At 53.4% G+C, this 114095-nt stretch carries 112 protein-coding genes and 1 tRNA gene (2 of these 113 running past the window's edge); 59 read left to right on the top strand and 54 right to left on the bottom strand.

Going from position 1 to position 114095, the window contains the following annotated elements:
- The 4 genes in view from ABJI30_RS07205 to ABJI30_RS07190 are tightly spaced (at most 2 nt apart) and all read right to left on the bottom strand, a layout consistent with a single transcriptional unit that may run on beyond the window.
- Positions 1 to 612, bottom strand: the 5' portion of a protein-coding gene (locus ABJI30_RS07205) for a DUF4386 domain-containing protein (RefSeq protein ID WP_348016507.1). Its footprint begins 102 nt before the window's first position; the window shows 612 of its 714 coding nt (coding positions 1-612); it begins with the start codon at positions 610 to 612; its stop codon lies beyond the left edge, outside the window.
- A 2-nt stretch (positions 613 to 614) separates the two neighbouring features.
- A complete protein-coding gene (locus tag ABJI30_RS07200; RefSeq protein ID WP_348016506.1) occupies positions 615 to 818 on the bottom strand; it encodes a helix-turn-helix transcriptional regulator in 204 nt (67 codons plus the stop codon).
- Positions 818 to 1354: a DUF2975 domain-containing protein gene (locus ABJI30_RS07195; protein WP_348016505.1), complete on the bottom strand. Its 537-nt coding sequence runs from the start codon at positions 1352 to 1354 to the stop codon at positions 818 to 820. The genes ABJI30_RS07200 and ABJI30_RS07195 overlap by 1 nt, the downstream gene beginning before the upstream one ends.
- Positions 1354 to 1914 carry a DUF2975 domain-containing protein gene (locus ABJI30_RS07190; RefSeq protein ID WP_348016504.1) on the bottom strand — a complete coding sequence of 187 codons (561 nt, stop codon included), beginning with the start codon at positions 1912 to 1914 and terminating at the stop codon, positions 1354 to 1356. Before ABJI30_RS07190 ends, ABJI30_RS07195 begins: the two co-directional genes overlap by 1 nt.
- A 127-nt stretch (positions 1915 to 2041) precedes the next feature.
- Here ABJI30_RS07190 and ABJI30_RS07185 point away from each other — a divergent pair, with 127 nt between their 5' ends.
- The 4 genes from ABJI30_RS07185 (at position 2042) to ABJI30_RS07170 (ending at position 12625) form a co-directional block, all read left to right on the top strand.
- Entirely contained in the window at positions 2042 to 2743 is a 702-nt protein-coding gene (locus ABJI30_RS07185) for a DUF2306 domain-containing protein (RefSeq protein WP_348016503.1), read from the top strand.
- A 255-nt stretch (positions 2744 to 2998) separates the two neighbouring features.
- The gene (rpoB, locus tag ABJI30_RS07180; RefSeq protein ID WP_348016502.1) at positions 2999 to 7396 is read left to right on the top strand and encodes a DNA-directed RNA polymerase subunit beta; all 4398 of its coding nucleotides are present in this window, start codon (positions 2999 to 3001) and stop codon (positions 7394 to 7396) included.
- 66 nt (positions 7397 to 7462) lie between these two features.
- A complete protein-coding gene (rpoC, locus tag ABJI30_RS07175; protein ID WP_348016501.1) occupies positions 7463 to 11731 on the top strand; it encodes a DNA-directed RNA polymerase subunit beta' in 4269 nt (1422 codons plus the stop codon).
- A gap of 243 nt (positions 11732 to 11974) precedes the next feature.
- Positions 11975 to 12625: a PEPxxWA-CTERM sorting domain-containing protein gene (locus tag ABJI30_RS07170; RefSeq protein ID WP_348016500.1), complete on the top strand. Its 651-nt coding sequence runs from the start codon at positions 11975 to 11977 to the stop codon at positions 12623 to 12625.
- A 66-nt stretch (positions 12626 to 12691) separates the two neighbouring features.
- Here ABJI30_RS07170 and ABJI30_RS07165 read toward each other — a convergent pair whose 3' ends face one another.
- Together ABJI30_RS07165 and ABJI30_RS07160 are read right to left on the bottom strand one after the other, a co-directional pair.
- Entirely contained in the window at positions 12692 to 13288 is a 597-nt protein-coding gene (locus ABJI30_RS07165) for an NAD(P)H-dependent oxidoreductase (protein ID WP_348016499.1), read from the bottom strand.
- A gap of 79 nt (positions 13289 to 13367) precedes the next feature.
- Positions 13368 to 14084, bottom strand: a complete 717-nt coding sequence (locus ABJI30_RS07160) for a pirin family protein (protein ID WP_348016498.1) — start codon at positions 14082 to 14084, stop codon at positions 13368 to 13370.
- A 127-nt stretch (positions 14085 to 14211) separates the two neighbouring features.
- Here ABJI30_RS07160 and ABJI30_RS07155 point away from each other — a divergent pair, with 127 nt between their 5' ends.
- Positions 14212 to 15102, top strand: coding sequence for a LysR family transcriptional regulator (locus tag ABJI30_RS07155; protein WP_348016497.1), 891 nt, complete (start codon positions 14212 to 14214; stop codon positions 15100 to 15102).
- A gap of 48 nt (positions 15103 to 15150) precedes the next feature.
- Here the strand turns inward: ABJI30_RS07155 and ABJI30_RS07150 are convergent, their stop codons facing one another.
- Positions 15151 to 17286 (bottom strand): penicillin acylase family protein, encoded by a 2136-nt coding sequence (locus tag ABJI30_RS07150; protein WP_348016496.1) that lies wholly within the window; start codon positions 17284 to 17286, stop codon positions 15151 to 15153.
- A 172-nt stretch (positions 17287 to 17458) separates the two neighbouring features.
- On the opposite strand from ABJI30_RS07150, the gene ABJI30_RS07145 reads away from it, so the two are divergent.
- From ABJI30_RS07145 to ABJI30_RS07135, 3 genes are all read left to right on the top strand, one after another.
- Positions 17459 to 18631 (top strand): AraC family transcriptional regulator, encoded by a 1173-nt coding sequence (locus ABJI30_RS07145; RefSeq protein WP_348016495.1) that lies wholly within the window; start codon positions 17459 to 17461, stop codon positions 18629 to 18631.
- An 85-nt stretch (positions 18632 to 18716) separates the two neighbouring features.
- On the top strand, positions 18717 to 19400 hold the full coding sequence (locus tag ABJI30_RS07140; RefSeq protein ID WP_348016494.1) for a LysE family translocator: 684 nt from the start codon (positions 18717 to 18719) through the stop codon (positions 19398 to 19400).
- Positions 19401 to 19454: 54 nt separating this feature from the next.
- A complete protein-coding gene (locus tag ABJI30_RS07135) occupies positions 19455 to 20435 on the top strand; it encodes a M48 family metallopeptidase (RefSeq protein WP_348025418.1) in 981 nt (326 codons plus the stop codon).
- A gap of 9 nt (positions 20436 to 20444) precedes the next feature.
- On the opposite strand, the gene ABJI30_RS07130 is transcribed toward ABJI30_RS07135, so the two are convergent.
- From ABJI30_RS07130 to ABJI30_RS07110, 5 genes are all read right to left on the bottom strand, one after another.
- A complete protein-coding gene (locus tag ABJI30_RS07130; RefSeq protein WP_348016492.1) occupies positions 20445 to 20714 on the bottom strand; it encodes a DUF6726 family protein in 270 nt (89 codons plus the stop codon).
- A gap of 73 nt (positions 20715 to 20787) precedes the next feature.
- Complete coding sequence (locus ABJI30_RS07125; protein WP_348016491.1) at positions 20788 to 21657, bottom strand: UTP--glucose-1-phosphate uridylyltransferase; 870 nt, start codon at positions 21655 to 21657, stop codon at positions 20788 to 20790.
- A 10-nt stretch (positions 21658 to 21667) separates the two neighbouring features.
- On the bottom strand, positions 21668 to 22195 hold the full coding sequence (gene msrA / locus ABJI30_RS07120) for a peptide-methionine (S)-S-oxide reductase MsrA (RefSeq protein WP_348016490.1): 528 nt from the start codon (positions 22193 to 22195) through the stop codon (positions 21668 to 21670).
- 118 nt (positions 22196 to 22313) lie between these two features.
- Entirely contained in the window at positions 22314 to 23033 is a 720-nt protein-coding gene (gene aqpZ, locus ABJI30_RS07115) for an aquaporin Z (protein WP_348016489.1), read from the bottom strand.
- 107 nt (positions 23034 to 23140) lie between these two features.
- Positions 23141 to 24100, bottom strand: coding sequence for an L-threonylcarbamoyladenylate synthase (locus ABJI30_RS07110; RefSeq protein WP_348016488.1), 960 nt, complete (start codon positions 24098 to 24100; stop codon positions 23141 to 23143).
- 52 nt (positions 24101 to 24152) lie between these two features.
- Here ABJI30_RS07110 and ABJI30_RS07105 point away from each other — a divergent pair, with 52 nt between their 5' ends.
- Positions 24153 to 25904: an acyl-CoA dehydrogenase gene (locus tag ABJI30_RS07105; RefSeq protein ID WP_348016487.1), complete on the top strand. Its 1752-nt coding sequence runs from the start codon at positions 24153 to 24155 to the stop codon at positions 25902 to 25904.
- Positions 25905 to 25906: 2 nt separating this feature from the next.
- Positions 25907 to 26737, top strand: coding sequence for an ATP-binding protein (locus ABJI30_RS07100; protein WP_348016486.1), 831 nt, complete (start codon positions 25907 to 25909; stop codon positions 26735 to 26737).
- Between the two features lies 1 nt (position 26738).
- On the opposite strand, the gene ABJI30_RS07095 is transcribed toward ABJI30_RS07100, so the two are convergent.
- Complete coding sequence (locus ABJI30_RS07095) at positions 26739 to 28097, bottom strand: sorbosone dehydrogenase family protein (protein WP_348016485.1); 1359 nt, start codon at positions 28095 to 28097, stop codon at positions 26739 to 26741.
- A 453-nt stretch (positions 28098 to 28550) separates the two neighbouring features.
- Between ABJI30_RS07095 and ABJI30_RS07090 the strand changes: the two genes are divergently transcribed.
- On the top strand, positions 28551 to 28760 hold the full coding sequence (locus ABJI30_RS07090) for a hypothetical protein (protein WP_348016483.1): 210 nt from the start codon (positions 28551 to 28553) through the stop codon (positions 28758 to 28760).
- Positions 28761 to 28780: 20 nt separating this feature from the next.
- On the opposite strand, the gene ABJI30_RS07085 is transcribed toward ABJI30_RS07090, so the two are convergent.
- The 3 genes from ABJI30_RS07085 to ABJI30_RS07075 form a co-directional block, all read right to left on the bottom strand.
- The gene (locus tag ABJI30_RS07085) at positions 28781 to 29485 is read right to left on the bottom strand and encodes a DUF2807 domain-containing protein (RefSeq protein WP_348016482.1); all 705 of its coding nucleotides are present in this window, start codon (positions 29483 to 29485) and stop codon (positions 28781 to 28783) included.
- The gene (locus ABJI30_RS07080) at positions 29482 to 30105 is read right to left on the bottom strand and encodes a class I SAM-dependent methyltransferase (RefSeq protein ID WP_348016481.1); all 624 of its coding nucleotides are present in this window, start codon (positions 30103 to 30105) and stop codon (positions 29482 to 29484) included. Before ABJI30_RS07080 ends, ABJI30_RS07085 begins: the two co-directional genes overlap by 4 nt.
- Positions 30106 to 30234: 129 nt before the next feature.
- Complete coding sequence (locus ABJI30_RS07075; RefSeq protein WP_348016480.1) at positions 30235 to 30978, bottom strand: head GIN domain-containing protein; 744 nt, start codon at positions 30976 to 30978, stop codon at positions 30235 to 30237.
- Positions 30979 to 31050: 72 nt separating this feature from the next.
- Between ABJI30_RS07075 and ABJI30_RS07070 the strand changes: the two genes are divergently transcribed.
- Positions 31051 to 31641 carry a phosphoribosyltransferase family protein gene (locus ABJI30_RS07070; RefSeq protein ID WP_348016479.1) on the top strand — a complete coding sequence of 197 codons (591 nt, stop codon included), beginning with the start codon at positions 31051 to 31053 and terminating at the stop codon, positions 31639 to 31641.
- A gap of 2 nt (positions 31642 to 31643) precedes the next feature.
- A complete protein-coding gene (locus tag ABJI30_RS07065) occupies positions 31644 to 32687 on the top strand; it encodes an adenosine deaminase (RefSeq protein WP_348016478.1) in 1044 nt (347 codons plus the stop codon).
- Positions 32688 to 32778: 91 nt separating this feature from the next.
- On the opposite strand, the gene ABJI30_RS07060 is transcribed toward ABJI30_RS07065, so the two are convergent.
- The 4 genes from ABJI30_RS07060 to ABJI30_RS07045 all read right to left on the bottom strand — a co-directional run bounded on the left by ABJI30_RS07060 (position 32779) and on the right by ABJI30_RS07045 (position 37148).
- Positions 32779 to 33309 carry a CarD family transcriptional regulator gene (locus ABJI30_RS07060; RefSeq protein ID WP_348016477.1) on the bottom strand — a complete coding sequence of 177 codons (531 nt, stop codon included), beginning with the start codon at positions 33307 to 33309 and terminating at the stop codon, positions 32779 to 32781.
- A 289-nt stretch (positions 33310 to 33598) separates the two neighbouring features.
- Positions 33599 to 33937, bottom strand: coding sequence for a ferredoxin FdxA (fdxA, locus tag ABJI30_RS07055; RefSeq protein WP_348016476.1), 339 nt, complete (start codon positions 33935 to 33937; stop codon positions 33599 to 33601).
- A 112-nt stretch (positions 33938 to 34049) separates the two neighbouring features.
- Positions 34050 to 34364: a S4 domain-containing protein gene (locus tag ABJI30_RS07050; protein WP_348016475.1), complete on the bottom strand. Its 315-nt coding sequence runs from the start codon at positions 34362 to 34364 to the stop codon at positions 34050 to 34052.
- 9 nt (positions 34365 to 34373) lie between these two features.
- Positions 34374 to 37148 (bottom strand): helicase-related protein, encoded by a 2775-nt coding sequence (locus tag ABJI30_RS07045; RefSeq protein WP_348016474.1) that lies wholly within the window; start codon positions 37146 to 37148, stop codon positions 34374 to 34376.
- 261 nt (positions 37149 to 37409) lie between these two features.
- Here ABJI30_RS07045 and ABJI30_RS07040 point away from each other — a divergent pair, with 261 nt between their 5' ends.
- A complete protein-coding gene (locus ABJI30_RS07040) occupies positions 37410 to 38966 on the top strand; it encodes a M23 family metallopeptidase (protein ID WP_348025417.1) in 1557 nt (518 codons plus the stop codon).
- A 5-nt stretch (positions 38967 to 38971) separates the two neighbouring features.
- Here the strand turns inward: ABJI30_RS07040 and ABJI30_RS07035 are convergent, their stop codons facing one another.
- The gene (locus tag ABJI30_RS07035) at positions 38972 to 39370 is read right to left on the bottom strand and encodes a hypothetical protein (RefSeq protein ID WP_348016472.1); all 399 of its coding nucleotides are present in this window, start codon (positions 39368 to 39370) and stop codon (positions 38972 to 38974) included.
- A gap of 111 nt (positions 39371 to 39481) precedes the next feature.
- Here ABJI30_RS07035 and hemB point away from each other — a divergent pair, with 111 nt between their 5' ends.
- Genes hemB through ABJI30_RS07020 form a run of 3 tightly spaced genes read left to right on the top strand, consistent with a single transcriptional unit; the run spans position 39482 to position 41612 of the window.
- Positions 39482 to 40486 (top strand): porphobilinogen synthase, encoded by a 1005-nt coding sequence (gene hemB, locus ABJI30_RS07030; protein ID WP_348016471.1) that lies wholly within the window; start codon positions 39482 to 39484, stop codon positions 40484 to 40486.
- Positions 40486 to 41058, top strand: coding sequence for a GNAT family protein (locus ABJI30_RS07025; protein WP_348016470.1), 573 nt, complete (start codon positions 40486 to 40488; stop codon positions 41056 to 41058). The genes hemB and ABJI30_RS07025 overlap by 1 nt, the downstream gene beginning before the upstream one ends.
- Entirely contained in the window at positions 41055 to 41612 is a 558-nt protein-coding gene (locus tag ABJI30_RS07020) for a gamma carbonic anhydrase family protein (protein WP_348016469.1), read from the top strand. The genes ABJI30_RS07025 and ABJI30_RS07020 overlap by 4 nt, the downstream gene beginning before the upstream one ends.
- Positions 41613 to 41618: 6 nt before the next feature.
- Here ABJI30_RS07020 and ABJI30_RS07015 read toward each other — a convergent pair whose 3' ends face one another.
- Complete coding sequence (locus ABJI30_RS07015; RefSeq protein ID WP_348016468.1) at positions 41619 to 42137, bottom strand: hypothetical protein; 519 nt, start codon at positions 42135 to 42137, stop codon at positions 41619 to 41621.
- A gap of 218 nt (positions 42138 to 42355) precedes the next feature.
- Between ABJI30_RS07015 and rplU the strand changes: the two genes are divergently transcribed.
- The 3 genes from rplU to ABJI30_RS07000 all read left to right on the top strand — a co-directional run bounded on the left by rplU (position 42356) and on the right by ABJI30_RS07000 (position 43923).
- Positions 42356 to 42889, top strand: coding sequence for a 50S ribosomal protein L21 (gene rplU, locus ABJI30_RS07010; RefSeq protein WP_348016467.1), 534 nt, complete (start codon positions 42356 to 42358; stop codon positions 42887 to 42889).
- 3 nt (positions 42890 to 42892) lie between these two features.
- Complete coding sequence (gene rpmA / locus ABJI30_RS07005; RefSeq protein ID WP_108811240.1) at positions 42893 to 43162, top strand: 50S ribosomal protein L27; 270 nt, start codon at positions 42893 to 42895, stop codon at positions 43160 to 43162.
- A gap of 209 nt (positions 43163 to 43371) precedes the next feature.
- Positions 43372 to 43923, top strand: coding sequence for a GNAT family N-acetyltransferase (locus tag ABJI30_RS07000; protein ID WP_348025416.1), 552 nt, complete (start codon positions 43372 to 43374; stop codon positions 43921 to 43923).
- A gap of 3 nt (positions 43924 to 43926) precedes the next feature.
- On the opposite strand, the gene ABJI30_RS06995 is transcribed toward ABJI30_RS07000, so the two are convergent.
- From ABJI30_RS06995 to lnt, 4 genes are all read right to left on the bottom strand, one after another.
- Complete coding sequence (locus ABJI30_RS06995) at positions 43927 to 44889, bottom strand: metal-dependent hydrolase (RefSeq protein ID WP_348016465.1); 963 nt, start codon at positions 44887 to 44889, stop codon at positions 43927 to 43929.
- 116 nt (positions 44890 to 45005) lie between these two features.
- A complete protein-coding gene (locus tag ABJI30_RS06990) occupies positions 45006 to 45701 on the bottom strand; it encodes a tRNA (guanine(46)-N(7))-methyltransferase TrmB (RefSeq protein ID WP_348016464.1) in 696 nt (231 codons plus the stop codon).
- A gap of 83 nt (positions 45702 to 45784) precedes the next feature.
- Complete coding sequence (metK, locus tag ABJI30_RS06985) at positions 45785 to 46996, bottom strand: methionine adenosyltransferase (protein WP_348016463.1); 1212 nt, start codon at positions 46994 to 46996, stop codon at positions 45785 to 45787.
- 68 nt (positions 46997 to 47064) lie between these two features.
- A complete protein-coding gene (lnt, locus tag ABJI30_RS06980; protein WP_348016462.1) occupies positions 47065 to 48612 on the bottom strand; it encodes an apolipoprotein N-acyltransferase in 1548 nt (515 codons plus the stop codon).
- Positions 48613 to 48717: 105 nt separating this feature from the next.
- On the opposite strand from lnt, the gene ABJI30_RS06975 reads away from it, so the two are divergent.
- Positions 48718 to 49422 (top strand): hypothetical protein, encoded by a 705-nt coding sequence (locus tag ABJI30_RS06975; RefSeq protein WP_348016461.1) that lies wholly within the window; start codon positions 48718 to 48720, stop codon positions 49420 to 49422.
- Positions 49412 to 49837 carry a VOC family protein gene (locus ABJI30_RS06970; protein WP_348016460.1) on the top strand — a complete coding sequence of 142 codons (426 nt, stop codon included), beginning with the start codon at positions 49412 to 49414 and terminating at the stop codon, positions 49835 to 49837. Before ABJI30_RS06975 ends, ABJI30_RS06970 begins: the two co-directional genes overlap by 11 nt.
- A gap of 21 nt (positions 49838 to 49858) precedes the next feature.
- Here ABJI30_RS06970 and ABJI30_RS06965 read toward each other — a convergent pair whose 3' ends face one another.
- On the bottom strand, positions 49859 to 50464 hold the full coding sequence (locus ABJI30_RS06965; RefSeq protein ID WP_348016459.1) for a TetR family transcriptional regulator: 606 nt from the start codon (positions 50462 to 50464) through the stop codon (positions 49859 to 49861).
- Positions 50465 to 50541: 77 nt separating this feature from the next.
- On the opposite strand from ABJI30_RS06965, the gene ABJI30_RS06960 reads away from it, so the two are divergent.
- Positions 50542 to 51438, top strand: a complete 897-nt coding sequence (locus tag ABJI30_RS06960) for a metal-dependent hydrolase (protein ID WP_348016670.1) — start codon at positions 50542 to 50544, stop codon at positions 51436 to 51438.
- Positions 51439 to 51489: 51 nt separating this feature from the next.
- On the opposite strand, the gene ABJI30_RS06955 is transcribed toward ABJI30_RS06960, so the two are convergent.
- Positions 51490 to 52041, bottom strand: coding sequence for a hypothetical protein (locus ABJI30_RS06955; RefSeq protein ID WP_348016669.1), 552 nt, complete (start codon positions 52039 to 52041; stop codon positions 51490 to 51492).
- 244 nt (positions 52042 to 52285) lie between these two features.
- Between ABJI30_RS06955 and ABJI30_RS06950 the strand changes: the two genes are divergently transcribed.
- Together ABJI30_RS06950 and ABJI30_RS06945 are read left to right on the top strand one after the other, a co-directional pair.
- Complete coding sequence (locus tag ABJI30_RS06950) at positions 52286 to 53413, top strand: histidine kinase (RefSeq protein WP_348016458.1); 1128 nt, start codon at positions 52286 to 52288, stop codon at positions 53411 to 53413.
- Between the two features lie 2 nt (positions 53414 to 53415).
- The gene (locus ABJI30_RS06945) at positions 53416 to 54162 is read left to right on the top strand and encodes a LytTR family DNA-binding domain-containing protein (RefSeq protein ID WP_348016457.1); all 747 of its coding nucleotides are present in this window, start codon (positions 53416 to 53418) and stop codon (positions 54160 to 54162) included.
- A 163-nt stretch (positions 54163 to 54325) separates the two neighbouring features.
- Here ABJI30_RS06945 and ABJI30_RS06940 read toward each other — a convergent pair whose 3' ends face one another.
- Both ABJI30_RS06940 and thiS read right to left on the bottom strand, forming a co-directional pair.
- Entirely contained in the window at positions 54326 to 54679 is a 354-nt protein-coding gene (locus ABJI30_RS06940) for a UrcA family protein (RefSeq protein ID WP_348016456.1), read from the bottom strand.
- Between the two features lie 342 nt (positions 54680 to 55021).
- Entirely contained in the window at positions 55022 to 56020 is a 999-nt protein-coding gene (thiS, locus tag ABJI30_RS06935; protein WP_348016455.1) for a sulfur carrier protein ThiS, read from the bottom strand.
- 101 nt (positions 56021 to 56121) lie between these two features.
- On the opposite strand from thiS, the gene aroQ reads away from it, so the two are divergent.
- The 7 genes from aroQ (at position 56122) to ABJI30_RS06900 (ending at position 63711) form a co-directional block, all read left to right on the top strand.
- On the top strand, positions 56122 to 56562 hold the full coding sequence (aroQ, locus tag ABJI30_RS06930; RefSeq protein ID WP_348016454.1) for a type II 3-dehydroquinate dehydratase: 441 nt from the start codon (positions 56122 to 56124) through the stop codon (positions 56560 to 56562).
- A gap of 20 nt (positions 56563 to 56582) precedes the next feature.
- On the top strand, positions 56583 to 57071 hold the full coding sequence (gene accB, locus ABJI30_RS06925; RefSeq protein ID WP_348016453.1) for an acetyl-CoA carboxylase biotin carboxyl carrier protein: 489 nt from the start codon (positions 56583 to 56585) through the stop codon (positions 57069 to 57071).
- A gap of 13 nt (positions 57072 to 57084) precedes the next feature.
- Complete coding sequence (accC, locus tag ABJI30_RS06920; RefSeq protein WP_348016452.1) at positions 57085 to 58434, top strand: acetyl-CoA carboxylase biotin carboxylase subunit; 1350 nt, start codon at positions 57085 to 57087, stop codon at positions 58432 to 58434.
- A 166-nt stretch (positions 58435 to 58600) separates the two neighbouring features.
- Positions 58601 to 59647, top strand: a complete 1047-nt coding sequence (locus tag ABJI30_RS06915) for an RcnB family protein (RefSeq protein WP_348016451.1) — start codon at positions 58601 to 58603, stop codon at positions 59645 to 59647.
- A 126-nt stretch (positions 59648 to 59773) separates the two neighbouring features.
- Complete coding sequence (locus tag ABJI30_RS06910) at positions 59774 to 61042, top strand: amidohydrolase family protein (protein ID WP_348016450.1); 1269 nt, start codon at positions 59774 to 59776, stop codon at positions 61040 to 61042.
- Between the two features lie 10 nt (positions 61043 to 61052).
- Positions 61053 to 61754 carry a 2OG-Fe(II) oxygenase gene (locus tag ABJI30_RS06905; RefSeq protein WP_348016449.1) on the top strand — a complete coding sequence of 234 codons (702 nt, stop codon included), beginning with the start codon at positions 61053 to 61055 and terminating at the stop codon, positions 61752 to 61754.
- A 124-nt stretch (positions 61755 to 61878) separates the two neighbouring features.
- Complete coding sequence (locus tag ABJI30_RS06900; RefSeq protein WP_348016448.1) at positions 61879 to 63711, top strand: DUF885 domain-containing protein; 1833 nt, start codon at positions 61879 to 61881, stop codon at positions 63709 to 63711.
- A 42-nt stretch (positions 63712 to 63753) separates the two neighbouring features.
- On the opposite strand, the gene ABJI30_RS06895 is transcribed toward ABJI30_RS06900, so the two are convergent.
- Complete coding sequence (locus tag ABJI30_RS06895; RefSeq protein ID WP_348016447.1) at positions 63754 to 64242, bottom strand: MarR family transcriptional regulator; 489 nt, start codon at positions 64240 to 64242, stop codon at positions 63754 to 63756.
- A 10-nt stretch (positions 64243 to 64252) separates the two neighbouring features.
- Positions 64253 to 65416 carry a hypothetical protein gene (locus ABJI30_RS06890; RefSeq protein WP_348016446.1) on the bottom strand — a complete coding sequence of 388 codons (1164 nt, stop codon included), beginning with the start codon at positions 65414 to 65416 and terminating at the stop codon, positions 64253 to 64255.
- A gap of 383 nt (positions 65417 to 65799) precedes the next feature.
- Here ABJI30_RS06890 and ABJI30_RS06885 point away from each other — a divergent pair, with 383 nt between their 5' ends.
- Positions 65800 to 66084 carry a hypothetical protein gene (locus tag ABJI30_RS06885; protein ID WP_348025415.1) on the top strand — a complete coding sequence of 95 codons (285 nt, stop codon included), beginning with the start codon at positions 65800 to 65802 and terminating at the stop codon, positions 66082 to 66084.
- A 36-nt stretch (positions 66085 to 66120) separates the two neighbouring features.
- Here the strand turns inward: ABJI30_RS06885 and ABJI30_RS06880 are convergent, their stop codons facing one another.
- Entirely contained in the window at positions 66121 to 66510 is a 390-nt protein-coding gene (locus ABJI30_RS06880) for a GAF domain-containing protein (protein ID WP_348016444.1), read from the bottom strand.
- A gap of 195 nt (positions 66511 to 66705) precedes the next feature.
- On the opposite strand from ABJI30_RS06880, the gene argE reads away from it, so the two are divergent.
- The 3 genes from argE (at position 66706) to ABJI30_RS06865 (ending at position 69810) form a co-directional block, all read left to right on the top strand.
- Entirely contained in the window at positions 66706 to 67875 is a 1170-nt protein-coding gene (argE, locus tag ABJI30_RS06875) for an acetylornithine deacetylase (RefSeq protein ID WP_348016443.1), read from the top strand.
- Positions 67872 to 68675, top strand: coding sequence for an SDR family oxidoreductase (locus ABJI30_RS06870; protein WP_348016442.1), 804 nt, complete (start codon positions 67872 to 67874; stop codon positions 68673 to 68675). Before argE ends, ABJI30_RS06870 begins: the two co-directional genes overlap by 4 nt.
- A 73-nt stretch (positions 68676 to 68748) precedes the next feature.
- The gene (locus tag ABJI30_RS06865; RefSeq protein ID WP_348016441.1) at positions 68749 to 69810 is read left to right on the top strand and encodes a fatty acid desaturase family protein; all 1062 of its coding nucleotides are present in this window, start codon (positions 68749 to 68751) and stop codon (positions 69808 to 69810) included.
- On the opposite strand, the gene ABJI30_RS06860 is transcribed toward ABJI30_RS06865, so the two are convergent.
- The gene (locus tag ABJI30_RS06860; protein ID WP_348025414.1) at positions 69807 to 70487 is read right to left on the bottom strand and encodes a cupin domain-containing protein; all 681 of its coding nucleotides are present in this window, start codon (positions 70485 to 70487) and stop codon (positions 69807 to 69809) included. The genes ABJI30_RS06865 and ABJI30_RS06860 overlap by 4 nt on opposite strands.
- Positions 70488 to 70501: 14 nt before the next feature.
- The gene (locus ABJI30_RS06855) at positions 70502 to 71122 is read right to left on the bottom strand and encodes a glutathione S-transferase (RefSeq protein WP_348016439.1); all 621 of its coding nucleotides are present in this window, start codon (positions 71120 to 71122) and stop codon (positions 70502 to 70504) included.
- A 105-nt stretch (positions 71123 to 71227) separates the two neighbouring features.
- On the opposite strand from ABJI30_RS06855, the gene ABJI30_RS06850 reads away from it, so the two are divergent.
- Both ABJI30_RS06850 and ABJI30_RS06845 read left to right on the top strand, forming a co-directional pair.
- On the top strand, positions 71228 to 71764 hold the full coding sequence (locus tag ABJI30_RS06850) for a TetR/AcrR family transcriptional regulator (RefSeq protein WP_348016438.1): 537 nt from the start codon (positions 71228 to 71230) through the stop codon (positions 71762 to 71764).
- Positions 71765 to 72727, top strand: coding sequence for a YeeE/YedE thiosulfate transporter family protein (locus tag ABJI30_RS06845; protein ID WP_348016437.1), 963 nt, complete (start codon positions 71765 to 71767; stop codon positions 72725 to 72727).
- Here ABJI30_RS06845 and ABJI30_RS06840 read toward each other — a convergent pair.
- Positions 72694 to 73155, bottom strand: a complete 462-nt coding sequence (locus ABJI30_RS06840) for a DUF3291 domain-containing protein (protein ID WP_348016436.1) — start codon at positions 73153 to 73155, stop codon at positions 72694 to 72696. The genes ABJI30_RS06845 and ABJI30_RS06840 overlap by 34 nt on opposite strands.
- Positions 73152 to 74774 (bottom strand): lysine--tRNA ligase, encoded by a 1623-nt coding sequence (locus ABJI30_RS06835; protein WP_348016435.1) that lies wholly within the window; start codon positions 74772 to 74774, stop codon positions 73152 to 73154. Before ABJI30_RS06835 ends, ABJI30_RS06840 begins: the two co-directional genes overlap by 4 nt.
- 54 nt (positions 74775 to 74828) lie before the next feature.
- Here ABJI30_RS06835 and ABJI30_RS06830 point away from each other — a divergent pair, with 54 nt between their 5' ends.
- The 3 genes from ABJI30_RS06830 to ABJI30_RS06820 are packed head-to-tail and all read left to right on the top strand — an operon-like array spanning position 74829 to position 78672.
- Positions 74829 to 75395: an NnrU family protein gene (locus ABJI30_RS06830; RefSeq protein WP_348016434.1), complete on the top strand. Its 567-nt coding sequence runs from the start codon at positions 74829 to 74831 to the stop codon at positions 75393 to 75395.
- An 11-nt stretch (positions 75396 to 75406) separates the two neighbouring features.
- On the top strand, positions 75407 to 78133 hold the full coding sequence (locus tag ABJI30_RS06825; protein WP_348016668.1) for an ATP-dependent DNA helicase: 2727 nt from the start codon (positions 75407 to 75409) through the stop codon (positions 78131 to 78133).
- On the top strand, positions 78130 to 78672 hold the full coding sequence (locus ABJI30_RS06820) for a histidine phosphatase family protein (protein ID WP_348016433.1): 543 nt from the start codon (positions 78130 to 78132) through the stop codon (positions 78670 to 78672). The genes ABJI30_RS06825 and ABJI30_RS06820 overlap by 4 nt, the downstream gene beginning before the upstream one ends.
- Before the next feature lie 4 nt (positions 78673 to 78676).
- On the opposite strand, the gene ABJI30_RS06815 is transcribed toward ABJI30_RS06820, so the two are convergent.
- On the bottom strand, positions 78677 to 79081 hold the full coding sequence (locus ABJI30_RS06815; RefSeq protein WP_348016432.1) for a MerR family transcriptional regulator: 405 nt from the start codon (positions 79079 to 79081) through the stop codon (positions 78677 to 78679).
- A gap of 21 nt (positions 79082 to 79102) precedes the next feature.
- On the bottom strand, positions 79103 to 79402 hold the full coding sequence (locus ABJI30_RS06810; RefSeq protein WP_348016431.1) for an integration host factor subunit alpha: 300 nt from the start codon (positions 79400 to 79402) through the stop codon (positions 79103 to 79105).
- A 112-nt stretch (positions 79403 to 79514) separates the two neighbouring features.
- On the opposite strand from ABJI30_RS06810, the gene ABJI30_RS06805 reads away from it, so the two are divergent.
- The 5 genes from ABJI30_RS06805 to ABJI30_RS06785 all read left to right on the top strand — a co-directional run bounded on the left by ABJI30_RS06805 (position 79515) and on the right by ABJI30_RS06785 (position 82924).
- Positions 79515 to 80336, top strand: a complete 822-nt coding sequence (locus ABJI30_RS06805) for a thioesterase family protein (RefSeq protein WP_348016430.1) — start codon at positions 79515 to 79517, stop codon at positions 80334 to 80336.
- Between the two features lie 230 nt (positions 80337 to 80566).
- Positions 80567 to 81040, top strand: a complete 474-nt coding sequence (locus ABJI30_RS06800; protein ID WP_348016429.1) for a hypothetical protein — start codon at positions 80567 to 80569, stop codon at positions 81038 to 81040.
- A 71-nt stretch (positions 81041 to 81111) separates the two neighbouring features.
- The gene (locus ABJI30_RS06795) at positions 81112 to 81540 is read left to right on the top strand and encodes a hypothetical protein (protein ID WP_348016428.1); all 429 of its coding nucleotides are present in this window, start codon (positions 81112 to 81114) and stop codon (positions 81538 to 81540) included.
- A gap of 60 nt (positions 81541 to 81600) precedes the next feature.
- Positions 81601 to 82332: a C39 family peptidase gene (locus ABJI30_RS06790; protein ID WP_348025413.1), complete on the top strand. Its 732-nt coding sequence runs from the start codon at positions 81601 to 81603 to the stop codon at positions 82330 to 82332.
- 10 nt (positions 82333 to 82342) lie between these two features.
- The gene (locus ABJI30_RS06785; RefSeq protein WP_348016426.1) at positions 82343 to 82924 is read left to right on the top strand and encodes a hypothetical protein; all 582 of its coding nucleotides are present in this window, start codon (positions 82343 to 82345) and stop codon (positions 82922 to 82924) included.
- A gap of 91 nt (positions 82925 to 83015) precedes the next feature.
- Here ABJI30_RS06785 and ABJI30_RS06780 read toward each other — a convergent pair whose 3' ends face one another.
- A complete protein-coding gene (locus ABJI30_RS06780) occupies positions 83016 to 84551 on the bottom strand; it encodes a transporter (RefSeq protein ID WP_348016425.1) in 1536 nt (511 codons plus the stop codon).
- 35 nt (positions 84552 to 84586) lie between these two features.
- The gene (locus ABJI30_RS06775; protein ID WP_348016424.1) at positions 84587 to 85303 is read right to left on the bottom strand and encodes a helix-turn-helix domain-containing protein; all 717 of its coding nucleotides are present in this window, start codon (positions 85301 to 85303) and stop codon (positions 84587 to 84589) included.
- A gap of 557 nt (positions 85304 to 85860) precedes the next feature.
- Between ABJI30_RS06775 and ABJI30_RS06770 the strand changes: the two genes are divergently transcribed.
- Positions 85861 to 86121, top strand: a complete 261-nt coding sequence (locus tag ABJI30_RS06770) for a helix-turn-helix transcriptional regulator (protein WP_348016423.1) — start codon at positions 85861 to 85863, stop codon at positions 86119 to 86121.
- 48 nt (positions 86122 to 86169) lie between these two features.
- On the opposite strand, the gene ABJI30_RS06765 is transcribed toward ABJI30_RS06770, so the two are convergent.
- Positions 86170 to 86255, bottom strand: a tRNA-Tyr gene (locus tag ABJI30_RS06765).
- A 177-nt stretch (positions 86256 to 86432) separates the two neighbouring features.
- Between ABJI30_RS06765 and rlmB the strand changes: the two genes are divergently transcribed.
- Together rlmB and ABJI30_RS06755 are read left to right on the top strand one after the other, a co-directional pair.
- The gene (gene rlmB, locus ABJI30_RS06760; RefSeq protein ID WP_348016422.1) at positions 86433 to 87182 is read left to right on the top strand and encodes a 23S rRNA (guanosine(2251)-2'-O)-methyltransferase RlmB; all 750 of its coding nucleotides are present in this window, start codon (positions 86433 to 86435) and stop codon (positions 87180 to 87182) included.
- A 19-nt stretch (positions 87183 to 87201) separates the two neighbouring features.
- Positions 87202 to 88122 (top strand): hypothetical protein, encoded by a 921-nt coding sequence (locus ABJI30_RS06755; protein WP_348016421.1) that lies wholly within the window; start codon positions 87202 to 87204, stop codon positions 88120 to 88122.
- Positions 88123 to 88196: 74 nt separating this feature from the next.
- Here the strand turns inward: ABJI30_RS06755 and ABJI30_RS06750 are convergent, their stop codons facing one another.
- Positions 88197 to 88514: a 2Fe-2S iron-sulfur cluster-binding protein gene (locus tag ABJI30_RS06750; protein WP_348016420.1), complete on the bottom strand. Its 318-nt coding sequence runs from the start codon at positions 88512 to 88514 to the stop codon at positions 88197 to 88199.
- 105 nt (positions 88515 to 88619) lie between these two features.
- Here ABJI30_RS06750 and ABJI30_RS06745 point away from each other — a divergent pair, with 105 nt between their 5' ends.
- Entirely contained in the window at positions 88620 to 89237 is a 618-nt protein-coding gene (locus tag ABJI30_RS06745; RefSeq protein ID WP_348016419.1) for a DNA-3-methyladenine glycosylase 2 family protein, read from the top strand.
- Positions 89238 to 89243: 6 nt separating this feature from the next.
- Here the strand turns inward: ABJI30_RS06745 and ABJI30_RS06740 are convergent, their stop codons facing one another.
- From ABJI30_RS06740 to ABJI30_RS06725, 4 genes are read right to left on the bottom strand one after another with little or no spacing between them, the layout of a single operon-like run.
- A complete protein-coding gene (locus ABJI30_RS06740; protein WP_348016418.1) occupies positions 89244 to 90020 on the bottom strand; it encodes an SDR family NAD(P)-dependent oxidoreductase in 777 nt (258 codons plus the stop codon).
- Entirely contained in the window at positions 90013 to 90549 is a 537-nt protein-coding gene (locus tag ABJI30_RS06735; protein ID WP_348016417.1) for a hypothetical protein, read from the bottom strand. The genes ABJI30_RS06740 and ABJI30_RS06735 overlap by 8 nt, the downstream gene beginning before the upstream one ends.
- On the bottom strand, positions 90546 to 92099 hold the full coding sequence (locus tag ABJI30_RS06730) for an ABC transporter permease/substrate-binding protein (RefSeq protein ID WP_348016416.1): 1554 nt from the start codon (positions 92097 to 92099) through the stop codon (positions 90546 to 90548). Before ABJI30_RS06730 ends, ABJI30_RS06735 begins: the two co-directional genes overlap by 4 nt.
- The gene (locus ABJI30_RS06725) at positions 92096 to 92881 is read right to left on the bottom strand and encodes an ABC transporter ATP-binding protein (protein WP_348016415.1); all 786 of its coding nucleotides are present in this window, start codon (positions 92879 to 92881) and stop codon (positions 92096 to 92098) included. Before ABJI30_RS06725 ends, ABJI30_RS06730 begins: the two co-directional genes overlap by 4 nt.
- Positions 92882 to 92990: 109 nt before the next feature.
- Here ABJI30_RS06725 and ABJI30_RS06720 point away from each other — a divergent pair, with 109 nt between their 5' ends.
- Positions 92991 to 93821 carry an SDR family oxidoreductase gene (locus ABJI30_RS06720; protein ID WP_348016414.1) on the top strand — a complete coding sequence of 277 codons (831 nt, stop codon included), beginning with the start codon at positions 92991 to 92993 and terminating at the stop codon, positions 93819 to 93821.
- Positions 93822 to 93824: 3 nt separating this feature from the next.
- Here the strand turns inward: ABJI30_RS06720 and ABJI30_RS06715 are convergent, their stop codons facing one another.
- Positions 93825 to 94172: a 4a-hydroxytetrahydrobiopterin dehydratase gene (locus ABJI30_RS06715; protein ID WP_348016413.1), complete on the bottom strand. Its 348-nt coding sequence runs from the start codon at positions 94170 to 94172 to the stop codon at positions 93825 to 93827.
- A gap of 40 nt (positions 94173 to 94212) precedes the next feature.
- Between ABJI30_RS06715 and ccmA the strand changes: the two genes are divergently transcribed.
- Positions 94213 to 94827, top strand: coding sequence for a heme ABC exporter ATP-binding protein CcmA (gene ccmA / locus ABJI30_RS06710; protein WP_348025412.1), 615 nt, complete (start codon positions 94213 to 94215; stop codon positions 94825 to 94827).
- Positions 94827 to 95474 (top strand): heme exporter protein CcmB, encoded by a 648-nt coding sequence (locus tag ABJI30_RS06705; RefSeq protein WP_348016667.1) that lies wholly within the window; start codon positions 94827 to 94829, stop codon positions 95472 to 95474. Before ccmA ends, ABJI30_RS06705 begins: the two co-directional genes overlap by 1 nt.
- 65 nt (positions 95475 to 95539) lie before the next feature.
- Here ABJI30_RS06705 and ABJI30_RS06700 read toward each other — a convergent pair whose 3' ends face one another.
- Both ABJI30_RS06700 and ABJI30_RS06695 read right to left on the bottom strand, forming a co-directional pair.
- Positions 95540 to 96217, bottom strand: coding sequence for a TetR/AcrR family transcriptional regulator (locus ABJI30_RS06700; protein ID WP_348016411.1), 678 nt, complete (start codon positions 96215 to 96217; stop codon positions 95540 to 95542).
- A 30-nt stretch (positions 96218 to 96247) separates the two neighbouring features.
- Positions 96248 to 98011 carry a DUF3604 domain-containing protein gene (locus ABJI30_RS06695; protein WP_348016410.1) on the bottom strand — a complete coding sequence of 588 codons (1764 nt, stop codon included), beginning with the start codon at positions 98009 to 98011 and terminating at the stop codon, positions 96248 to 96250.
- Positions 98012 to 98286: 275 nt separating this feature from the next.
- Between ABJI30_RS06695 and ABJI30_RS06690 the strand changes: the two genes are divergently transcribed.
- Positions 98287 to 100524, top strand: a complete 2238-nt coding sequence (locus ABJI30_RS06690; protein WP_348016409.1) for a TonB-dependent receptor — start codon at positions 98287 to 98289, stop codon at positions 100522 to 100524.
- Positions 100525 to 100638: 114 nt separating this feature from the next.
- On the opposite strand, the gene ABJI30_RS06685 is transcribed toward ABJI30_RS06690, so the two are convergent.
- Both ABJI30_RS06685 and ABJI30_RS06680 read right to left on the bottom strand, forming a co-directional pair.
- Positions 100639 to 101397 (bottom strand): competence/damage-inducible protein A, encoded by a 759-nt coding sequence (locus ABJI30_RS06685; protein ID WP_348016408.1) that lies wholly within the window; start codon positions 101395 to 101397, stop codon positions 100639 to 100641.
- Between the two features lie 51 nt (positions 101398 to 101448).
- Positions 101449 to 103137, bottom strand: a complete 1689-nt coding sequence (locus tag ABJI30_RS06680; protein ID WP_348033147.1) for a sulfatase-like hydrolase/transferase — start codon at positions 103135 to 103137, stop codon at positions 101449 to 101451.
- A 143-nt stretch (positions 103138 to 103280) separates the two neighbouring features.
- Between ABJI30_RS06680 and map the strand changes: the two genes are divergently transcribed.
- The 5 genes from map (at position 103281) to ABJI30_RS06655 (ending at position 108983) form a co-directional block, all read left to right on the top strand.
- On the top strand, positions 103281 to 104108 hold the full coding sequence (gene map / locus ABJI30_RS06675; protein WP_348016406.1) for a type I methionyl aminopeptidase: 828 nt from the start codon (positions 103281 to 103283) through the stop codon (positions 104106 to 104108).
- Between the two features lie 101 nt (positions 104109 to 104209).
- Positions 104210 to 106339 (top strand): PQQ-dependent dehydrogenase, methanol/ethanol family, encoded by a 2130-nt coding sequence (locus ABJI30_RS06670; protein ID WP_348016405.1) that lies wholly within the window; start codon positions 104210 to 104212, stop codon positions 106337 to 106339.
- A 223-nt stretch (positions 106340 to 106562) separates the two neighbouring features.
- Positions 106563 to 106901: a P-II family nitrogen regulator gene (locus ABJI30_RS06665; protein ID WP_348016404.1), complete on the top strand. Its 339-nt coding sequence runs from the start codon at positions 106563 to 106565 to the stop codon at positions 106899 to 106901.
- 45 nt (positions 106902 to 106946) lie between these two features.
- Complete coding sequence (glnA, locus tag ABJI30_RS06660; protein ID WP_348016403.1) at positions 106947 to 108359, top strand: type I glutamate--ammonia ligase; 1413 nt, start codon at positions 106947 to 106949, stop codon at positions 108357 to 108359.
- Between the two features lie 162 nt (positions 108360 to 108521).
- The gene (locus ABJI30_RS06655; RefSeq protein ID WP_348016402.1) at positions 108522 to 108983 is read left to right on the top strand and encodes a hypothetical protein; all 462 of its coding nucleotides are present in this window, start codon (positions 108522 to 108524) and stop codon (positions 108981 to 108983) included.
- Here the strand turns inward: ABJI30_RS06655 and ABJI30_RS06650 are convergent.
- Entirely contained in the window at positions 108977 to 113167 is a 4191-nt protein-coding gene (locus tag ABJI30_RS06650) for a translocation/assembly module TamB domain-containing protein (protein WP_348016401.1), read from the bottom strand. The genes ABJI30_RS06655 and ABJI30_RS06650 overlap by 7 nt on opposite strands.
- Positions 113167 to 114095, bottom strand: the end of a protein-coding gene (locus ABJI30_RS06645) for a BamA/TamA family outer membrane protein (RefSeq protein ID WP_348016400.1). Its footprint extends 1210 nt past the window's final position; the window shows 929 of its 2139 coding nt (coding positions 1211-2139); its start codon lies off the right edge, out of view — the gene reads right to left on this strand; the stop codon is at positions 113167 to 113169. The genes ABJI30_RS06650 and ABJI30_RS06645 overlap by 1 nt, the downstream gene beginning before the upstream one ends.

Raw genomic sequence — 114095 nt, 5'->3', positions numbered from 1 at the left:
TGCCGGGATGAAGTCGCGTCCCACAATCATGGTTGCCACAAACAGAAATGCGAAAACGCCCCAACCGGCAATAAGTTTCGGAATCAATCCGGACCGCAAGAACAGATAGAAGAACCCGGCATTGGAAACGCTCGACAGCACCAGACTCAGGTGAAAAGATGTGTATTCTGAGGTAGCCTGCAAGCCGGCAAGCAACAATCTCTGCTTTTCGACGGCCATTTCAGAATAGGCCAGATCGCCAGCGATTTCTGCTGCATTCAAATTGAAAACTGCACTCATTAGAACAAGCATTGCTGCCCCGAGACTGACGATCAGACTCCATCCGGCCAGCAACGGTCCCGAAGCGCGCAGAAGAAGGTACAGGCCAATACCAACCACGACCGACAATCCAAAGGTCAGCAACGTAATATAGGCTTTTGCGCGCAATTGCGTTTCGGCTTCCAGTATATTCTGTGCCGTTGCCACGACATCGGCGGAAAGATTTATATCAATGCCCTCGCCAACCGTTAGCGCGGAAATCATGCCAACAAATATCGCGGCCAGCAATGATCCGCCAACAATGCGTGCAATAAACTTGGGTTCGAGAGGGTTTGAGACATTCTGATCAATCATGGTCAATCCTTAAACTCCAGCAAATCACCCGGCTGACATTTCAGTTCCCGACAGATCGCCTCCAGTGTCGAAAATCGCATGGCCTTGGCTTTGCCGGTTTTCAGGATCGACAGGTTGGCGATTGTAATGTCGACCCTCTCTGCCAACTCGGTCAAAGTCATCCGGTTATCGTGCAGCAGATCATCCAGTTTCACGAAAATCGCCATTAGATAGTCCCTTTCAGATCATCGCGCATATCGGTGCCAAGGCGAAAGACGCGCGCAAAAACAAACAGGACCATGACCATCAGCAAACCAGTAAGGTCCCAGAAAATATCAACCTGTGATGTGGATCCCTTGAACGCCGTTTCGACAATCAACCCGAAGGCCGCAGTGGGAATATATGCAAGTTGAATGGCGAGCAAAAGCAACGCCATATGCCGGAGCCGGTCCGAATTTCTGGCGATGAACGGATCTCCGCCGGCTATTGTGTCGACGATATTGGCAAGAGAGCGAAAGAACATCCACCAAAGAGCCAGAACGACAGACACAAATAACAACAACGCCACCACTGAGCCGACAGGATAGTGCGATTCCGCCATACCAAAATGCTGGTGGACGGCCTGAAGTATTCTATCGCTGTAGATGATCGCCAAAGGAACCGCGACGAGTGTAAGAGCCGCGGCCGAAGCGAACAGATGCTGTCCAGACCTGGCGATGATAACACCGGTTTTCAGGAAAGGATCGCACAGCGTTTTTGTCACTAGACCGTCCCCTCCAGCTCGTCCTGCATGTCTGCACCGCGATCAAATACGCGGGCGAGAATGATCAGCAACAGCACCAGCAAGATACCGGTAATGGAAATGCCGCCGTCGATGGTCAGGCTGAAATCCCGATCCGGTTTGACTTCGCCTAGCGTGGTGAGAATTGTCGTCGCAAATATGCTGCCAAAGAACGTGATGATTTGCATCAGGAATACGGCAATTCCCATTCCGCGCAGTCTGGTACCGTTGATCCGCGTAAAGGGATTGCCCTCACCCACCGAGTCGACGATCCTCCGAAGCCGGTTGATCGAAAACAGGATCAGCAGCAGCATTACAAGGCCAAAGACCATCATGCCGGCAATCATCCACACGATTTCCGGTCCCGGCGGCGCAACAAACACATCCGCCATCTCGTTCGTCACCTCGTCAGTGAAGGCCAATATGGTCGGCACGGCAATTGTCAGGACGCCCGCGCCGAGCACCAATAGCCACTTGGTGAATATCAATATTCCGCGCGTCGATTTGAGAACAATGTCATTGGCTGGCTTGGTGTGAGTCATGGGTTTTCCGTTTCTGATTCGTCGTTGCTTATCGTTTATCAATAACACTATATCGAAAAACATCAACAGTTTTATTGTTTTTCAATAAATATTGCTATAAGCGCTTTTGCACAACGAGAGGAAACCCATGCCAATAATCACATTTATTCACGTCGCCATGGGTGCAATTGCGATCCTCGCAGGTGCAGCTGCCCTGCTTGCGGCCAAGGGCACGCGCCCACACCGATTGGCCGGCAATATGTTTCTCGGATCGATGCTCATCATGGCGGTGGCGGGCATATATATCGCCATGGTTCTTCCGATGGCGATCTCGGTCATGGGCGGCGTTGTCACTATATATCTGGTCACCACATCCTGGTTGGCGGCAAAACGCGCAGATGGCAAAGTAGATTTGCTCGACTACCTGATGCTGGCCATCATATTGAGCGTTGTGGCCGGCGGAATCGCGACCGGCCTCGAAGCGCAAAACAGCCCGACCGGATTGAAGGACGGACTCCCGGCGATGCCCCATTTTTTCTTCGCTGGTCTGGCCGCATTACTGGCAATAGGCGATCTCGTCATGCTGGCGCGCAAGGGAATTTCAGGAAAACGGCGCATTGCACGTCATTTGTGGCGGATGTGCTTTGCCTATTTTATCGCCGTTGGTTCGCTTTTCACCGGGCCCGGCGCAACCGCCTTTCCCAAAGCCATTCGCGACAGCGGATTTTTGAGTATACCCGAGCCACTGATCCTTCTCATCATGCTGTTCTGGATAGTTCGTGTTTTGGCGACGAAATGGTACCGTGACAAACCACCCACCGGGACAAAACATCCCCACCCCGGCTCTTGACCCAAATCCAACATCTCCCTATATGCAGGCCTCACCACAGGTTTCGAGACAAGGCATGCAGTTGCGCAGCATGTCATACGAATGGGATCTGACCGGTTTTCAGGACGCTAAAAAGCTGCGGTTTCCGCCCCAGATAACGGGTGGCGGAGACATGCGGCTTTTGTTGTTCTGGAGCGCCCCACGAAATTGTTTTTCCACAGGCCAAGTGCTTCAAAAGACGCACAAGTCCGGTGATGGCGAGAAGGCACATTACATATGGCGACTACAGCAGCTTCCGTTAAAACGACAGCTCCCACCCCCACCCGCAAGAAACGTATTCGCAAGATCTTCGGTGATATTCATGAAGTAATCGAAATGCCGAACCTGATCGAGGTTCAGCGCGAATCATATGAGCAGTTCCTGCGATCCGACAAGGATACGGGTTATGTTTCCGGTCTGGAAAAAACGCTGCGCAGCGTTTTCCCGATCCGTGATTTTGCTGGCACCGCCGAAATGGACTTCGTCAACTACGAACTCGAAGATCCCAAATATAATGTTGAAGAATGTCGTCAGCGGGGCATCACCTATGCTGCGCCAATGAAAGTGACATTGCGCCTGATCGTGTTTGAAGTCGATCCGGAAACCGAAGCACGCTCCGTCCTCGATATTAAAGAGCAAGACGTCTATATGGGCGACATGCCTTTGATGACCAAGAACGGGACGTTCGTCATCAACGGAACAGAGCGCGTTATTGTCAGCCAGATGCACCGTTCACCCGGCGTATTGTTTGACCACGATCGTGGCAAGACCCACTCATCCGGTAAATTCCTGTTCGCTGCGCGCGTTATTCCATATCGCGGTTCGTGGCTCGACTTTGAATTTGACGCCAAGGACATTGTGAACGTTCGTATCGACCGTAAACGCAAATTGCCGGTAACCGCTTTGCTGCGCTCGCTGGGTGATGCGACGATCGAAGTCAAAGAAAAGAAACCCAACTTTAAAGTCGGCGAGATGGTTCGCGTTTCCGGTATGAAACAGCCTGCCGAAATTATCGAAATGGATGGCAACCGGATCACGATCAAGGAGCCCATGGGCGCGATCGAAATTCAAGGCAAGATTGAAGATGAAGGCCGCACCAAGAGTGCCGAAATCACTGGCATCCTGAAACAGGGCTATTCCGAGGAAGATATTCTCAACCAGTTTTATGGCCGCATTGTCTACAAGCGCGCCAAAGATGGCTGGACTATTCCTTTCGTTGCAGAACAGTGGCGCGGTCAGAAACCGACATTTGATATTGTCGATGCCGACAGTGGAGAAGTCATATTTGCTTCAGGCGCAAAAATTACGCCCCGCGGTGCCAACAAGGCTGAGAAAGATGGCATGAAAAATGTCGTTATTCCAACTGAAGAAATCTTCGGTCGCTACAGCGCGTTCGATCTGATCAACGAAAAAACTGGCGAGATTTATATCGAAGCTGGTGATGAGGTAACCGCAGAAAATCTCGAGAAGCTTGATGCAGCCGGTATCGACCAACTCGAATTGCTGGACATTGATCACGTCACGACAGGCCCATGGATCCGCAACACACTGAAAGTAGACAAGGCCGACACGCGCGACGATGCGCTGTCCGACATCTACCGTGTCATGCGCCCGGGCGAGCCGCCAACCCGGGAAACCGCAGAAGCGCTGTTCGAAGGCCTGTTCTTCGATCCGGAACGCTACGACCTTTCCGCCGTTGGCCGCGTCAAACTGAACATGCGCCTCGATCTCGATGCACCGGACGACTATACGGTTTTGCGCAAGGAAGACATTCTGGCAGTGGTCAAGACTCTGGTCGACCTCAAGGATGGCAAGGGCGAGATTGACGATATCGATAACCTCGGCAATCGCCGTGTCCGTTCGGTGGGCGAATTGCTGGAAAACCAATATCGCGTTGGTCTGCTCCGCATGGAACGCGCCGTGAAGGAACGGATGAGCTCGGTTGACGTATCGACAGTCATGCCGAACGATCTGATTAACGCAAAACCGGCAGTTGCTACGGTTCGTGAATTTTTCGGATCATCACAGCTCTCTCAATTTATGGATCAGACCAACCCGCTTTCGGAAGTCACCCATAAACGCCGTGTGTCTGCACTTGGGCCCGGTGGCCTGACCCGCGAACGCGCTGGCTTTGAAGTCCGCGATGTTCATCCTACCCACTATGGCCGGATTTGCCCGATTGAAACACCTGAAGGCCCGAATATTGGCCTGATCAATTCACTCGCATCGTTTAGCCGAGTGAACAAATATGGCTTTATCGAAACGCCTTATCGTCAGATCAAGGACGGCAAGGTCACCAATGATGTGGTCTATCTCTCCGCCATGGAAGAGCAGAAGCATACCGTGGCGCAGGCCAATGCTGAACTCAACAAGGACGGAAGTTTTGTTGAAGAACTGGTCTCTTCTCGTGAAGCAGGCGAATTTCTGATTGCTCATCGCGATCAGATCACACTGATGGACGTTTCGCCGAAACAGCTGGTGTCCGTCGCTGCCTCACTTATTCCTTTCCTGGAAAACGATGACGCCAACCGCGCATTGATGGGATCGAACATGCAACGCCAGGCGGTGCCTTTGGTGAAAGCCGAAGCGCCGTTCGTTGGAACCGGCATGGAAGAGACCGTAGCGCGCGATTCAGGCGCAGCTATCGCGGCACGCCGCGGCGGTATTGTCGACCAGGTGGATGCAACACGTATTGTTATTCGTGCGCAGGGTGACGTCGAAGCAGGCAAGTCCGGCGTCGACATTTACACGCTGCAGAAATTCCAGCGTTCCAACCAGAACACCTGCATCAACCAGCGTCCGCTGGTAAAGGTTGGCGACATAATCCAGACCGGTGATACTATTGCAGACGGTCCTTCGACCGACATGGGCGAACTGGCATTGGGCAAAAACAGTCTCGTCGCCTTCATGCCCTGGAATGGTTACAACTATGAGGATAGTATCCTCATTTCCGAGCGTATCGTGAAAGACGATGTTTTCACTTCGATTCATATCGAAGAATTTGAAGTCATGGCGCGTGACACGAAGCTTGGACCTGAAGACATTACCCGCGATATCCCGAATGTTGGCGAGGAAGCCCTGCGCAACCTCGATGAAGCCGGCATCGTGTATATCGGTGCAGAAATCGAACCCGGCGATATTCTTGTCGGCAAGATCACACCGAAGGGTGAATCGCCAATGACACCGGAGGAAAAGCTTCTTCGTGCGATATTTGGCGAAAAAGCTTCCGATGTTCGTGACACGTCTCTGCGTTTGCCGCCGGGCGTTGCGGGTACGGTTGTTGAAGTTCGTGTGTTTAACCGCCACGGCATCGACAAAGACGAGCGTGCACTGGCCATCGAACGCGAAGAAATCTCGCGCTTCACGAAGGACAGAGATGACGAACGTGCCATCCTGAACCGGGCTACTTTTAACGCGCTTAAAGACATGTTGATTGGTCAGACGGCAACTTCTGCTCCGAAGCCTATGAAAAAGGGCGCGAAGATCGACAAAGAAAGTCTGTCCGAACTGGACAATGCGGACTGGTGGAAGATCGCGGTCAAGGACGACAAGGTCCAGGCTGATTTCGAAGCAACCCGCGGGCAATATGACGAGGCGATCAAGGAGATCAACGAGCGTTTCGAAGATCGTCGCGAGAAACTGGAGCGTGGTGATGAGCTTGCTCCTGGTGTCCTGAAGATGGTCAAAGTATTCGTCGCGGTGAAGCGCAAGCTGCAACCCGGCGACAAAATGGCTGGCCGTCACGGAAACAAGGGGGTTATCTCCCGCATTCTTCCGCAGGAAGACATGCCGTTCCTTGATGACGGAACACCGGTCGATATCGTTCTGAACCCGCTGGGCGTGCCTTCGCGAATGAACGTAGGCCAGATCTTCGAGACCCACCTCGGTTGGGCCGCACGTGGTCTCGGCGAGCAGATTACGCATGCTCTCGAAGACTGGAAACACGCAAACCCGAATCCGGAGGCAGCGCCACCACCCGATGCGGTTAAAGAGCGGTTGAAGGTCATCTATGGCGAGCAATATCACGAAGATATTGATGCACGTGATACGGCTGAGATTGTCGAAATGGCCGGACATTTGCGCAATGGTGTTCCAATGGGCACGCCGGTGTTTGACGGCGCGCACGAAAGCGACGTCTCAGACATGCTGGAACTCGCCGGACTGGATCGCAGCGGACAGGTTGATCTTTATGATGGCCGGACCGGTGACAAGTTCGATCGCAAGGTAACAGTGGGCTATATCTATATGCTCAAACTGCACCATCTGGTTGACGACAAGATCCACGCACGTTCCATTGGACCTTATTCTCTCGTCACGCAGCAGCCACTGGGCGGTAAAGCTCAGTTCGGCGGACAGCGGTTTGGTGAAATGGAAGTCTGGGCGCTGCAAGCATATGGCGCGGCTTACACGCTACAGGAAATGCTGACGGTCAAGTCGGATGACGTGATCGGTCGGACCAAGGTCTACGAAGCCATCGTCAAAGGTGACGATACATTCGAAGCCGGCGTTCCGGAAAGCTTCAACGTTCTGGTCAAGGAAATGCGTTCGCTGGGTCTCAACGTCGAACTCTCCAGCTTCGGTGACGAAGATGAAGATGGCGATGATGAGGACGGCATTGCGATAGCGGCGGAGTGAGAAACTAAACCTCATTCCCGCTCCTAGCATTTAGATTTTTGGGCACAGGCCCCGAAGGAAGAAATAATGAACCAAGTAACAAATTTCGCAAATCCGATCGCAAAGCCGGAAACATTTGACCAGATCCAGATTGGTCTGGCCTCTCCCGAGCGGATTCGCAGCTGGTCTTTTGGTGAAATCAAAAAACCGGAAACCATTAACTACCGGACGTTCAAGCCCGAGCGTGACGGCCTGTTCTGTGCGCGTATCTTTGGCCCGGTCAAGGATTACGAATGCCTGTGCGGTAAATACAAGCGCATGAAATATAAAGGCATTGTCTGCGAGAAATGCGGTGTCGAAGTTACGGTAACCAAAGTTCGTCGCGAACGCATGGGTCATATCGACCTTGCCGCTCCGGTCGCACATATCTGGTTCCTGAAATCTCTGCCAAGCCGCATCGGCTTGTTGCTCGACATGCAACTCAAGCAGCTGGAGCGCGTGCTTTATTTCGAAAGCTACGTAGTTATCGAACCCGGTTTGACGGCTTTGGAGAAATTCCAGCTGTTGACCGAAGACGAAATGCTGGAAGCACAAGATGAATATGGCGAAGATGCATTCTCCGCCGGCATCGGTGCCGAAGCTGTCAAAATCATGCTGCAGGACCTTGATCTGGAGCGTGAAAAAGAAGACCTGATGGAAGAGCTGGCGACAACCAAGTCGACGCTCAAGCCCAAGAAAATCATCAAGCGGCTTAAAGTGGTCGAAAGCTTCATCGAATCCGGCAACAAACCGGAATGGATGATCCTTGAAATCATTCCCGTCATTCCACCCGAGCTGCGCCCGCTGGTGCCTTTGGATGGCGGCCGATTTGCAACATCCGATCTCAACGATCTCTATCGCCGTGTGATCAACCGGAATAACCGTTTGAAACGCCTGATGGAACTGCGCGCGCCGGACATCATTGTCCGCAACGAGAAGCGCATGTTGCAGGAGTCTGTTGACGCCCTGTTCGACAATGGCCGTCGTGGTCGTACCATTACCGGTGCCAACAAGCGCCCGCTGAAATCGCTGTCCGACATGCTCAAAGGCAAGCAGGGCCGTTTCCGTCAGAACCTTCTCGGTAAACGTGTCGACTATTCCGGTCGCTCGGTGATCGTGACCGGTCCCGAGCTGAAACTGCATCAGTGCGGTCTGCCGAAAAAGATGGCTCTCGAATTGTTCAAGCCGTTTATCTACGCACGGCTCGACGCCAAAGGCCTCTCTATGACGCTTAAACAGGCGAAAAAATGGGTGGAGAAAGAGCGCAAGGAAGTCTGGGATATTCTCGAGGAAGTGATCCGCGAGCATCCCGTGATGCTGAACCGCGCACCAACACTTCACCGTCTTGGTATCCAGGCGTTTGAACCTGTATTGATCGAAGGGAAAGCCATTCAGCTTCATCCACTGGTCTGCTCCGCCTTCAACGCCGACTTTGACGGCGACCAAATGGCTGTCCACGTTCCGCTGAGCCTCGAAGCCCAGCTGGAAGCGCGTGTCCTGATGATGTCGACCAACAACATCCTTTCACCAGCCAATGGCAAACCGATCATTGTTCCTTCACAGGATATGGTTCTTGGTATCTATTACCTGACAATGGATCGCAAAGGCGAACCAGGCGAAGGCATGATCCTTGCCGACATGGCCGAAGTGCATCAGGCACTGGAAATTGGCGCGGTGACCTTGCACTCCAAGATCACAACCCGCGTTCCGCAGACTGATGAAGACGGCAATCCCATTCTCGTGCGGTTTGAAACAACACCTGGTCGTTTGCTGATCGCGGAATGTCTGCCGAAATCACACAAGGTGCCGTTTGATATCGTTAACCGCTTGCTGACCAAGAAAGAGGTCGGCGACGTGATTGACCAAGTTTATCGTCACACCGGTCAGAAAGACACGGTCCTTTTCGCCGATGCGATCATGGGCCTTGGCTTCCGACACGCCTGTAAGGCTGGTATTTCCTTCGGCAAGGATGACATGATCATTCCGGACTCGAAAGATGCCACAGTTGAAGAGACCCGGGCCTTGGTTGCTGACTATGAGCAACAATATCAAGATGGTCTCATCACCCAGCAGGAAAAATACAACAAGGTGATCGATGCCTGGTCCCGCTGTGGTGACACGGTTGCAAACGCCATGATGGACGAACTGGCAGCGACGCCAGAGGACGAGCATGGCCGTGAGCGTGAGATTAATGCAATCTACATGATGAGCCACTCTGGCGCACGTGGTTCGCCAGCACAGATGAAACAGCTGGGCGGTATGCGCGGTCTGATGGCCAAACCTTCTGGCGAGATTATTGAAACACCAATTATCTCGAACTTTAAAGAAGGTCTGACGGTTCTCGAATATTTCAACTCGACCCACGGAGCCCGTAAAGGCCTCGCGGATACGGCGTTGAAAACCGCAAACTCGGGCTATCTGACTCGCCGTCTGGTGGACGTCTCTCAGGATTGTACGATTGTCGAAAATGATTGCGGCACCGAAAATGCACTGGAAATGAAAGCCATTGTCCAGGGTGGTTCGGTTATCGCATCGCTTGGCGAACGTATCCTGGGCCGGACCATGGCTGAAGATATTGTCGACAGCAAAGACGACAAGGTTGTGATCAAATCCGGTACATTGCTGGATGAAGCAGCCATCAAGGTGATCGAAGAGCTCGGCATTCAGTCCGCGCGCATTCGATCTCCACTGGTTTGTGAATCCAAAATGGGGGTCTGCGGCACCTGTTACGGACGTGACCTAGCTCGCGGTACACCGGTCAATATCGGTGAAGCAGTTGGCGTTATCGCAGCTCAGTCTATTGGCGAGCCGGGTACGCAGCTGACGATGCGGACCTTCCACATCGGCGGCGCTGCGCAGCTCAACGAGCAATCCAACCTCGAGGCCGTTGCTGAAGGTACTGTCCAATATCGTGACATGCCGGTGATCGAAGACAAGAACGGAAGGTTCCTGTCACTCGCTCGCTCCGGTGAAATCGCGGTGATCGATGATGAAGGTCGCGAGCGTTCCGCCGACAAGCTTCCATATGGTACGAGCTTGCTGATCAAGGATGGCGCGAAGGTGAAACTCGGCGATCGTCTGGCAGAATGGGATCCGTTCACCATGCCGATGATTACCGAGAAACCAGGTGTCATCAAATATCAGGATGTCATCGAAGGCAAGACGATGACCGAACAGACCGATGAAGCAACCGGGATCGCACAACGCGTGATTACCGAATATCGAGCTTCGGGCCGCGGTGCCAACAAAGAGGATCTGCGTCCACGCCTGACTCTCCTTGATGCCGACAGCGGCGAAGCTGGCCGATACATGCTAGCCAACGGTGCTACTCTCTCCGTGACTGATGGTCAGGAAGTGGAAGCGGGTGACGTGATCGCACGTGTCTCTCGCGAAGCCGCGAAAACGCGTGATATTACCGGTGGTCTGCCGCGCGTTGCCGAACTATTCGAAGCGCGCATTCCGAAAGACAATTCAATTATCGCCAAGGTTTCCGGCCGCGTAGAATATCTGCGCGACTACAAGGCCAAGCGTAAAATTGCGATTGTTCCCGAGGAAGGTGATCCAGTAGAATATCTGGTACCGAAGACGAAAGTCATCGACGTCCAGGAAGGCGATCATGTGAAAAAGGGCGACAATCTCGTGTCCGGTTCACCAGATCCGCATGATATTCTCGAGGTTTTGGGTGTTGAAGCCCTGGCCGAATATCTGGTTGCCGAGATTCAGGAAGTCTATCGTCTGCAGGGCGTGAAGATCAACGACAAGCACATCGAAACGATCGTTCGTCAGATGCTGCAGAAAGTTGAGATCACCAATGGAGGCGACACAACCCTGTTGCCTGGCGAGCAAATCGATAAGGAAGAGATGCTGGAATATAATGCCAAGCTGACCAAGAAACAGACCCCTGCCGAAGGCAAGCCTGTTCTGCTCGGTATCACCAAGGCATCGCTGCAAACGCGCAGCTTTATCTCAGCAGCCTCTTTCCAGGAAACCACCCGGGTGCTGACCCAAGCGGCTGTGGAAGGCAAGAAGGACTCGCTGATCGGTCTCAAGGAAAACGTTATCGTTGGACGTTTGATCCCGGCGGGTACCGGAGCGGGCATGAACCGTGCACGTATCGCTGCAAGCAGCCGCGATGCGGCGCTTCGGGCGCAACAGCAGAAAATGGTAGATGCCATGGCTGCTGCAGAAGAGCTAAAAGCGGAAGAAGCTGCTGCTCCCGCTGCTGAAGAAACGCCAGTAGCGGAAGAAGTCGCTGCAGATGTCGCAGTTGCGGAAGCTCCGGCCGAAACACCGGAAGCAACAGACGAGAACGAATAACTTCTCACTGCACACGCATTAACAAAAAAGGCCCCGCCGGAGAAATCCGGCGGGGCCTTTTTATTGAACTACTCGCATCACATGCGTTCCGATTCGGGACAGAATGAGATATTGCTCTCCGCACATTGTAAAAAATTGAAAATTTTGTTAATGAAGCCTTAAGGATTCGGTGAGGAATTTGAGAATCCTTGAACTAGACAACCATCTTTTTCGGTCGGGTCGAACAATTTGGGGACTAACATTATGAAAAAATTACTTTTAATAGCTGCTGCGGCTTCAGTAGCCGCGGCGTCCGCTCCGGCCGCCGCCGTTGTAACGCTGGACTTTGAGGGTATTGGCGACAATAATCCAGTCGGAAACTTTTATGCACCAGAATATGTCTTCTCGGACGCCACACTTGCGCTTGTAGATGCAGATGCCGGCGGTAACGGCAATTTTGCCAACGAGCCGACTTCCGATACGGTTATGTTCTTCCTGGATGCCAACAATGCCGTGCTTGATGTAACCAATGGTTTTGATACCGGCTTTTCGTTCTTTTACACGTCCTCAACGGCAGCGACAGTGAGTGTTTGGAGCGGCTTGGGTGCAACTGGTTCGCTGTTGGGATCAATTGATCTCACCGCTCAACATACCGACAATTGTGTTGGTGATCCGAACGGCACTTTTTGTAACTGGGATGCTATTGGTATTGACTTTGCTGGTACAGCCTTCTCTATCGATTTTGGCGGCACGGCAAATTTCACGGCCTACGACAATATTACATTCGGCAGTGCAACGCCCGGCGGTGCGGTTCCCGAACCAGCAACATGGGCGTTCATGATCTTTGGTTTCGGTGCAATTGGCGGGGCCATGCGTCGTCAACGCAAAGCCAATGTGAAAGTCAGCTACGCTTAAGCGGTACTGACAAGTAAATTTGAAAAAGGCCTCGCCGGAGAAATCTGGCGGGGCCTTTTTTCTGGCTCACTTAACGAGCATCTGTTCTATCTGTTCCTGAGCCACATTTATCGCTGCATCACCTTTCATCATCTGTTGATCGGCGGCAATAAAGGTAACATCCTCAACGCCGATAAAACTCAATATGTGCCGAAGATATCCGGATGCGAAATCTATTTCACTCCCGATCTCTGTTCCACCTGATGCGAGCGCAATATAGGCTTTCTTGCCGGTCAACATGCCGACAGGTCCTGTTTCGGTATAGCGGAACGTTTTGCGGGCTCGAGCAATCAAATCGATCCAGGCCTTGAGCGCTGCCGGTACACCAAAATTATACACTGGCACGCCCAATACCAATATGTCAGCAGCGACGAGTTCTTCCACCAGCTGATCTGACAAGGCCAGAATTTCGCGCTGTTCGTCGCTGCGGTCAGATTCATCTGTAAAATTGGCTCCGATCCAGCCTTCGGTTACAAACGGAAGTGGTTGGGACAGATCGCGCACCACGACTGATTCCGGGGAGAGCTTGTCGATCAGGGCATCGGTCAACGCGCGGGAAGTCGATCCTTGGTTACGCGCGCTGGCATCGATCCGCAATATTGATGGTTTGTGCGTTTGGGTCATCGTAAAATCCTTGTTTGTATTCGGGAAAAAATCCGGAAGAACGCCTGACGTCAGTCATGCGCTCTTCCGTTCGCGAGTGTCAGTTGGCAGTTTCAATAGCTTCAACAAAAACCAGTTCAGAATCATCCACTGCGGTGATGTCGAGTATCGAGCTATCTCGGATAGTCAGGGCATCACGCGCGCTGATTTCTTCGCCATTTACCTGCATCTTTCCGGTCGAGCCCACCAAATAGATATGCGCACCTTCCGCAATATCATGCTGGACCGACTTGCCAGCTTTCAAGCTTGCGCCGTATAGCCTTGCATCCGCCCGGATCATCAATGCCCCGGATGCGACATCTGCATCGAACCCGCTGGCGAGTATTTCCAGCTGGTTCGATCGGCCCCCTTTGGGGAAGGATTTGGCATCCCAGCGAGGATCACCTCCTTCAGTGCGGGGTTCGATCCAAATCTGGAACAACCGCGTTTGGTCTGCCTCCAAATTATACTCGCTATGGGTCACGCCGGTTCCAGCGCTCATCACCTGAACATCGCCAGCAAGTGTGCGTCCTTCATTCCCCATATTGTCGCGATGAGTAATGGCACCTTCACGCACATATGTGATAATCTCCATATTCTCGTGCGGGTGCATCGGGAAACCGGTTTGCGGCGCGATTTCATCATCATTCCAGACCCGGATCGGGCCAAATCCCATACGAGACGGATCCCAATATTTTCCGAAGGAAAAGTGATGACGAGCCTGTAGCCAGTCATGATCGACATGGGCCAGATCGGAAAATTTGCGTTTCTCTATCATTTTCATTCTCCATTTTCAGACAACCGCTTGTTGTCCGTGCTTGAGAAGGAGATAGTCACAAAATCTTGTTTCCAAAATAGACAAGATAGAAATTGATTGTTTCCATTTATGGTATAATAATCGAAGCATGTCTTTACCGGATTATGAAGCCTGGGCGATATTCGCTGCAGTGGCACGGCTTGGTAGCTTCACCGCCACGGCGCGGGAGCTCAAACTGTCCAAGCCAACGATATCGAAAGCAATCACGCGACTGGAGACGAGTCTGAGCACCGTGCTGTTCCATCGCACATCCCGGAAAATTTCTTTGTCTACAGCGGGCCGGTCGCTCCTCCCCCACGCTCAGAAAATTGCCCATGACGGCGACGCAGCTATGGATGCTGCGCGGGACACAACCCATTTGCTGCGGGGACAAGTCCGCATGGCTGCTCCGCTCAGTTATGGCTTGTCCCATCTCACGCCAGTCATCGCCGACTTCATGGGCAAATATCCGGAAATCGCCGTGGACGTGCAGCTTAGCGATGCCCGGGTTGACCTGGTAGAGGAAGGATTTGATCTTGCTGTCAGGATCGCTGCACTGCCTGATAGCAGTCTGCGCGCCATCCTGTTGCGCCGAATGAAGGGATATTTTCTTGCCTCTCCCTCCTATATCGAAAAAAATGGAGAACCCCGGCATCCATCCGAATTGTCGAACCATGACTGCTTTATCTATTCCAATCTGCCAACACCGGAACTCTGGCATCTCACCGGTCCCGGGGGAGAGAAAGCAAGCGTTCAACCAAAATGCCGCCTGCGCACCAATAATGGATCGCTTGAACTGGCATCAATCCTTGCAGGCCACGGGATAGGAAGCCTTCCGGATTTTCTGTGCGACGAGGATCTCCAGGCTGGCCGGTTGGTCGCCATCCTACACGGGTGGAATTTCGAACCGATCGATCTCAATATCGTCATGCCCCCTTCCCCACTGCGCCCCGCCCGCGTCAATGCACTCATCGATCATCTGAAGAAAAACCTGCACTGATCCGGGAAAGCTAACCGGCGACAACATAATTGCATTCCGCAAAAAGGGTCAGTTGGTTTGTCCCGGACGATAGGACCTTGTGGCGGCCTTTCTGATATTGTCCGGTTTGAACCTGGCGGATTTCAGTTTCCGTTTTGAGTAAAGCAGAGCCTGATCGAAAAAATGCACTGATCCCGGATCCCGGCTTTGGCCATAGGCCATAATCGATTGAGCTTTTACCTCCGGACCGAATTCCACGACGCTCACAAAAGAGTGCCCATGTTCGCCATAGCTGATTTTGGACGCTTCATCAGTTGCCGTATTGAAAGTCATTATCGCGCCCATGTAAAACGGCGTGCCCGATGAAGGCAGATCAAAATGCGCCTGCGAACCAGTGCGTTTGCCATCTTGCGTCGCCCGTTTCAGCCTGTTGATATGTCCATACGGAATTCGCCAGCTACCGTAGTTGTTTGTGAGGAGTACCAGTGCTTTTCTGAGTCGGCCAATCATCGGATTTTTCGAATCATCCTCTCGGATATGGAACATGGTCACATAAACCGCAGCCCCGATTGAATCCGCATCGGCGCGTCTGTTCCAATCTTTGAGAATGTTAAAGGCTTCCTGCAATTCAGGTTCCGCACTTTGTTTTTGTATTGAGAACTGATCCCATTCCGCGTTGAGCGTGCCAATATCTCCCTCTGCGGTAGGCAGGTAAGTATCAAAGGCAAATTGCGACAATTGCGCCATTGAAATCTTGTCCTCCGACCCAATAAGTTCTCGGGAACGTTGGGCAATCGCCGTGTCCCGCTCAGACCGAAACATGTAGCTCGGATAGTCGTCCATCGATGGATTGTGGCCGTTCGTCGTCACAAAAGGAGAGCTGTTGGAATTTTGCAAAAATCCGGAAACCGGGTCTTCAACTTGCGGCAACTCGGTCAGTGAGAAAAACCCCTGCCAGTCCGTTTCAGGATTGCTGCCGTCGACCGGCTCGGACCAGTTAAATCTGGCATTGCGCTTGGGAATAGCCCCGCCATAAACGTAGAATATGTGCCCGTCTCGCCCGGCATACATGAAGTTGTTGTAGGTGATATCCATGGGCGCAATAGCATGTTTGAACTCCTTCAGGTTACGGGCCTTGCTGATATCGAAAAACTGTTCAAGCACACCGCCGGTAGATAATTTGGCAACTCTGAGCGCCAGTCGTTGGCCATTCGGACCATCGAACAGCGGTCCATGGCGAGATTTTTCGAAGTCATGTTCCTGCTGAGTGCCGCCGTCGGATGTTGCCACGGCAATGGTTTCTGTCCACTTGATGGTGGTCAGTAGTTCGTCACCATATTGATAGGTCCCGGCCGCAACATCGATGAATTTCTCTGCGTAGACATCGTTAATGTCGGGGTCGTTCGCCGTGATCGACCAACCCATATCGCCATTGTGACCGGAAATAGGCAAGATGCCGATGCCATAGGCCAATTGACCGGAAACATTCAGGCCTTCTTCGCTGTGAAGAGACATTTCATAAGGTGCTTCCAGTGGAATATGCGGATTGATGAACAGCATGGGATGTCCCGATGCACTTTTGGACGATCCGATCGCCCACATGGTTGAAGCAAGATAACCGGAAAAGGCAGAGAGGATTCCGGGTTCTCCGATTTGCCTCTGGGTTTCGCCGTCAATTCCAGAAACATGAAAAAGTCGGTAACCAACAAGAGCATGCCATGGTTCAAAATGCGTGATTAGTCTGGGTTTGATTTCCGGATGAGTTTTCAAAAAATAGTTCATACCCGCTGCAAATGCATCGCAAAGAATTTTGATTTTCGCGGGAGCATCCAGATATTCCTGCCGAGAGTGTTTTTCTATTTCGAGTTTTCTGAGAAAAATATCCCACGCGAGCCAGTCTGGTCCGCTAACAGCTGCTGCCTGACCGAGCAGCTTGATGTAAGCTTGCTCCATATAGAGGAATTCATCCTCGGCTCTGGCGTATGTGCTGCCAAAAATTACACTGGCGTCAGTTGGACCGAAAACATGTGGAACGCCAAATTCATCCCTGATGATCGTTACATCCTCAGCCAGAATATGTGCAGTCGCACTTTTTGCCGGAACAGACTGGCTGACTGAGCGGATTTCAGCATCTAGAGCCGCGCAACTTCCCAGCACCAACAGCAGCGGAACCGTCAAGATCAGGCGGAATTTTCCAAACAACATCTAAGAACCTCTTTTTCGCACAAAACGGGTTCCCTTTTAGGTCAAAAAACAGCAACCAGCGTCCGTCTGGATGCAGCCGGACGAATTATTCTTGGTGGAGTTGTTCAATGTCGACACTGGTTGGACTAACCGGGTTGCTATTGCATCACTGAATCGGCAGCTATTTGGTCCTATGGATTCATCACTCAATTTGAATGTCTGGAATTTACTAATCCTGATCGGTGGTTTGCACGGCCTGATGATCAGTATCTTGCTTGTGCTGTCTCGCAAGAACCGCAGATCCGGCAATATGTTGCTAGCGCTGATGCTGGTCTTTTACACGTTGCCGATACTACGCGTGGTTTTGCACGATATGGGCTTCATCAGATCGCTGGGTTATTCATTCCTTTCGGTGGAGCTGTTATATGGCCTCGGACCGTCGCTTTATCTCTACACCAAAACGCTTGCCAATCCTCGCTTCCATCCCGGCAGGACAGATCTGTTTCACTTCTTGCCGGTCGTACTGGAGATTCTGTACTATTCCAGCCCGTTCTACCAGCGGCACGAGTTTTACTTTGTTGCCGAACCGCTGAATGCCGATCATGTCATCTGGATGGTCGAGCAAGCAGGAGGGGTAATATCCGTTTTTGTCTATCTGTTCCTGACCAACCGGTTGTTGAGCACATATTCAAAATGGCTCCGAGAAAACTATTCAGAACTCCGCAAACGCACGTTGAGCTGGTTACAAAAGCCAGTGCTTCTCTACACCGTTTTCTTTACCCTGTGGATAAGTTTACGGGCGATAGACATCATTCTGTATGGCGATAGTCTGGTGATCGCATATTATTATACGTTCCTTCTGTTCCTGTCATTGGGAACCTACTGGATTGGCACTCAAGGCTATCTGCACACGCAGGTTTTGATTGCGGGATTTGATCAGACACCAGCCAAAGTAGCCCAGCTGAGAAACAACGGTGCAGAATTGGCAGCGTTATATGCGAAACTGGAGACTATTATGTCTCGTGAGAAACCCTATCTCGACGACGAACTGAGCCTGACTGCGCTGGCCAATCAATTGCAAGTCAACCAGAGACTACTATCCAGAGTCATCAATTCTCAAGCACAGGTCAGTTTTTATGATTATGTCAATGCCTACCGCATTGATGAATTCAAGCAACGTCTGCCAACCTATCGTGAGAAACAACCACTGATAAATCTGGCCTATGATTGCGGCTTTGGATCAAAAGCAACGTTCAATCAGGTGTTCAAGGCCAGCACTGGCGTCACGCCATCCCATTATCGGAGAATTTTACAAAACCCATTGGAGAAACAATCCCCCAACGAGACAAATTCAGCTCCGGATTAATGTCTGCTTTCGGGGGAGAAAATAGGTTTCCTCATTTGTAGCGCAGAGATAGTAAAGTTCATCATGATCCCGGATCCAAATCTTCATGCCGATTGAAACAATCCTGCTTTTCCTGATCACAGACCTGATATTCTGCATGACTCCCGGGCCAGCAACGATGGTAACGGTCAGTCACGCTCTGCCGGCCGGTCGCGAAGGCGGAATGCGCGGAGCATTGGGCCCCATGATCGGCGTTAATATTGGCAACTTCATATGGTATGCGCTGACTGCATTTGGCCTGATCGCGATCATACAGGCCTTTCCGCTTGCTTATGCCGCCTTGCGCTGGATTGGCGTCGCCTACTTGATCTGGATGGGCATCGGCATGCTGCGCAGCACGGGAGCTCGCCTTTCGGGTGCATCCGCCACACGTGCCGGGTTCAGGAAGGGTTTCTTCAATGGGCTGGCCGTTCATATGTCCAATCCCAAGGCCCTGCTCTTTTACACCGCGATCATTCCACCTTTCATTGATTCAGATGGAAACCTGTGGCTGCAATTTGCCATACTTGCAGGTTTGACTGTCATCACGGAAACAACGGGTTTGACGTTTTACGCAGCGATCGCATCCCGTCTCCGCAACCTGAAAAAGGTCGGTGATCCGCAGCGGATGTTCCAGAACATCGCCGGGATTATTTTGATACTTGCAGCACTTGTGCTGGCATGGTGGAATTATGTAGATATGGAAACCACCATTCTGGTGTTCAATATCCTGCAAGGTCAGCTAGTCTAAATGTCTATCATGTTCAAATTTTTGGTTCTTCTGATCCTGGCTTGCAGTGGGCTTTTGTCATCTGCAGCATCTGCGCAAAGCGCGGTTGGATATGATCCTGCCGTCGGACTGAAAAATTTGCAAAAGCTGGATCAGAGGCTGCATGAAATCGGATACCGGCTTGTTTCCGCCAATAGCAAATATTGTGTGAATCAACGATCGAACAGCGGGCTGCTGTTGCACGACATCACTCAATATGGCGATGCACAACTGGCTCGCACGGCATTTGGATTTACCACTCCTATTGCCGTTAATGCGGTTGCTGCCGGCAGCATTGGGGGGAGAGCCGGCATCCGGGCAGGAGATAATCTGGCGAAGATCAATGGCCAGCTTGTGGAGAATATCCCTGTTGATCCTGTCGTTGCGAAAAACGAACGACCCGAATATCAGCGCGTGGCTTCTGCATATCTGTTACTGGCGGAAGCGCTCTCAGAAGGGCGTGCCAAGCTGTCTGTTAGTCGCAATGGCGTCGCTCACAGCGTTGAACTGACGCCTGAGCTCACTTGTGCCAGTCGGTTTCAGATAAAGGTAGATGACGATCGTAACGCGTCTGCCAATGGAAAGATCGTCAGTATTTCATCTGCACTGGCGGAGTATTTTGCCGATGATGACGAATTTGCAGCAGTCGCTGCGCATGAACTGGCACATAATCTCCTGAATCACCGGGACAGACTCAACCGGCAGAAAGTCAATCGGGGGTTTTTTGGGCAATTCGGGAAAAGCGCGCGAAGGATCAAGGATACCGAAATCGAAGCCGACCGGCTGTCTGTCTGGTTGATGGCCAATGCGGGCTATGATCCCGAGGCCGCCATTCGCTTCTGGACCAGATATGGCAAAGAACATGGCAAAGGTATTTTTTCTGCCTCGACCCACTATCGCTGGAAGAAGCGGGTGAAATTGTTTGAAGAGGAAATCGCCAGGATGGCGAAAACAGAATCGCAAGAAGGAAAACGCGTTCCACCATTGCTTCTCACCGATCAAAGGGCCAGCAACTAAACCGGGTGCTCAGTCGTCGCGATATTGCGCCTTGCAGGCTTTGCGCTCCTGCTTGTTCTCCGCAGCATCCAGACAGGCCTCGCGTTCACGTTTTCGCTCGGCAAGCACGCGCCGGCCTACATCTTCCTCTTTTTCGGATTGCGTTTGAGTTGTGGCATCAACAGCCGTTTCAACGACCGTGCCGGCGGCACGCACAGGTGCGGTGATAATCTTTCCCGCAACACAACCAGTCAGGCCCGTCAGAACAATGGCTACAGCCATGATAGAGACAATACGCATGATCTTCTCCTTGGCACGGATTCTTGCGCCTATGCCAATGAAGATGCGATGAACAGCGACAGCGTCTGGAAAATCAGGTTTCTGCAAGTAGTTTTTCTGCGATGGCACGCACATCTTTACCGATTTCGGGATGCTGAAGAGCCAACGCCAGATTGGCTTCTACATAGCCCTGTTTGGAGCCACAGTCGTACCTTTTTCCATCGAAAGTCATGCCATGAAAGGGCTGTTGCCCAATCATCTGCGCCATCGCGTCGGTCAACTGAATTTCCCCGCCAGCTCCGGCTTCCTGGTTTTCCAATATCCGCATCACTTCAGGTTGCAGGATATAGCGGCCCGGCAAGATGAGGTTCGACGGAGCAGTGCCGGCAGCGGGTTTCTCCACCAGCCCTCTGACCTCCGTTATCGGTCCATCTCGTTTTCCCGGATCTATAACACCATAGGAGGGGGTCTCTTCGATCGGAATCTCGAGGGCACATACCACGTTACCGCCAAGTTGCTCGTAGGCGCCTACCATCTGTTTCATGCACCCCGGGCTACCGACCATGAATTCATCAGGCAGGAAAATGGCAAAAGGTTCATCGCCGACGATATCGCGTGCACACCAGATCGCGTGTCCCAGACCCAAAGGTTCCTGTTGCCGAACAAATACACTATCGCCCGGTTTCAATCGCGTACCATCGAGAACCGTGCCATCCTTGGATCGATCGCTCATCGTCCGCTCCAGTTCATAGGCCAGGTCGAAATGATCCTCGATCATCCCCTTGCCGCGCCCGTTGACGAAGATCATCTGCTCAATTCCCGCTTCCAGCGCTTCATCGACCGCATATTGCAACAGCGGCCGGTCTACGATCGGAAAAAGTTCCTTGGGCATGACTTTGGTTGCGGGAAGAAACCGCGTTCCCATACCGGCTACGGGAAATACGGCCTTTTTGATTGGCTTCATGGAAACGGTCCTAATCTTTCAGTTTGTCTGCGAAGCTCGTCCGCAATTTTTGCAATTTTGGTGGGATCGTTGCGACGCAATATGGGTTTCCGCGACCTTCGTCAGCCCAATACTGCTGATGATAATCTTCGGCAACATACCAGGTATCAGGACCTTCGATTGTCGTCACAATCGGTTCGGATCGATCCGCAGCAGCTCGCTCGATACCAGCCTCAGCTTCCGTCTTTTGCGCATCATCCAGAGGGAATATCGCTGATCGATACTGCGTCCCCACATCATTGCCCTGCCGATTTAGCTGGGTCGGATCATGGGTTGCGAAAAATATGTCAAGCAAGTCTGCATAGCTGACGACCTCTGGATCAAATTCGATCTTGATCGCTTCTGCATGGCCAGTTGTACCGGAGCATACTTCCCGATAAGTCGGATTTGGATTTGCACCCCCAATATAGCCACTTTCAACAGATGCCACGCCCGCAATGTCGTTGAACACTGCCTCGGTGCACCAGAAACAGCCTCCGGCAAATATCGCTTCCTGCATATTGATCTTGGCTCCTCTTGCCGTCCTGTTGCTCAACCCGTCAGCGTATAACTGGCAAGATGGAACAGGAAAGCAAGTGCGAACTGATCAGATCATCGATTTTACAAGGTTTGGGAAGCTATTCGTCGCTGATATCCGGCTTTGATTCGTCACCTACAAACTTGTAGGCGATACCAGCCAGAACCGCTCCGGCAATCGGTGCCACCCAGAAAACCCACAACTGGGACAAAGCAATTCCACCTTCAATCAGAGCTGGCCCCGTGCTGCGTGCCGGATTCACGGAAGTATTGGTCACCGGGATGCTGATCAGATGGATCAGTGTGAGACCAAGACCTATCGCGAGCGGTGCAAAGCCGGCAGGAGCCCGGCCATCTGTGGCCCCAAGGATGATCATCAGGAAAAAGAAGGTCAACAACACTTCAATCGCGATACCAGCGCTCATCGCATATCCGCCAGGCGATATTTCGCCGACGCCATTGGCCGCCAGCCCGTTCACGGCGATATCATAATCAGGATTACCGGTAGCAATCAGATAAAGCGCTGCGGCCGCCGCAACAGCGCCAACAACTTGTGCGATAATATATACCGGGATCTCGTTGGCGGGAAACCGCCCTCCGGCCCAAAGTCCAATGGTGACTGCAGGATTTAGATGACAGCCACTAATATGCCCGATTGCATAAGCCATTGTTACAACCGTCAAACCGAACGCGAGTGAAACACCCAACAGGCCAATTCCAACTTCCGGAAAAGCTGCCGCGATGACTGCGCTTCCGCAACCTCCGAATACAAGCCAGAATGTTCCCAGAAATTCAGCCAAAGATTTTTGAACCGCGGTCATATGCTATCTCCCTCAAAATAGTACATCCATTGGATGATTTCGGTGATGTATCATAACCAAGAACATTTCCCAACTTAGAGGGGTGTAAAAACATGTATGGAAATGTTTCATTCTCGAAATGCTGCACGCCGCAGGCGATCATTTATCGCCCTCCCAATTCCGTGCGCAGGAATCGGAGCTATTGCAATAGCCGACATTTCACTCGCATCCGCGATATGCAGAAGCGCGAATAGCTTGCTGGCCGCCTCAGCGAGATCGCCACTCTCTGACAGACTGATGTGTCCGCCCACCGAACCAAAACCGATAAGAAACTCGCCATGCTCTGCCTGTTTTGAATCCAGTCGCAATATTTTGGACGGCGCATAGTGGCTTGCCAGCTGGCCTGGAGCCTGAATCTTTGGGTCGCTGTTCTGACTGGGCGCTTGCCCCAGATATTTCGCCAGCCCCTCTGTGCTCACCGGACCGGGTCTCAACACATGATAATTTTCTCCGGTCACTGCGACGATAGTGGATTCCAATCCATCCGCACTGGCACCTGCATCGAGGATCGATATATCGCAATCTCCAAGACTATGCCGTACATGTTTGGCTGTTGTCGGGCTGATAGCCCCGCTTTTATTGGCAGATGGAGCAGCAAGGAAGAGTCCCGACGTCTTGAGCAATTTTTGCATCACCGGATGTGCCGGGCAGCGCAGCGCAATCGTATCCAGTCCCGCGGTCACCGCCGCGGTGACCGGGGCAGTAGGGTTTAGCGGGACAACCAAAGTCAGCGGTCCGGGCCAGAATCGGTCAGCAATTTTGCAGGCAAGAGCGTTGAAATGACCTAATTTTTTTGCTGAAATCTGATCGGGAACATGCACGATCAAAGGGTTGAAATCAGGCCGCCCCTTTGTGCGGTAAATTTCAGCAACAGCCTCTGTGTTTGTCGAATCAGCCGCCAGACCGTAGACGGTTTCTGTTGGGACCGCGACCAACTCTCCACCGCGCAAGCGCTCCGCTGCTTCCGCAATGGTCAGTTCGCCGTAGCGTCTATCAATGTCATCAATATGATCGTTTGAGCCAGACATGATAGGGCGCTATAGCCCAGCAGGAATTCAGGCAATAGCGGATTACAGCTTCATGGACTTTACAGCACCCAGTCGGGAACAGAATTTTGTTCTCAAACATATCGCCAATATCAACCGGCTCGCCGAACATGATCGCTTTGCCAGTGCCAGCGAAGATATGGTCGAAGCCATTGTCGAGGGCATTGGACAATTTGCTGCGGGCGAATTTGCTCCGATTAACCGTCTGGGTGATACCGTTGGTGCGCAATGGAACAACGGATCTGTTTCCATGCCCGAAGGTTTTGCCCGAGCCTATGGAGAATTCGTGGCCGGTGGATGGGCGTCGATAGATGGTGCAGAGGATTTTGGCGGCCAGGGATTGCCCTATTCGCTGTCTGCCTTGATCCTGGAAACCTGTGGTGCAGCCAATTTCGCATTCACCTTATGCCCCATGCTCAGCTTTGGTGCGGTTGAAGCGATCCATGCTCATGGCAGCGAAGAACAGAAATCTGCCTATCTGCCAAAATTGATTTCCGGCGAATGGACTGGCACCATGAATCTGACCGAAGCCCAGGCAGGATCCGATGTTGGCGCATTGCGAGCCACGGCAGAACCCATTGCGGATGGACCTCATGCCGGAAAATACCGGATCAAGGGACAGAAGATTTTCATCACCTTTGGCGAACATGACCTAACGGAAAATATCGTCCATCTCGTCCTCGCTCGCACTCCCGGCGCGCCAGAAGGAACGCGCGGGATCTCGCTATTCATTGTTCCCAAATTCCATTTGGATGCCGAGGGCAATGCCGGAGAGCCCAACGATGTCACTTGCGTATCCATCGAACACAAGCTGGGTATCCACGCCTCGCCGACATGTGTGATGGCCTACGGAGAAAAGGACGCGTGCATTGGCGAAATGATTGGCGGCGAATTCGGCGGCATGAAAGCGATGTTCACGATGATGAACAATGCCCGGATCAACGTCGGTTCGCAGGGCGTGCAAATTGCCGAACGTGCAACCCAGCAGGCAATTGGGTTCGCTGCAGAGCGTGTGCAATCAGCACGTGCGGGGAGCGGCAGCAAGGAACCGGTGGCAATCATTGAACATCCTGATGTGCGCCGCATGCTGCTGCGTTCCAAATCCCTGACCCAGGCTGCGCGTGCCCTGCTTTACTATGCAACCTCGCACGTCGATCTGGCGACGTTGGGCATAGATGGTGCAAAAGCAAGAGCTGAAATTCTGACTCCTTTGATCAAGGCTTATGGTACCGACATTGGCAACGAAGTTGCCTCGATTGGTGTTCAGGTTCACGGTGGGATGGGATTTGTCGAAGAAACGGGTGCAGCTCAACATCTCCGGGATGCACGAATTGCTCCGATTTATGAAGGTACAAATGGTATTCAGGCAGCTGATCTGGTCGGCCGCAAACTTGGCCTCGACGGCGGAGAAGCGATGATGGCATTGCTTGCTGACATCAAGACCACGGCAGCTGGTGAAGAAAGGCTAATCGCCCTGGTTCAATCAACCCAAGACGTTGCGGAGTGGATGACGAATGGAGATGCCTCCATCGATGACCGTCTGGCCGGCAGCTACCCCTTCCTCACAATGCTGGCAACCGCAACCTGTGGCATGCTGATGAAGATCCAGCATGATGTGGCTGGAACGGAACTGGGCGACCGAGATGACCCCTTCCTGAAGGCCAAACTGGTGACAACCCGCTACTATCTCGAGCATATCGTTCCTGAAGCGACGGGTTTAAAAGCTTCAGCCATGGCTGGTTCCGAGATTCTATATGCGCTGGATGGCGCACAGCTTGCGTCCTGATCATGTCGGACGGCAGTAACCCGGATCCCCTGCTCCGTATCGCGGACGCACTGGAACGCCTGTCTCCCGCTCCCGAAAAACAAAAAGATATACACAGTGGGACTGCCTTTCATTGGGACGGTGCAGCGGCTCACGCGATTGACAATTTCATGCCGCTTTCTCTGGATTTACTGACCGGAATCGATGACCAGAAGGCTCGTCTGCTTGAAAACAGCGAGAGGCTGGCAAATGGCCATGCCGCACATGATGTATTGCTGTGGGGCTCGCGCGGCATGGGGAAATCTGCTCTGATCAAATCTGTTGTGGGAGTGTTGAGCCATCGGGGTCACAATCTGGCTATCGTCGAGGCCGCTGCCGATCAACTGAAAAGCTTGCCTGAATTGTTTGCCCTGCTCTCGCAAACGGATCGTCCTTTCATCCTGTTCGTTGATGATATCGGTTTTGATGAAAACAATGCGGCGCCCCGGCTTTTGCGATCGTTACTTGAAGGCGGAGCAGCGCAGCGACCCGCCAACGTGCGACTGTACGTAACTTCCAACCGAAGACACATTGTACCGCGACAAATGGCCGAACAGGATGATCCCGTGAATCCGCGCGATGTTCTGGATGACAAGCTTGCACTATCGGATCGATTTGGTGTCCGTCTGGGTTTCCACGCGGCTTCACAAGATGATTATCTGGCGATGATCGAGAAATATGCACAGGTCCATGGACTGGCTTTTGATCCGGCGGATGCGCTGCTTTGGTCTAAACAGCGGGGCAGCCGTTCCGGCCGAATTGCGTGGCAATATGTGGTTGAGCTATGCGGCCGGGCCGGAAAAAAGCTGGACTAGCTTACTCTTCTCCGGACTGGGCGGATACCGCTGCATCCTTACGTGAAATGCGCCAGATAATGCCACCGACATCGTCCGTAACCAGCAACGCACCCGTCTGATCAAACTCGACCATGGTGGGGCGCCCGCGTGCTTTTTCATCGTCATCGACAAAACCGCTCAGAAGCGTTACCGGCTTGCCCTGCGGTTCACCCTCTTCATTAAAATCGACGTACACCACATCATAGCCAGCGAGCGGCTTGCGGTTCCAGGACCCATGGCGTGCCACCGCGGCCCCGCTATCATATGATTTTCCCAGATTCTGATCTTTGGTGAACGCCAGACCCAAGGGCGCGACATGAGCGCCCAAGCCATAATCCGGGCGACGCTCATATTGCCGGTGATCCAGATTTTTAGGTTCGACACGCGGATCAACATGACCGCCCCAAAAATGCCAGGGCCAGCCATAGTGAGAAGCAAAACGCACTTCGGTCAGATAGTCGGGTACCATGTCACTGCCGAGCATGTCCCGTTCGTTGACAACTGTGAAAAGCTCTCCGGAAACAGGTTCATAAGCCAAACCCACCGGATTGCGCATGCCGTCCGCATAAATAATCTTCTTGTTGGTAGCCAGTTCGACACGCAAAATTGCGGCACGCTCCTTTTCGATATCCATACCATTTTCGCCAATGTTGCTGTTGGACCCGACAGAAACGAACAAATATTTCCCATCTGGGCTCGCAATCAAGCCGCGGGTCCAGTGATTATTGGGTGCTTTGGCGTTCAGATTGGCGACCTTGCGGCCTTCCGCAGCGATCTTTGTTTCTCCAACCACAAACGGGAAGGCGAGGACTTCATTGGTATTGGCCACATAAAGCGTGTCCTCGACAAGAGCCATTCCGAATGGTGAATTCAGGTTTTCGAGTAAAGCAAACCGTTCTTCCGCTTTGCCATCCTGGTCACTATCTCTCAGCAATGTAATCCGGTTGGCAGATGGTGTCCCGGCACCAGCCTTGCTCATCAGGTTGCGCATGATCCAGCCTTCAATACCGCCGACCGTACGGGGCGGGCTATTCGTTTCTGCAACCAGGATATCGCCGTTCGGCAGCCGCAACATGGAACGTGGATGATCCAGTCCATCGGCAAAGCGTTCGACGGTCAGTCCTTCAGCAGCCACTGGCCCTTCACCTGCGCCCCATGGATCTGCTTCAGCAACGTTGATGGTCGGGAAATTTTCTTTCCGTACATTGGTCAGATCCGGTTCAACACCGGTCGTTGCTTCCAACGGCAATCGGGCGGTGTCGCCCTGCGAAAGATAATAAAAAGCCCCGATTCCCAAAATGATGAAAAGAATCGTCAAATTTCTCAGATGTTTTAGCATGATCTGACAATAGAAAGCTCATTCTGTCCTGACAAGCTTCGGATGATCTCTCGTCGCTATTGATAATGGCGTTGTCAGTGGCGGGCACGATCCCGCATCCAGATTGCAAGGGCTCCCAAGGCGCCAAGTGCTAGTCCGGCCAGAAAGCCGATCGATGGCTGCCCAAAAAAAACTCCGACTATAGCTCCCGCTATGCAACCAACCGCCAGAAGGAATCCTCCCGCGCTTGATGGGCTGTCGGCTTGCATTTTCCGTTCATCTTCAGTGGTTTTTGTTTTGTTGTCGGACATCATATTGTGGCCAATGCCATGCTGCGGCGTGGTTGGCCAGCCCTCAACTCACCATGCCATAAGAATTTATTCACCATCGCTTTTGACAGAATTTCCACTCCTTCTCGCTAAATAAACAAGTCGTAACGGCGGCCATTCAGGTTCGCCACTTCAGGAGCCTATCATGCAACTACCGGTGTTTATAGACTCCACCAGCTATTCAGAAGCCGAACAGCTGATCACAAATTTTGGCGAAGAAGCAGGGCTGGAAGCAGCAAACAGAGCTGACAAAAGTCGTGCTCTGGGCAATCACCTGCATTATTGCAAATGGCGCCAGATCGAGCGCCTTTGTGTCTTGCTATCAATCGATCAGACATTAGGCACGGTACATTAGGCCGGCCAAAGTTCAGGAATTCACTTTTTGGGATTGCAGATAATCTGTGCGGCGCCATCTGATCGGACATTGCAGTTCGGCCGACCATCGATCTGAATACGTCCCGTTCCGCTGTTGCTGATTTCAACTTCCCGTTCGACGGTCAGATGACTGCTGGCGGGGCCGCGATGACGTAGCATCAGTTTCTCTGCGGTCAGACCGGAAGCGTTCAGGATGCTTGCGCCCAAAAGCTCAACCGTGGCATCGCCAACCTCTCCGGCAATTGTAAGATTACCGCCCCCATTCATCGCAATATCCACAGTATCACTTTCGATATTGTCGATGGTCAGCGAACCGAATCCACCCACCCGGATTCTCGGTGTCCGACTATCGATATTGTCGATCGTTACCAGGCCCGAACCAAGATGCGTGATCGAGGTCAGACGATAAGTGCTGAGATAAAGCGTAACCGGCTGGTCGGCCGAAAAATTATTTGATTGCCCCGGCTGAGGTTTCACTGAAATTGTCAGTTGTTTGCCGCTTTTTCGCAATGAAACACGGTCGAGTATTTCGCGATTTTGTCCATCGGCGGTAGCAGATGGCCCCTCCCCGGTCGTCACGACAACATTTACGCCATTGCTGATCCGGATATCCTCAAAACCGAAAATCGAAAAATTCCGTTCAGCTGCTGACGCCGGTGCAGCGATCAACGAAAAACCTAGCCCCAATGCCAAAAATCTTTTCATGACGGTCGCGCTTCTCCAAATTCCATCCACCCCAGCCAACGCGGAGTTTTCGGGGCATAATGCCCGCCATTGTCTCCCAATGTAAATCCATTGGCTTCGATCAGCTTCGAGACCGGTCGATGCAGATGGCATCCTCCGGCAATATGCTTCCAGGCCGGTTCGATCCGTTGCTGCCATTTCTCCGGTCCCTTGTCGGGAGCGCGTCCATGTTCGAGAAACACAATCTTGCCGCCCGGCTTCAATACTCGCCGCATTTCCTTTAACACCTGCTTACCGTCCTGAACTGAACAAAGCGTAAAAGTTGTCAGCACGGTATCGAAGCTTGCATCCGCAAACGGCATGGCTTCACCAATTCCGTCGAGTATCTCCATATCGAAACCGCGTTCTTTTGCTTCGGAACGCGTATAGTCCAGCAATTCCGCTGAAGGATCCAGACCGGTCAGGCTTTCAACCTTCGAACGATCATAGAATTGCAGATTAATACCGCCACCGCAGCCCAGTTCCAGCACTTTGCCGCTTGCGCGAGGTACGATTTCACTGCGGTCTTTCATTACCGCAGGCATGGAGCAAGCGAAGCGAATGAACCGCGGCACTGCATATTTTTCCCAAAGATTAGCCATGAGAGGAGAATGCCACGGCTTGATCGAAATACCAAATGATTTGATGTGGTCGCCAAATCGAGGGAGGCCCCGTCCGGAAAATATCCAGCGGAGCCTCGAAACGTCAACCTGCAACCAATTCAATCGTATTTAGTCACCGCAATTGATCTCGCCGGAACCCATGGTCTTGGATTTGCATTTGGCACTGCCATGCACTCGGATATCGCCTGAACCCATCACCTTCGCATCAACCGATCCATCAGACGACAGAGTCACATTGCCGCTCCCGGCAATCTTGATGGTTGCGGATTCCGCCTTCAGGTCCTTGCCCCGAATGTCACCCGAGCCTGCAATCGAAACAGACGCACTGTCCACTGCGCCTGCAACTCTGACATCTCCCGAGCCTGCAATTTTGGCTTTCAGGGAATCGGATTCGACTTTTGCAACGTTGATATTGCCAGCTCCTGCAAGACTGAGACTAGCACTTTCACCAGACATTTCATCAACTTCCATATCTCCGGATCCCGCGAGCTTGGCACTGTTCAGCGCCGGAGCAGTCACATAAACAACAGCAGAATCTTTGCCGACTTTCCAGCTCACCCCTTCGTTGTCGCGTCCGATTTTCAGCTGGCCATCAGTGATTTTGTAACGCAATTGCTCGAGCGCATCCGCATCACCTTCCGCCCGAAGGGAAAATTCGGGTCCTGTCGTGAATATAACATCGTCTGGGCCGGCCAGCGTAACACCCTTAAATTCGCCAGGATCAATGGTGGTTGCACCGAACTCCGTGCCGCCGGAAAAGCTACTCTTGCTGCCTTTGGCAACCGCGTTTGCGATTGACCCTTCACAGGCAGCCAAGGCAAGAATAGGAACAAGCAATATCAGTTTCTTCATATCAGGTCTCCATGGTGTATTGGTCAACTAATACGCTAACGCGGGAAAAATGGCAAGCAGGGAATCAACATCATGAGCGGCGAGAAAACATATATTACTGCCGATCAGCTCCTGACCGACTCATTTCGGCTGGGCATGCAAATATTCGAGAGTGATTTTGCACCGACTCATATTGTAGGAATCTGGCGCGGCGGAGCGCCTGTGGGCATCGCAGTGCAGGAAATTCTGGAGTTTCACGGCGTGACGACAGATCACATTGCCATCCGGACGTCAGCCTATTCCGGAATAGACCAGCAAGAACGCACGGTTCGCGTATACGCATTGGGATATCTGATCGACACACTCAATCCCGACGATAACTTACTGGTCGTCGATGATGTCTTTGACAGCGGTAGAAGCATTGAGGCTTTCCTGGATGAACTGAGCCAGAGATGCCGGCACAACATGCCGAAAAACGTGCGGGTAGCGACCGTATATCACAAGCCTTCGCGCAATCAGACCAGTCTGAATCCTGATTTTTTTGTTCATGAGACCGAGGATTGGCTGATATTTCCGCATGAACTAAATGGCCTGACACGAGATGAAATTATACAGAACAAGCCCGATGCTGCGATCATATTCAATACCGATGATGGTCCCACCTCCAAGGCGGCACAGAGTTGACCATGAAGCCAGTATTCACATCAGACGAACAACGCAGTGCATTCATCGCAGGCCTTCCCAAAGCGGAATTGCATCTTCACATTGAAGGCTCTCTGGAACCTGAAATGATGTTCGCAATGGCGCAGCGCAATGGCATCGACATTCCTTTCGCTTCCGCGGAGGAAGTGCGAGCGGCCTATACGTTTTCGAACCTTCAGAATTTTCTGGATATTTACTATCAGGGCATGAATGTACTGCGAACCGAGCAGGACTATTACGATCTGACAATGGCGTATTTCCGGCGCATCCACGCTGACCAGGTCAGACATGCGGAAATCTTCTTTGATCCGCAGGGTCATACTGATCGCGGCATTGCGTTTGGCGCGGTTGCAGATGGCATTTTGCGCGCCATGAAGGATGCGAACGCAGAACTCGGCATCACTTCCGGATTGATCATGTGTTTTCTCAGGCATTTGAGTGAAGATGCAGCCTTCGCGACACTGAATATGGCGGAGCCTTATCTCGACCGGATTATTGGCGTCGGGCTCGATTCATCAGAACTGGGGCATCCCCCTTCCAAATTTGCAAACGTCTTCACTGCAGCTCGGCACAAGGGATTAAGATGCGTTGCACATGCAGGGGAGGAAGGGCCACCGGAATATGTCCGGGAAGCTATGGACTTGCTCAAGGTCGACCGCCTGGATCATGGCAATCGCGCGCTGGAGGATGACAAGTTGTGCGCCAGACTTCGGGAAGAACAAAAGACATTGACGGTTTGCCCTCTTTCAAATCTTTCGCTGTGCGTGATCGATGACTTGAAGCAGCATCCGCTAAAAAAGATGCTCGATCTTGGCTTGAGTGCGACCATAAACTCAGACGATCCTTCCTATTTCGGCGGCTATATGAATGACAATTACAACGCGATCGCAACAGCATTGAATCTACAAACCGATGACCTCGTGACCTTGGCCAGGAACAGTTTTCGCGGGTCATTTCAGGATGAAGCGGCAATCGCAAAGGCAATGCAGGGCATCGACGACTATACGGAGACGTTCTTCGACACGTGATCACACCGCTTGTCATGGCCGGACTGCCCATAAAAAAGGGCCGCCTCAATTTCGGGGCAGCCCTTCTTGGTATCAGATTGTCTGAAGAATTTTAGTCTTCTTTGACCTCATAATATTGCGGTGCTGCAATATTCAGGATTTCAAGGATCTTGGTGAGCGCTGTTGGCTCATCCGTTTCTTCCATGGCAGCCAATTCCCGTGCGAGACGGCTGGAAGCTGCTTCGAAAATCTGACGTTCGGAATAGCTCTGCTCTGGCTGATCATCAGCGCGGAACAGATCACGTGTCACTTCGGCAATCGAAACCAAATCGCCTGAATTGATTTTCGCTTCATATTCCTGGGCACGGCGTGACCACATCGAACGTTTGACCTTGGGCTTGTCTTTCAGAGTTTCCAAAGCCTCTTTCAGCGTCTTGTCCGAGGAAAGCTTGCGCATTCCGACGCCTTCAGCCTTGTTCATCGGAACCCGCAAAGTCATGCGTTCTTTTTCAAACCGCAGAACATAAAGCTCGAGCTGCATGCCCGCAATTTCTTCATTTTGCAGCTCAACGACCCGACCCACACCGTGTTTCGGGTATACAACATAATCGCCCACATCAAAGGACAGCGTATTGGCAGCCATTAAAAAGCCTTTCTTACTTTTGGGAAAGAAGGATTGATTCGTTCAAATTTCAGTAAAACCCCGACGAAAAAACCCTTTCGTACATATACATAACGACCGAACATCTTCCCCCTCAGTCAGGTGTCCAGCCGCTTACCAACATCATTGTTAACAGATTTGCCACGAAATTGCAATTTTCGTTGCAAAGTCGAACTTTCCCCAGCTTCGGGTACCGGGCGCGGGCATCAGCCGGCTTGCCGTCAAACAAGCAAGTTCCGGAGCTTGACGTGAAAAAACCCAAGTCTGGGAATTAATCGCCTTCGCCGGGCTTTTCGGAGAAGTGGGCCTCAAATTTGCCTTCCGCGCCCTTGAAGTCATCTGCATCCGCAGGAGGTTCCCGGCTAACAGTGATGTTCGGCCAGCTTTCGGAATATTTGGTGTTGACCTCGAGCCATTTCTCCAGACCATCTTCGGTATCCGGAAGGATCGCTTCAGCTGGGCATTCCGGCTCGCAAACACCGCAATCGATGCATTCACTGGGGTTGATTACCAGCATGTTCTCACCTTCGTAAAAACAATCGACGGGACAGACTTCAACGCAGTCCATATATTTGCACTTGATACACGCGTCGGTAACAACATAAGTCATTGGGTCGTCTACTCCATCTGCACAAACTGCCTGATGGCAGCGGTATCACCTTGCTATTGCGCAAATTCTTTTTGGTCAACAGTTGGTTTGCCAGCTATTGTTTTCGTCAGTTTTATTGACCGGCTTCCAGCTTTTCAAAGCAGCTGTGCGCAAAAGCCGGGGCACCTCGCCTCTCAGGCAAACGCGAAATTCTGATAACATGTACTTCTCGCCCCCGCGGGACAGTCAGGATATCACCAGCCCGGACACTCGTATGAGCCCGCTGAACGCGCCTCCCGTTTAGTCGCAAATGACCCTTGGTTGACATTTTTTTTGCCATGCTGCGATTGCGGACAAATCGAAGAAACCAAAGCAGCTTGTCTATCCTGATTACGTGAGAATCAGATTTGGGACCTTTAAACGAGCTGGTCTTTGGTTTTGCTTTCAATGCTGCATCCTATTTTTTCATGCTGTCCTTTAACGCCGCCAATTCGGCAAAAGCGCCGCCTGCTTTTGCAAGTACTGGTTCGGGTTTGCGCGCAGGTTGCTTTCGCGATTGATCCGTTCGACCGCCTTTTCGCGGAGGACGTTTTCCCTTTTTCTGGCCGGACTTCCCATGCTGAGGTTTCCGCATCCCTTGCCAGCGCCAAAATGTTTCCGGTGTCTTGTCTGGTTCAACGGCTTCATTGGACTCTGTTGTCGCAACCACTGCGGCGTCAGGTGCGAGTTTTTCGTCGGCTTTAATCGCCCCTTTGACTTCCTCGGCGGGGGATGGAGAATTTTCCGGTTTTGTTGCGTCGGCCTTTGCGTCACCATCAGCTGGCGGTCCGTCGGCTTTGACAAAACCCGCCATTTCCAGGAGAGCCTCGTGGATAGAAGACGAAAGGCCAAGAGAGGTCGCCAACGCAGGGTCAATGGCGAAAACATGTCCTGCCTGACGGGCTTCATGGGCCTGTTTGATCAAACGTTCTGCCATGTCAACGCGGACATATTCAGATCCAACGGGCCTGAATCCTGAACGACTGGCAATATCTGGAGAGGCAAATTTCCATTCCTTGAGATGCACGGCATTGTCATCCGGGAGCTGCATCATGGGCTGTTCGTCAAACGCGGCAAACAGGGCTGATCTCCAAAGTACGGCACCGGGCTTCATCAGGGCATGATGAAATATGTCAAGCGCTCCGAAAACCAGTCCGGCTCTGCGGGCGACACCGCGCATATCATTGTCCAGAGCGCGCACTGCCTGATCGACCTTGAGACGGGGGATTATTCCTCCGGCTTCAACGATCTGCGCAAAAAGTGCCCGCACGGAGGGGGGCGTGTCTGCATCACTGGCCAGAGCATCGATCTTCATCAGACCTTCCAGATGCTTCGTCTTCATGTTTTCCAGCCAAAGCCGGACGCGATCTTCCACTTTCTTTGCATTGTCTGCGGACATTTCCTTGACGGATGGATCAAATTTCAATTCCGGATGGAGCAGCCCCTTGCCTTTGCTCAAAACTGCCAGTCGGGAATCAACCCACATGATCGCCGATTGGCCGGCAGCATCCGGTACAAGCGACAATACGCTATCGGGGGCCTTTGCCAGTGCATCTGCTTTGTCGGTCATAATCTGTCCCAAATATCTTTCTGCCGCTGCCAGCAACATCTTGCGGTCTTCCCTCCGGCTATCGGATGGAACAACAAATTGGAAGCCCCTGAGCACGCCAATCTCCAGCCCTTCCACTAATAAGGTGCCATCAGGCTCGATTGCGACGTCCTGGTCAAACAGGTTTTTGCCTAGCCCCCGCATGAGAACACGTGTCCGCTTGTCTACAAATCGCTGGGTGAGCTGGCTGTGCATCGCATCGCTCAACATTTGTTCAAGAGACTGTGTACGCTCGACCATCGCCTCTGCACGCTCCACCCAATGTGGCTTTTGCGCAATGTAACTCCAACTGCGCGCAGCGGCAATCCTGGCCGCGAGTGTTGAAATATCCCCCTGCACATTTTCCAGCCGCGCAATTTCCTGTGCCATGCGCGCGTGCGGAATTCGTCCCGAGCCCTGCGCCAGCCATGGCCAGAGAGATGCGACGAACCGCGCCTGATGATCCGCGCCGACTTTTCGAAAATCGGGAATTGACGCAGCTTCCCATAACCGGCGCACGTCATCGCTTCCACTGACCAGTTTTCGTACATTTTGATCCTGTGCCAGCCGTTTCAACACCGCAAGATCAATGGCTTCGGGAGCAGGCTGCAACAAACGTTCTCCCGGCCCCTCCTCCAGCGACTGGATCAGATCGTCCACGGAGCTGCAATCAGGCTCGGCCTCACGCCAGTAGAGCCAGTCGAGCGTCGGAAAATCATGATCTTCAAGCCGCTCAATTTCTTCGACTTGCAGTTCATCCGATGAAATCGAGCCCGACAAAACGCCAAAACTGCCGTCTTTCTGATGTCGACCTGCCCGTCCGGCGATTTGCCCGATTTCAGACAGAGTCAGCCGACGACGTCGCCTTCCGTCAAATTTCTTCAGCGCTGCGAATGCAATGTGAGATACATCCAGGTTCAATCCCATCCCGATCGCATCGGTCGCAACCAGAAAGTCGACTTCGCCATCCTGATACATTTTTACTTGCGCGTTTCGTGTCTGGGGAGAGAGTGATCCCATGACAATAGCTGCTCCGCCATGCTGGCGCCGGAGCATCTCGGCAATTGCGTAGACATCCTCGATCGAGAATGCGACAATCGCAGAACGACGCGGCAATCGCGACAGCTTGCGGGGGCCGACATAGGTCAACGTTGAAAAGCGAGGCCGTGTGATGATTTCGGCATCCGGCAACAGCTGTCGGATCAATGGCCTCAGGCTTTCCGAGCCCAATATCATGGTTTCATCCCGGCCACGGGCATGCAGAATTCGGTTGGTGAATATATGTCCGCGCTCAGGATTTATCGCCAGTTGCGCTTCATCAATCGCCACGAACCCAAAATCACGGTCCATCGGCATCGCTTCAGCAGTACACAAAAACCATCGTGCATCGGGCGGAACAATTTTCTCTTCGCCGGTCACCAGTGCGACGCGGTTTTCACCCTTGAGGGCGACGACCCGATCGTAAACCTCGCGCGCCAGCAGTCGCAACGGGAAGCCGATCATACCCGACGAATGGGCACACATCCGTTCTACGGCCAAATGTGTTTTTCCGGTATTGGTTGGACCCAGCACTGCGGTGATGGGAGAATGGAACTGCTGGGACATTAAAATCAATTGATCGTATCACGCGTGGAGAGGCAAGTGATTTCTTGCTGAATTCGCTGCGAATCACCGGTTTTGCGGCCAGATCCGTCCGGGTATCGGTGATTTTACACGTTTCATCGCGGACACCCGGAAAGGTGCGACATCTTAATTTGACATTAACTCTATTCGTACACAGAGGTCAGGCAGGATATGGTACGGTTTTCCACGCTTATCAGGGATTCCCGGACCAGTTAAGGGGTTTGTTTGTTCAAGAATAGCGACATGTTTGCCAGTCAGGGAAATGGAGCAGCAGCTGCAAGTTTGCAGTCGCCTGCAGTCGCCGTGGGAAACCCTTTCTCCGAAAAACTTGGTGAAACGATTGATCATTGGCGTGATGAGCTTTCCGAAGTGGAATGGGTTCCGGATCTTGGCCGTGATATCGGAAGCATCGTCTGGTTCCGCGGCCTGGGAACATTGGTGCTCCTGAGCAGTATCGCAATTTCCTGCCTCCCGGATTTTGGTCCGATAGCCGGACACCAAACAGCCCCCCTCATTGGTTCACAAGCCGATCAGGCCCGGTCGCAAATGATTGCTCCACTCGCTTACGGTTCGGATACCGGTGTCAGCATGGCTGCAACGGATGCAGTCAGACCCCTCGCCCAGAGCCCCGAACGTCCGTCCATCGAACTGGTTGCAACGCTAGGTCGCGGCGATGGCATGCGCCGGGTTTTAAGGCGGGCCGGCGTCGCGAACAAAGAAGCCGGTGAAGTTACCGATCTCATCGCCAGCGCTGTTTCCCTTCGCGATATCAAGCCCGGAACGAAAATCGATGTCACTCTCGGCCGACGACCCAATAAAAGTCAGCCCAGACCGCTCGATCAACTTGCATTTCGCGCCCGTTTCGACCTGAATCTCGAAGTCTTGCGACAAAATGGCACTCTCAAACTCAACCGCAAACCGATTCTGGTGGACGATACCCCTCTCCGCATCAAAGGTGTCGTGGGTTCGAGCCTCTACCGTTCAGCTCGCGCTGCCGGAGCACCGGCAGATGCCGTCCAGAAATATCTGCAGGTTATCGGAAAGAAAATGTCGGTATCCAGAGATATCAGGTCAACCGATGAGTTTGATATCATCCTTTCGTATCGCCGTGCCGAAACCGGCGAGGTTGAAGTCGGCGATCTGGTTTATGCCGGCATAACCCGCGACGGCAAGCCAAAGGCACAAATGCTGAAATGGAACACGGCGGGTCGCAATAACTGGTTTGAAGCATCAGGCGTCGGCCAGTCCAGTGGCCAGCTAGTTCGCCCGACCAATGGCCGGAGAACCTCCGGATATGGCATGCGGCGTCATCCTATCCTGCGCTACAAGCGGATGCATAGCGGACTCGATTTTGGCGGCGGCTATGGCGCGCCAATCTATGCAGTGACCGACGGAACAGTCTCTTTTGCCGGGCGCAAGGGCGGTTTCGGTAAATTTGTCAAAATCAAACATAGCGGCGGACTCGCTTCGGGCTATGCACATATGAGCCGGATTGCAGTGAGCAATGGGCGCCGAGTGCGCAAGGGACAGATTATCGGCTATATCGGATCAACTGGCCTTTCGACCGGACCTCATCTGCACTACGAACTATATCGGAACGGCCGGGCGATTAATCCCAACAGCGTAAAATTCGTCCAGCGTGCAGAATTGAGCGGACGTGAACTGCGTCGGTTCAAGACCGAGCTGCAGCGACTTCAAAAAGTAGAACCCGGCGCGGCTCTTGGAACCCTGAAAAGTGCATCGACAAACCCCGGTGAGACCCGCGAAATCAATCGATTGAACAAGCCGCTTAACAGCTGACCAGGTTACTTCGAGCGGGATACGCAGACCTGCAATGCATCCATCATCTTCTGCTTCGGTGGCTGCGCAAATTCTTCCAAATCGTTCAGTCGTGCCAGCACCTCGCTTGAAGAACATTCGCAGATCGGACGAACAACTTGTTCGGGAGCACCAGCGGCGACAGCTTCTGTTACACAATTGGCAACAAAACTTTTTGTCCAGCCATCCTTTATTCCCCGATCCAGATTACGGCTGAATTCCGAGGGTTCGACGGGTTCCGGCAGAGGGGTTTCCGGCGCAACATTTGAAGCATCTGCTTTCGCGACTGCGTCTGAACCGTCATCTGCATTGCTTTTGTCCGCTGTATCACTGCACGCGGACAGCAAGCAGATCGAAGCCAGCGAGGCTACGAGTATCTTTTTCATTTTCGCATAATCTCCGTTGGCGACCACGGATTTGAAATGCTTTTAACATCAATTCCGACAAAAGCCCTAACAGTTATTGAGAAGATTCAGGACGTTCGCTAAGACTCTCCGATGACCGAAATCACGCCAGCCTACCCGCGAACCCGTCTCCGCCGTTCCCGCACCACTGGATGGAGCCGCGATATGGTGCGTGAGCATGCTCTTGGTTCCGCCGACTTGATCTGGCCGCTTTTCATCGTGGATGGCAACGGCGTCGAGGATCCGGTTGCCAGCCTGCCCGGCGTGTCCCGATGGTCTGTTGATGCTATTGTGGAACGAGCCAGAGAAGCCCGTGATCTGGGTATTTCGTGCGTCGCCCTGTTCCCCAACACCCCCCCGAACCTGAGAAGCGATGACGGCGTCGAAGCGTTAAACCCCGACAATCTGATGTGCCGGGCAACACGTGCGATCAAGGATGCGCTGGGTGACGATATTGGCATCCTGACTGATGTCGCGCTTGACCCTTACACATCCCATGGACAGGACGGGCTGCTCGATGATCAGGGCTATGTTGCCAATGACCGGACCCTGGATGTTTTGACGGAGCAAGCTCTTAACCAAGCCAATGCGGGTGCCGATATTATCGCGCCGTCGGACATGATGGACGGTCGAGTGGGCGCAATTCGGGACGTTTTGGAACAGGCCCGTCATCACAATGTGCAGATTATGGCCTATTCGGCAAAATATGCGAGCGCCTTTTACGGGCCGTTCCGCGATGCCGTCGGCTCCGGCGGACTGCTCAAGGGTGACAAGACGACCTATCAGATGGATCCGGCGAATAGCGACGAAGCAATGCGGGAAATCGCAGTCGATATCGCCGAAGGCGCGGACAGCGTGATGGTCAAACCGGGGCTGGCCTATCTGGACATAATTTACCGTGCAAAATCGGAATTTAATGTGCCGGTTTTTGCCTATCAGGTGTCCGGCGAATATGCCCTGGTCAAGGCCGGTGCTGCAGCGGGCGTAGGTGATCATGACGCCCTGATGATGGAAAAACTGCTGGCGTTCAAACGTGCTGGCTGCTCCGGGATTCTTACCTATTTCGCAGCGGATGCCGCACGGTTGTTGCAAAAATAATGACATTTCAATTGAAAACCAAACGCCTGATCCTGCGCGAATGGCGGGATGATGATCGCGATTCGTTTTTTGACGAACTGAACAATGACGCGGATGTCATGCAACATATGGGCGGGGTCCAGAGTCGCGAAGATTCCGACGCAGGCGTTGATCGCACCATATTATGTCAGGCCGAAAATGGTCATTGCTTTTGGGCACTCGAGCGTACCGAAGACAATCGGTTTTTGGGGTTTTGCGGATTGAAGCGGGTGAATGATGCAACGGCACCAGATACGGGTAGCGCCGAAGTGGGATGGCGGCTGAGCAAACACGCATGGGGCAAAGGCTATGCCAAAGAGAGCGCGATTGCATCTCTCGATTTTGCCTTTGGACCACTCGAAGAGCCTTTTGTTTCTGCGTTCACAATTCCATCCAACAAACCATCCTGGGGTCTCATGGAACGATTGGGTATGTCCCGGCGCGAAGATCTCGACTTTTTTGACCCCAAATGGGGACCGCTGGTTGGTACCGAAATTGTTTATCGCATAACGGCCGAGCAATGGGCAGAACATCGCAAGGAACTCATAAAATGACCGATCCCCTCATCCTGCCGTTCAACGGCAAATCCCCCAAGATCCACGACAGCGCGTTCATTGCGCCCGGTTGCAAGATCATCGGAGATGTTGAAATCGGGCCTGATTCCAGCGTCTGGTATAATTGCGTAATCCGCGCAGATGTGAATTTCATCAAAATCGGTGCGCGCAGTAATATTCAGGACGGGACCACAATTCACTGCGACAGTGAAACACCGGTCACACCGAATGGTCATCCTACCATTATCGGCGATGACGTACTTGTAGGGCACATGGTGATGCTGCATGGCGCGACGCTCGAAGATCGCGCCTTTGTTGGCCTGTCCACCACCGTCATGGATGGCTGTGTGATTGAGGGCGATGCCATGCTTGCGGCTGGCGCTACATTGACGCCAGGGAAACGTATTCCCACCGGCCAGCTATGGGCTGGCTCACCCGCCAAACATATGCGCGATCTGACCGAACCTGCCATTGCCGGGATGCGGATGGGTGTGGCGCATTATGTTCAAAATGCCAAAGCTCACAAAGCCGCGGTTGAAGCGGCCAATAACTGATCCTGGCTAGCGAATTGCTGTTTTTAGCTGGTCAATTTTTTTTTGCTGAGCCGCAACCTGGACGGAAATCCGGTCGCGCGATTGCGCGATCAGTGCGGCACCTCCCGACTGCGAATCGTCGAGCTCTCGACCGAGCTGTTCAATATACAGCGCGTCAATATCTGCCAGCGCGGAAACGGATGGGCTGCGGTTCACTTCGAGCGAAGACAGCTTCATGTGGGCAACCACCCATGATTCGCTGGATGGGGCCGCGCCTTTTGCCTCTGCGACAGCTGTTTCAACGTCTCTCAGCTCGTTGAGGAAGACATCATGAGCTGCCTGGCTTTGTCTCAGCGCTGCATTGACAGCGGTCTGCAAAGACCCAGAGAGCGATCGCATTGACGGGTCCGAATCAGTCAAGCTGTCTGAACCAGCGGGTCTGTCTTCAAAAGGCCGCTTGGACAGGGACGGAAAATCACCCTCCTGCATCGCACAGGCCGACAATAGAAAAGGGATCACAAGCAGACAGGAAGTAGCTTTTTTCATCGCCACCTTCTTAAACCGCCGCTTCGAGGCCTGCAACGGTCAATGCAGATGGATCGCACTGGCTTCAAAAACCGTCACGTTCCAGCTAAAAAACGGCCTGTACTGGTTGACAGCGCACCTATCATCGGTTAGCTGCGCACTCTTTCCAGCGTGAGCCGAGAGACTCGCGTTTCCTTGCTTGCGCGCTGGAACCATATGATTGAAACGGAAATAATGCCATGTTCGCAATAGTGCGCACCGGCGGTAAGCAATATCGCGTTACTGCTGGAGATATAATCGCTGTCGAAAAACTTGCTGGTGAAGCAGGCGATTCGGTGACTCTGGATGATGTGTTGCTGGCCGGTGACGGCGGTGAGATGAAAGACGTCAAAGGCCTGAAGGTCGCGGCTGAAATCGTTGCACAGGAAAAAGGCGAGAAGGTCATTATCTTCAAAAAGCGCCGTCGGCATAATTATCGCCGGAAAAACGGCCATCGTCAGCAGCACACCGTATTGAAGATCAATGCAATTGGCGGCAAGGCCCCCGCGAAGAAAGCGGCGCCGAAGAAAGAAGCTGCACCTGCAGCCGACAAGCCAGCTGCTGAAAAGAAAGCTGCTCCAGCGAAAAAAGCGGCGCCTGCCAAAAAAGCGCCGGCCAAAAAAGCTGCGGCCAAAAAAGCTGCGGCCAAAACCGAAGCAAAACCTGCTGCAGCCAAAAAAGCTCCAGCGAAAAAGCCAGCGGCCAAGAAGCCCGCTGCCAAGAAGAAAGACTAAACCATGGCACATAAGAAAGCAGGCGGTTCATCCCGCAACGGCCGTGATTCAGAAGGCCGCCGTCTTGGCGTAAAAAAATATGGCAGCGAAGCTGTTGTAGCCGGCAATATTATTATCCGCCAACGCGGAACCAAGACCCATCCGGGTCGCAATGTGGGTATGGGCAAAGACCATACACTATTTGCGCTCATTGATGGCAAAGTCGAGTTCCACAAAGGCAAGCTCGGCCGCAAATATGTATCTGTCGATGCCATGGCGGAAGCCGCGGAATAACCGGACAATCGATAACGGGTTGTCCTTTGAGGGATGACCAAGCCAATAATTTGAATGGTTCAAAAGAACCACCAGATTTCAGGGAGAGGGTCACCCCTCTCCCTTTTTTTATCTCTCCCTGCCGATAAGGTCACCGATTTGTCATCCTGTCACGTTAGGACAGGCTTTCAAAACGGGGACGATTATATATCTGACTTTGGAGAGTCCCAATGTTTGCAAGAACACCTAGATTGTTATTGAGGCCTGGTTGGCCAGAAGATGCCCCCGCATTGCACGCGGCGATCAGCGACGAACAGATTGTTCGCAATCTGGCGACAGCACCTTGGCCCTATAATCTCAACGATGCAGAAACTTTTCTGGATTTGCCGCGTGAAGCGTCTCACGCCAACTTTCTGATATTTCGCAGAACAGCAGGAGCGCCCCAGCTGGTGGGCGGTATCGGTCTGGAACAGACCGATACCGGATCTGTCGAAATCGGCTATTGGTTGTCGCGCCCGAATTGGGGGCTCGGCTATGCCACAGAGGCAGGCCATGCTGTCATTGATATTGCCCGGGCATTGGGGCACCGCCACATGGGAGCAGAACATTATGTCGATAACCCTGCATCCGGCAACGTTCTCAGGAAACTTGGTTTTCGATCAACAGGTCGGATAGCTCCAAGATATTCCTTGGGACGCAAGGCGCAAGTCGATGCAATTCAATTTAGACTTGACCTGGCTGACGACGATGAAAGTGAGGTCATGCCGCTGCTCGCGGCATGACTGTCAAGCGACCTTGGGCAACCGACCGGATTTTCGACGGTCTTTCAAATCAGCAACAGGTTCGGAATCGCCCGGTTGATCCATAATCGCCGCTTCATATTCACTTTCGGCCAGTTGAACCAGATCCCGATCGTCAATATTCCACGGATGAAAACCAGGTTTGAAAAACTGGAACCAGGTTCCCAGGGTCCGTCTAAACGGCCCGGGAGCAAACAAGGCATAATTAGCGAGACCAAACCAGGCGCGGGGACCGGCAATGCCATCCTGCCGCAAGAGATCCAGAATGCCCTTGCTGCGGTTTTTGGCAAAACCGATTGAAATCCGGATCATGAAAGCGGTCTTGAACGCCCAGCGCCGCAAGCGGCTCCAGTCTTTTGTGACATGCAACCAAGTATCGTAAGCAACGCCTTTATGTTCAATTTCTTCCGAGGCATGCCACAACCACATGTTGCGCTGCTCAGGATCGGCATTTTTAAAATATGCCGGATTGGCGATAAACTCTGCCGCCATGATCGCGGTCATGTGTTCGAGACACATTGTTGCAACAAGATGGTAAATCGGAGGCATCTCACGAATGCCGTCCATGACCCCGGCAAGCGTATCTTCGAGACGAGATATATCGTAGCCAACAGATTCTACATGCCGGTTGAAAAAGGCATGCTCACGGCTGTGAACAGCTTCCTGACGCACAAATGCACCGATTTCCCGACCCAGTTTCTCCGGCGCGTCATGCCGATATTTTTTCAGTACTTCGATGAAAAAGGTTTCGCCCCTCGGAAAAGTAACGGAAAGCGCGTTAAAAAAGGCTGTTCCATAAGGGTTTCCGGCAATCCAATGGCGGTTTTCCATGGGTGCACTGGCAAAATGGCGATTGCGAGACTGTATCTGCAGATCACACGGCGTCGCACTGCCTGCGATCACGGATTGATGCGGGTTTAAGTCATGATTGGGTGGAACTTTGTCCATTTCCGCCGCAAACCTCCAAAAAAAACAACGTCAGTACAACCAGTTGATGGTTAAACGCTATCTACAAGAGGAGAGTTAACAAAAGGCTGATCGTGGATCAGAAAATCACAACTATTTTATCGGCGCTGATAGCGGAAATACCAGACTTCATGGCCTTTTCGTCGCGCCTTGGCTTCATAGCGGGTTTCCGGCCATCCACCGGGCCGGATCATCCAGTCTTTCGGGCTGCTGCACAGCCAGTCAAATTCTGTACGCTGGTTCATAATCATCATGGCCCATTCAAGGTAAACAGGATGATCGGTGCCGAACCGAAATTCACCGCCCGGTTTAAGCTTCGCAGCGATCAGATCCATCGGACCGTGATTCATGAAACGGCGCTTGGCATGGCGCGATTTCGGCCAGGGATCGGGATGAAGCAGATAGACAAAGCTTAGCGTCCCATCGGGAATGCGCTCCAATACGTCCAGGGCATTGCCCATATGCAACCGCACATTGGCAAGTACACCATCACGCACATGCTGAAGCGCGCCGACCACCCCATTAAGATAGGGTTCGCAGCCAATAAATCCGTGATCGGGCAGCATATCCGCCCGCGAGGCCAAATGCTCGCCAGCACCAAAACCAATTTCAAAATGCAGCGGGCGAGCATCGCCAAACAATATTGTTGACGATACCGGTCCTTCAGACGGAACACTAATCTGTGGGAGGAGCTTCTCCACAAGTTCCACCTGACCCTCGCGCAGGGCATGGCCTTGCCGCCGGCCGTAAAGCTGGCGAATAGTGGTGGGATCTCCTTCTTTATACGCTGTCATACCACAAGACCATTTTTCAACATGCTGATTGTGCTATCTTGGTCACCGCGGGGCAAACAGAAATTTGCTGCAAACCGTGGCGTTTAAATTGCTGCTTTGAGCGCATCGACAAGATCTGTTTTTTCCCAAGAGAAAAACGCACCATTCGGCTTGCGGCCAAAATGGCCATATGCGGCAGTAGGCCCGTAAATTGGCGTGTTCAGGCCCAGATGTGTGCGAATGCCCTTTGGCGTCAGCTTTACCAGATCCGGCAGTACCTGCTCGAGCCGCTCTTCGCTGACATTTCCGGTACCGTGCAGATCGACATTGATAGAAAGCGGTTCGGCAACACCAATGGCGTAGGACAGCTGGATAGCACATCTTTTGGCCAGACCGGCGGCAACAATATTCTTTGCCAAATAGCGTGTGATATAAGCTGCAGACCGGTCAACTTTGGTCGGATCCTTGCCGGAAAATGCACCGCCGCCATGGGGGCTGGCTCCGCCATAAGTATCCACAATGATCTTGCGTCCCGTCAAACCGGCATCACCATCTGGTCCGCCAATTTCAAAACGCCCGGTAGGATTGACGTGGATAGTCGTGTTTTCTGTTATGAATCCATCAGGAAGCACGGAATGGAACACGCCCATCACATATTCGCGCAGTTCCTCATACAGTGCCGGGTTTTCGCTATCTTTGAAATAGCCTGGTGCGTGCTGTGTCGAAACCACCAGCGCCGTTGCTTCAACAGGCACCTCTTTAACGTAGCGCAATGTTACCTGACTTTTGCTGTCGGGCTCTAGAAACGGGGCTTTTCCGCTATGACGATCTTCCGCCATCTGCTTCAGTATCTGGTGGGAATATTGCAGGGTTGCTGGCATCAGATCAGGTGTTTCATCGCTGGCGTAACCAAACATAATACCCTGATCACCTGCGCCTTCATCCTTGTTGCCGCTCTCATCAACACCTTGCGCGATATGGGCTGACTGCGGGTGCAGATGATTTTCAAACTTCAGCGTGTTCCAGTGAAATCCGTCCTGCTCATATCCGATTTTCCTGACGGTTTCCCGGGCAACCTTTTCGATCTCCGCCAGAGCACCTTCGGCCCAGTTCCCGTCCGTATCGATCATGCCATTTCCGCGCACTTCACCGGCCAGTATAACCCGATCGGTGGTCGTCATTGTTTCGCAGGCCACGCGTGCCTCAGGGTCTTTCGAAAGAAAGAGATCAACAATCGCATCAGAAATCTGGTCAGATACCTTGTCGGGATGGCCTTCCGACACAGATTCGGATGTGAAAATAAACTCGGATCGCATGGAATTTTCCTGATTTATTGCCGGAGGGATTGCGGTCAATTAGACATAAAGAAAGGTTTATATCTTCTTTAACGATCCCGCTGGCGGATGGCAATGGCACAAATGAGCAGCAACAAAGCCAGTCCAGTTGGCAAAATATTGCCGTGACGGGCAAACAGTGTCGGTGGTTTCGATGGCGGCAGGCTGGTATCAATGCGGCCAGCCTTGCCCATCGGTATATTGTCGCGAACCGCACCGTTCGCACCAATTACCGCCGAGATGCCGGTCGGGGTTGACCGGATGACCGGCAAGCCTTCCTCTATCGCACGAAGCTGGGCCTGAGCCAGATGCTGAGGCGGACCCCAGGCTCCAAACCAGGCGTCGTTCGATGGATTGAAGATGAAATCCGGTCGATTCTCGCGATCAACAACTTGCCCGGAAAAAATGATCTCGTAACAGACCTGCAGCCCTGCCTTGCCAAATTCCCCCAAATCAAGGGATTGAGCCCCGGGCCCAGGCCAGAAATCGAAATCACCGGGCACCAGCCGTGACAGGCCAAATGCAGTCAATAGCGGGCGCATCGGCAAATATTCACCATAGGGGACCAGGTGATTTTTGTCGTAACGACCGACAAGTTCGCGCTCCGAATTCATGGCGAACACGCTGTTCCGCGCACCGATTGCCCGTTCACCGGCATTGTCAAACTCAAGCTTGAGGCCACCCAGCAGCAACATGTCACCCGGCCGCATAAGGCTTGCCAGTTGTTGCCGAACAAAATCGGGTGGACGGTTATAATAGTAGCGCCGCGGATATCCGGTTTCGAGATAGTCAGGAATCGCGGCCTCCGGCCAGAACAGGATACGAGGCTGCGCATCCTTGCGGAGGGTCAGTTTCGCGAGCTTGCGAAGATTTTCAGCTTCATAGCCTGCCTTCCACTTGTCCTGCTGGCCAATATTGGGTTGAACCACAATGATTTTTGGTTGATCTGCGAGAGCGGACTGGTCAGCCGGCTTGGGTAAAATTGAAAATATACCGGTCAGAATGAGGATCGGTGCGGCCGCCTTCCAGCGCTTTTCTGAAAGCAGCCAGACCCCCCCTATGCTCAGGATCACCAGGCCCGACAGACCATAAGTGCCAACCCATGTGCTCGCAGCTGGAAACAGGCCCAGCGGGACCGAGACGACAGACAGCGGATTCCAGATGAAGCCGCTAAAGGCCCAGCTACGGATCCATTCGGACAAGATCCAGAACCCGGCAAACGCCAGGATGAACACAAATGATCGATGCCTGCCCAGCATCCAGGCGCCGAACGCCGCCAACGCGGGATAGATTGCGAGATACAGGGACAAAGCCACCACCGCGATATATCCCAGCCATTCCGGCATGGCCGCCTGAAACGTAAATGCCTTTGCAATCCAGTTGAGGCCGACAACAAAATGCCCCAAGCCGAAAAGCCAACCGGCGATGACAACAGACTTGCGGTGCTCCAACCGGAAGATCACCGTCATCCAGACCGCGAAGGACAGCAGGGTCAACGGCCACCAATTGAGCGGCGCAAAACCGGTTGCCGACAGTGCACCTGTCACCAAAGACAACAGATAGGGATAACGAGCCGAAAATTTGTGGATACTGATCACCCGCAGCTTGTGCCGTGTTCATAGCCCAGGTTCAAATGTTATTTGGGTTGATATGTGCGTTTTGGCGATTGCGGCCGCTGATGGTTTATCGCTATGAACCATCCCATGAAATTACTGTCCGTTCTTGTTCTTGCGCTGTTACAACCGAATGCGGAAGCCCCGGATCGCATCGCGGCTCCGCTTGCGCCACTTACAGATGAGCAGCAACGAGACCTGTCCTGCGTCGCAATTCTTGCAATTGTCGCGTCCGAACAGGAAAAAGCAAATGAAACGGCGTTGCGCTATCCGTTGCTGGCCGATCGGGGGGCGCAATATGCCGGAATGGTCGGCGAGGCTGTCATGGCGGAAACCGGGCGAACCCGCGAGCAAGTGAGGGCCGGGATTCTGGAGGCTGTCGCATCTCATCAGGCACGTGTTCGGCAAGTCGACACGCCGGATGACATCATTGCCGCGCAAATGGCGATTTGCATGCCTCTGCTGGATGCCGTCCTACCTCCCAAGCCGAAGCCATCTCTCAACCAATGCGCCGCAATGCTTCAATTGGCATATGAAGCCGTATACGCACGTGAGAAGCTGTCGAAAACGGCCCAGGATTTGAAAACGCTCGCCTTCGTTCTAGACAATCGGGCGCGTGAGGAATTGAAGAAAAACGGCTATAGCGGAACGGAAAGTGACATTATCCTGACCAGGATTCGGGAGGAAATGCAGAACACGGACCGATCCAGCAACGCCAGTTCAGACGATCTCGACATCGACCACTGTTTTGCGCTCGCCGCTCCAAAACCCAAGGATCAGAAAATTGCACACTGAATTGCGCCCTTTTCATCTTGCGTTTCCGGTTCATGATCTGGCAGCGGCCCGTAATTTTTACGGCGAGTTTCTGGGCTGTGCAGAAGGACGAAGCTGCGATACATGGATCGACTTCAATCTTTTCGGCCACCAGATCGTAACCCATCTCGATCCCGCAGCGAAGTCGGTGGCAATGACCAATCCGGTCGATGGCGAAAATGTGCCTGTTCCGCATTTTGGAGTCGTTCTGGCGATGCATGACTGGCAAGAGCTTGCAGCACGGTTACAGGCGCGGAATGTGTCGTTTGTGATTGAACCCACAGTTCGGTTCCGCGGCGAAACCGGCGAGCAGGCGACGATGTTTTTCATGGATCCAAGCGGTAATGCTCTGGAATTCAAAGCGTTTGCGGATGACAATCAGCTATTCGCCACCTGAGGTAGCGATCGAGCCGGTGATCTAGCAACTCGAGTTGGGATGCTCTTTCTTCCAACGATCCAAGGCCGCCTCCAACTGTTTTTCTGCCATGTCCCGTGCGGCATCGCGGGCCAGTCCAAGCGATCCTGCAAGGCGCTCCCCTATAAGCGCATCTCCAAGCGCCATCAGCACCAGCGCCAATGTATCTTCGTGCATTTCCCGATCTTCATGTCCGCCTTCGCCAATATCATCCACCAGTTCGTGAATGGCATCCACAATGGGATCCAGCGCGTCTTCATTTCCGGTAAGCAGCATCCACGACGACAAAGCACCCGCGCCCTGCTTGTCAAAAGCGTCAAATGTCAGATCGACAATATCGCGCACCGTTCCTTCACCTGTCCGGGAATTCATCACTGCCTGTGCGATGGAACCGCAAACTTGATCGGTCAGAAATTGCGCCAGTGATTTTTGCAAGCCCGATGCAGAACCAAAGTGATGCAGCAAATTGGCGTGCGTCCGGCCAATACGGCCTGCCACAGCTTTCAGCGTGACCGCCTGCGGTCCTGCTTCGATGAGCAGATCGCGCGCCGCAACGAGCGCCATACTGCGGCTTTCTTCAGGAGACAGACGTCTTTTCGCTATTGACATTTATGTAAGTAACCTTATTGTCATCAGTGTCAGTTAAGCCAATATTGAAACCAATATGAAGTAATCACACCATGAATATGCTCAGTGACGTAAAAGCTCAACCAGAAACCATTGCAACCCCGACACCGGAAGATCATGTGATCACTCCGCGCGATCACAGATTTGGCCGCAATTCGGAGACACAACCCGGCCGCTGGTGGCTTAACGATGATCCTGTTGCGACATGTTTTTATAATGCGCTGTCGTTGACTTTCCCTCGCGGTGAGGCTTTTTTTGTCGAAAGCGTCAAATCTTTTCGCGACGTCACTCCGGAAAAATTGCAAAAAGAAATCAGGGCGTTCATCCAGCAGGAAGTCATCCATAGTCGCGAGCATGTTGCCCTCAACCGACGCGTGGAGCAGCTGGGATATGACACCAGCCGAATTGAGCAACGGATCACGGAATCACTCGAGATGACCAAAGGTCGTCCGAAGATCGCGAATCTGGCTGCCACGATGATACTCGAGCATTTTACCGCAATCATGGCCCAGCAATTTATCGCGAACCCGCAACATTTTGCTGATGCAGACAAGGAAACGGCGGAACTATGGCGCTGGCATGCACTCGAAGAGATCGAGCATAAAGGGGTCGCCTATGACACCTGGCTATATGCCACACGCGGCTGGAGTCGCTGGCAACGCTGGAAAGTCAAATCGCTGATGATGCTGGTCATCACCCGCAATTTCTGGACCAATCGCTATCGCGATACGCTCGATCTGCTGGCACAGGATGGATTCAAGGGAGTGGGAGTGCAAATGAAATTGCTCCGGTTCCTGCTATTCAAGCCCGGTGTTGCACGGAAAATCATTATTCCATGGGTAAAGTTTTTCCTGCCCGGCTTTCATCCCTGGAACGAAGATGACCGTCATTTGATTGACCTGGCCGAAAGCGCCTACGAAGCAGCCTTGGCTGATCGCAAGCAAGCACCCGCATAGCAATTGAGCGTCCAAGCACAGCTGATATCGGTCAAAATTTTGTGAACGTGACTAATGCGCTGTTTTGCTGACATCCACTTTTTCGACCCATTCCGGGAAGAAGCTGGGCTCTCGTGTAGACCAGCCGGGAGCGGTAGCCGCGGCCTCGCTGATTGACTGCAGCAAGCCCTTGCGGGTCTTGGGATGCAGATGCGGCAACGAAGCAGCCGCGCAAAATGCACCTGGAAGCCATGGGCGCACATCCGGTCCCAGCAAACGTTCGTAAAGAAAGCGGAAAGCGGGGAAACTGTTGATACGCCCCTGGCCCAGATCATATGCCGAGAGCGATATCAAAGCAGGCATAAATGCTTCGATACTATCAATCGCGCAGTCCTGAGGGATCGCCTTTTGAATATCGCCAATACGCTTGTATAATTGCATTTGAACTTTGATTCCTGCCTCTTCGACGGCATCACGGGACCATGTATCAACGGCATCAGCGCGGTCGAGACCAACATCGAGAGACCGGCGAATATAGCGTTGCGTTGCGGAACCAAAACTCGCGAACTCTTTCATTTCAGCCAGTGTCATCGCACCGGGTATGGGCTTGGTCTCTTTTGTCATCATCGGGACTCCCTGTCTGTTCCCACCGATGACACTTGACCAAAACATGGTTATTATATCGTTAAGTCTGCGCTGGAATTCTGAGAGAAACGTTGTAAAGGCTGGCTCACAGGGCGAAAATATCACGTATGGCTTCGAAAGTTTCGACCAACGGCAAGCATGTTTCGACCGGGTGCGATTCAGATAGAGACATTTGATACCATCTTACTCTAAGCTGAATCAGATATTACCAATCAGGCACCTCATGAGAAAATTCGACATCGGCAAGCATAAACCATCGGTAGGACAGCAAGTTGCGATTCTATCCATTCTCGGATTCTGGCTGTTTTATGTTACCGTGATCACGCTGCGGGCTGCCGTCGGCGAGTTTCCCGCTCAGGGAGAAATGATGGTCCGGCGGATGATTGTTACGACAATCGGGATCGGTCTGACCTATCTGCTGTATCTTTTTCTCCGGCAGTTCGAAGACAAGCCGCTTTCGACCCGCATTATCGTTGCCGTGGTCGGGGCAATCCCGTGTGCACTGGCGATCGCTGCAGTCAATTTCTATATGTTCAACGTGTACGATCCGTGGAGTCTAATCGACGACAAGAATATCGAGGAATATCGCAAATATATGGAAAAGGACGGCTTTGCGCTGCAAAATATTGTCCACGATGCGATCTCGCGCTTCTTCTTCATTATCAGCTGGGCCTCGCTCTACATGACCCTCAGCTATGCCAGTGAAGTGCGGACCATGGAACGACGGGCCGCCCGCTTTGCTCAGGCGGCGCGCGATGCCGAATTGAGATCTTTGCGCTATCAGGTCAATCCCCATTTTCTGTTCAATACGCTCAACAGCTTGAGCACATTGGTCATGCGCAGCCAGCCCGCTGAGGCGGAAAAAATGATCCTCAACCTCTCCCGTTTCTACCGAAATAGCCTGTCTGGGGACCCGCTCGAAGATGTGGCACTTTCAGATGAAGTGCATCTGCAAAATCTTTATCTGGATATTGAAGCGGTTCGTTTCCCAAAGAGGCTTATCACCGAAACGGATATTCCGGATGATCTGGCGGACGTGCTTGTACCCGGTTTGATTCTGCAGCCGCTCGTCGAAAACGCAATCAAGCACGGTGTCGCACATTCCAAACGCCCGGTGACGATAACGATCAGCGCACGCAGTGAAGATGATCATCTGAAACTCACCGTTGCGGATGATGGTGAAACCAAATCTTTTGAAGGCCCCACTAGCGAGAGTAACGGTATTGGCCTGGCCAATGTCCGTGATCGACTGGAAACACGTTTCGGTTCCGATGCCGCCTTGACGATTTCACGTCCGGAGGCAGGCGGTTTTGTCGCGGAGCTCACTTTGCCTCTTTTGCTGGATATTTGACCATGACAGAATCCGAACAGCGCCCCTTGAGCACGCTTGTCGTTGACGACGAGCCCTTGGCTATCGAACGGTTACAGCTGCTTTGTGCGCGGCAGGACGATATTAATCTGGTGGGAACCGCCAGCGATGGTGAAGCAGCGTTGCGTCTCGCCGAACAGCTCAAACCCGATCTGCTGCTGCTCGACATTGCGATGCCGGGGATGGATGGCCTGGAGGTTGCCAAAGCTCTCTCGAAGACCGGCGCCTCACCCGCAATAATTTTTGTCACCGCATTTGACAAATTTGCCGTTGAAGCATTCGGAGTTGCGGCAATCGACTATGTGCTGAAGCCTGTAGAAACGGACCGACTTTCACTTGCGATTTCGCGCGTCCGCGAACGCAAAGCCGTGATGACCGACGGAAATGGCGAAGAATCTCCGTGGGCGGAAGAATTCTGGGTTCCTTATAAGTCCGAACTCCGCCGAATTGCGGCGGGAGAGATCAATCGGATTGAGGCCGAACGCGACTATATGCGCCTGCACGTGGGCAGTTCCAGCTATCTGTTGCATCAGACGATCACGGGCTTGGAAGAACGGTTGAACCCGGAGGATTTTGTCCGGCTTCACCGATCACATCTGGTCCGGCGGGACTGGATCAGTGGATTGCGCCATGACGGCGGGGGCATCTGGATGGCTTGCCTGAAATGTGGCACCGAGATCCGGATCGGACGCACCCACCTGGCGGAAGCCAAGAAACTAGCCGGACGCTAATCGATTTAGCCAACCAGCCAACTGGAACACTGATTGCGCAGACCCGTTGCGCCGCCCACAATAGCACGCAATAAAAACCCCGGTGTAAGGGCACCGGGGTTTCAGGAGGATTAACCAAATTTAGGCCGCTTATTGGGGATCACGGCTCTTGATATAGCCGGTGTTAGCGACTGATCACCATCGCCGTTTCGATAGGCTTGCCAGCTTCTGCTGCAGCGAGAATCTCGACCGTAGCGCGCTTGGCAGACAGATTTGCTTCGTTCGTGCAGTTGCTATGATCCTGCATATCAGCCAGGCTGCGGCTGTTATATCCGCCACAAACCTGACGTACAGCGCCCTTCAGGCGACCATCGAGCGTTTCTTTTCCTTCAGCGCTGGTCAAATCCAGATCTTCAAAGTGAACCACGGCTGTGCGAACAGTCTTGTTCTGAGCTTGGACCGTTGCGGCAAATCCGGTCGCCGAAACTGCGATTGCGGCTGCGGCCATCAGGCCCTTGGTATATACTGACTTCAACATTTTCTATCTCCTCGTAATCTTTTTGCGGGAAGATACAGCTCAATAGAAAGAGCTGGATTTTCCCGCTTGGGGGAACCCCTGGAAGGGGTGAGAACGGGAGCAGTTTGCTTCCAAAGCCAGGGGAATGGCAGTTAAGACGTATTCTGTTGCTCCCGTCTCGTATTCTTGGATACGGGAACCCCGGCGTGCATGCATTTCAAGTTCGATAAACTGCCGTTACATTCGGCAAACAGCACAAAGCTTCGACCAACGACAATTGGGCGTCGATCAAAATGATACAATGTAACTTTTGTTACTATTCAGATAGTTACAGATGACACCGAATCATGGTGTATTATAACACTAAATCAGGCCAGACAGAGGGCTGGAGGGGTCTGCATACAAACGCCGTCCCATTCTTCCGGACAAATAGGCCTGTCTTCCAGCATCCACCGCCAGCTTCATGGCGCGTGCCATGCGAACCGGTTCCTTTGCCTCAGCGATGGCAGTATTCATGAGCACACCGTCACATCCCAATTCCATGGCCACCGCTGCGTCGCTTGCGGTACCAACGCCCGCATCTACCAGAACCGGCACCTTGGCGCCTTCGACAATCAGGCGAATTGTCACCTGGTTCTGAATACCCAGGCCGGAACCGATCGGTGCACCCAGAGGCATGATCGCAACAGCTCCCGCGTTTTCCAGTTGCTGGGCAGCAATGGGATCATCAACACAATAGACCATCGGCTTGAACCCCTCCTTGGCCAGCACTTCGGTTGCTTCAAGGGTTTCACGCATATTGGGATAAAGCGTTTTGGCTTCACCCAGGACTTCCAGCTTCACCAGATCCCAACCACCTGCTTCCCTTGCCAGGCGCAAAGTTCGAATCGCATCATCCGCATTGAAACATCCGGCAGTGTTTGGAAGATATGTAACCTTCTTGGGGTCGATAAAGTCCATCAGCACCGGTTGGTTGCGATCTGTCACATTGACCCTGCGGACAGCGACGGTCACAATCTCGGCACCCGCAGCTTCCACAGCAGCGGCATTCTCTTCAAAATCCTTGTATTTACCGGTGCCCACAATCAAGCGGGATCGAAAGGTTTGTCCGGCAACGCTCCAGCTATCGTCTTTAGCCTCAGGCGGTTCATGGTCACCGCCGCCAACAAAATGAACGATCTCATATTCGTCCTTGTCCTGCACCTGCACTTGCCCCAGCGTTGATCGCGGAACGATCTCGCGATTGCGTTCTACCGCTACCTTTTCCGGCTCCAGGTCAAGCGTCCGGACAAGATCGGCAACCGAAAGTCCGGCGGCAACACGGTGCGTGTCTCCATTTAACTCTATGCTAATTTCGGTCATCTGGGTCTTTTCCATTTGATTTGATCTCGCTTTTATATGGGCAGCCATATAAAGAGCTATCAAGAGCCGCAACCGAAAGCGCCATTTTGGGGGACAATATCTTGGCGAATAAACCTGTCATCTTTGTTCTGAACGGTCCAAACCTGAATTTGCTCGGGATGAGAGAGCCGGAAATCTATGGTTCTGCCACGCTGGACGACATTGCCGGCCAGATGGAAGATCAGGCCAGCGCGCTCGGACTGGATGTTGAAATCCGGCAAAGCAATCATGAAGGTCATCTTGTCGACTGGCTCCAGGAAGCAGCAGCTGACGGGGCAAAAGCTGTTATATTGAATGCTGGAGCCCTGACCCATACCTCTGTCGCGCTTCACGACGCGATCAAGGCTATTGAGACACCTGTTATAGAAGTCCATCTATCGAACCCCGCGGCGCGGGAGGAATTTCGGCACAAGAGCCTGGTTGCGCCGGTTGCAAAAGGAACTATTTGCGGCTTCGGTGCTTTGGGCTATCAACTGGCACTTGATGCTGCGAGCAAATTTTGAAACAAATATGAGGAATCAGAATGCCTGCCAAGAAAGAGAATAGTGACGGCATGAATGTGGATATCAAGCTTGTTCGGGACCTCGCCGGGATACTGGACAAGGCCGGGCTGTCCGAGATCGAGGTCGAGGACGGCGATCGCAAGATCAAAGTTTCGCGCGGTGGCGGTACCTTTGTTTCTGCTCCGGTCGCAGCAGCGCCTGTTCCTGCCCCGGCTGCAGCGCCTGTTGCAGCAGCTCCGGCAGAAGCGGCCAGTGCAGCGCCGGCTGACGATCATGCCGGTGCGCAGAAATCGCCGATGGTCGGAACTGTCTATCTCGCACCCGAACCTGGAGCCGCAGACTTTATCAGTGTCGGCGACAAGGTTGCAGCAGGAGACACCTTGCTCATCGTCGAAGCCATGAAAGTGATGAATCCAATTGCTGCAGAGAGCGCAGGAACAGTTAAATCCATATTGGTCGAAAACGGTCAGCCTATCGAGTTTGACCAGCCGCTCGTCGTGATCGCATAAAAGAGTTTAGCGGATGACCATCAACAAGATTTTGATAGCCAATCGCGGAGAGATTGCCTTGCGCATTCTGCGCGCCGCCCGCGAACTGGGCATCGATACCGTCGCGGTTCACAGCACCGCCGATGAAGATGCCATGCATGTGCGGCTGGCGCATGAGGCCATATGTATCGGCCCGCCGCCAGCTACAGATAGCTATCTGAGCATACCGGCAATTATTTCGGCAGCAGAGATCAGCAATGCCGACGCGATCCATCCTGGCTATGGTTTTCTTTCCGAGAACGCACATTTTGCCGAAGTCGTGGAAGCGCATGACATTAAATGGATCGGTCCCAAGCCGGAGCATATCAAAATAATGGGCGATAAGGTCGCAGCCAAAAAGACCGCAGGTGAACTGGGCATTCCACTGGTTCCCGGTTCCGATGGCGCGGTCAGCGAACTTGAAGTCGCAAAACAAGTGGCGAACGAAGTTGGCTATCCGGTGATTATCAAGGCAGCTTCCGGCGGCGGTGGTCGCGGCATGAAGGTGGTCAACAACGAAAGTGAGCTGGAAACTCAGATGAAGCAGGCTGGCACTGAAGCCAAAGCGGCTTTTGGTGATGCTACCGTCTATATTGAAAAATATCTTGGCGATCCGCGACATATCGAGTTTCAGGTATTTGGTGACGGCCGGGGCAATGCCATCCATCTGGGTGAGCGCGATTGTTCTTTGCAAAGACGCCATCAGAAAGTGCTCGAGGAGGCCCCGTCACCCGTTATCAGTGAGGAACAGCGGGAACGGATGGGCGACGTCTGCGTTCAGGCGATGAAAGGCATGGGATATCGCGGCGCAGGCACGATTGAGTTTCTGTATGAGAATGACGAGTTTTACTTCATCGAAATGAACACACGGCTGCAGGTCGAACATCCGGTGACCGAAATGATCACCGGCTTTGACCTGGTCCGGGAACAGATCCGCATAGCCGATGGCCGTGATCTGTCCGTGAGCCAGGATGAACTGGAATTCACCGGCCATGCGATCGAATGCCGGATCAACGCCGAAAACCCGAAGACCTGGGCACCATCGCCCGGGAAGGTCACCAGCTATCACGCACCGGGCGGCATGCATGTCCGCGTCGATAGCGGTTTATATGCCGGATATTCCATTCCGCCTTATTATGACAGCATGATCGCAAAGCTGATTGTGTATGGCCGCACCCGTGACGGATGCATGATGCGACTCGCGCGTGCGCTCGATGAATTTGTTATCGAAGGCGTCGAAACCACCATCCCGCTGCATCAAAAACTGGTTTATGACGAAGGCTTCCAGTCTGGCGAATATACGATCAAATGGCTCGAGGAGTGGCTCGACCAGGATGACGATTGAGCAAAAACCCTGTTCTTGAACCACAAATGTCGTTCATATAAACCTTACCTTTCCTGAACATTACAGCAAAGTTCAGGAGTCCGACAGGGTTAACAGACTATGACTTGTTCCACTGATGCGGCAAATGGAGTCGCCAGAAACCGGAAACGGGACAAGGAGTAAAGCCATGCGTATATTTTTAATAACCGGCCTGATGGCGGCCACGATGCTGACGCCCGCAACGGCTTCCGCCGCAGATATTGCGCCTAACATGAACAAGTCCGGCAGTTTGCTGGCCGTTGATCTGACCGGCAATGCTGCCTTGCAACGCGATGGCCGCGGCGAACGCCGGGCAAATCGCAATGGCAATCGAAGCGAACGCCGGGCCAACCGCCAGGGAAATCGCACGGAACGCCGAGCCAATCGCCAGGGAAATCGAAGTGAACGTCGCGCCAGCCGTCAGGGCAATCGTAGTGAGCGACGTGCCAATCGCTCAGAGAACCGTCAGGTTCGTGGAGAGCGCCGAACCAACCAGCGCCAGTCTCGTAATCTGACCCGTGGCGATCGCGCAGAAACACGGCGTAATCGCAACAATGGCAGAGTGGATCGCCAGTCGGCACGCCAGGATCGCCGGGCGGATCGTCGCAGGGATATTGCTCGCGGTGATCGCAACCGCAACGGCCGCGTTGACCGCCGGTTTGATCGTAATCGCGATGGCCGGATAGACCGGCGCTTTGATCGCAATCAAAATGGACGTGTCGATCGCCGCGTAGATAGAAATCGCGACGGCCGTATTGACCGGCGCTATCGGGAAGCCCGCCGGGATCGTGCCCGGGATAATCGCCGCTATCGTGAAAACCGCAGATATCGTGACAATCGCCGGTCTTACAGAAACGGATATCGCGAGGCACGCCGGGATCAGCGACGCTGGAACCGCAGCTGGCGGAATGATCGCCGGTATAACTGGAAGCGGTACCGGAAATATAACCGCGGCTACTATAATGTCGGTCGCTATTATTCGCCCTATCGCGGTCATAGCTACAGACGCTGGAATATCGGCATCTATCTCGGATCCGCCTTTTACGGATCGCGCTACTGGATCAATGACCCATGGCGCTACAGATTACCGCCGGCTCATGGAGGCTATCGCTGGATCCGCTACTATGACGATGTTCTGCTGATCGACACTTATGATGGCCGCGTAGTCGATGTGATATACGACTTCTTCTACTAGGATCATGATGGGCGAGAAGCCTTAAATATAGAAAAGACCCGTTGCCTGAAAAGGTAGCGGGTCTTTTCTGTTGCAAGTCAAGCGCACGCGTCGCACAATCCCTGTAGCATTCTCAGGGGACAAATTATGGTTCGGCTATTCGCATTTTTGTGTTCAATTGCTCTTTCGACGGCTGCGGTCGCGCAAGATAAAGTCATTCTGGTCGGCAATCTGATTACCGATGCGGATACAGGATCGTCCGGGCCTGCAACCATCCTCGTTCGTGACGGCAAGATAATATCAGTGAGTGCAGGCACCCGTGGCGCTGCAGACACAGACGCTGAAGTCATCGATCTCTCCGACAAAACCGTATTGCCGGGACTGATCGACCTCCATGTCCATCTGACCGGCGATCCGGGCGGAGATTTCTGGAAAGAGGCAACCGAACCTTCGGAATGGGGTGTCGTTGTCGGAGCAAAAAATGCATTGCTGACCGCCAAAGCCGGTTTTACCACAGTGAGAGAAGCCGGCTCTTCGCAGTATAGCGCATTCTCGTTGCGGCGCGGAACAGCGGAAGGAAAAATACCCGGACCCCGTATTGTCGCAGCCGGACCGGCACTGGCCATTGTTGGCGGCCATGGTGACACGACGGGTTTTACCGAAGATATTAATGAACATCTGGCCAGCGGCTATAGCTGCACTGGCGCCGTTGAATGTGCCGAGAAAGTCCGCAAGGCTTCCCGGGCAGGCGCGGATATTATCAAGATTACGGCGACCGGCGGGGTTCTCTCTCAACAAGGGCGCGGCCTCGAAGCGCATTTTACCGATGTCGAGATGAAATCCATTGCCGACACTGCGCACTCGCTGGGCCTGAAAGTCATGGCACATGCTCATGGCGCGCGGGGTATCGAGGCTGCGGCGCGCGCCGGGATTGATACCATCGAACACGGCACATATCTCGACAAGCAAGCAGCAGATGCGATGAAGGCCAACGGGACTGTTCTCATCCCGACGCTTATGGCTTTCCAGGGTATTTCAGAGCGGCTCGGCAAGGGAATCTATACGCCCATAGTCGAAAACAAGGTCCGTGCCGTCGCAGAAACTGCAAAAGTCTTTATGGGCCGGGCCTATCGCTGGGGCGTACCCATTGCCTTTGGAACCGACGCCGGTGTTTTCGATCACGGACGGAATGCAGAAGAACTGGGATTGATGGTCGGTCAGGGGATGAAACCGCAAGAGGCCCTGGCAAGTGCCACAACCGGTGCGGCAAAGGCGCTTGGCATGGAAGACCAGATTGGGCGGGTTGCAGCGGGCTACTCCGCAGATCTGATCGCTGTGTCGGGCAATCCGCTGGAAGATGTCACCATATTGGAATCCGTCGACTGGGTGATGGTGCGCGGCCGCATCATTGACTAGAGCGTGAGCCATGAAACAGCGGCTGTCCAAAAAAGAGAGCATAAAATATAATAACCCGCGCAAGCTCGCCGAGTTAGGGGAAAGTGTGGCCAGCAGACTGAATGCCCACCCCCGGGTGCAATGGCTGGAGAGTCCGCACGCACAGCTTTTCGTGTGTCAGAATTTTCTCTCGGACAAAGATTGTGCGCTCTTGATTGACATGATCGATTCAGATTCCCAACCTTCCAGCCTGTACAAGGGAACGGAACGCGAAGGTTACCGCACGAGCTACAGCTGCAACGTCGATGCGCATGATCCGGATATTCAGCGCATCGACGAAGCCGTGTGCGACCTGTTGGGCCTCGAGAATTCCAACAGCGAAGTACTGCAGGGACAACGCTATGAAGTTGGCCAGGAGTTCAAGGATCATCATGATTTTTTCCACGAAACCGAAGATTACTGGCAAGTCGAGGCCGGCAACGGCGGACAGCGGAGCTGGACCGCGATGGTCTATCTCAACGAACCGGAACAAGGTGGTGCAACGGCTTTTCCGCAACTGGAATATCAGGTTGAACCTCGCAAGGGCATGCTCTTGACCTGGAACAATATGGGCATTGACGGGCGTCCCAATCTCAATACGCTTCATGCCGGTACGCCGGTCGTTAGAGGTACAAAATATATCATCACGAAATGGTTTCGATTGAACCGCTGGAAGGGCCGGTGGGTTCAATAGAACCGGCTTCCGGAGACTGGGCTGACAAACGGCACACAGGCTTCGACAAACGACATCTACTGTCGTTGCAGGTGAAACCAATGCGTGTTAGCCAACCACAACAGTTATCAAGTCAGGACATATCATGATTCACAAGTCACTCATCCTTCTGGCCGGAACAAGCCTCATCGCGACCGGCTCCCTTGCATTTGCCAATAGCAGCTCGGCCGTCGCCGAAGATGTGCAGTCCGAGGCTTCCGAGAAAGCCATGACCGAGGGCGAAAAGATGAAAGCGCTTTTTACGGCCAGTGATGAAGATAATCTGCGTCGCAATCCGATCAATGGTATTTTCCGCGGAGATTTGCGTTATGCTGATCAATTTGGTGACTATATTACCGACGAATATAATGCCGGAGAGAAAGCGGCACACGAGAAAGAACTGGCCCAACTGCGTCAAATCGATCGCAGCAAACTGAGCGCCACTGACAAGATTGCCTATGACGTGTTCGAACGGAACAAAAAACGCGCACTGGTTGGCTTTTCCAAAGAGATCCTCGACCTCAGCAATCCTCGTCCCGTCAACCATTTCAGCGGTTTTCACACATTCTATCCCAATTTTGCGTCGGGCAAGGGTGGTGCACCGTTCAAAACCCTGGCGGATTATGAGAATAACCTGAAACGCCATAAAGGTTATATTGTCCTCGGCGATCGCGCGATTGAACGGTTCCGGGAAGGTATGGAAAGCGGCGTATTTGAAACCAAGCTTACGATTGCCAACGTGATCGAACAGCTGGCCACTCAAAACGCTCAGAGCATGGAAGAGACGCCGTTTATGGGTCCCGTCCGGAATTTCCCGGAGGACTTTTCTGATGCGGACAAGAAACGCCTGACCGCCGAATATGAGGCCATCACAAAAGAAATTTTTGCCAGCAATCAGCGGATGCATGATTTTCTGAAAAACGAATATCTCGCAGTGGCTCGAGAAGAAGTCGGACTCAGCGCGATGAAGGGCGGCGCGTTATTTTATGACTATTTGATCGAAGGCACGACGACGCTACCCCTCAAGGCAGATGCCGTTCATCAGCTGGGCGTCAGCGAAGTTGCCCGGATCAAGACCGAGATGGAAGCGATCAAGGTCGAAGTCGGTTTTGAAGGAAGCCTGTCCGAGTTTTTCGACCATCTGCGCACGGATCCCAAATTCCAGCCAAAATCTCGTGAGGCCTTGACTCAAGGCTATTATGATCTGGGCAAAAAAGTTGATGCACGGATTAGTGAACAGTTCAAGGTCTTGCCAAAATCTCCGCTGGAAATTCGTCCTTATGACGAATCGATTGAAAAGTTTCAGGCAGGCGGATCCTATCAAAGCGGAACACCCGACGGATCACGTCCCGGTGTATTCTATTTTAACGCTTATGATCTTCCTTCCCGCAATACCTCGGGTATGACGACTTTGTATCTCCATGAAGGCGCACCAGGCCACCATTTCCAGATTTCTCTGGCACAGGAAAATGAAAGCTTGCCCAACTTCATGCGCTTCGGCGGCAATACCGCATATGTCGAAGGCTGGGCGCTCTATTCCGAGAAGCTCGGCTTCCCGATGGAATTGTTTGACGATCCCTATCAGCGCTTTGGCCACCTGGATGACGAGATGCTGCGCGCGATGCGGCTGGTTGTTGATACCGGCTTGCACAGCAAAGGCTGGAGCCGCGAAAAAGCGATCCAGTTCATGCTGGACAATAGCAGCATGGGCAAGACCGATGCGACGGCTGAAGTCGAACGCTATATCGCCATTCCGTCACAGGCTCTCGCGTACAAGATTGGCGCCCTGACCATTCAGCGTCTGAAGAAGAAATCACAGGAGGCTCTCGGCGACCGCTTTGATCCGCGCGAATTCCATGATCAGGTTCTGAACACCGGCGCATTGCCGATGACAGTTCTCGAAAAGAAGATCGACGACTGGATTATAGCCAGCAAATAGCGGGAGCAGAAGCTAGAGTGAGCAAGAGCCGCTTGCAACAAGTCAATCACGCATTTCGTCGAGATATTTTCTTATTCTGGACAGTTCCGGCAAGATATTCTGCCAGACCGCGAGGGGCATGTCAGAGCGTACTTGTTTGATCATTGGTGCGAGTTGATCGGTTGCTGACTTGCGCATCTCGATGCCCGCCTCCGTTACACAGACACGCCGGGTTCGCCGATCATCCGGATCATGTTCGAGCGTCACCAACCCCTTGTCTTCCAGCTTGCGAACAGTGGAGGACATGGTCGGTTGGGTGACTTGAATCGCACTCGCCAGTTCGCTGATGGTTTGCTGTACATCCAGACGCAATAGATGGTTGAGAACGGTAAACTGCGCGACCGTCATATCGTCCGGCATTCGCGCCTGAAACATGTTCTGGCTCAGCTGGTTGATAATGCCGATCTCGGTCAACACCGCAAACTCAATCGTGTCTTCAACCTGGCCGGTCGTCACTGTCACCGCATTGGAGGAAGGTTTGTTTGTGGACATGACCTGTTGCTTACACGTCGATGATGAGCGATTCCAGTGGCCAGCGAGGTGACGGTGCCGGGCGCTCGGCATAGCCAAAGCGAAACAGGCCTTGTACGCGCGCAGGAATGGCGATTTCTACTTGCTCATGCAGTGCATCATATAGTTTTTCCATCTCCGGAAATTCCTGCAAAATCTGACTGACGGGATGCATGGCGATTCCCAGGGCTGTGGCCGCCTGGTTGATACGCACCCACGCCATGCCCGTCGCCAGCTGTTCGCTCCGGCTGTTGCCTTGCGAAGACAGCCAGCCAAAGCTGTGGGTATTGGCCAGCATATCCCGGTAGATGCTAATCCCGGTTTCGTAAGCAGTACTGCCTTTTTCGGCCAGCTGATCGCGGGAGATAATACCGCCCAGATACATGGCTTCCATCATCGGGCCATCCAGATCGATACCGTCTGGGCTGGCGTTGATCTCTGACGCTCCAATCCGCATCAGATCAACACTCTCCCGCTGCGTGCGAGGTGTAAAATATTCGACCTCCCAGGCTTTCCAGGTCAAATCCCGGAACACAGCTGCGCGGTCGGCTTCACTGGAAGTTTCGAGACTGATTCTGCCATCAGCGCGATTGCCCATTGCCATCGCGTGCAGTCTGGCAAAGCTCTCGTCATCTACGGGTCGACTGCCGAATGGCTCCTTGGTGCTCCGCCGTTCCAGTACGGTTCCAAACAGAGGATCAACTACCACCTTTTGATCCTCGGACAGCTTCACTCTCGCCAGAGGTCGTTCGTCCAGAACGGGATATGCTTCGCCTTTCGGAAAGGGCGTAATGTCTGCCCGAAATCCTTTTTCTGCAGCAGCCTGTCGGAACAATTCCAGAAACGTGCCGAAACCGATGGTGATCTGGCGATTGGGCGGGTCGGTATGCGGCAACCGTTTATCAAGATCGCAGAACAATTCGAAACTGTCCGTCCCTTCAAGACGAACCTGCCACGGCTGGCGATTGTGGGGGTTGGGAGCCAGCAGGGCATATGCCAGCGCATCGAGACGCGGATCTCCGAAACTTTGGCCAGCCTGAGCCCATGGTTCTCTGGCCTTTGCGGCAGAACGGGTCAGAGCGTAACCAGACACGCCTCCCCCAATGAGAAGCAACGATGCTCCTCCGGTTACGAGCAGCTGTCTTCGCGATACCATGTTCAATCTCCATATATATCTTATATATAGATATCTATGTTTATTGATGCCCAGAGTCAACGAAGCACTGTTGCTCCATTCATTTTCGGCGGGCTGGATCCGCCCTATTACCCAAAACGGACAAAAATGATTCAACTCGTCTTAATGTTGGGGCGACACATCCGTCTCCACTATGCGCCAATCGAGAAACCTACCTATAGGTCGGCCTTCGCTTCAGGCTTGGTTTTCTGCGGGTTTTTATCCGTCAAACAGCCAGGAACAGGGCCCGGTTAGTCTGTAGCGAGGTCCAATCGTTAACACTTTTTTAACTTTTCCGGTTAATAAAGGTTAACGAAATCAAAGCGAGTGGGGCATACTTAATTTGATCTGGTCTGCGATAGAAAATGACTTGTGCTTACCCCCCCGAAGCCACCCTGTCCTCAGCAGAACGCTGTGTTCTTGGTACGCTCAATCAAGTTTGGCCATCGGCTGCAACCATGACGCCGGATGTTTTTGACTGCGAAACCCCGCAGGACAATCAGGCATCATTTGTGAACACCGTCCAGAATCTGAGCGACAATGGCATGATCCTGTATGAGGCCTTTCTCGCGGGTTCTACGTCCGAACCACGTTTTCTCGACACGATGATTACAGCGCGCGGAAAGGCTGCATTGCAATCCGGCGGTTAATTGGCCTGTATTGAACCGGAAAAGTTGCTGGACGAACTAGTTATGCGCGACCGCTGTCGCCAGGGCTGCGACATGTTTGAGCAAGCCCAATTGATCGTCACTTAGCTCCCGGGATTGATCGTCCGCACAGGCAACCATACCGATTGTTGATCCGTCTCCGTTCCGCAATGGGATCGCAGCATAGAGGCCGAGATGTTGGGCAACGGCTGTTCGTGGGTTACCGAGTTGCTCGATATCAATATCGCTATGCTCCGTCGCCCAGGCCTTGTCACAAGCTACAACATGACGGGCAACTGTCTGGACGTCGCCGCCAGGCGCATCCTCCGCGTCAAAAACTGTAATGGAAGCGACCGGAGCAGCCGTCAGTTTCGCAGCCAGACGTGCCAGCATGTCGAGGTCATCGGCGATGGAATCTTGCTTGTTCATATACTCGTGAACCCTTTGGCCTGAGAGACCATTACACCAATTTAATAAACATCTCGTTAACCATAAGTTCATATTGCCCTAGCCACAAACCAGTCACGATCCAAGAGCTGCGTTGTAACGCGATGTAAAACACTTGATTCTCAACGTGTTTTTTGCGGCGATTGCTTTTTCCTCAACTGACTCTAAGGCGTCTACATGACGAAAATGCTTACCAAAAGCGCTTTGGCGCTGTTCGATTCGTTGATCGCATTCGACACAACTTCGCGAAACAGCAACCTGAAACTCATCGAATGGATCGAGTCCTATCTGGACGGCCATGGCGTCAGCTCGCATCGTGTCGCCAGTCCGGATGGCAGCAAGGCGAGCCTCCATGCAAGCATCGGACCTGCTGTTGAAGGCGGAATCATCCTGTCCGGCCACAGCGATGTCGTCCCGGTCGATGGTCAGAACTGGTCGAGCGATCCATTTGCGGTAACCCGGCGCGGCGATCGGCTATACGGACGCGGCACATGTGACATGAAAGGCTTCATCGCACTCGCGCTTGCAGGGGTCCCATTGTTCAAGGACGGAAAACGCCCTGTGCATCTGGCGATCAGCTATGACGAAGAAGTCGGTTGTCTCGGGGCACCGGCGCTGATCGCGGACATCGCATCCCAACTGCCCACCCCGGCAATGGCTATTGTTGGCGAGCCGACAATGATGAAAGTCGTAACCGGGCACAAGGGCATAACCGTCCACACGGTCGAGGTTCTCGGACATGAGGCCCATAGCAGCCTGACTCATCTGGGCGTATCCGCCAACATGATTGCTGTTGAGCTGATGCATGATCTGGCCGAGCTGGCGCGGACACTATGGGAGCAAGCAGATCCGGAATCTCCCTTTGTACCGCCGCACGCAACTCTGACAATCGGAGAAATGCAGGGTGGCACCGCCGCTAACATACTTGCCCGCAACGCAAGCTTCGTCTTTGATTTGCGCTGCCCGCCCAGTGTCGATCCTGACGCCGTACTGGCCCCGTTCAAATCGAAAATCGGCTTGCTCGATCAGCAATTGAAAAACAGCTTTCCGGATACCGGCATCACCATCAACCAGCTTTCCAACGCTCCGCCACTCAGCCCGCAGGGGTTGGAAGACGCAGAAGCTTTTGTCCGCAAGCTGACGGGAGACAACAGTCCAGCCGGTGCTGTCGCCTATGCTGCTGAAGCCGGCCAGTTCCGGCAGGCAGGTTTCCCAACCGTAATTTGCGGACCAGGGTCAATTGAACAAGCGCATCAACCGGATGAATATATCGCGGTCGAACAATTTGAACGTGGCGCATTATTTATGGAGAGACTGGCAGAGGAATTGAAAGTAGAACACAAATGACCGACTGGGTAAAATACCGCGATCGCAGCGTCATGATCACCGGGGCCGGCGATGGTATTGGCAAGATGCTCGCCGAAAAACTCGCAGCCATGGGCATGCGGGTTTGCGTCCAGGATATTCGGATAGATGCTGCCGAAAATGTGGCGCATGCCATCGGCGACGACGCCTTTGCAATGGCCTTTGACATTAGTGACAGGGATGCCGTCGTCGCTGCAGCTTCCAAATTTGAGAAGCAGCATGGCAATCTTGCGATGCTTTGGATCAATGCCGGTGTCGGTGTGGGCGCATCCATGCTGGAAGGCAAACCGGATCAGGTGCGCTGGGCCTATGACGTCAATGTGCTGGGCGCGATCTGGACCGCACAATGCTTCGTTCCCCTGCTCGACAAAGGCGGCCATGTCGGGATCACAGCCTCGACTGCCGCCCTGCGCCGACCCGATGGTGACTTTCCGTTATATGCGGCGACCAAGCACGGAACGATGGCAGTCGCCGAAGCCCTGTCCGGTGAACTGGAATCACGCGGCATGGAAACCACGATTTTGTGCCCCGGTTTGCTCAATACTGAAATCTGGGATGGTGCCAAGGCTCGTCCCGATCGATTTGGTGGAGAACGGCGAATGGACCCGAAAATCGCGGATGTATGGCGTAACGCCAAACACCCGGGAGCCATGTGGTCGCATATCGAACGCGTGGTTCTGAGCGGTGGCGGTATACTGACTTGCGCAACTGATAATGGCGATACCCGCAAGGCCGCAGCAGACCGATTCGCTGGTTTTGACGAAGGGCTGGTGGAAATCTGAACCGCCGCTACGGCATCCACCATATTTGTAAAACCCCGGAAAATGGCTATATTGCGTGCCAGAAGGAGCAGATATGCCCGCCGTAAGAGCCGCTCGGCCTCTGGATATATTTAACCGCGATGACTGGACGCGGCTGACCCGTATCTCACGGTGGAGAAGTATCTGGTTAACGATCCATGCGTGGGCCATTGTCGCAATTGTCTGCGGCGGAACGGCGCTTGCCTGGGAATCGAATTGGCTGATTGGCCTGATAGCCACTCCATTCGCGATTGCGATTGTCGGTGGCAGACAGCTTGGACTTTCGATTTTGATGCATGAAGGTGCCCACGGCCTGCTCCACCCCAATCGCAAGATCAATAATTTTGTCGGCCAATGGCTGACCGGGGCCGCGACCGGCAGCGATTTGCACAGCTATCGCACTTACCATCTGACCCATCATAAATTTACCCAGCAACCGGAAGATCCCGACCTTGGCCTGTCCCGACCATTTCCAACGACCAAGGCCAGCATGAAACGCAAGGTCATTCGCGATCTGACGGGGCAGACATTCCTCAAGCAGCGCAGCAATCAGTTCGGCGTCGCGTGGAAGGGATTGAAAGCCATGCGGAGCAATCAGACCGACAAAATCAGCTTGCAGAAACGCGATACGACGGCCGGAACACCATTTAACCGCAATGGAGCAGCTGGCGTCGCTGCGCCCGTCACCAATCTTGACGGCGCAAAACGGACCACGCGGACCGTAGGTCGTTTTCTACTGATACAATTGTCCGTTATGATGATCAGCTTGCTAACGATCGGGATCGGGCCCTTTCTGATATGGCTCGCCGCACTGGCAACTACATTCCAGCTTTTTCTTCGCATCCGCAATATTGCGGAACATGCCTGCACGACAACCGGCGGCGATGATCCCTTCACTCACGCCCGGACGACCTACGCGAATTTCTTCGAACGCCTGACTGTCGCGCCCTATTGGGTCAACTATCACGCTGAACATCATCTGTTCATGGGCCTGCCCTGCTATCATCTCCAAGAGGCGCACCAGTTGCTCAAGACCGGTGGCATGGAAAACCGGATGACAATATCATCAGGCTATGCGGACCTACTAAAGACAGTCACTCAGCCCGCCGCGAGCTAGGCGACAAACTTTCCCAATTTGTCTGATGTCAGATGCCCGGTCTTGGTCCAGGCCAGACAGCCTTTCTCACTAAAAGGGGCATGCGTCCAGCCGGGCGGAGTCCGCTCCCAGGTTCCTGCCGGATATTCACCAAACTCATCCGCCAGGCTTCCTTCCAATATATAGCTTTCACTGCCGCCTTGGTGGACATGTTCGGGATAACTGCTGCCCGGCGCCCAGCGGACGATCTTGACTTCTTCACCCGCAAACCGGTGCAGCCAGGCAAATTCGACGCCCGGTGTCCCGCTGTCCACAAATTCGAGATCGGCAATATCGAGCGAGAACTGTTTGCTATCCGCCGCATCAAACTGATGTAATTTCACCAGGATTGTACAACCGTTCTTGCTATGTGGCTTGTGTCCGGTGCCGATCGGGTTCCGTACATAAGTACCGGCAGGGTAATCTCCGTGTTCGTCGGAAAATATACCGTCGACAACAATGAATTCCTCACCTCCGCTGTGGACATGCGGATCAAAGTAGCTTCCCGGCGCATAGCGTACCAGAGATGTCGCACGCGCAACCTCACCGCCGACGCGGTCGAGCATTTTTCGCTCGACCCCAGGCAGCGGCGAGGGCACCCAGGTCATGTCTTCGGGGTGAAGAATGACCGGCTTGTCAAAATCTGCATTGATCCGCATCTGCTCTTCTCCGTTCAGGCCCCAAGGCTCGGGCGAGCTTCTACCCGTGCGCGCCATTCTGCAAGATGATTACATGTTTCAGGCATGTCCACACCGGCAAAGTCGGCAAAGCTCAATCCCGCCGCGGCTGTGATATCTGCAACCGAAAAATCCGTTCCCGCGAGATATGGACGCGAGGCCAGAACTTCGTCGAGATAGTGCATCGTTTCGACTGCACGCTCGCGCTGATGCTCCCCCCATTCGGGACATTGATATGTTTCGATATCAGGACCGAGGCCCTCGGTAGCGTGATGAAAATAGGTGCCGACGGCATCAAGCAAACCGGCTTCGGCCCGCTTTTGCATCATCCCGATCACGGCACGCGCCTTTGGCGTTTTCCCGGTTAACTCCTGTTCACCGGTCAGAGCATCAAGATATTCCGTGATCGCGGTGCATTCGGAAATCGTCGTGCCGTCTTGCAGTTCCAGAACCGGAACCGCAGCCGACGGATTTTTGGCCAGAAATTCCGGCTTGCGATGTTCGCCCGCCGGTACATTGACAGAGATAAACTCGACATCCTCAAACAAACCTTTCTCCTTGAGCGCGATACGCACGCGAGCCGGGTTCGGGAAACCTTCAAAATCATAAATTTTCATCTTGCTGTCCTTTCAATATTACTGACCTATCGTTAGGTAGGTAGCGTTGAAATTCGCATTGATCAACCCCTATCTTGTGATAGGTGAGATTTTGACGGAGACACAATGACGCAATCGACACGGGATCAGATTCTGGACTTGGCCGAACATGGCTATCGTAAGGGCGGGTTCGCCAGCCTGAGTTATCGGGATATTGCAGCGAAGCTTGGCATCAAGAGCGCTTCCGTTCACTATCATTTTGCCCACAAGGAAGATCTCGGAAAAGCTGTGGTCGAACGCTACACCGCGAACATCATCAAGGCGCTGGGTGCTCCGGATGAACCTGGCGTTTCTCCGGAGAAACGATTGCAGCGACTCGCGAGTACCTATCGTGCCGCATATGCCGAAGCCGATAGCAGCTGCCTGTGTGCCGTTCTGGGATCGGTCAGCCCGGACCTGCCCCAATCGGTGCAACAATCCATTCTGGGCTTCTTCAAACAGATACTGAACTGGACTGAAACAGCTACCCAGGGTTCATCCGGTTTCGGCAGCGCACACATCATTTCGGCCCTGCAAGGTGCCATGATATTGTCCGTTGCCACCGGCGATGGCAGCTATCTGGATCGCGTCGCAAATGAACTGATCGCACAGGGCGTTCGTTAAGTGCCCTCATTTTATGTCATTCCCCTGGCATTCATTCTCGGCTTTGCTCTTGGACGAGCCGCAACCTGCACGGTCGCCGCGACGGAACGCTGGATCATTCAGGGCAAAACCGACTGGCTTTTTGGTTTGCTGGTCGTCGCCAGCTGGGCGGGGCTGGTCCTGTTTATGCTGGTGGCCTATTTCGGACGAGCCCATATCCCGCTTGATATCGAGATTTCAGGACAGCTGTTTTTTGGTGCGGCATTGATGGGGCTCGGCGCAATGGTCAATCGTGGCTGTTTTGTCGGCACGGTGGGCTATATCGGGACGGGTAAATTCAGCTACGTTCTCAGCTTTGTCGGCTTGGGAATAGCGCTATGGCTGGCCCGCAGTGATGTCCTCGATCTTTTTGGACCGGTAGAATTTCTTCCGCGCACCAGTGTGGATGAAAGTATCGCAAAACAGATAACACTGATTTGTTTCTCGGTCATCGCTCTGGCCAGTCTCTGGTTAATCTTCGTCAAACGCAAAATGGCCTATCTCGCACTCGTCGCGATCGGCATCAGTGCAGCCACAATCTATGGGACCCGTCCGGAATGGGCCTATGCCGCTTTGCTGAACAGTTTCATCCAGGGTCAGGGCCTGTCAGTCGGCAAAACCATAGAACTGGCGGTTGTTGCACTCTTTGCCGGCGCAATTTTTTCAAGCTGGCTCAAGGATCGGTTCAAACCACAACTCGGAAGCTGGAAATTCGCACTCGCCAATCTGACGGGCGGATTTCTGATGGGTATTGGCGCCAGCGCTGTCCCCGGCGGCAATGATGTTCTTTTGATGTGGACGATCCCGGGGCTCACGCTTTACGGCGTTGTTGCCTATCTGACGATGATCGCCGCGATCGCGCTGACGATGTTGTTTGGCAAACATGTGATGCCTGCTGTCAGTGCAAGATTTCAGTCCGCATCCGGCGGAGAAAATATCTCCTGAAAAGTGAATGATTTTGCGGTGGGGCCATGTTTCTCGAGGAACCGCACGCGCGCCAGAGCCTCCGCAGGATCCGGTATGTGTCCTTCGTTGATCCACCACAGAGCAAGACGGGAATCGGCCTTGTCGAACCAGTTTTCCTTTTTCCGCAAGACCGCTACGTGATCGGTTTGCCGATAAGCGAAATTTCGCAATGATTCGACATCTTCCCAGACGGAAAGATTTACGATCAGGTCCGGATTGATACCGGTGCCCAGCGGTATGTCTGTGGCATTGCCGCTTTCACTTTGCAGCCGCCAGACAAAGCCAGGGGACGCATCTGCAGCGGCATTAACCCGGTCAAGCGCATCCATGAAATCCTGATTGACCGGATCGTCCTTGGCCTGTCGGAAAATGGCAACATTGACCTGTGCCAGCTGATAACCACTCATCCCAAAGCTTCAGCGATCAGCTTGCGCGTATTGGAGACGCCATAAAGCGCAATAAAGCTGCCCATGCGCGGCCCCTGATCACTGCCGAGGAGCGTTTCGTACAAGGCCTTGAACCAGTCGCGAAGATTGTCAAAACCGCCTTCCTTGCCGATCGTATAGACAATTGTCTGAATATCTTCAGCCGCAACGTCCTCGGGCAAATCAGCCAATTGACTGTCCAGTCGTTCCAGAGCGGCGACTTCGACGCCTGCCGGTTTGCGCCGCTGGAGGGTCGGCGCAATGAAATCCTTGTGATAGGCCATTGCGTTGCCAATCAATTCATCCAGATCAGGATATTTTTCAGGTGTCGCATCAGGCGCATACTGCCGTAAATAGCTCCAGATCTGTTCTCGATCCGCATCGCCCATAACACCGACCAGATTGAGCAGCAGACCAAATGTCACCGGAATGGTTTCGGTTGGCACTGCGCCATTGTGGACATGATGGACCGCATTGCCCAATCGCTTGTCAGGCGTCTGGTCATGCCAGTTGGATCGGAACTGGAAATATTCATCCACTGCTTTTGGGATCACTCCCATGTGCAACTGCTTGGCGGATTTGGGTTCGCGAAAAATATAGAACGCCAGACTGTTTTCCGATCCATAGCGGAGCCACTCATCCAAACTCAGACCGTTGCCCTTGGACTTGGAGATCTTCTCGCCTTTTTCATCGAGAAACATTTCATAAATCAGGCCTTCGGGCTTGCGTGCGCCCAGTACCTTGGCGATTTTGCCAGACTGTACCCCGCTGTCGGTAAGATCTTTGCCATACATTTCATAATCGACACCCAATGCCGTCCAGCGCATCGCCCAGTCGACTTTCCACTGCAACTTGGCTCCACCGGACAGAATGGACTGCTCGAGTATTTCACCGTCATCCTCGAAACGGATCATGCCTGTTTCCGGATCAACCACCTCGACGGGTACCTGCAATACATGCCCTGTCTTGGGGCTGATTGGCATGACAGGTGAATAGGTTGCCTGCCGCTCCTTGCCGAGAGTAGGCAACATGATATCCATGATCTGCTGATAGCGGGCAAGAACCAGTTTCAGCGTCGAATCAAAAGCACCGCTTTGATATTGCTCGGTGGACGACTTGAATTCATAATCAAATCCGAACTGATCGAGAAAATCACGAAGCATCGCATTGTTATGTGCAGCAAAGCTATCAAATTTCTCGAACGGGTCCGGAACCTGGGTCAGCGGCTTGTGCAAATGTTCGGCCAGCATTTCCTGGTTGGGAACATTGGTCGGAACTTTGCGAAAGCCATCCATATCGTCGGAAAAAGCGATCAGACGCGTGGGGTTTCCGGTCAGCGTTTCATAGGCATGCCGAACCATCGTTGTTCGGAGAACCTCGTTGAAGGTCCCGATATGCGGCAATCCCGAGGGGCCATATCCCGTTTCAAATAACATGGGTTCACCGCCGGGTTTGGGTGCCGGAGCGCCTCGCTCGCCGCGATAACGTTTCAGCAATCTGCGGGCTTCTTCAAATGGCCATGCTTTGGATTGCGTTGCGGCTTCTCGATAATCAGTCACTGACTTGTCCCATAAACTATTTAAGGCTGGTTTTGCGCCCATACCGGCACTAGCCTGTATAGCAATATTGAAAAGGACAAAAGCAGGAGATTTCACATGGGTGCATTGATCGCAGGCGTATTGCTCTGGAGCATCGTTCATCTCACAAAATCCATCACCCCTGGATTGCGGTCCGTGATTCGTCAGAGGCTCGGCGCGGGACCACATCAGGGATTGGTCGCGTTACTTGTCCTCGGGTCGGTAGGGCTGATGATTTACGGCTGGCGTTCGGCCATTCCGGAATTTGTTTACGATGCACCCGGCTGGGGCCGACATCTCAACATGCTTTTGATGCTGATCGCAATCTATCTGTTCGGCGTGGCGCAAGGTAAATCGCGGATCAAGCAAATCATTCGGCACCCAATGCTCACAGGCATGTTTCTCTGGGCTTTGGGACATGTGCTGGCCAATGGGGACAGCCGCTCTGTCGTGCTGTTTGGCGGCCTGGGACTATGGGCGCTGATTTCTATATTCACTGTTTCCCGCAATGAAGGGACATGGATCAAACCTGAAGAAGTTCCGAGCCTCGGGCGCGAAGCATTGAGCGTTGTTATCGCAATTGTTTTGTATGGACTATTATTCGCTAGCCATCGCTGGTTCGCGGGAGTTCCGCTGGTCGGTTAAAGACGGTGGACCTGCCTCCCTATCCTTCCCTGCACGCCAGTCACAGCGGTATCTGGATTTCCGGAACAGATGGATCAACCCAAGCGATCAGTAAAGGCCAAGCCATCGGCCGTGTTTCGGAAACGCCGCATATTCTTCTGAATGCGCCTTTAATGGGGCAGCGGCTCGGCTATCCCGACCTGTCCGGCCTCGATTTGCTCGAACTGTTCGCTTTCATGTATCCGGCCCGCTTTGTTGTACCGACGCCGGCTGGCCTCGCGAAAACCCTTGGTTTGAAGAAGCCTGAAGAAGAAGCCGCTGTTGGCCGACTTTACCGGGAAGCAGCCTGGAAAATGCTGAACGGTCTGCAAGCGGATGACTGGATCGAAAAGGAAGGCGCCTGGAGCAGCGCACAAGCTCTGCATAGATTGCGCTGGCCCTGGGCTGGAGAATTGTCAAATCGTTTGCAAAAACCGGACGAACCGGAGCGCTGGCTGTTTTCGAAGCTTGTCGAATGGGAGGAAGAGGCTCCCCGCCCTGCTCCGAAATCAGTTATACTGGATAATGCACACACACTCGAAAAGCTGAATATCCTCACGGGCGAAGGATCAGAAGAACGTCTCGGTCAAAAAAACTATGCCACCGCGGTAGCCGAGATATTCAATCCGCGCCGGATCAAAGGCGCGCCGAACATGTTGCTTGCGGAGGCCGGAACGGGGATCGGCAAAACTCTGGGTTATCTGGCACCCGCGTCCCTGTGGTCGGCAACCGCCGGTGGAGCTGTCTGGATCTCGACCTTCACCAAAGCGTTGCAACGTCAGCTCGATCGCGAGACACGGCGCATTTACCCCGACGAACAAACTTTCCGAAAGAAAGTCGTTGTTCGAAAAGGCCGGGAAAATTACCTCTGTCTGCTCAATCTGGAAGACGCACTTCAAGGCGGCTTTACCGGGCGTGCTGCCATATTGGCGCATCTCGTGGCGCGTTGGGCAGCCTATAGCAAGGACGGAGACATGATCGGGGGGGATCTCCCCGGCTGGCTGACAACATTGTTTCGTCGCAATGGAACGACTGCACTGACAGATCGCCGCGGAGAATGTGTTTATGCGGGCTGCCCCCATTTTCGGAAATGCTTTATCGAGAAATCCAGTCGTGCGAGCCAGCAAGCGGATATCGTTATCGCCAATCATGCCCTGGTCATGGTCAACGCCGCGCGCGGACGAGAAAAGCAAAATGCGCCGACACGCCTGATATTTGACGAAGGCCACCATTTGTTTGATGCAGCAGACTCCATGTTCGCTGCGCGTTTGAGCGGACAGGAAGCCATTGAAATCCGGCGTTGGGTGATTGGTCCCGAAAGTCGAAATCGTGGACGTCGTCGCGGACTGGCGGCACGGCTGGCGGATGTCGCGTCCTATGACGAAGAAGGTGGCCGCGCGATCGAAAGCGCGCGCCATGCCGCCGAAGCTCTGCCCGGGGAAGCCTGGCTCACGCGCCTTTCTGAAAGAGAGCCCTTCGGTCCGGTCGAAGCTTTGCTCGCCGAAGTCCGAAACATGGTTTTTGCGCGAGATGAAAGCCAGAGCGCGGATGCCGGCTATGGGCTGGAAACGGAATTAAATGATGTCGAAGGCCCGCTGATCGACGCAGTCGCTAATGCCGCCGAGGCCATTGATGCTTTGCTCCGTCCTCTGGTCCGCCTCGGGCAAAGAATGGAACATCTGATTGAAGAAGGTCCGGACTGGATGGATGCTCCGGCACGCGCAAGAATGGAAGGGGCGCTTTCCAGTCTGAGTTGGCGCTGTGACACGTTGTCGGGGTGGCTGGCACTGCTGTCCCGCATAGGCGGACCAGCTGATCCCGATTTTGTCGACTGGCTGATGATCGATCGATTTGAAGGTCGCGAATATGATATCGGAATTTGTCGTCACTGGCTGGATCCGACGATTCCGGTAACGGAAACCGTCACCAAACAGGCTCACGGAGTCATGGTGACTTCCGCAACCCTGAGAGGCGGTGGAAACTGGGAGACAGCGCGTGCACGCAGCGGTGCCGTACATCTGGAACACGCACCGATGGAGTTTGAAGTACCCAGTCCGTTCAACTATCCTGAACAATCAAAGGTGATCGTTGTCACTGACGTAAAGCGAGGGGACATGCCCGCACTAGCAGGGGCTTATGCCCAGTTGATCGAAGCTTCCGGCGGCGGGACGCTCGGCCTGTTCACCGCTATTCGCAGACTGAGAACGGTTTACGCTCGTATTGCAGACCGCATGGCACGCAGCGGGTTACCTATCTACGCGCAGCATGTTGACCCCATAGATACGGGGACTCTAGTCGATATTTTCCGGGATGATCCCAAAGCCAGTCTGCTGGGCACCGATGCCTTGCGGGATGGCGTGGACGTGCCGGGCAACAGTCTGCGGCTTGTGGTGATGGAATCCGTGCCCTGGCCGCGTCCCGATATTCTGCATCGGGCACGAAAACTGGCCGGCGGAGGAAGTGCGTATGACGACCGGATTATCCGGGCCCGCCTTGCGCAAGCCTTTGGCCGTATCATTCGACGCGCGGATGACCAGGGTCATTTTGTGATTCTCTCATCCGCCTTTCCATCGCGTCTTTTTTCGGCTTTTCCCGATGGCACTCCCATAGAACGCATGCCGCTCAACGATGCGATTACCGAAATCAAGGCTGCAAAAACACAAACAGTACGATCCGGTCTTCCCCGTGACATATCTTTCGGGCATGAGAGCCAGATATGAAAAAACTCACCTTATTGCGGCACGCCAAATCGAGCTGGGATGATACCGTCACCCGCGATTTTGATCGGCCGTTGAATGACAAAGGAAAACGTGCGGCAACAGCCATCGGCACGTTTGTAAAACGCGAAAAGCTCAAGTTTGATCTGGTACTGGCGTCTCCGGCGACAAGAGTGATTGAAACACTCGAACAATTCGAAGAAGCCAGCGGACTGGCTCTGGAACCGGAATGGGACCGCAGGATTTATCTGGCATCTTCGGTGACTTTGCTCGATGTAATCCGCGGCGCAGATGCGGCTGTCGACCATGTTTTAATGGTGGGCCACAATCCGGGTCTGGAAGACCTTGTTTTTGATATCGTCCCGGATGACGGATCGTCACAGGCGCGCGATGAAGTCGAAACGAAATACCCTACGGCAGCATTGGCCGAGCTCAACCTCGCCATTGAAGATTGGGAAAGCATTTCAGATAATTGCGGATCGCTCGAACGATTTACCCGGCCGCGCGATCTCGATCCGTCTCTGGGTCCGGATTACAACTAAGGGTTCAAGATTCGTTCAAGGCACTCGAGAGGCGATTGCGAATATTCTTCAACTCGGCCACGATCAATCCCGTGTCTTCACCCGTCGAGCCGGCCAATGGAATCGCAGATTTCGTCAATGTGTCCGCGACATTTTCGGCATGTGCTGATGATTTTGATTTTTGCGACGTCAAATATTTGCGTGCGCCCTTGATGGTATAGCCCTCTTCATTCAACAGACGATTGATGAGCGTGACCATCTTGACATCATCCGGCCGGTAATGCCGACGGGAACCCGCGCGTTTCAGCGGCTGGAGCATCGCAAACTGGTCTTCCCAATAGCGCAGGATATGTGCCTTGATTCCGAGTTCTTTCGATAGCTCGCCGATGGTGCGGAAAGCATCGCGGTCCTTGGACGTTTCAGTTGCCATTTTCGTGCCTGACCCGATCGACTAACCGGCCGCGATAATGCGGTCACGCATCGTCTGGCTCGCACGAAAGGTCAGTACCCGGCGAGGTGCAATGGGAACTTCCACGCCGGTTTTTGGATTGCGACCAGTACGCTCGCCCTTGTCGCGCAGGACAAATGTACCAAATCCCGAAATCTTCACATTCTCGCCGCCAACCAGCGCGTCGATCATGAAATCCAGAATGGATTCGACCATAACCGCGCTGTCCGCCCGTGACAGGCCAACTTGACGGTTCATCGTGTCGGAAAGATCCGCGCGCGTAAGTGTACTATTGTAGCTCATACCAATATCTCCCAATAAGAGATTGAAAATCTTGACGATAACATAGCGCAAGGTGGCGAATTTGTAAATCTTAACAGTGGATTTCCACCAATTTGCACGATAAGCGGTGCGAATGACGGTATCAAATAGCGACAGGCTCGAAACAGCGGCCAATTCAGACAGTTCACTGGCTGAATTGTTGAATCAATGCGGCAAAGGCGGAGATGCCAATCCCGTGGAGGTCCCGCAGGGCTGGACCCAGGGCCGTACTGCCTTTGGCGGTCTGTCCTCCGCAATTGCCTATCATGCCGCAAGCCATATTGAACCGAACTTGCCCGGCCTGCGATCCGCACAAATAGCGTTTACCGGCCCTTTGTTCGGTACCCTTACCGCCCAGACCGAGATGTTGCGCAGAGGACGCAGCACCGCCTTTGTCCAGTCTGATCTCCATGGAGAAAAAGGCCTGGGATTGCACTGCAACTTTATCTTTGCGGCTACCCGAGAAACTGAAATCACCACTTCAGACATGACGAAACCGGATTTCCCGGCCACGCCTGATCAGGAAGAATTGCACAGTGGACCGGCGCAATTCTTTACGTCAAAAATGGAATTTGTCGGCAAACGGATCGACACAAGCCAGAAAACAAATCGCCTCACCCGCTGGATGCGACTCAAGGATCGTGACGGGCTTGATCCGGTGGCAGAATTATTATGTATGGGCGATGCCCTGCCTCCTTCCATCATGGGGCTGCTCGACAAAAATGCGATGGTCAGTTCGATGAACTGGCAGGTCAATATTATCGCTGATGAAATATCGACACGGGACGGCTGGTGGTTGATTGATTCCAAAACCCATCATGCCGATCATGGTGCCAGCAGCCAATATATGGCGATCTGGAACAGCGATCAGCAGTTGATGGCAACCGGCATGCAAAGCGTTGCTTACTACGCCTGATTTCGGAATGCGTTAACCGCGCGCGCACATTATCCGGCTCCGGACGCACGGAACAATCTCGCTCGGATTTTAAAAAAATATTCGTTTCAATTGCCTTATCGCAACAACCGATATCGCGACTCATCCTAACAGGGTCAGGCCGCAATGTGCGGCACATAACAGGGCCTCTTAACCCCCTTCCTTGTTTGGTCAGGGAAATTGAGACGCCTAATATCCTAAGGAGAATGACGATGAAAATGACAAAACTGCTGGCGGCTTCTTCCGCTGTTGTTGCTCTGGCTCTTGGCGCTCCTGCCATGGCCCAGCAAGCACAAGATAATGACAATAACACAACCGGTGCTGCTGGCGACAACAGCGACACGATTGTGGTCAACGATCTGCTTGATGTATATCTGCAAGCGCAGAACAACTCGCAGGACAATGACACGCTCACTGTCGGCGATGTAAACAGCAACAACACCGCCAATACCATCACGGCGACGCAATTGCTGCTTGCTGTCAACACCAACTCCAACATGGAGGAAGTGGTCGACATGAACACCGACGATAACGGCGACAACAACCACAATAGCGGCGACAACTATGTCCGCGGAAGTGCGTTCGCTGCCTATGCCGGTATTCTGGATCAGTCTTTCAGCAGTGGCACAAATTCCAACGCCCAGTCTGCAAGCAATATTGCTGCACAAGGCACGATTACGTTCTGACTGTAAAAGGCGGGGCCGGTTCGGCAAGATTGTGCCGGCCCCTCCACCCTTCATGATCCGGAGTGAGAATAATGAGAAAATATCTTTTGGCACTGATGACAGGCGCGGTTGCATCAAGCGCTTCAATCACTGCAGCACAAACCTCAACGGAACTTACCGCACCGGATATTACCGCTGCAGCGCAGTCAACGGTAGTACAACCCGAATCCAGTTCCGAAAATGATGCAGTGACACCCGCAGCATCCGATCTGCTTTCCTCCGTCCTGTCGCCTGAAGAGCTGAACAGAATGAGCAGTGGCAACCAGATCGCGATCAACACTCAATCGCTCATTGCCGAAAATACCGGCAACACCATCAACGGCGACTATACCGCCGGAGATGTCAGTTTTGACGGCGATGCCTTTTCCGGCTTCAGCGGCCTGGGGAATATTGTCGTCAATACTGGTGCCCAGTCCTCATTGCAGGCGGGAATGAGTATAACGATCAATATCAGCGAGTAGGCCGGAACAGTGAACCAGCCAATTCCATATGCAAACCCCATCCCCTCGTTTAGACATGTGTTGAAGAGTGGTGTGCTGGCTCTTGTCGGCCTGACGGTTTTCCCGACCACGTCTGCCAATGCAGAAGTGCGTTTGGGCCGGGAAGCAACCGGCGGTGACTACTCGGTAAGTGTAATGACCTGGCGGGATATTCCCTTTCGTTCGGTCATCCGCCAGCGCTATGATTTCAGCTGCGGGTCGGCAGCTGTCGCCACGTTGCTGACTTATCATTATGATCGCCCCACCGTCGAACGCACGCCATTCAAGGCAATGTGGGAGCTTGGCGACCGGGAAGTTATTCGCAAAGTCGGTTTTTCGATGCTGGACATGCGCAATTACCTGGAATCCATAGGATATCGTGCAGAGGGGTTCCAGTTGAAACCGGAGCAATTGTTTCAGGTCAAACGCCCTGTAATTGTGCTTCTGAATCTCAAGGGGTTTAAGCATTTTGTGGTGGTGAAAGGGCAGACCAAAGATCAGGTGCTGGTCGGCGATTCCGCGCTCGGGTTAAACAAATATTCGACAAAGGACTTCAACAAATACTGGAACGGGGTCGCACTCGCCATCGTTGACGGCCCGATCAAGAAGCGACCGGTCTACAATCAGGCCGGAGACTGGAGTCCCTGGGCAAAAGCACCGACAGCCCAAATCTCGACCATGACCGAAATTGGCGATCTAACAACACACCTTCCCCCCCTGTATCAGATAACGCCCGAGTTTCTGCTCGATGTGCGCGTTGGTACTGTAAGATGAGAGATGAACAATGAAGATGTCTTCCCGAATTTTGGCTCCTTTCGCAACAATCGCGATTATCTGGCCCCAGGCCGCTCAGTCGGAACCCCCATCGGCGGCCGATCTGCCCGCACTTGTTTCAGACGAAGAACTGGACAAGCTGCGTGGCGGATTTAGATTCTCCGGCCTCGACATCAATTTCGGCGCCGATATCCGAACCTATGTAAACGGCGATTTGATGCTTCAGACAGTGCTGAACTGGACAGACAATGGACCGGAGACAATCCAGTCCGTCGCAGCCGGATTAACTCCGGTTGACGCCGCGGCGTTGCAAAACGGCGTCTTTTCCAATGGCAACATCCGCATGAAAATCGGTGACACGCCGGTTTATCTTTTGAACGATGGCAAAACAGCCATCGCGCATGGCACTACCAATGGCTTGCAAAACATGCTGATCAACACCGCCAATGGCTTCAACAGCATCCAGGAAGTCGATGCGACCCTGGGGCTTTCCGGATATCAGGATTTCAATGCCGATCTGATGCGCGAACGTCTGGGGAGCGCACTGGGTGATGCTCTGACGCAAGGTGCGATAGCCGCTCTCGGAAACTAGTTACTCCCAGGTCCCCCCACAGGACCTTCCCTCACAGGGAAACCGCCGCAGTTCACATGAACCGCGGCGGTATTTTTATGTGCCAACAGGATTAGAACCGAAACGGAATACGCATCGTGATACCGACATCCGGAGCGTCTTCGGTTACCCCGAATTTGAAACCGAGGCTCAACGACTGCCGTTCGCTCAGACGATAGGACATTCCAAAGTTCAACGAACCGACCTGGATGTCATTGCTTTCCTGCAAGGTCGTCCCAAGCTCGGTTTTGGTCGAGAAAATATAATTGTGCCCATAACCAAGGGAAAAGGAGAAGCGGGGATTGAGCGCGAAGCCAAAGCCGACATTGGCGTTGATGGCATCGCCAGGATCAACTTTTCCGATAAAGACCTCTCCGACGACGCGGTCAATGTTCCGTTCAATATTCCACAGATATCCAACACCGCCATAAATTACGACAGGGTCTGATGGCAGCAAGAAACTCATGCTGGGCTGCAAACCCCAGAAACCGGATCCCGTAGCCAGCCCGGTCGCAACCCCAAATGAATCAAACGGAATCTCATAGGGACTGACCCCGGTATCTGTTTTTACCCGCAGGCCGGCTACCCAGATCGGATTTTGACCTTTCGGTTCGTTCAATTGATAGCGAAGGGAAAACTCGGCATCGCCAATGTCAGTCGCGTTGAGGCCAATTTCCCGGACAATCTGATCTTCGCGCTGTTGGACAACCTGAATACGGTCCTTGCGGTAAAGCACCGGAATCCGGCCTTCGATTTCGAGCCGCCGGGTTAATCCATAACGCATGGCAAATGTTCCGATGATCGTATCCCGATCCGCATCGCTCGCTTCAATCGCTCCAATCTGAATTCCCGGAATCAATTCTATTCCCCGAAACACCAGCCGGTTAGTCGACGATCGCGTATATTCGATGGAAGGGTCAATTACGAATTGACCTTTGGGCGTCAATACGCCTTGCCCTTCGGGCACGGCTTCAACCTTCTGTTCGATGTTCTGAGCTTCAGGCGGCGCTTCACCAACCGGTGCGTCAGGCAAGTCCGATCCACTGTCCGGATTTTGTCCCGGCTGAACAGCGGTATTGGAAAGCTGCTCCCGTTGAATCCCCGCTCCCCGCAATCGTGACATGACATATGGAGACGTGACCTGGGGCGTAGCGGCACGGATGAGGTCATTGTGCAATTCCAGTTGTCTGATTTTATTGCTCTGACTTTTGATAAGTGCGTTCTGACCCGCAATCAGGCGTTTTTGCTCAGCCAGTTCAGATCGGATCGCTACCAGCGCGCCCAATATGTCGGCCGAACCGGATTCCGCTACTTTGCTGGCTGCCTCAATCTGCTTTTCGGGCGCTTGCGCCGTCGGCAAAACGGATCTGCTTTCCAGCGCTTCATGCTCAGGTTTCAGATCATTGTTGTCGGTGCGCAAAGCACGCAGATTTGCTAGTATTCTTGCGGTTTCAGTTGCCGCCTCCTCCGGTGTCAGCTTTGGTCCGGCCTCAACAGCGGCACGATTTGGGTCATTTGAATTTGCTTCAGCTTGTGCCGGCTGTGCAACCAGCACAACAGCTGGCAGCGCTAATATGCAGGCATGTGAATTGGGGGTTTTGAAAGTCATTTAAATTCTCCGAATTGGCGGTGGGCCGAATTTGCTCACGCAGCCGTGCGGTTTCCGAGACAGATATCGGCGGCAGGGTGCACGTCGGTGCATGGGCTGGAGCCAGAGCTGTCCTGATACTCTCCAGCCAGACGGCAAAGCCCTCCATAATCGGCGATCGCCACTGCATGCCGACCGTTCACGATGATCAAACCCCGGCGAGCGAGGTCGCTAAATGTCCGGCTGATGGTATGTATTGTCAGTCCAAGAAAGTCTGCGATATCGCTTCTCGACATTGGCAAACGGATGTTCTGATCATCTGCTGCCTGTTGTTGAAGACACAGCAGAAAGGCCGCGAGTTTTTCAGACGCTGTCCTGTGACCCATGATGAACAAATATCTTTGCGCACTCGACATCGCCCGGAACAGCATCGAAACTGTCTCATCCAGATGGGGAGCTGGCCTTTGTTCCGTGGCAATATCACCAACGCGGTAACAGCGAACAGTCACTTCGGTGACAGCTTCAGCAGCGGTTCCGTAATAGCCATAATCCGCACCAAAGACATCTCCGCTAAAGAAAAAGCCCGTCAAATGCCGGTTGCCATCCATGTGAAAGCGGCACGTACGTACGGTGCCACGCAGCACTTCATACCAGCGCGTTGCTTTCTGTCCTTCATCGAAGATCAGCTGTCCCGGCCGGAACCGCAATGCGGTGGTTCGTAGATGTGATGATAGTCCCGGAGTACCCGGGGAAGTGGATAAAGTAGCTTGCATACGTGCTGCCTCCTTGAAAGACTTCAGCACGACCCTCTTTCCGCAGACAGCAACTTTCTGTCCCTGCGTCCTCAAATGCGACCTTCACGTTTCTCCTTGTTTTCTGCCATTTGTTTACGGCAACCAACCCGATCCGGTCCATCCCGTGATTCCCCTGCCGCGATCCCGTGCGCAGAATCGCAGGTAATTTCCCGCGGCAGAAATCACTAAGCAGAAACACCCACAAAACAGCACACTAAATGTAAAATGGCGTAAATTCAGAGAGTTGGCTGGGGCAATTCTGTCCTATCCGTGCCGCGAGTCCGGGGGTTAAAACCCTAACAATTACGAAGCAGACATGTTAATACTGTGGGTCCGGCGAGAACTCTGTGGAGGGAACCACCGTTTATCGCACCAGAAGGGCCATACAGGCTTAGTAGTTTCATGCGTACTATTCCGGTGAACTTGCAACGCGCGGGCGTGGCGAGTTTTTGACAGGGCCGGAAGATAAAATTGGGGCACAAAAGATTCGGAAAGCAACATCATGCGTTCCGATGCAAAAGAAAGTGAACCAGTTCATGTTACAACAAATAAGTTTGAACAATGGTCCGGTCCTCACAGCTCGAGAATCGGAGATACTGGAATATGTCGCACAAGGGTTGTCGACAAAGGAAGTGGCTCAGCACGTCGGCATAGCTCCGCGCACAGTCGACCGGCATGTCGAGAATGTTCGCTTGAAGCTACGGGCAAAAAACAGAACCCACATGATCGCGTGCGCGGTTATGGAAGGTTTGCTGGCAGTCGACCGGGTTGAACCAGATCAGGCCGTCAACGGCTAACGCGATGCGCATCAATCTGGTCATCATGATCGGATGCATTTCAGCAAATGGTGGACAGGATAGGATTCGAACCTATGTACGCTTGCGCGGGCAGATTTACAGTCTGCTGCCTTTAACCACTCGGCCACCTGTCCCCAAACATATCCATGCATCGCATTTCAATGATTGCGTTTGCCGCTTTCCGGCAAGTGCGGCTCAATGACGAAACCACGCCTGCCTGTCAATGCCCTGTCTCACAATATGACTGACAAAATCAGCATATTGCTGGAAAAAAGGGCTGTGCCGAATACCGGGAAGCGCTAGAGGGGCTTATGGCACGGAAAAACAAATCAGTTAAAAAAACGGGCGGCGGTCTCAAATTTTGGGGTCGTCATGCAATTGGCGCGGCGCTCGACAATCCGCGTCGCGTGATCAAGAAGATTTCCGGAACCCGGGAGGCGCTGGCTACACTCGATCTGCCGGAGGGCTTGCCCGTTGTCTATTGCGACGTGGCTGATCTGGGACGCATGGTTGCACGCGATGCCCCCCATCAGGGCATGGTTGCGGATGTCGACCCGCTTCCTGATATCTGGCTTGGTGATCTGCTGGACGATGCCTCGGCAGCCGGACGCCCGATCCTGTTGCTCGATCAGGTCACGGACCCGCATAATGTAGGTGCCATATTGCGGTCTGCGGCAGCTTTTGATGCTGCCGCTATCGTGACCCAGGATCGCCACGCACCACCGGAATCCGGAACATTGGCCAAATCAGCATCGGGAGCACTCGAAATTGTTCCTTGGATTCGGGTAGTCAATCTTTCCCGCGCCCTGGATGAGATTGCGCAGGCTGGTTATTGGCGTATCGGCCTAGACGGCGAAGGAACAGAATTGCTTTCTCAGGCGATGGGAAACAGCAAGCTCGCACTTGTGATGGGCGCAGAAGGCGAAGGCCTGCGCCAGAACGTCGCTGCACATTGTGATGTCATTTCCCGTTTGCCAATGAGCGCACGCATGGAAAGCCTCAATGTTTCCAATGCGGCGGCCATTGCGCTTTATGCTGAATATACGAGAACAAAAGACTAGAAAACCAGGGAGAACAGTCATGAAACAAGCACTGAAGATTGTAGCAGCGTTATGCACACCGCTCCTGCTGTCAGCTTGCCTGCTGATACCGGGGACATTCGATTCCAAACTCACAATGATGAAAGATGGGAGCTACAGCTTCGTCTATAACGGCCAGATGCAACTTTTTTCCGGTGATGAGAAAGGCGGCATTGGCGGCAGACAAAGCTATGCGCCCTTCGATCCGGCAAGCACCGAATGCTCCAGCAGAACCCACAATGAAACCGGGGAAGTCACCGAACTGGATTATGGCTATTACGGTTCGGACTCAACCGATGATGATCCGAATGACAGCTATCGCTATCAAAGCCGGGAATGCTCGGAAAAGGAAATTGCCGCAAAACGTAAACAACATGAAGATCGCGAAGCACGGCGCAAAAAGGATGACGACGAGAAAAAAGCGGCCATGGGCGCCATTTTTGGCGGTGCCATTCCTGGTGATGACGAAAGTCTCAAGAAATTTGCAGACCAGCTCGCCAAATATGATGGCTGGAACAAAGTCGAATATGTCGGTGACGATCTGTTTGAAGTCGAATACGCAGTTTCTGGCCGATTCGATCAGAATTTCTCGTTCCCATCGCTTCCTGGCGCGACCATGCAATTTCCATTTGTTCAGATCATCAGGCGGGCTGGCGGTGAGCTGGAAATACTGACACCGGCACTGGCTGGGCCGGGCGGACTGTTCGGCGCGATGGCGATGAAGGAAATGTCACGAGAAAAAATGCCGGACATGAAACCGATTGAGGGCAATTTCGTGATTGAAACCGATGGTGAGGTCCTGAGCAATAACAGCGCGGATGGTTATGCCAGCGAAGGCGTGAAAAAAACACTCCAGTGGAGCCTTGGTGAAGAATCCATGTTCCAGGAAAGTCCGCGCGCGATATTGCGACTGGAGCGCTAGACAACGCTGCAATCACAAACAAAAAAGGGGAGCAATGAATGCTCCCCTTTTTTGTTTGTGATTGCAGTTCGAGATCAATCTTCCGGAGCGATCGCAACCTTCAGACCGTCCAGAGCATCGGTGACTTCAATCTGGCAGCTGAGCCGGCTATGCTCATTGCGATGATCACTGCTTTCAAGCAGATCATCTTCGTCTTCGCTCATCTCTGGCAACTTGGCTTTCCAGTCGGAATCCACATGTACATGACAGGTTGCGCAGGAACAGCAGCCGCCGCACAATGCCAGCAACTCATCAAAACCATTGTCGCGGATCGCTTCCATGACATTGATGCCGCTGTCTACTGTCACTGATTTTTCTTCTCCGGAACGGCCGGTGACCATGATCGTTGGCATATATACCCCTCAAGCTGTCTGTTATTTCAAAATCCGGCACGCTATGTCCGCTGCGCGAGAAAGAATCAAGGCCCGAAGCAGCCAAAATTGAGAGGAACGCAGGCAATGGGCCTATCAAAAGAGACGATACGGACCGGCCTGGATGCCGTTGGAAAGCTGGAACCTCGACTGGCAGCCGCGATTTCGTCGTCTGGATATCCTGAACCGCGGATCAATCCTCCGGGTTATCAAACGCTTCTTCGTACCATCGTAGGTCAGCAAGTCAGCGTCGCTTCCGCCGCCGCAGTGTGGAAAAAGCTGGAAGCGCGACTGGGCAAAGGATGCCCGGCCCAAGAGGTGATTGCGGCGGAATTTGACGAACTGCGGGCCTGCGGACTGTCGCGGCAGAAACAAGGCTATGCCCGCAGTCTGGCCGAGCTCATCCTGTCCGGCAGACTGGACCTTGACAATCTGCCGCCAGATGACGAGGCAGCCATCGCTCTGCTCACACAGGTCAAGGGAATCGGGCGGTGGTCAGCAGAGATCTATTTGCTGTTCGCACAAGGGCGTCCGGACATCTGGCCTGCCGGCGATCTCGCCATACAAGTCGGGGTCGGAGATTTTCTCGGAATGAAAGAACGACCATCCGAACAGGAAATTCGCGACATCGCCGAAGCCTGGTCCCCACATCGCGGCGCCGTCGCGATTTTCACCTGGCACCATTATCATGTGATGGTGATGTAGCGCCGGTTACAGATCGAGCGGATGATTCCACCAGGCCGTGTCCGTAAAGGCACGCATATCCAGTTCGAACGTCCATGCCGAGCGGTGCTGATGAGCAATGTGAAAATATGTGTCGGCAATGGCAGACGGTTCCATGATTTCATCTTTGCCCTGCGCCTTGGCTTCGAGAAGCTTCTCGAATCGCTCCTGGCCCAAAAGTTTCCCGAGCGTGTCCGGCGCATTCACTGCGCTATCGATCAATATATGGGCAATATGAATGTTCTTCGGTGCAAATTCAGCGTTAAGAGCCTGACATAGCATCCGCCGTCCGCCCATCGCCGCAGCATGGCTGGACTGGCCGGCATTGCCGCGCATGGCAGATGTTGCAGAAGTCACCAGCAATGCACCACCGCCGCGCTGTTCCATCAGCGGGAACAGTTTCTGTGCGACCCGGAAAACGGCAAATGTCCCCATGCGCCAACCCAGTTCAAACGTTTTGAGCGGTGTATCCGCGACACTGCGATTTCCTATCTGGGCACCCAGATTATAGACCACAACGTTGATCGGACCGATATCGGCTTCGATGTCGTCGATCAGTTTCTCGATGGCACCATCATCCACTGCATTTAACAAATGCCCCGAAGCCGTGCCTCCGGCCTGCTCGATCTCTGCCACCATATTGTCGAGACCGTCCTGATCACTTCGACGGCAAAGCGCGGCATGATATCCTTCTCTGGCAAAGCGTTTGGCAACATGACCGCCAATTCCGGCGCCGGCCCCGATTACAAGGCATATATCAGTCACTATTCCCTCCCAGTTTCACCAGCCCCGGATTCATTGCCAATACTTCTAGCATGAACGATTTGGGCTTTTTCCAGTTCTTGGTTTTGCTGTTAAATTTGTAACCGAGCAGCGCGATTGCCTCACTCGCAAAATGCACGCAATTGCGCTTGCCCAGATTGTAACTCTTCTGCGGCATGGTTCGCCATTTTTCGACGAGGCCAATCAGTTCACGATATTTGTTGTCGTCAATTGTCACCGTGAAATGCGCATTGCTTTTCGCGACATATTTCAGCTTGGGTGTCTCAACCTTGCCTTTGACCGAGCCCCACAAAATCCCCGGTGAAACATTGACCGCGGTAAAGCCGTAGCTGGTATCTACCGTTTCACCATTCTCCAATTGCCCCTTTAGAACGAAGAATGCGTGGGGAAAGTTTTTCCCGAAATCATGGGAGTAGAATGTAACATCCACCTGCGCTGCGACTGGCGATGCGACCAGACAAGCCAGAGCAAGAAATGGCATCCGCAACATCCACAACAAACGTATAATCACTCAGTTACCTTCCCTGCGCCAATCTTTCTATCCAGCCATTTCGCAGCCTGCATTGGCGTTTTTTTATCGGATTCGCGATCAACCATATAATTGGCTTCCCGCATGTTTTCTACAGAAATGGCCGCCACCAGCGGCTCGACTGCTTCGACAAATTTTCGATCCCTGCTCCGTGATGGCGACACCAGAAGCATGGCCTCATAGGAGGGAACAGCCCCTTTCGGATCCTCGAGTACGACAAAATTGTTCGCTGCAATCCGGCCGTCGGAAGAAAAGGCTGAAATAACATCTACCTCACCGCTGGATAGGGCGGGATACATGAAGGTGGGATTAAAGGATCGTTCGGCCCGGAAACGGATTGGATAGGCTGCCTGCACCATCCGCCATTCCGGACGTTCCAGAAACTCCAGATCCGTGCCAAATGTCATTTCCGGCGAACGGCGTGCGAGGTCATCAAGCGTTGTCACAGCGGGACCACCATCGGCCGGTGCACGAACCGCAAAGGCATAGGTATTTTCAAAGCCCAATGCGCCAATCACGGCGACATCATGCTGGGCTTCGCTCCATCGCGAAATGTCATCCACCATTTGTTCGGGCGTAACAGTATCGGTTCGCTTCATCTGGTTGGTCCAGAGCGTTCCTGAGTAATCAACATAAATATCAATATCATTCCCGGCCAAAGCCTGAAACACAACGGCCGATCCCAGACCATCGCTGTAGCGCACCTCATAGCCCGCCTTTTCCAGCCGCCCCCCAATCAACCGGGCGAGTATAAACTGTTCGGAAAATCCTTTGGCACCGATCACCACCACGTCAGCTTTCCGATCTGACAAACCCGGAAGCACCGTCACCGCGAGACCGAGCGCGAGCAATCCCGATCCAACCCATTTCCAGATCATGCGCCGGTCCCGTATTCCTTTTTCGACAAGGCCCAAAAGCAGGTCGACAAGTATCGCGAGACCGGCAGATGCGAAGCAACCTGTCAAAACCAATGTCCAGTTTTGTGTTTGTAACCCGGCAAAAATCAGATCGCCCAGACTGGCTTGTCCAACTGTCGTAGAAAGCGTGGCAGCGCCGATCGTCCAGACCGCTGCGGTCCGGATTCCCGCCATGATGGTCGGGGCTGCCAATGGCGCCTCGACCAGACGAAGTTTCTGGAAGGCGGTCATGCCGAGCCCGTCAGCGGCCTGCTTTGCTGCCGGCGAAACACCCGTCAATCCGGTCACCGCATTGCGCAAAATCGGGAGCAGCGCATAAAGCGTCAGAGCCAGCAGGGCCGGAAGGAAGCCAAGCGCGGAAAGTCCGCCACCCAAAACAACCGAAAGCCCCAGTAGTATCGGATAGAAAAGGGCGAGCAAAGCCAACGCAGGAATGGTCTGGATAAGGCTGGCGAGTCCCAATATGACGGTCGCAACCCTGGGTGCTCGCGCCGCCCAAACTGCCAAGGGAAGGCAAATGAGCATTGCCAGAAGAAGTGCCGAAAAGCTGAGCTGAACATGGGCCGAAAGCAGGTCGGGAACACGTGCAAACGCCTGCTGCCAGGCCAGACTCATGACGATTTGACCAAAGCGCTGAGATGGGCAGCCTGGGCCCTTGGAATAGCCACCAGCGCTTCTGCTTCAGGCCCTGCCAGACCGGACATCAGCTCCGCCGGCGTCGCGTCAGCCTTTATCTGCCCTGCTTCCATTACAAGAATGCGATCGGCCAGATACAATGCTTCAGCCATATCGTGCGTGACAATGATGGTCGTCAGCCCCAATCTGTTGTGCAGTTCTTTATACTGCCCGACCAGGCTGTCCCGGGTAACCGGATCGAGAGCACCGAAGGGCTCGTCCAGGAGCATCAATCCGGGACGTGTCGCCAGCGCCCGTGCCACACCGACCCTCTGTTGCTGCCCACCACTCAGCTGATGCGGCATGCGGTCCGCCATGTCTGGTGGTAGTTCAACCAGCTCCATCAATTCAGCTATCCGCTCGCGCTGCCCGGACTTCGCGCCCGCCAGTTCAAGACCAATGGCGATATTCCGGGAAATCGTCATATGCGGAAAAAGTCCGATATTCTGAAAGACGTACCCAATATGCCGGCGCAATATATACGCCTCTTGTTCGCGAATATCCTCACCGCCAATTTCAATAGAACCGGACCCCGGTTCAACCAGCCGATTGATCATCTTGAGCAACGTCGATTTGCCAGACCCTGACAGTCCGACCAAAGCAATCATGCTGCCCGCGGCGATATCAAGCGTGACATTATTGACAGCGCGCACCGAACCAAAGTGCCGACTGAGTTCGCGCAACTGAATTGCAGGACCGGAAACGGAAGGCGAGACTGACATCGATGCGACTATTGACGCGCTTTCAGTCAGATGTCCAATCGCACTTGACGAATGAGTTCAAAACGTCTGCAATGAACACCAATGTAAATAGAAGGGGCGGGAATTTTAAATGGCTTATCAAAGTGGACAGAAATGCATGTTCGTAACCGGAGCTGCTTCGGGACTGGGCCGGGAAGTTGCGCGCTATTTTGCCAGCAAAGGCTGGTTCATCGGGATTGCCGATATTGATGAAAGCGGAATGGCGGAAACTGCCAAAATGTTACCGGATGGCCAGAGTAGTCTGCATGTCCTCAATGTCACGGATCGGGGGCAATGGAAATCCGCCGTGGCCGAGTTTACGGCGATCACCAGCGGTCAAATGAACGTGCTGTTCAACAATGCCGGAATTGGCAATGGCGGTCCGATCGAAGAAATGACCGACGAAGATATTGATCTGATGATAGCGATTAATTTTACGGGCGTGATTAGCGGAACCCGGGCCTGTTTTGAAGCGCTCAAGGCAACTCCCGATAGCTGTATTCTCTACACTGCTTCTGCCGCCGGCATTTACGGCGTCGCCGATCTCAGCGTCTATAGCGCGACAAAATTTGCTGTACGCGGTCTGGCCGAATCACATGATATCGAATTCAAGAAGCACGGGATAAAATCGCGGTCGCTGATGCCTGGTTTTATTGATACCAATATCATCTCTGACGTGGCGGAAGGCAGCAATCAGACTGGCAAGGAACGGCTGGAGGAGGCCGGTGTTCTTGTCAGTCCGGTTTCAATCATTGGTCCGGCGGCCTGGGAAGCTGTTCATGGCAAGAAGGTTCATACACCAGTCAACAAAATGGCCAAACAACTGGCATTTGCCGCGCGCTGGATGCCGGGCCGGTTGCGCAATCAACAAGCCCAACTTGCGGATATCGGAGAAGTGCTTGCGCCTACCGAACAGAATTGACGCCTAGACGAAAGTTTCAATCACAGTTGCCAGATCGATATCGCGTTGGGACAAACCGCCATTGGCACCGGCATCATGGGTCGTCAGTGTGATGTCGACTTTGTTGTAGACATTGAACCATTCCGGATGGTGGTCCGCTTTCTCTGCATGCAGCGCGACACGGCTCATAAAGGCAAAGGCTGCCGTAAAGTCGGCAAATTGGAATGCACGACTGATTGCGTCTCGTTTGCTGTCATAATCCCAATTGGGCAATTGTGCGAGAGCGGCTTCGCGTTCCGACTGACTCAATTGTGCGACCATATTACAATACTCCTGACCGGCCCTATTCACTTGGCAGGGCGATGTTTTCATGTCTTAAGTCTCTCGCATGAACACCGGGGCGTCAACCGAAATGCAAAAAGCACATGAAACGTCGCTGACCGCAACGTCCCTTTCGTGCGTGCGCGGCGGGAAAATGCTGTTCCGCAATCTCGATTTTGCACTCGAACCGGGGCAGGCCGGATTGCTGACCGGTCCGAACGGTGTCGGAAAGTCCAGCCTGTTGCGTCTGATTGCCGGACTGCTGCCTGCTTTTTCCGGAGAGATCCAACTGCCTGGATCAGTCGCATTATGTGATGACCAACTCGCGCTGGATGCGCAATTGCCGCTCGAACAGGCGATGCAATTCTGGGCACGCCTCGACGGCAAAACCGCGGAAGACACGCAGAGTGCCTTGATCGCAGCCGGACTGGATCATCTCGCAGAAGTTCCGATCCGATATTTTTCCACAGGACAGCGACAACGCGCGCGACTGGCTCGGACCTTTTTGAGCGCGGCAAATCTGTGGTTGCTCGACGAGCCTGCCAACGGGCTGGACAGCAGCTCGGTGGCTATGCTGGGCAAGACTTTGCAAGGTCATCTTGATCGAGGCGGAATGATTTTGGCGGCCAGTCATATCACCTTGCCCATCGCCACCGATCTGCGCCTGGACCTCCAGCCACTGGACAGAATGGACACTGAATCGTGATTTCGACATTGCACATACTGATCGGGCGGGATGTACGTCAAAGCTATGCCAGCGGCGGGACCTGGCTGCCGGTGATCTTTTATCTGTCAGCCGCAACGCTGTTTCCTTTCGCAGTTGGTCCCGACCCGGATCTGCTCCTGCAAACCGGCGGCGGTATCCTATGGATTGCTGCATTGCTCGCCACCCTGCTACCGCTCGATCGCCTGATCCAGCCAGATTTGGACAATGGACTCTATGACCAGTTGATTGTCCGCGGACTGACCGACGAGCTCATCGCTTTTGCCCGGCTGATTTCCCACTGGCTGTCATTTGGTCCGCCGCTGCTCCTGGCGGCCTTTCTGGCAAGCGGGCTCATGGGGCTGGAAGGCGCCCCGTTGATCATCTTGCTCGCAAGCCTCGCCATCGCAACACCGGCCCTCGCCGGTCTGGCCGTCATGATCGCCGCCCTGACCGCGGGGCTTAAAGGGGCAGGAGCATTGGGCGGTCTGCTGCTGATCCCGCTGGCCATTCCGTTGCTGATATTCGGTGCGGGAAGCCTGTCAGATGCCAGCGGCAGTGCCTTGCTGTTTCTGGGCGCAGTATCGCTGCTGCTGGTCGCCATCACCCCGTTCGCAGCAGGCGCGGCCTTGCGGGCAGTGCGTGAATGATCAGCGCTAACTTTTAGCAGACTGGTCCGGCACGCATTGGGAATCTATCGATATCCGGTTTCGGCTTAAGCGCGCGTACCCAGCAGCACTTTGACGGAGTCGATAATCGATACCATGTTGTCCGGCGACGAATTGTAGAAAGAAACCGTATTAATCGCACCTGCTGTAATGGCCATCAACAGATCGCCGGCTATCGCAATGTCCGTATCCTTGGGCAGATCGCCACAATCTACTCCTTCAATGATCAATGCACGAAACACGCTTGCTGATTCTTCTCGCAAGTCACGGATTTCTTGAAACTTTTCGGGCTGCTGCTGCAGTTGACTCAACACGATGACGCCGATCATGGGAAAGCCTGAAGATTTACCATGCAAAGGCGTGACCGCTTCCAGAAGTTTGTTGAACTTGTCTTTCCAGGAACCCTTGCCGGCAACCGCTGCATTGATCGTTTGATTATAGATCCGCATGCGGTCTTTTATGGTCTCTTCAAAAAGGTGATCTTTAGAATCAAAATGCCTGTAGATTGCCGCACCAGTCATCCCCGCCGATTTGGCAACAGTTGCCATGCTTACGTCGGAATAGGCTTTCTCGTTGAAATGCTTTTCTGCTGCTTGCAAAAGGCGTTTTCGCGTGTCCTTGGCATTGCTGCCAAATGGACGGCCTCTTTTTTTGGATGGTACCGGAATATCTCTGTCAGAATTCATCAATTCACCGTTGGCAATCCCGGAAGCATTGGTCAACATGAATGCATAACGGCGGTCGAGAAAAGATCGCTAGGATGGCTGGTACCAAATTGGCGAGCTATAGGCTCGCTCTTGGGTTACCAGCGGAGCATCCTTCGGCGGTTTCACTTTGAATTGCACGGCATCATAGAGGGTCCAGCGCGGTGTGGGAATTTCCAGCACCCGGACATAATAAAAGGCAGAAAGCGCAGAATCAAAATCTGGATCTATCCACATGGTGGAAAGAAACGGTTCACCGATATCATTGGAATATGTTGCATCCTTGAAGTTTACGGTGTTGCCCACGGCCGGTATTTTGCCAGTCACAGGATCAACTTTCCGCTCACCGGAAAACGCCACTTCATAAATTTTTTCATGTAACTTGCCATCGCTACTGCGCCAGCCTTTGATGACTTGAACCCGATCCAGATTGGCTCCGTTCGGGTCTTTCATCGCCGTGACCATGAAGCGAGGTGCTTCACCTGCACCTGACAGAACACCGCCCATCGGAACGCCTTTGGCATAGCCGATACGGGCATAGTCAGATACTTTCAAATCTGCAGCCTGATAGTCCCAACCTCCAAAAAAACGAACGGCGATGCGGGGCCCGGTAGTCGCGTAAACTTCCTTGCGCTTGAACGCTGCGAACAACTCTTCGCGTGTGTTTGCTTTTGCCCACACTCCGACATAGCCTGAACTTGTCAGTCGCCAGTTTTCCCAGAGGCGTCCTGCCATCTTGCTGTTTAAACGCTCTTTGCTCGGCTCAGACTCGACGAATTTTCCCCAAAAGTTCACATCGTCGGAGGTAGCTAGCCCGGTGTGTGAATCGGTGCTGCCGATCAGGCCAAATTGATATGGATTAACTCCAAATTGGTCTTGCAGTTCCAATCCTTGTTTCAATCCCTCTCGCGCATATTCGCCTCCAAGCCAATTGCGAAGCTCTTCCGGATCGGTCGGCTTGGCAACCATGGATATGTTGTTTTCATCCCAGTTTTCAAAGTCGGCAAATTCATCTTCCGGTGAGAGGAGCGGGTGCGATTCTCCATCTCCCTTGACTTGGGTCGTTTCGTAAAGCGGTTCCCAGCGTGCCCGCAGATCCACATATTCCTGATCAAACGGTGATCCATCACTTTGAACATATCCGAACATATTGCCGTTCGAAATATTGCCATTATGGGCAATGGCGATGACTTCGCCGCCGGTTTTTTCCTCATAGCTGGCCAGATATCGCCAGAGATCGAGCGGGTTATTGCTGTCTGCAGCCGAGAACGGAATGGTTTGCAGGGTTTTGTCTTTGTCATCCTTGTATACGACAACCCGGTGCTGGTTGCCGCCACCAGGCATGGATGTCCACTCATAGCCTGCGAACGTCGTAAATTTACCGGGTTTGTTGTGCCGTTCCGCTGCTTCTACAAGTTCCGACCAGATAGTCTTCCTGAATGCCTCAGGCGGTTGCCTTTTTGCCTTTCCGTCACGAAGGGAAGTTACGACTTCATCCATCGGGCCAAGCGTATCTCCCGCTTCGTTCATGGCCGCCCAAGCTTTGCCTAAAGGGGTGTCCGCAATATCAGGATTGCCCTTTTCCATCCCAAGGAACACGCCGGTAAATTCTGCATGATCGGAAACCATCAGAAAGTCGAGAGGTTGCTCCAGTTTGGCTTTTTTCCCGCCATGCGCATCGACTTCCTCCCCTTGGGCAAAGCGGTAAGCATCGTCTGGACCAAACGTCTTGTTGCCGAAATTATAGCTGTCAAAGGAATAAAGCGTGTGGAGGTGGAGGTCGCCCCAGTAGACTTGCTCCGGATAATCGGTCACTTCGACCGATCCGGCTGACTTGTCGTTTTCGTCAGATTGTTGTGAACAGCCGGAGACAGACAACGCAGCCGCTACCATTCCCAATAGAAACATAGATTTATTCGGCTTTTCCACGCGTGTTCTCACCCCGTTGTCTCCCCTGTGAAGAACCGAGCTCATTCTCGGTTCCGGCCCTGTTAGTTTTGACGGTAGGCCTATTATTTATGTAAATATATATTCACTTACATAAATATGACATCGCCAAAATCAATAGGCGAAACACTTGGGAGGAAAAAATGGGTGCATCACTAAGGATACTGAAACGACAATTGGCCTATGGAACAGCATTGGGCCTGATGGGGGGAGTCGCTGCGCCTGCCCTGGCACAGGATCAAGAATCATCATCAAAAGTCAGCACCGGGAATGCGGAAATTATTGTGACCGCCCGCAAGAAAACGGAGCGATTGCAAGAAGCTCCGGTCGCAGTGACTGCAATTGGTGCCGACAGACTCGATCGGATTGGTGCTACGGATATTTCAGACTTGAGTGGCAGAGCGCCGAACGTGACCATCAACACCATCGGTAACTTTGGCAGTTCAGTTGCGGTTTTCATTCGCGGCATCGGCAATGGTGATCCGGATTCCACTGTCGATCCATCTGTCGGGATCTATGTCGATGGAGTTTATATTCCGCGCACCGCGAACAGCTCACTCGATCTGTTCGATGTCGAGCAAGTTGAAATCTTGCGGGGACCGCAAGGCACGTTGTTTGGCCGGAACACGACTGGCGGTGCTGTAAATTATCGCACAAAGCGGCCAACAGGTCAGTTTGATATTCGCGGCCAGGTTACGCTTGGCGATTTTGGTCAGAGAGATATCAAGTTCGCAGCTGAAACTCCGCTGATTGATGATGTTCTATCGGTTAAAGTTGCGGCTTTCTCACAACATTTGGATGGTTATTATCTGAATACATTTACGGGCATTCCAGGCCGGCGCAATCCAACCTCAGCGGGCAAGAGCAATACCTTTACGTTCCGCCCTTCGATACTGTTCACACCAACCGATAACTTTGAGTTGACGATAATCGGTGAATATAGCCGTGAACGCAGCGAAAATTTGCCGTCGATCAATGTGACACCACCAAACAAGCTTCTGCAAATCTTTTACAACGTCCCCTCATTCGCTCGTACTGATGATGTCCGGGCGTTTGCTTTTAACGTTCCGGGGCAAAGTGATATTGATATCTGGGGCGTAACTGTTGAAGCAAACTGGGAAATTGGCCCCGGAACTTTAACATCGATCTCCAACTATCGTGAAACGACGAAAGACATAAACAACAACGACACGGATGGAACGACAGCCCCGTTTTTTGAAACCCTGCGTGACCAACCGCATGAGCAATATTCCAGCGAGCTGAGATATAATGCAAATGTGACCGATGACCTTAACATCATCGCAGGTCTCTACTATTTCCAGCAGGAATATTTTCTCCGCAGAGACACGTTTCTCAATGTGACCAATGGACCCACAACTGCGCGCAACAATGCCATAACCGGACAAACACATAAGAACTTCGCTGTTTTTGCTCAGGCCGAATATAATATCACGCCCGAGTTAAGGGTGTCACTGGGTGGTCGCTATACCAAGGAGAAGAAGGATTTCTTTGCTACGTTCTTCACGCCCTTCCCCAACCTTGGCCCAATCACCCGCCTCGATGATACATGGTCGAATTTCGGACCCTCTGTCGGCATCGACTATCAGGCAAGTGATGACGTTCTGCTATATGCCAAATATTCAAAAGGGTTCAAAAGCGGTGGCTTCAATGGTCGCGGCGGGACCCCCGGTGCACTGGGACCATTTGATGAGGAAAGCGTCAATGCCTTTGAAGGTGGCGTAAAAGCGGATTGGTTCGACAACCGGCTGCGTACAAATGTCGCCGTCTACTATAACAAGTATACCGATCTGCAACGGACCGTCATCAGAACTCTCGCGGGGCAAATTGGAGGCAACAATCAGGAAACTGTGACCGACAATGCCGCAAGCGCTACGGTGAAGGGCTTTGAACTGGAAGTATCGGCAGTACCAATCGATGGTTTAAATCTCGATTTCTCGGCCGGTTATAACAATGCCAGCTATGATGAGTATCTTGCCGACCTGAACGGCGATACGATGATCACTGACAATTCTGATCTGGAAATATCACGAGCGCCGAAATGGACGCTGGGCGGCGGAATAAGTTATGCAGCCGACCTTGGCGGAGCCGGGATACTGACGTTCCGCGGAGACTGGACCCATGTTGGCAAACAGAATCTGCTGGTAACCGGAGCACTTGATGGTCGAATCCCCGCTTATGACGTGATTGACGCGAGTATCAGATGGGATTTGCCGGGCGATCAGGCTTATGTGAACATCTTCGTCAAAAATCTGAACAAGGAATTATACGAAGTATCCTATACGCCGGTTGGGACTTTGTTCGATTTCCACAACATCAGCCCGCCGCGTCGCTGGGGTATCACGCTGGGTTTTGATCTGTAGATCGAAACTGATTGCGAAGAAAAGGGGCGTTCTCCCAAACGCTCCTTTTTTTTGACAAACTGCAGTTGGTTCTCGCGGTTAAAACGCACGCAATTGGGAAAATGCCCAGCCGGCCTATATCCCGTCGTCGGTCACCTCGTATCCGGCATCTTCCAATCCGGACTTCAAGGCTAGCCGGCAGGTTTCAAGTTCTTCGGCATCGGTTGACCGTACGACGAAATTGGCGCCCACGGTTCCGTTTCGGAAAAAAGGATAGCTGCCGATCTGGCATCCTTCATGCGCTTTCTCGGCCACGCGCAAAACATCCGCAATCTCGCTTTCGGGGGCCCAGGCTCCCAGTGTAGCGGACAGCAGCGGCGCACCACCTTCGAGAGTTCCGGTCAGCGCATCCAGCATGCCAGCAGTAATATGGGGGACACCAGCCATCAGGAAGAGATTGTCGATCTGAATCCCCGGTGCGCCGGACATCCGGTTCTCGATCAACTCTGCACCATCCGGCACCCGGGCCATGCGCAATCGGCCTTCGTTCACTCCGCCCTTGTCGGCATAATAGCGTTCCAGTATCGCGCGAGCGGTCGGGTGGATCACAACATCCACGCCCAGCGCCTTGGCGATTGCATCGACGGTAATATCATCATGGGTTGGGCCAATACCACCAGTCGTAAACAGATAATCATTGCGTGCCCGCAGGATATTCACAGCCTCGGCAATCGCGTCCATGTCATCGGCAATCACACGAACCTCGCCCAGCCTGATCCCCTGCACGTTCAGCCATTTGGCAACTTGTGCGATATTCTTGTCCTGGGTTCGACCGGACAAAATCTCATCGCCAATGACGATCAGGGCAGCGGTATAGATACGGGAAGTGTTCATCGCGCTGGATATAGAGAGATTACAGCAATCATCAAAGCTTTTGTGTGGTCACTATCGGTCTGTCTGGTTCTTTTGATAGTCACCAACCGGCGGGCGAGCGACATTCTCCAACGGAACATGTTTCCAGACCGGGCTACTTCCCAGCCTCGCATTATATCGCACGTTAAATGTAAAGGGATCGGCCTCCCCGGACAGTAGATCCGGCCCGTAAACCGGCAGGATGTCTGACTGCTGAAATCCCATGAGAGACAGCAGTGTCGGGAATATCCGGTAATGGCTCATCCGGTCATGCCCGGCTTCAGCGGCGGTCCGCCATGTTGTCTGTTCTGCATCCGGCCCGTTGATCACGACAAGCGGGACGACGGCCTCCTCGATAGCCGGGTTGGGTGTACAATGGGTGGCCGTTCCATTGTCCGGATTCTCATGCAGATGCTGGCCGTGATCGGATGTGTAAATGATAGTGGCGTTGCTCAACTGCGCGCCAGCGAACAACCGGTCAAAGAACTTGCCGACACTCCAGGTCAATGTGTTGCGATAGCTGTTGCGATACAGCCGCCAGTTCCCGGCGGCCCCGTCGAGTTCATCGGGGACTGCCATATCAGTCACATCGGCAAAACTTCCGCGCGGGAGAGCCGGGGTGAACCACTTGTGACTGTCCGGGTATTTGTCGTTGACCGGGAAATGCGCGCCCACCTTGTTGACCAGAATGAATTGCGGTTGATCATCATTCAGCAGCTCTGCCAGTTGCAAGGCCACGGCCTGATCCCTGTCGACAACCGGGACATCCGCAAACTGGACCCATTGGCCGATCAACTGGCGCTCTTCGTCATCCATCTGGTTTTGATAGGCTCTGCCGGTTCTTTGCGCGTCGAGATAGACGGTCTGCAAGCCGGCTTCCGCCGCATAGGCCCAGATTGATGGCATTGTGCGGGCGGCTTCCTGATAGTTTTCGCGCGTCCCGCCAAAGCGCATGCTGAGATTGGATCCGACACTGCAATGGGTAATCGAGACCGCCAATCCGAAATTGTGGATGGATGCGAGCTTGGGCGATCCTGCGAGTCCGGAATACACGCCATGCTCGTCGTTGATATCCAGATACGCTCCGGCAATGCTTTCGTCGATGATCAGCACGATATCGCGCTTTGGAGCCGCAGTCAGAGGCGGCAGGGCAACAGTCTCTCTTTCTGCATCCGATGTCACGACCAGTTCATAACCTTGCAGCAAGGTGAAGCTCAGCCCGGAATGCGACGACGGCAGACCACTGCCCCCCTCGCCGCCTCTGAAAAACAGCAGCACGGTCAGCGCCAATATCACCGGCAGGGAGATCAGGGCGGACAAACGGGTCAGCCAGTGACCCTGCTCCATCGGCCGCAAGCCAACACCGACCAGCAGTAACCCGGCTTTGGTCGCGGCCAGCAACATGACCGGCCATTGCTGCTGGAACGCGCTGCCCAGATCACCGGCACTTTGCATCATGGTGACAAAAGCATCATAGGCCATAAAGTCACCGACAACCCATTGATAGCCATCAACCAGCCAGGATCCGCTTGCCAGCAGGATCGCCAACAGCCAGCGCAACGACGGACGGACGATAAAGGCCGCTCCGATCGCGCTGATCAGACAGGTGATGAACAGAACAGCATATGCGACCAGCCCGGTAAGCTGGACCTCCGGCGTGCTCAGCATCTCGATCCGGCGCACAACTTCCCACCCGCCAAGCAGCAGGGACAGGAGGATCAAAAGAAGTTTCCAGATGTTGCGCATCATGCTTTCGAAATTTGGAAATAGGAAGCTATTGCATAGACAAACAGGGTTAATTTTCGCCAAATAGCGGCTTGAATTCGGGTATCGCCAAACCCGATCGAAATGCTTATATGAAGGCTATGACTGATTATCTGACCGTAGAAGAAGAAACACCGCAAAGCCGCACGGGTGCCATTAAGCTGCATGGCCCCGAAGGATTTGAAGGTATGCGCAAGGCCGGTCGTCTGGCCGCGGAAATTCTCGATGCACTGGTTCCGCATGTTGTACCCGGCGTGACTACCGGCGCTCTGGATGACATGGTTCGTGACCATGCATTTCGCGAAGGTGCCGTGCCTGCAACGCTCGGCTATCGTGGATTTACGCATAGCTGCTGTACCTCGATCAACCATGTCGTGTGCCACGGCATCCCGGGTGAGAAAAAGCTGAAAGAAGGCGATATTGTCAATATTGACGTAACCGTCATCGTCGATGGCTGGCATGGCGATACCAGCCGCATGTTTTTGATCGGCAAAACCCCGGTCAAGGCCAACCGGCTGGTACAGACCACCTACGAATGTTTGATGCTGGGGATTGAACAGGCCAGGCCCGGTAACCGGATGGGAGACGTATCGCACGCGATCCAGACCCATGCCGAAGCCAATCGGTACAGTGTCGTTCGCGATTTTTGCGGACATGGTCTCGGCCAGATGTTCCATGATGCGCCGGAAGTGGTGCACGCGGGAAGGCCCGGAACCGGGCCGGAATTGCGTCCCGGCATGTTCTTCACCATCGAACCGATGATCAACATCGGCAAATATGCCGTGAAAATGCTCGAAGATGGCTGGACCGCCGTTACCCGTGACCGGTCATTGTCGGCACAATTTGAACATAGTATCGGAATTACCGAGACTGGCTGTGAAATTTTCACCAAGAGTCCGACGGATCTGGATTGTCCGCCCTACAGCTGATCTGCCGTATTTCTCCCGCGCGCACTTGACCTACCGCCCCCTGTTTAGCTAGTCGATTAAACAGGGCAGAGACTATTAAGGTCCGCCGCGATGGGAGAGAGATGATGCGCAGGTTCGGACTCATGATTGCACCGCTTTTGCTGGTGGCTTGCCAAAGCCAGACCACGGGCGAAGAACAATCGGCAGATGCAGACGTCACAACAGAATGGAGCAATATCGGTTTTGATGCCAAGGAACAGCGTCACAGCCCGCTCACCCAGATCAACGAAAGCAATGTCGGTGAACTGGGTATTGCCTGGTTCAAAGACCTGCCCGATGCACGCGGTCAGGAAGCAACTCCGATTGTTGTTGATGACAAGCTTTATATCTCGACCGCATGGTCGAAAGTATTCGCGTATGACGCCAAAACCGGCAAGGAATTATGGTCCTATGATCCCGAAGTTCCGGGTGAAAAAGCGGTTGATGCCTGCTGCGACGTCGTCAACCGAGGCGTCGCAATCTCCCGCGGGAAACTGTTTTTTGGAACTATTGACGGACGGCTGATTGCGCTGGATGCCAATACCGGAGCGCGGCTCTGGGAGACCCAGACAACGGATAACAGCAAGCCCTACACTATTACCGGCGCGCCGCGGGTGGTGAAGAACATGGTGATCATCGGCAATGGCGGCGCCGAGTTCGGCGTGCGCGGATATTTGTCGGCTTATAATGTCAGCGATGGCGCAATGAAATGGCGTTTCTACACAGTGCCCAATCCGGAAGGAAAACCGGATGGCGCAGCCAGCGACGAAATTTTTGAGAAAGCCGCCAACAAGACCTGGGGCGAAGGCGAATGGAAAGAATCCGGTGGCGGCGGAACCGTCTGGGACAGCATCGTCTATGATGAAGATCTCGACCAGCTCTATTTTGGCGTCGGCAACGGCAATCCTTGGAACCACAGCTTGCGGTCGGGCGGCGAAGGGGACAATCTGTTCCTGTCTTCCGTCGTGGCGGTTAATCCCGATACCGGAAAATATATCTGGCACTATCAGGAAACACCTGCCGAAAACTGGGACTACACAGCCACACAGCATATCATTCAGGCCGAAATGGAAATTGACGGCCAAATGCGCAAGGTACTCTACCACGCGCCGAAAAATGGCTTCTTTTTTGTGATCGACCGGATCGATGGCACTCTGATCAGCGCGGAACCGTTTGTCGACGGCATAAACTGGGCAGATGGCTATGATCTGAAAACCGGTCGTCCGATTGAGACCGCGGCGGCGCGGTACAACAAGACCGGTGAGCCTTTCGTTTCAATACCCGGCGCGCTCGGTGCACATAACTGGCATCCGATGAGCTACAATCCGGCCACCGGACTGGTTTATATCCCCGCTCAGCAGATTCCGCAGGGATATGAGAATCCCACAACCGAACTCGACAAAAAACGGGAACGACTGGGTTTTAATGTCGGCATTGGCTGGGCGATCGGCCAATTGCCTGACGACAAGGATGTTTACAAAGCGGCAATTGCTGCGACGACTGGCAAGCTGGTGGCCTTTGATCCGAAGGCCGGGAAAGTGGCCTGGTCTGCCGACTATCCGGCCGCGTGGAATGGCGGCACGATGACAACCGCCGGCAATCTTGTGTTCCAGGGTACCAGTGTCGGTCTCTTCAAGGCCTATGCCGCCGATAGCGGCAAGGAACTGTTGAGTCTCGACATGCAATCGGGGATTGTCAGTGCGCCCTCGACATATATGGTCGATGGTGAGCAATATGTTGCCTTTCTGACCAGCAAGGGCGGGGCCTTTCCGCTGGTTGCCGGTGTCGCCGGCGGCGCATCGCGGCAAGTACCAAACATCCCCCGTCTGGTGGTCATGAAAATCGGCGGAGAAACCAAATTTCCCGAGCTACCCGAGAAAACTGAAGTCGAGTGGAACCCACCCGAACCAACCGGAACGCCAGAGCAAATCGCAGAAGGCAAGGCGCTCTACGGACGCTACTGTCTGGTTTGCCATGGCGACAGCGCAATCGGCAACGGCTTCACACCAGACCTGCGCGTTTCGGGTGTCCTGCCCAGCGCCGAAGCATGGGCTTCTATCGTACAGGGCGGACAACTCAAACAGCACGGTATGGTCGGCTTTTCCACCCAGGTCAGTGCAGATCAGGTGGAAGCCTTGCGGCACTATGTCATCGATCGTTCAAACTGGACCAAGGCCAATGTCGCAGAAGTCAGTGCTCCGGTCGCGCGATAGAAAAGCCAATTCGCCTGCCTAATTTTTAGGCGGACGGTCAGATTTCTGCCTGTTTTTTGAGCGGCATTGAAACTGCTGTGAATAGGCTTTAGCCTGCTTTTCAGCGATTCTTTAGACGATTCCTTTTTGGCATGGTTATTGAATCCCAACAGGGCAAATAGCGCCCGGCTCTGGTGCCGCATATGCACGCCATGGCTCAAGGGACACAGGGACGAACAAGAACATGAAAAAGATCGAAGCGATCATCAAACCTTTCAAACTGGATGAAGTCAAAGAAGCGCTGCACGAAGTGGGCGTTTCCGGCATCACCGTCACCGAAGCAAAAGGGTTTGGTCGTCAGAAAGGCCACACCGAATTATATCGCGGCGCCGAATATGTCGTCGACTTTCTTCCAAAAGTGAAACTGGAGGTTGTGGTTGATGACGCGCTGGCAGAACGCGTTGTTGAAGCGATTTCTTCCGCTGCCCAGACCGGCCGTATCGGCGATGGCAAAATTTTCGTGATGCCGGTCGAATCGGCATTGCGCATCCGCACCGGCGAGCGTGACAGCGACGCCATCTAACGATCCATCAGAAATTTATCCAAACCACAATCAAGGGACTTAAAAATGGGCAACAAACCAGCAGACGTCATGAAAATGATCAAGGAACACGAGATCGAATGGGTTGACGTACGCTTCACCGATCCACGCGGAAAATGGCAGCATCTTTCCATGTGTGCAGAGGTCATCGACGAAGACGTTCTCGAAGAAGGCTTCATGTTTGACGGATCTTCGATTGAAGGCTGGAAAGCGATCAACGAATCCGACATGATCCTGCGTCCCGATCTCGATGCTGTCTATATGGATCCGTTTTCAGCAACATCGATGATGATACTGGTCTGTAACATTGTCGAGCCAGGTGATGGCTCCCTCTACGGCCGTGACCCCCGTTCAACCGCAGTCCGGGCCGAAGCCTATCTGAAATCCAGCGGTATTGGCGACACGGTTTATGTCGGACCGGAACCGGAATTTTTCATGTTTGACGACGTGAAATTCGAAGACGGTTATGATCGCAGCGGCTTCAAGATTGATGACATCGAGCTGCCTACCAATACCGGCCGTGACTATGACATTGGCAACATGGGACATCGTCCCCGTGCAAAGGGTGGCTATTTCCCTGTCGCTCCGGTCGACAGCGCTGTGGACATTCGCGGCGAAATGGTCGCAACCATGTTGGAAATGGGCCTGCCGATGGACAAGCATCACCACGAAGTGGCGGCAGCACAGCACGAGCTCGGCATCACCTTTGGGACGCTGACCGAAACCGCTGACCGGACACAGGTCTACAAATATGTCGTGCAACAGGTGGCGCATGCCTATGGCAAAACCGCGACCTTCATGCCGAAGCCAATCAAGGATGATAATGGTTCGGGCATGCACACGCACATGTCGATCTGGAAAGACGGCAAACCGCTTTTCGCAGGCAATGAATATGCCGGTCTGTCGGAAATGTGTCTCCACTATATTGGCGGCGTGATCAAACATGCGAAAGCCTGTAATGCCTTCACCAATGCCACGACCAACAGCTACAAACGTCTGGTCCCCGGGTTCGAAGCACCTGTGCTGCTGGCCTATTCCAGCCGTAACCGCTCTGCATCCTGCCGTATTCCATACGGTGCCGGAGACAAGGCCAAGCGCGTCGAGTTCCGCTTCCCGGATGCTCTCGCCAATCCATATCTGTCCGCAGCTGCGCTGTTGATGGCAGGCCTCGACGGCATCGAGAATAAAATCCATCCCGGTGATGCCATGGACAAAAACCTGTATGATCTCCCACCTGCAGAGCTTGCCGAAGTTCCAACAGTTTGCGGTTCGCTCCGTGAAGCGCTGGAAGCTCTGGAAGCAGATCACGAATTCCTGCTCAAAGGCGATGTCTTCTCCAAAGACCAGATCGATGCTTATGCCGAACTGAAATGGGAAGAAGTCAGCCGGATGGAAACGACACCAAATCCGGTTGAATTTGACATGTACTATTCAGCCTGATCTTCGGGATCACACTGGATTAACAGCCCGGAGCAAGCGATTGCTCCGGGCTTTTTCGTCATTGTTGCGAATACCGGCTGTCTAATACCGGCTGTCAGTTGATATTTGGTGTTGGGCTCAGAACGGCTTGCCGATTCCAGAATCAACCTCCATGAGTGAGCCATGTCCAAGCAGGCTTCCAAAATCCCATATACGGCCATTGCGGCGATATTACTTGCTGGCTGCGGTGCGAAAAACATCTCGACCTCCGCGCCCGACACAAAGACCGCCGTGGCCGCGCAGAAAAACGGCCAGAGCGCTGCCGCTGACCAATTGCTCGGCCGCTATTATCTCAGAGGAGTCATGGAGACAGCATCCGGATTGGAACTGACGAAAGATGGCAAGTTTCGCTGGTACCTGATCGTCGGTGGGCTGGATGTTATCGGCAGTGGCTCCTGGGAGCTGACCGGCGACCGGGTCCGGCTTACATATGAGGATGTGAAGACCAATGGAGAGATACCGGAACTGACGGAAACGATACTCGCAATCTCTGGCAAAAACCTGAAACCGGTTGATGGTTCTTCCGGAGTTTATGTCCCAGCCAAGCCTGCCCCCACCTCGGGACCAGACGGGCAAACTCAATAATCCCGACTGATCTTCACATTCGCGCTCTGGCGCCCCAGAGTAGAGATACTCGACAGGATCGACAGCCATCGGGTGATCTGAAATTCGAGCCGGGTCGCACTATAGCCCTTGCCATCGGTGATCAGCTCCACATAGGCGCGCCGGGTTATATATTTACCCGCTGCAATCGATGTTCCGGATCCGGTATCCGTATCAGAAGGCAGAATCCGCAATCGGTCCAGCCCGACAGCCTTGCGGAGTTGATTGATTGGATCCAGACCGCCGCCGCTATTGAGTGATGCCACGGCTGCAGCGAGCTGGACAGCCTCCGGCGCGGAAAGATCCGAAATAGAAGCACCGAACAGGATGCGCGACAGCAGTTCATCTTCTGGCAAAGCGGGGATGCTGTTAAATGCAATCTCTGGCCGGTTCCCGGTTCCGGTCACGTTGATCGTTGCGCTGAGCCCTGTCAGATTCGCCTCCGCTTCAATATCCAGAACCGGGTCAGGTGGTTGACCGCCGACGAAACGAATGCGTCCGCGTTGCAACTGAAACCGCCGACCTGCAAAAGTATAGTTTCCGCGGACAAGGTTGGCGCTGCCGGTCAGCGCAAAATTGTCGACCGGTCCAGACACTTTCAACGCCGCCCGCCACTCGCTGCTCAAACCCAACCCTTCTACCCGGAGGCGATTGGGTGCATTGGCGTTCAGGGCAAATCGCCACGGCCGACTGCGCGCACGGCGCGGACGCTCATCGGCACGGCGGTTAATCTCTGTCACCTTGATCTCGGGCAAAGCCACGGTTTCCGAAGCCCGTCCAAATCTAAAAAAGCTGCGATTCAAAACGACATCACCTGTTATCAGCCCGCCATCTGCCGAACTGCGGATGTTGATCGGGCCGGTCACTGTCGCTGCGAAATCATCGCGGGCGATCAAGGCGGCCCCGTCCGCGATAATATCCATTTCAATACCGACGCCTTCCCCCGAAGCCGCTGCAAAATTGAAATTGCCATTCCCACTGACCGATCCCCCGCCCCGGGTCACACCCGAAATATTCGGCAGGACAAGGCGTGATCCGTCAAATTGACCGGCGGCCTTGATGCCGGAAATCACTGTCCCGGTGAGCGGGCTTTCCAGCCGGGCATTGCTCGTTTTAAGCTGTCCCTTGATCTGGGGATTGGCAAGTGTTCCGCCAACATCGGCACTGACAGCAACGGGGCCGGTAAGATCAAATGTTTCGACACCAGTCAGCCTCCACAGGCTTTCCGCTGTTCCGTTGAACCGCGCCTGGGCAAATAACGGCCGGTTCAGAAGCTCATCCTGCCAACGTCCGTTGCCGAGGCCGGTGACTCTCCCTTGAAACCGGCCAATCGTCTTGTTGGTCTGAGATTTGATTATTCCTCGGGCGGCTGCATTACGGGCGGAGATCGCGACGTTAAGCCCCAGATTGACCGGTGTGGATGTCAGAATCAGACCCGACCGGGTCAAGCCATCGATTTTCAGTTCCGCGTCGCCTACCGGCAACCGGCTTGCAGTCTGAGTCAGGTTGATCGACCCGCTGGCTTCTCCGCCGAGTTCGAGATCATCATAGGCAATATCCAGCAACGACAACGGCATTTTTGCAAGCTGCAATTGCAGCCGCGATGAGCCGCTACCCCATTTACCGGAAAAACTTGCTCGACCGGATCCATAAGTGATTGTCGCAGGGGCAGCCGCCCAGCCATCACTGGTGCGGCTTAATCGCAAAGGTCTTGTCAGTCGCAGAGCGCGACCTTCGAAAACCCCGTTCCCCGTCATCACATAGGAATCCGGTGTCACATCGGCCCGGGCCTGAAAATCAAATGTGCTTCCGCGAGTTCCCGCGATCGAGAATGTGGCCTGACCGCTGCCATCCGACAGTTTTGCGTTGCCCGCAACACGGCCAATCATTAAATCTCCCCTGCTGATGCCCTGCGCCCGGACGGTGGCCTGCACATCGGAACGTCCTTCCACCAGCAATATGTCCGCATCGACTGAACCGGTTCTGATCAAAATCGGAGGTTCGCCTTCAAACCGGGCATTTTTTGCTGTCAGCTGCACCCGGACCAGCTGCCGGTTTCCGGTGGCCTCGTCACGCCCGGGCTCGAACAGGACTGTCCCGTCGACGCCGCCGCCACGCACGTTCAGATTGCCAGCCAGCCCAAGCCGGGTCGGGCGAATGGTTCCGGTAGCCATTGTGTCAGAGACCAGCAAACGTTCAACGCGAATAACCGCATCCTGACCAGCACCGGCAACAATGATTCCTTCACCCGAAAAGGGCCCCAAAGTTGAACCGCCCGCGGTTGTGAAAGCAAATCCGCTATCGATCGGTTGCAAGTCGAGCCTCACCCTCGACAAACCGGCAGCGGGTAGCGGGCTATCCAGCACCAATGCGATTTCCGGACGATCGAGACGACCGGTCAATGCGACATCAAAATCACCATATTGATCATGTTTTCCGCGCCCGTCAAAAGCGAATTTGGCAGAATCCGTTTGCGCCCCGCCGCCACTAAATTGTAATTTCGGAGCCGTAATATCGAGATTGGTGAACCGTAACCGGCGGTTCGGACCCAGTCCGATCACCGTTCGCAAGCTCGGCAGGCCGCCGCCCAGTTCCCGCAGAAAGTCGTTGTCAAATCGGCGCAGTTGGGCGGCAACGGTGCCGTCCAGCGCCAGTCCTCCCGCTCCGGTTCCAATTGTCAAATCAGTTACAATATCCGCAAGCCCGATGCCGCGCACAAGAAATCCGGGAGCCTGCGCATCAAGATCAACCGCTAGCTTTCCGGTCGAGAACTCCATTTCAATATCTGCCGTGCCCTGCGCTGTGGCAGTTGCAAGATTTGTATCAGGCGCAAACAGCCTGCTGCCTTCCAGTCTGAAAAACGCCTTGCCGTTCAAGCCCGAAACAAGCTGTTTGATCAATTCCCCATTACCGATCAGTGATGTGATTTCGAACTCAACGGGAATATCCCATCCGCGCTGATCACGCTGGCCTTGTCCCTCGGCGCGAACACCGCTGAGCAGGCTCTTCCCGAAAGCCAGTTGTGGTGAGGTCAGTAAATATTGGTAACGCAAGGTTGCCATCGGACCATTGATGATGGCCTTGAGTTGCAAGTCCTGCGCCTTCATGCTCTTCGCCAGAGCAGCTGGATTGCGGACATCGATATCGACGCGCAAGGCATCCAGCCCATTTGCACGTGTATCAAATCCGCCTTTGGCCAGCAGCGTCGCTGCCGCAGAACGGGCCGCGGCATCAATTTGAACCAGCCCACTCTCGACCGTTGCCGTTCCGTTGATGGTCAGTTGCGGGCCGGCCAGATTTCTCGCCAAACCGGAGGGCAAAATTCCCGCCGATATTCTGCCATCATAGCCAAACAGACCATCACGAGCCGTCAAATCAAACTTGACCAAATTCCGTTCGGCGCCGTCGACCGACAAGTCGCCTTCCCATCTGTCCCAATCGCCCTCCCCGGCCAAGGTCAGGCTTGTATCTTCCTCCAGTCCCAAAAAAGAGGCAATTGCACCGGCCTTTGGGGCTGTAATATCCGCATCCAAATCCAGTTTCCGATTCTCTGGTTCTGCGTTCAGGGTCAAAACCAGCATGTCGCCGCTTTCGCTGGTTGCAGCATCAATATTGACCATCGCGCGGCCGGCTCGCACATCGATTGCGCCGGATATTTTTGCTTGCTGAGGGGTGCCGGCAATCGCCTTGCCCAATGCCAGCGCATCCGCATTAAAAGACGCGATGTAAATATCAAACTCTGGCAGTAACGGCTTGTCTTCGCCAGTATCAACAAGTTTGGGGAAGCGGTCGAGGCGCGCTTCGGATAATATGGCTTTCGAAATATTCAACTCGTTGAATATCCAGGCCGTCGGCTTCCAGTCGATGGTCGCTTCGCCGGCTTGAAAAAACATACCTTGCGGATCACTCAACTTGAGATCGACGATTTTCATCTCGCCATAGATGGAACCGTTTATGGCACCGATATCTATCTCCAGGCCGTCTTTGCGATCGAGCTGCTCGACTTGTGCGATTACGAATTCATGACCGTCTTCGCTATCCAGCCAGACGAAAAATCCAATCACCGCGACCGCCGCCAGTAGAAAAACCGAACCAAGAAAAATCAGAAAAGTGCGGCTGAGCAGTGGCCGCCGAGCCGCTGCCGATTTTTGGTTTTCTTCGGTCATCAGAATGCCTGACCCAAAGAAACGTACACCGCGATGCGGGAGTCTCCGGGCTGCCGGTTTATCGGAGTCCCAACGTCCACGCGGATAGGGCCAAAGTCGCTGTAATAGCGCACTCCGAGACCCGCTCCGTAACGCAAACCAGAAAAATCAGGCAGGGACTCGGTGTATATATTACCGGCATCAACAAACGGAACGATTCCAAAATTCCCCACACGAACGCGTGCTTCCAGAGAGAATTCGACCAGCGAGCGCCCACCCACCGGATCGTTGTTCACGTCGCGCGGTCCGATCCTCTGGAAACCAAATCCGCGCACGGATCCGCCACCGCCAGAATAAAGTCGGCGAGATGGTGCGATGCTGTTATTTCCTGCACCGGCAATCGAACCAAGACGCACCCGTCCCGCCAAAACAGCTTTGTCCGACGCCGGGAAATAGGCGCTGCCGTCAATCTGACTGCGAACGTAGAAAAAGCTGCCTGATTGCAGTGACGCTTCAGGAGCCACACGTGCGCCGATCCTGAAACCGGACTTCGGATCGAGCAGATTGTCGCTCGCGTCATATGTCACGGATGCCGGCAACGAGCCGATGAAAAACGTATCTCGTGATGTCGTCTGGATGGCACCGGTAATGTCGCGTTCCTGAGATGCGATCAGCTCTATGCCCGTCGACCAGCTCCACTTTTTCTGGTAAATCAGATTGCTCTGGCGTTCCAGACTTGCTCCGATTGAAAATGTCCGGGCTGTAAATGACGCGCGATCAATATTGCTGAGTGCGACACGGCCGTTGAGGACATTGTCACGACGCCGGAAGTTATTGCGACGGAAAATCATGCTTCCGGACTGTTCCTGGGTTGCGAGCACGCCGGTCAGGCGCATCAGTCCTTCCGGGGGAAAGAGGTTGCGATGCTCCCAGCTGACTTCCGCGCGCG

The organism is Parasphingorhabdus sp. (genome assembly GCF_039968395.1).
Lineage (GTDB): Bacteria > Pseudomonadota > Alphaproteobacteria > Sphingomonadales > Sphingomonadaceae > Parasphingorhabdus.
Note: the sequence above shows the minus strand (reverse complement) of the source record. Positions and strands in the feature narration are given on the sequence as shown.

What these genes read in the sequence shown, in the direction of transcription:
- ABJI30_RS07200 (WP_348016506.1), bottom strand. Translation starts at nt 818, where the DNA reads ATGGCGATTTTCGTGAAACTGGATGATCTGCTGCACGATAACCGGATG.
- ABJI30_RS07190 (WP_348016504.1), bottom strand. Translation starts at nt 1,914, where the DNA reads ATGACTCACACCAAGCCAGCCAATGACATTGTTCTCAAATCGACGCGC.
- ABJI30_RS07185 (WP_348016503.1), top strand. Translation starts at nt 2,042, where the DNA reads ATGCCAATAATCACATTTATTCACGTCGCCATGGGTGCAATTGCGATC.
- rpoB (WP_348016502.1), top strand. Translation starts at nt 2,999, where the DNA reads ATGGCGACTACAGCAGCTTCCGTTAAAACGACAGCTCCCACCCCCACC.
- rpoC (WP_348016501.1), top strand. Translation starts at nt 7,463, where the DNA reads ATGAACCAAGTAACAAATTTCGCAAATCCGATCGCAAAGCCGGAAACA.
- ABJI30_RS07170 (WP_348016500.1), top strand. Translation starts at nt 11,975, where the DNA reads ATGAAAAAATTACTTTTAATAGCTGCTGCGGCTTCAGTAGCCGCGGCG.
- ABJI30_RS07165 (WP_348016499.1), bottom strand. Translation starts at nt 13,288, where the DNA reads ATGACCCAAACGCACAAACCATCAATATTGCGGATCGATGCCAGCGCG.
- ABJI30_RS07160 (WP_348016498.1), bottom strand. Translation starts at nt 14,084, where the DNA reads ATGATAGAGAAACGCAAATTTTCCGATCTGGCCCATGTCGATCATGAC.
- ABJI30_RS07155 (WP_348016497.1), top strand. Translation starts at nt 14,212, where the DNA reads ATGTCTTTACCGGATTATGAAGCCTGGGCGATATTCGCTGCAGTGGCA.
- ABJI30_RS07150 (WP_348016496.1), bottom strand. Translation starts at nt 17,286, where the DNA reads ATGTTGTTTGGAAAATTCCGCCTGATCTTGACGGTTCCGCTGCTGTTG.
- ABJI30_RS07145 (WP_348016495.1), top strand. Translation starts at nt 17,459, where the DNA reads ATGGATTCATCACTCAATTTGAATGTCTGGAATTTACTAATCCTGATC.
- ABJI30_RS07140 (WP_348016494.1), top strand. Translation starts at nt 18,717, where the DNA reads ATGCCGATTGAAACAATCCTGCTTTTCCTGATCACAGACCTGATATTC.
- ABJI30_RS07130 (WP_348016492.1), bottom strand. Translation starts at nt 20,714, where the DNA reads ATGCGTATTGTCTCTATCATGGCTGTAGCCATTGTTCTGACGGGCCTG.
- ABJI30_RS07125 (WP_348016491.1), bottom strand. Translation starts at nt 21,657, where the DNA reads ATGAAGCCAATCAAAAAGGCCGTATTTCCCGTAGCCGGTATGGGAACG.
- msrA (WP_348016490.1), bottom strand. Translation starts at nt 22,195, where the DNA reads ATGCAGGAAGCGATATTTGCCGGAGGCTGTTTCTGGTGCACCGAGGCA.
- aqpZ (WP_348016489.1), bottom strand. Translation starts at nt 23,033, where the DNA reads ATGACCGCGGTTCAAAAATCTTTGGCTGAATTTCTGGGAACATTCTGG.
- ABJI30_RS07110 (WP_348016488.1), bottom strand. Translation starts at nt 24,100, where the DNA reads ATGTCTGGCTCAAACGATCATATTGATGACATTGATAGACGCTACGGC.
- ABJI30_RS07105 (WP_348016487.1), top strand. Translation starts at nt 24,153, where the DNA reads ATGGACTTTACAGCACCCAGTCGGGAACAGAATTTTGTTCTCAAACAT.
- ABJI30_RS07100 (WP_348016486.1), top strand. Translation starts at nt 25,907, where the DNA reads ATGTCGGACGGCAGTAACCCGGATCCCCTGCTCCGTATCGCGGACGCA.
- ABJI30_RS07095 (WP_348016485.1), bottom strand. Translation starts at nt 28,097, where the DNA reads ATGCTAAAACATCTGAGAAATTTGACGATTCTTTTCATCATTTTGGGA.
- ABJI30_RS07090 (WP_348016483.1), top strand. Translation starts at nt 28,551, where the DNA reads ATGCAACTACCGGTGTTTATAGACTCCACCAGCTATTCAGAAGCCGAA.
- ABJI30_RS07085 (WP_348016482.1), bottom strand. Translation starts at nt 29,485, where the DNA reads ATGAAAAGATTTTTGGCATTGGGGCTAGGTTTTTCGTTGATCGCTGCA.
- ABJI30_RS07080 (WP_348016481.1), bottom strand. Translation starts at nt 30,105, where the DNA reads ATGGCTAATCTTTGGGAAAAATATGCAGTGCCGCGGTTCATTCGCTTC.
- ABJI30_RS07075 (WP_348016480.1), bottom strand. Translation starts at nt 30,978, where the DNA reads ATGAAGAAACTGATATTGCTTGTTCCTATTCTTGCCTTGGCTGCCTGT.
- ABJI30_RS07070 (WP_348016479.1), top strand. Translation starts at nt 31,051, where the DNA reads ATGAGCGGCGAGAAAACATATATTACTGCCGATCAGCTCCTGACCGAC.
- ABJI30_RS07065 (WP_348016478.1), top strand. Translation starts at nt 31,644, where the DNA reads ATGAAGCCAGTATTCACATCAGACGAACAACGCAGTGCATTCATCGCA.
- ABJI30_RS07060 (WP_348016477.1), bottom strand. Translation starts at nt 33,309, where the DNA reads ATGGCTGCCAATACGCTGTCCTTTGATGTGGGCGATTATGTTGTATAC.
- fdxA (WP_348016476.1), bottom strand. Translation starts at nt 33,937, where the DNA reads ATGACTTATGTTGTTACCGACGCGTGTATCAAGTGCAAATATATGGAC.
- ABJI30_RS07045 (WP_348016474.1), bottom strand. Translation starts at nt 37,148, where the DNA reads ATGTCCCAGCAGTTCCATTCTCCCATCACCGCAGTGCTGGGTCCAACC.
- ABJI30_RS07040 (WP_348025417.1), top strand. Translation starts at nt 37,410, where the DNA reads ATGTTTGCCAGTCAGGGAAATGGAGCAGCAGCTGCAAGTTTGCAGTCG.
- ABJI30_RS07035 (WP_348016472.1), bottom strand. Translation starts at nt 39,370, where the DNA reads ATGAAAAAGATACTCGTAGCCTCGCTGGCTTCGATCTGCTTGCTGTCC.
- hemB (WP_348016471.1), top strand. Translation starts at nt 39,482, where the DNA reads ATGACCGAAATCACGCCAGCCTACCCGCGAACCCGTCTCCGCCGTTCC.
- ABJI30_RS07025 (WP_348016470.1), top strand. Translation starts at nt 40,486, where the DNA reads ATGACATTTCAATTGAAAACCAAACGCCTGATCCTGCGCGAATGGCGG.
- ABJI30_RS07020 (WP_348016469.1), top strand. Translation starts at nt 41,055, where the DNA reads ATGACCGATCCCCTCATCCTGCCGTTCAACGGCAAATCCCCCAAGATC.
- ABJI30_RS07015 (WP_348016468.1), bottom strand. Translation starts at nt 42,137, where the DNA reads ATGAAAAAAGCTACTTCCTGTCTGCTTGTGATCCCTTTTCTATTGTCG.
- rplU (WP_348016467.1), top strand. Translation starts at nt 42,356, where the DNA reads ATGTTCGCAATAGTGCGCACCGGCGGTAAGCAATATCGCGTTACTGCT.
- rpmA (WP_108811240.1), top strand. Translation starts at nt 42,893, where the DNA reads ATGGCACATAAGAAAGCAGGCGGTTCATCCCGCAACGGCCGTGATTCA.
- ABJI30_RS07000 (WP_348025416.1), top strand. Translation starts at nt 43,372, where the DNA reads ATGTTTGCAAGAACACCTAGATTGTTATTGAGGCCTGGTTGGCCAGAA.
- ABJI30_RS06995 (WP_348016465.1), bottom strand. Translation starts at nt 44,889, where the DNA reads ATGGACAAAGTTCCACCCAATCATGACTTAAACCCGCATCAATCCGTG.
- ABJI30_RS06990 (WP_348016464.1), bottom strand. Translation starts at nt 45,701, where the DNA reads ATGACAGCGTATAAAGAAGGAGATCCCACCACTATTCGCCAGCTTTAC.
- metK (WP_348016463.1), bottom strand. Translation starts at nt 46,996, where the DNA reads ATGCGATCCGAGTTTATTTTCACATCCGAATCTGTGTCGGAAGGCCAT.
- ABJI30_RS06975 (WP_348016461.1), top strand. Translation starts at nt 48,718, where the DNA reads ATGAAATTACTGTCCGTTCTTGTTCTTGCGCTGTTACAACCGAATGCG.
- ABJI30_RS06965 (WP_348016459.1), bottom strand. Translation starts at nt 50,464, where the DNA reads ATGTCAATAGCGAAAAGACGTCTGTCTCCTGAAGAAAGCCGCAGTATG.
- ABJI30_RS06960 (WP_348016670.1), top strand. Translation starts at nt 50,542, where the DNA reads ATGCTCAGTGACGTAAAAGCTCAACCAGAAACCATTGCAACCCCGACA.
- ABJI30_RS06955 (WP_348016669.1), bottom strand. Translation starts at nt 52,041, where the DNA reads ATGACAAAAGAGACCAAGCCCATACCCGGTGCGATGACACTGGCTGAA.
- ABJI30_RS06950 (WP_348016458.1), top strand. Translation starts at nt 52,286, where the DNA reads ATGAGAAAATTCGACATCGGCAAGCATAAACCATCGGTAGGACAGCAA.
- ABJI30_RS06945 (WP_348016457.1), top strand. Translation starts at nt 53,416, where the DNA reads ATGACAGAATCCGAACAGCGCCCCTTGAGCACGCTTGTCGTTGACGAC.
- ABJI30_RS06940 (WP_348016456.1), bottom strand. Translation starts at nt 54,679, where the DNA reads ATGTTGAAGTCAGTATATACCAAGGGCCTGATGGCCGCAGCCGCAATC.
- thiS (WP_348016455.1), bottom strand. Translation starts at nt 56,020, where the DNA reads ATGACCGAAATTAGCATAGAGTTAAATGGAGACACGCACCGTGTTGCC.
- accB (WP_348016453.1), top strand. Translation starts at nt 56,583, where the DNA reads ATGCCTGCCAAGAAAGAGAATAGTGACGGCATGAATGTGGATATCAAG.
- accC (WP_348016452.1), top strand. Translation starts at nt 57,085, where the DNA reads ATGACCATCAACAAGATTTTGATAGCCAATCGCGGAGAGATTGCCTTG.
- ABJI30_RS06915 (WP_348016451.1), top strand. Translation starts at nt 58,601, where the DNA reads ATGCGTATATTTTTAATAACCGGCCTGATGGCGGCCACGATGCTGACG.
- ABJI30_RS06910 (WP_348016450.1), top strand. Translation starts at nt 59,774, where the DNA reads ATGGTTCGGCTATTCGCATTTTTGTGTTCAATTGCTCTTTCGACGGCT.
- ABJI30_RS06905 (WP_348016449.1), top strand. Translation starts at nt 61,053, where the DNA reads ATGAAACAGCGGCTGTCCAAAAAAGAGAGCATAAAATATAATAACCCG.
- ABJI30_RS06900 (WP_348016448.1), top strand. Translation starts at nt 61,879, where the DNA reads ATGATTCACAAGTCACTCATCCTTCTGGCCGGAACAAGCCTCATCGCG.
- ABJI30_RS06895 (WP_348016447.1), bottom strand. Translation starts at nt 64,242, where the DNA reads ATGTCCACAAACAAACCTTCCTCCAATGCGGTGACAGTGACGACCGGC.
- ABJI30_RS06890 (WP_348016446.1), bottom strand. Translation starts at nt 65,416, where the DNA reads ATGGTATCGCGAAGACAGCTGCTCGTAACCGGAGGAGCATCGTTGCTT.
- ABJI30_RS06885 (WP_348025415.1), top strand. Translation starts at nt 65,800, where the DNA reads ATGACTTGTGCTTACCCCCCCGAAGCCACCCTGTCCTCAGCAGAACGC.
- ABJI30_RS06880 (WP_348016444.1), bottom strand. Translation starts at nt 66,510, where the DNA reads ATGAACAAGCAAGATTCCATCGCCGATGACCTCGACATGCTGGCACGT.
- argE (WP_348016443.1), top strand. Translation starts at nt 66,706, where the DNA reads ATGACGAAAATGCTTACCAAAAGCGCTTTGGCGCTGTTCGATTCGTTG.
- ABJI30_RS06870 (WP_348016442.1), top strand. Translation starts at nt 67,872, where the DNA reads ATGACCGACTGGGTAAAATACCGCGATCGCAGCGTCATGATCACCGGG.
- ABJI30_RS06865 (WP_348016441.1), top strand. Translation starts at nt 68,749, where the DNA reads ATGCCCGCCGTAAGAGCCGCTCGGCCTCTGGATATATTTAACCGCGAT.
- ABJI30_RS06860 (WP_348025414.1), bottom strand. Translation starts at nt 70,487, where the DNA reads ATGCGGATCAATGCAGATTTTGACAAGCCGGTCATTCTTCACCCCGAA.
- ABJI30_RS06855 (WP_348016439.1), bottom strand. Translation starts at nt 71,122, where the DNA reads ATGAAAATTTATGATTTTGAAGGTTTCCCGAACCCGGCTCGCGTGCGT.
- ABJI30_RS06850 (WP_348016438.1), top strand. Translation starts at nt 71,228, where the DNA reads ATGACGCAATCGACACGGGATCAGATTCTGGACTTGGCCGAACATGGC.
- ABJI30_RS06840 (WP_348016436.1), bottom strand. Translation starts at nt 73,155, where the DNA reads ATGAGTGGTTATCAGCTGGCACAGGTCAATGTTGCCATTTTCCGACAG.
- ABJI30_RS06835 (WP_348016435.1), bottom strand. Translation starts at nt 74,774, where the DNA reads ATGGGCGCAAAACCAGCCTTAAATAGTTTATGGGACAAGTCAGTGACT.
- ABJI30_RS06830 (WP_348016434.1), top strand. Translation starts at nt 74,829, where the DNA reads ATGGGTGCATTGATCGCAGGCGTATTGCTCTGGAGCATCGTTCATCTC.
- ABJI30_RS06820 (WP_348016433.1), top strand. Translation starts at nt 78,130, where the DNA reads ATGAAAAAACTCACCTTATTGCGGCACGCCAAATCGAGCTGGGATGAT.
- ABJI30_RS06815 (WP_348016432.1), bottom strand. Translation starts at nt 79,081, where the DNA reads ATGGCAACTGAAACGTCCAAGGACCGCGATGCTTTCCGCACCATCGGC.
- ABJI30_RS06810 (WP_348016431.1), bottom strand. Translation starts at nt 79,402, where the DNA reads ATGAGCTACAATAGTACACTTACGCGCGCGGATCTTTCCGACACGATG.
- ABJI30_RS06805 (WP_348016430.1), top strand. Translation starts at nt 79,515, where the DNA reads ATGACGGTATCAAATAGCGACAGGCTCGAAACAGCGGCCAATTCAGAC.
- ABJI30_RS06800 (WP_348016429.1), top strand. Translation starts at nt 80,567, where the DNA reads ATGAAAATGACAAAACTGCTGGCGGCTTCTTCCGCTGTTGTTGCTCTG.
- ABJI30_RS06795 (WP_348016428.1), top strand. Translation starts at nt 81,112, where the DNA reads ATGAGAAAATATCTTTTGGCACTGATGACAGGCGCGGTTGCATCAAGC.
- ABJI30_RS06785 (WP_348016426.1), top strand. Translation starts at nt 82,343, where the DNA reads ATGAAGATGTCTTCCCGAATTTTGGCTCCTTTCGCAACAATCGCGATT.
- ABJI30_RS06780 (WP_348016425.1), bottom strand. Translation starts at nt 84,551, where the DNA reads ATGACTTTCAAAACCCCCAATTCACATGCCTGCATATTAGCGCTGCCA.
- ABJI30_RS06775 (WP_348016424.1), bottom strand. Translation starts at nt 85,303, where the DNA reads ATGCAAGCTACTTTATCCACTTCCCCGGGTACTCCGGGACTATCATCA.
- ABJI30_RS06770 (WP_348016423.1), top strand. Translation starts at nt 85,861, where the DNA reads ATGTTACAACAAATAAGTTTGAACAATGGTCCGGTCCTCACAGCTCGA.
- rlmB (WP_348016422.1), top strand. Translation starts at nt 86,433, where the DNA reads ATGGCACGGAAAAACAAATCAGTTAAAAAAACGGGCGGCGGTCTCAAA.
- ABJI30_RS06755 (WP_348016421.1), top strand. Translation starts at nt 87,202, where the DNA reads ATGAAACAAGCACTGAAGATTGTAGCAGCGTTATGCACACCGCTCCTG.
- ABJI30_RS06750 (WP_348016420.1), bottom strand. Translation starts at nt 88,514, where the DNA reads ATGCCAACGATCATGGTCACCGGCCGTTCCGGAGAAGAAAAATCAGTG.
- ABJI30_RS06745 (WP_348016419.1), top strand. Translation starts at nt 88,620, where the DNA reads ATGGGCCTATCAAAAGAGACGATACGGACCGGCCTGGATGCCGTTGGA.
- ABJI30_RS06730 (WP_348016416.1), bottom strand. Translation starts at nt 92,099, where the DNA reads ATGAGTCTGGCCTGGCAGCAGGCGTTTGCACGTGTTCCCGACCTGCTT.
- ABJI30_RS06725 (WP_348016415.1), bottom strand. Translation starts at nt 92,881, where the DNA reads ATGTCAGTCTCGCCTTCCGTTTCCGGTCCTGCAATTCAGTTGCGCGAA.
- ABJI30_RS06720 (WP_348016414.1), top strand. Translation starts at nt 92,991, where the DNA reads ATGGCTTATCAAAGTGGACAGAAATGCATGTTCGTAACCGGAGCTGCT.
- ABJI30_RS06715 (WP_348016413.1), bottom strand. Translation starts at nt 94,172, where the DNA reads ATGAAAACATCGCCCTGCCAAGTGAATAGGGCCGGTCAGGAGTATTGT.
- ccmA (WP_348025412.1), top strand. Translation starts at nt 94,213, where the DNA reads ATGCAAAAAGCACATGAAACGTCGCTGACCGCAACGTCCCTTTCGTGC.
- ABJI30_RS06700 (WP_348016411.1), bottom strand. Translation starts at nt 96,217, where the DNA reads ATGTTGACCAATGCTTCCGGGATTGCCAACGGTGAATTGATGAATTCT.
- ABJI30_RS06690 (WP_348016409.1), top strand. Translation starts at nt 98,287, where the DNA reads ATGGGTGCATCACTAAGGATACTGAAACGACAATTGGCCTATGGAACA.
- ABJI30_RS06685 (WP_348016408.1), bottom strand. Translation starts at nt 101,397, where the DNA reads ATGAACACTTCCCGTATCTATACCGCTGCCCTGATCGTCATTGGCGAT.
- map (WP_348016406.1), top strand. Translation starts at nt 103,281, where the DNA reads ATGACTGATTATCTGACCGTAGAAGAAGAAACACCGCAAAGCCGCACG.
- ABJI30_RS06670 (WP_348016405.1), top strand. Translation starts at nt 104,210, where the DNA reads ATGATGCGCAGGTTCGGACTCATGATTGCACCGCTTTTGCTGGTGGCT.
- ABJI30_RS06665 (WP_348016404.1), top strand. Translation starts at nt 106,563, where the DNA reads ATGAAAAAGATCGAAGCGATCATCAAACCTTTCAAACTGGATGAAGTC.
- glnA (WP_348016403.1), top strand. Translation starts at nt 106,947, where the DNA reads ATGGGCAACAAACCAGCAGACGTCATGAAAATGATCAAGGAACACGAG.
- ABJI30_RS06655 (WP_348016402.1), top strand. Translation starts at nt 108,522, where the DNA reads ATGTCCAAGCAGGCTTCCAAAATCCCATATACGGCCATTGCGGCGATA.
- ABJI30_RS06650 (WP_348016401.1), bottom strand. Translation starts at nt 113,167, where the DNA reads ATGACCGAAGAAAACCAAAAATCGGCAGCGGCTCGGCGGCCACTGCTC.